Consider the following 115,343-nt stretch of genomic DNA (forward strand, 5'->3'; position numbering starts at 1 on the left):
ATTCAGCAGACAGATTATAGTTATGCCCACGAAAAAGGCAACCAGCTTATGATCAATAAAAATATGATCGGGATTCCATTAGAAACCATCTCAACCCAAACAATAGGTGTTACTACTCAAACGTTAGCAAAAACTGAAACGGTTTATCCTAAAACAGTTGCTGAAATAATCAATAATGATGCTCGTTTAGTGCTTCCATTGTCAATAAAATCTTATGATCTGTCTCATATCGATAACAATCCGTCTACCGAAGTTACCCATGATCAATACGATTCGAAAGGAAACTTACAGCAATACACCACAAAAGATGGAATTCCTGTCTCTATTGTTTGGGGGTATAACAATACTCAGCCTATTGCAAAAATAGAAGGAGCAGCCTATGCCCAAGTATCAAGTTTGATTTCAGGAATTGTTACCGCTTCAGATACGGACGGTCAACTGGGGACAGAAGCTTCGGAGCAGGCTTTAATTACAGCATTAAATTCTTTCAGAAATAACACCGCTTTATCGTTATACCAAACGAGTACCTATACTTACGATCCATTGATCGGAGTAAAAAGTATCACTTCTCCCTCAGGAATCAGAGAAGTGTATATTTATGATACCGCCAACAGATTGAAAGAGATAAAGCAAGAGATGAAGAATACCAATGGTAGCTTAGAGTACAAAATCCTTAAAGAATTCAACTACAATTATAAAAACTAACACTGATGAAAAAGATAATTATACCCATTGGAGCTTTGCTGATCACAAGTTTAGTCCATGCACAGAATTTACCTACCACGGAAAATTATGTACAAACCCGAACCTATCTTGAACCGGTAGCCACAAGCAGTTCAACAGCAAAACAAATCCATACTGTTCAGTATTTCGACGGGCTTGGAAGACCAAAACAGGTGGTAAACGTAAAAGCATCACCACAAGGAAGAGATGTGGTCACTCATATTGAATATGATGTTTTCGGACGGCAAACCAGAGATTATCTTCCCGTTCCTCAGGGAGGAACGATGAACGGAGAGATGGTCCCAACGCCATTGGCTAATGCAGGAAATACTCCTTTAGGAAACGAGAAGATTTATGCAGAAAAAGTATTAGAAAGCTCTCCATTTGATCGCGTTCAACAGCAAATACAGGTGGGAACAGATTGGAGCAATAAGCCTGTGACATTTGATTATGATGCTGTTGTAACAGCAGACGGAGTGAGAAAATTTACCACCAATACAATTTGGGAAAATAATGCTTCCAGATCGACTATTGAAAATGGAGGAACCTATGGCACAGGTCAACTCTATAAAACTACTGTAACTGATGAGGACGGAAATAAAACGATTGAGTTTAAAAACGGACAGGGACAAATTCTATTAGTCCGAAAAGTATTAAGCCCCTCTGATAATGTCGATACCTATTATGTTTACAATGAATACGGGCAGCTGGCATGGGTTGTACCACCGTTACTTTCCAAGTTGTCTGGTTGGGGACTTGAAGAACAGAATGCTTTGGCTTATGAATACCGATATGACGGCAGAAACCGTTTAGTAGAAAAAAGGCTTCCTGGCAAAGGTTGGGAATATATGGTGTATGATAAAGCAGACAGGCTTGTTCTTACTCAAGATACGGTTATGAAATTACAAAGTAAGTGGTTGATGACTAAATATGATAAGTTTGGAAGAGCTGCTTACACTGCAATAATTTCAGGAGGAGAAAGAGCAAATATGCAATCTCAGGCTGGAGGTAATATAATTATCGAGAGCAGGGACAGCTCAGGCTTTACGCTTAATGGGATGCAGATACAATATACCAATAATCACTTTAATGTTCTTGAAAAAGTGTTAACTGTGAATTATTATGATACCTATCCATCATATAATTTCAATCCTTCTTTTCCTCTTACTATTTTAGGAGAGCCCATTTTGAATAATGTACCTGATACAGAAGGAAAAAGTACCAAAAGCTTATCTGTCATGAGTTTGGTTAAAAACATTGAAGATGATAACTGGACAAAGAATTACTCGTATTATGATACTCGAGGAAGAGCAATAGGATCCTATTCTGTAAATCATTTGGGAGGGCGTACGAAAGTAGATTCTAAATTAGATTTCGCAGGAGCTGTTCAACAAACTGTAACCTTCCATAAAAGACTGGACACTAATGCTGACAGAATAATAACTGAAAACTTCACCTATGATCATCAAAATAGATTAGTTACCCATACCCATCAGGTAGACAATAATCCAATTGAAATTCTGGCTCAAAATAAATACAATGAACTTTCTCAGCTAGAATCTAAAAAAGTCGGAGGGATAATAGCAAACTCTCCACTTCAGCAGATTGATTATCAATATAACATCCGAGGCTGGATGACTAAGATCAATGATCCCGTTAATCTTAATGGAAAATTGTTTGGATATGAGATAAAATATATAAACCCAACCAATACATCACTTTCAACAGGCAAATACAATGGAAATATTGCAGAAGTAAATTGGAATGCCTCCAAAGATGGGATATTAAAAAGATATTCCTATCAATATGATGCTTTAAACAGACTCAAAAAAGGAATTTATTCTGAACCCAATGCATCGATTCCTGAGAATAACTATTACAATGAGACCATAAATTATGACAGCAACGGAAACATAACTTCATTACAAAGAAACAGGAAACTGGATAATTTTGGAGTGCAGTTAATGGATGATCTTACGTACACCTACACCGGAAACAGTCTTAATACAGTAACTGATTCTTCATCTAATTATTTTGGGTACCCTGATACATCGGGTAATTTGATTCAGTATGATGTAAATGGAAATATGACAGATCATGTTGATAAAGGTATTCTAGATATAAAATACAATCACTTGAATCTTCCGGATTATATTAAATTTGATCAATATGTAGTACGTGAAGATCCATTTGGGTTTGGGCAGGTAACAAAGTATAAAAATACAAGTTATATCTATCGGGCAGATGGAGTGAAACTAAGAAAGGTTCACAATTATTTCTCCGGTCGTACCCAAACAGATGCATCTACAGTAACAGAATATTTTGATGGTTTTCAATACAGTAATGATAGTGGGATAATAGGAGTTCCTTCAGTTCCGCAAGGTTTACAATTCGTACCTACCTCAGAAGGATATTTTGATTTTGCACAAAATAAGTATATTTACCAGTATAAAGATCAGGTAGGAAACATTAGATTAGCTTATTATAAAAATGCTTCAGGAAATCCTGTAATAGACAGAGCAACGGATTTTTATCCGTTTGGTTTAGAGTTTGGTGGCGGTGGTAGTAACAGCGGTAGCACATCGCCTAATTATAATTATGGTTTCCAAGAGCAGGAAAAACAACAGGACACAGGATGGAGTTCTTTTAAATGGAGAAATTATGATTCTACAATGGGAAGGTTTTTTAATGTGGATCCTTTGAGTGAGAAATATAATACTTGGTCTACTTATGCATTTAGTGGGAATAGGATTATTGATGCAAGGGAATTAGAAGGATTGGAACCTAAAATCGTGAATGAGACTAAAGATAAAATGAATGTGAATTATTATGTAAATGTAACAGCTAAAAGTAGTATGAGTTCACAAGATGTGAAAGACCATTTAAGTTCAGTTTCTGCGATATTGTCTCAAAATTCTGGTTTGCAAATTAATATGATAAATAATCCTAAGGCAACTTTTGGACTTGATATGACAAAATCATATCAATCCAAAAAAGTAACAATTGATAAGAATGGTAATGTTACAACAGAAATAGTGCTTGGAGAGGCAAGAGTAGGTGATCCCGTAGGGCAAACCATTACTTCAGATGGAACACCAAAGGTAACAGCTCATGAAATAGCACATGGTTTAGGGGTAGACCATATATGGGAAGATCCAACTGTGTCTAATACTTCGGAAAATAAAAATAACTTGCAGAATTCTGATGGGAATTCGGAAAAGTCTATGAGAAATAATTCAGGAACTGATATTTTACCACAACAAGTAGATAGAATGAAAAAAACTATTGAATTAGTACAACCCAAAATCAATATAGATGAAATTAGCCAATAAACATTGTTTAGAATTATTTTTCAGCTTTGTAATATTATTATTTCTTTATAACTGTAGAAGCTCTTCTGCAAAATTTTATTATGATGATAGAATCGTAAAAACTGATTATGAGAAAAAAGCCGAAGAGATTTATCTAAATGATATTCCAAAAGAATATCAAAAAACAGATAAAGATGTATTATTAATTTTTAGTGGTTCTGCTTTTAAAGGAAAAACGATAGTTATTAACAATAGAGATTCTATATCTTTTAAATCAGAAGCTGGAGAATCAGGATGCTATGGGACAACTTTTAGAAAGATAAATAAATCGGAAAATAAAATAAAATTATCAGTAGAGGGTAAAAAAGATATTATTATTCCTTTTATTCAAAAATATGACTATATAGATGTTGGAGATGCAACAAAAGCTAAATGGGGAGTAGGATATAGTAAAATACTTCCCAGCTATTTTTGTATGTAAAATGATTGTTCTTCTAATAAAGAAGACATTACAACTAAATTTATAAATAAGATAAGCCACTGCTTTTGTAGTGGTTTTATTTCAATTCATATTTAGGTCTAATTGGTTTTACCACAACAAGTAGATAGAATGAAAAAAACTATTGAATTAGTACAACCCAAAATTAATATAGATGAAATTACACAATAAACGATTTTTACATTTTTTCAGTTTTTTAACAGTCTTCTTATTTCTTTATAATTGTAAAAGTACTGTTGGGGAATTTTATTATAATGATAGGACAGAAAAAACGGAATATGAGAAAATGGATGAAGAAACTTATCTAAACGATGTGCCTAAACAATATCAAAAAACAGATAAAGATATTCTAGTAATATTCAATGGTGAAGCTTTTAAAGGAAAAAAGATAGTTATTAATAATAAAGATTCTATAACTTTTAAAACAGAACCAGGATCATCAGGTTGCTATGGAGCAACTTCAAGAAAAATAAATAAATCTTTAAAAAAAATAAAATTATCAGTTGAGGGTAAAAAGGATATTATTATTATTCCATTTATTGAAAAATATGATTATATAGAAATAGGGGATGCTTATGACAAGACAAAATGGGGTATCCAGTACAATAAAATTTTTCCAAGTTATTCTTGTATGTAAAACTATTGTTCTTCTAATAAAGATGACGTTACAACTAAATTTATAAATAAGATAGACCACTGCTTTTGTAGTGGTTTTATATCTTAAATAAAAATATTTACCAGTATAAAGATCAGGTAGGAAATGTCAGATCGGCTTTTATAAAAATGCTTCAGGAAATCCTGTAATAGACAGAGCAACGGATTTTTATCCGTTTGGTTTAGAGTTTGGTGGCGGTGGTAGTAACAGCGGTAGCACATCGCCTAATTATAATTATGGTTTCCAAGAGCAGGAAAAACAACAGGACACAGGCTGGAGTTCTTTTAAATGGAGAAATTATGATCCTGCAATGGGAAGATTTTTTAATGTGGATCCTTTGAGTGAGAAATATAATACTTGGTCTACTTATGCATTTAGTGGGAATAGGATTATTGATGCAAGGGAATTAGAAGGATTGGAACCTAAAATCGTGAATGAGACTAAAGATAAAATGAATGTGAATTATTATGTAAATGTAACAGCTAAAAGTGGGATGAGTTCACAAGATGTGAAAAATCATTTAAGCTCAGTTTCTGCGATATTGTCTCAAAATTCGGGTTTACAAATTAATATGATAAATAATCCTAAGGCAACTTTTGGACTTGATATGACAAAACCACATCAATCCATGAAAGTAATTACAGATAAAGAAGGCAATATTATAGGACAAAAATTTGTACTTGGTGAAGCAAAATTAGGTGATCCAGTAGGTCAGACTATCACTTCTGATGGAAGTATAAAAGTAACAGCTCATGAAATAGCACATGCTTTAGGGGTAGACCATATATGGGAGGATCCAACTGTGTCTAATACTCAGGGAAATAAGAATAATTTGCAGAATTCAGATGGTAATTCGGAAGCTTCTATGAGAAATAATTCAGGAACTGATATTTTACCACAACAAGTAGAGCAAATGAAAAAAACTATTGAATTAGTACAACCCAAAATTAATATAGATGAAATTACACAATAAAAAATTTTTACATTTTTTCAGTTTTTTAATAGTATACTTAGCTCTTTATAGCTGCAAAAGTACTGCTGTAGAATTTTATTATAATGATAAGACTGAAAAAACGCAATATGAGAAAATGGCAGAGGAGAGCTATTTTAGTACTGTTCCCAAAGGACAACAAAAAACAGATAAAGATGTATTAGTGATATTCAATGGGTCTGCTTTTAATGGTAAAACTATAATTATCAATAAAAAAGATTCATTATTATTTGATTTGCCACCAGATCCACCAGGATGTTATGGGATTTTATTTAAAAAAATTCCTAAGTCAACAAAAAAGATAAGATTATCAGTTGAAGGAAAAAAAGATGTTTTCATTCCTATTATTAGCAAGTATGATTATATAGACATTGGTGATGCAACAAAAACTAAATGGGGAGTTAACTATAGTAAAAATTTCCCAAGTTATTTTTGTATGTAAAACTATTGTTCTTCTAATAAAGAAGACGTTACAACTAAATTTATAAATAAGATAAGCCACTGCTTTTGTAGTGGTTTTATTTCAATTCATATTTAGGTCTAATTGGTTTTACCACAACAAGTAGATAGAATGGAAAAAACTATTGAATTAGTACAACCCAAAATCAATATAGATGAAATTAGCCAATAAACGATTTTTACATTTTTTCAGTTTTTTAACAGTCTTCTTATTTCTTTATAATTGTAAAAGTACTGTTGGGGAATTTTATTATAATGATAGGACAGAAAAAACGGAATATGAGAAAATGGATGAAGAAACTTATCTAAACGATGTGCCTAAACAATATCAAAAAACAGATAAAGATATTCTAGTAATATTCAATGGTGAAGCTTTTAAAGGAAAAAAGATAGTTATTAACAATAAAGATTCTATAACTTTTAAAATAGAACCAGGATCATCAGGTTGCTATGGAGCAACTTCAAGAAAAATAAATAAATCTCTAAAAAAAATAAAATTATCAGTTGAGGGTAAAAAGGATATTATTATTCCATTTATTGAAAAATATGATTATATAGAAATAGGGGATGCTTATGACAAGACAAAATGGGGTATCCAGTACAATAAAATTTTTCCAAGTTATTCTTGTATGTAAAACTATTGTTCTTCTAATAAAGATGACGTTACAACTAAATTTATAAATAAGATAGACCACTGCTTTCGTAGTGGTTTTATATCTTAAATAAAAATATTTACCAGTATAAAGATCAGGTGGGAAATATCAGATTAGCTTTTTATAAAAACACTTCAGGAAATCCTGCAATAGACAGAACAACGGATTTTTATCCGTTTGGTTTAGAGTTTGGCGGCGGTGGTAGTAATAGCGGTAGCACATCCCCTAATTATAGTTATGGTTTCCAAGAGCAGGAAAAGTAACAAGACACAGGGTGGAGTTCTTTTAAATGGAGAAATTATGATTCTACAATGGGTAGTTTTTTTAATATTGATCCTTTGAGTGAGAAATATGCTTATCAATCGCATTATAATTTTTCGGAGGATTGTGTTATAAATTCTAGAGAGCTTGAAGGTTTAGAAAAAGTGTTTTTTCAAAATGTTTTATTTAAAGACGAAAGATTTCAAAAAGCTTATCAGGCAGAAAGACAGACTACTGGTGGAAAAGAATTTTCAAATACATTAAGTTCACAAAATAAAATCAACGTTCTTTATACTAATTTTTCCAATACTAATGCAACAGGTATTGCACCATTAATAAATAATAAGAAAGAATTTTCTGATATTTCTAAAGATTTTAAGATTGGTGTAAGTGCAAAAGAATATGATAAAATTTCAGAAAATGGCTCAAAAAAAATACAGCTTATCGGAGTGAGTTTTGGGGATAAAAAAACACCTGCTTTTGATGTTGCAGCAACTCTAAACCATGAAGAAGTAGCACATAGTACAGAAGTAATAAAAAAGAATGAAGAGCAGTCTAATGCTTCAGGACATAAAAGTTATTATGGTGAATACAGAGAAACATCTCCCGAGGATAAAGCTGTTTTGACAGATAAAAAATATGAGGGCACAAAAGCAAATATCAATCTAAAAGAATTGGAACAGATTCTTGAAAAACCTGAAAAATGAAAACAATAAAAGTAAATACAATAATTCTATGTACTCTTTGGTTATTTTTTTTAAATTGTGAAAAAAAACAAGATATAATAGATGATTCTTTTTCTAACAAATATAAAACCAACAAGACAAGCCTTGTAATTAATTCCAATAACAAGAATAATGAGACTTATATGACTGGAATATTCAAATATTTTTCAAATAATTATTCTATTAACCATCAATTATATATTAAAGATAGTGTATATTATTATGATAAAAATAAAATATTATTTGACTTTAGTTCTAATAAAAAATCCGGTTCCTTTGATCTAAATGACTCATTGAATCTAAAAACTTTATTTTTTAGTGATATAATTTCAGATGAAAATAAATTTAGATTGTTTAAAATTGATAATGTAGGTAATTATTACACATTAAATTTAGCAAAAGTTTATATTGCAAATTATAAGTATGGTATAGTTGGTGAATTTATAGTTACAAAAGAAAATAATGAATGGTTGATAACAAATATTATTGGCTATTTTCCTAATAATAATTTATTTCTGTCCAAATTTAAGAAAGCTAAATTAGAATAATGCGATATAACCCATGATCCTATGATGGAAAGAGTTACTAGGGTTAGGAAAGGAAACAAAGGCTCAAAAAGACATGATTTATGTTCCCCTAAGCTGGGGCGAACGTCTTGCTCGTATCCAATTGGAAATTTATAAAAAAACCTTGCAAAATGCGAGGTTTTTGTGTTGTATAGTGCGGTATAATTTTTAGCAAAAAAGTCTTTAAACTTTTTGTTGGTAAGCTTTTTTTCTACGAATCGGAAAATGGTATTCTATCACTCTTATTTATTCAAACTCTATGGTCTCTAGATTGATATTAGACTAAATTACCAACTAAGAAGGTTACAGAAAATTCTTATATTTACCAGTATAGAGATCACTTAGGAAGTACAAGGGTGAATTTTGCTAAAAATGAAGGAGGAAATCTTGAGGTCCTCGATATAAATAATTACTATGCGTTCGGAATGAATCATATTGGCGGGATAAAAAGCTTATTGGGAGAATACCAGAATTATAAGTACAACGGCAAGGAATTGCAGGAAACGGGTATGTATGATTATGGTGCAAGAATGTATATGCCGGACCTAGGACGTTGGGGAGTCGTAGATCCCCCCTGCTGGTGCGAGCGTCTCGCTCGTATCCCAAGGGAAAGTTATAATAAACCCACCGCAATTTGCGGTGGATTTTGTGTTTTAGAGTGCAGCAGAATTTTAAGTAAAAAAGTCTTTAGTACATGACAATAACTTGTGGTTTTTGTCATGTACTAAAAAATAAGTCTTTAAATTTTTTATTGGTAAGCATTTTTTCCACGAGTCTGAAAATGGTATTCTATCACTCTTATTTATTCAAACTCTATCGTCTCTAGGTTAGTATTAGACTGAATACCCAACTCAGAATTACGGAAAATCGTTATATTTACCAGTATAGAGATCACTTAGGAAATGCAAGAGTGAATTTTGCAAAGAATGAAGGAGGAAATCTTGAGGTCCTCGATACAAATAATTACTATGCATTTGGAATGAATCATATTGGCGGTATAAAAAGCTTATTGGGAGAATACCAAAATTATAAGTACAACGGCAAGGAATTGCAGGAAACGGGTATGTATGATTATGGGGCTAGAATGTATATGGCAGATATTGCAAGGTGGGGAGTCGTGGATGAACTTGCTGAAAAATCAAGAAGATTTTCTACTTATACTTACGCTTTAGACAATCCGATCATGTTTGTTGATCCGGATGGTAGAGAAGCTCAGGGATGTTGTGGCAATTTGTGGAATCTTGCCAAAACTTATTATTCTGGTATGTATCAAGGTGCAAAAGGTGCCGTAACAGAAACATATCACGGCGCTAAACAAATTGTTACTGATCCAGGGGGAACAGCTAAATCAATATATAATAATCCAGGAGGTATTTTGAAAGCAGGCATATCTAAATCTGTAGGTATGATGGCATCCGTAGCTGCTGCTCCTGCAATTGCAAGAGCTAGTCTACAATCAGGAGATGGAACGGTAGCAGGAAGAACTCTAGCTGAAGTGGGTATGATCGCGGGTACAGAAGGCGCGGGAAGCGCCCTAAGAGGGAGTTATATCAAAAGTAGGAGGTAGAGCGGCAAGAGTAGCTGGAAAAGCTTCTGAGGGCGTAAATTATTCTAAAATGCTTACTTCTACTAGTGAATTCGACCCTTCAAAAACTTTATTTAGAGGAACGACAGGCAAAGAAGCTGGAAGTAATTTTTTATTCCTAACTGATGCAGCAGCAGTGGCAGGAACCTATACTAATAATGGCGGGCAGGTTATGCAATATGATTTGAGTAATTCTGGATTGTATATGCTAGAAAAAACTGGAGAACTTGAATATAAAACTGGTTTACACATTGGCTCTAATACGACATCTACCGAATACTTATTCAAAGGGAAAAATTTAGTAAAAGCAGTTAATGGAGAAGCAAAACCACACAATCCTTAAAATCTAAGATTATGAGTAATAAAAATTTCTGTTGTGAAAAATTTGAATTTCGCTATAATGGTGAAAAGACAATGGGGCTAAATTTTCGAGTAGTAAAATATGGCGAAAAATTTCTTGAGAGAGAAGCTGAACTATATAATAAAAAAATAGAAAATATTTTTAATAAAGCGTATTTTGTTACGGATGGTTATAGTGGTCCTATTACTGATTTTAGTATAAAGAAAATGGTTATAAACTATTGTCCCTTTTGTGGACAGAAGCTCAGTGATTTTTATAAATCAGATGACTATTCTCAGGAAGTAATCGGATAATTAAACAGCTTTTGAGCAGATAAAAATAACCCACCGCAATTGTGGTGGGTTTTGTATTTATAGAGTATTGCAATATTTTCACGAATACGCTTTTCTTGTTTTACAATCACGGATGTAGGTAAGGGCAAAAAAAGATTAGATGTCCTTAATAAAACAATGGAATCCGTAACAAAAGGAGAGGGTAATATTTATAGAGTTGCTGCAAGCAAAGATATGAGCGCGGATGATAATGGATCTACAGTAGGAGGGAATAGTATTAGGATAGCAGATTCTAGAACTGACACTGAAATAGGAGCACATAAAGTTGGTCATAGTTTAGGGGCTGATCATAAATCAAGTGGAATTCTTACGTCTTCTGCAGGTGATCAAAACCGGTCAAATGATATTATCTCTTCAAATATTTCAGATGTTTTAGGTGGCTTTATCGGAAATTCATCTGATCCCAATAAAGCTAAAGAGACAAGTGGTGGATTAGGTAAAGCAACTATTCATCTTGAAAGCAATAATTTAAAAACAGATAAAGATTATAAAAAATTTAAAAATGGAAGCTTACAAGCAGCAGAGTAAATATTTATTAATTATTTTATTTTTGATTTTAAATAATAAAATTTTCTCACAATCAATAATAAATGACTCATATATAACTCAAGATACAATAGTCATTAAAAAGCCGATTATTGTCATTGTAAAAGGTTATGATGGTAAATTCATATTAAGTGAAGAATCTTTGAAAGAAACTGAAAATTTTCAAAAAGGAATTAATAATCAAAAAATTTTTTATATAATGATGATGGAATAGGTTTTATCAGCTCAATTGATAGAAAAAAAAATAATGTAAGCATTGGAGAATGTGGCTATATAAAAAGAGAGGAAAGAGGCAATTTGATAATATTAAAACTTCCTTTAGATATAAATAAATTCTATTTAGGCTTTGTCAAATTAAACTTTTATAATAAAAGAGTTATTACTTCAAATAATAAAAAAACATATTTGAAAGATGAAAATAATTTTAAACCTATACTATATCCTATATGTAAAGATTCTGAATAAAGTATTTTAGTATTCCCCAAGTATGTGCAAGCATCTCGCTCGTATCCCATTGGTAATTTATAATAAAAACCTCGTATTTTGCGAGGTTTTTGTGCTTTATAGTGCTGCAGAGTTTTCAGCAAAAAAATCTTTAAACTTTTTATTGGTCAGCATAGTCTTTACGATTTAAAAAAAGTAATTTTATTGCTGCTATATCAATATTAGGCAATCCAAGAATGAAACCTTTGTAACCATGAAAATAAAAGCTAAACAAAATTAAATGAAAATTATATTATTTGTATCCTTTATCCTGGTAATAAGCTGTTCATTTTATAAATTTCATGTTAGAAACATTGATCCTAGTAACACATATGAAATATTGAAAATCGATAGTACTAAAAATATGTATTTAATACAGATTAGAAACAGCAACATTCGGGAACTAGTCTTATCTGAAAAGAATTGTACATTAAAACTAAAGAATAAAATAATGGTCGGACAAAAATACCCCTTGAAAATTGATCCAATAGATGCGTATTTTAATGATGATGATTTTCAAAAGTTTGGATTTAATGTAGAAGATGTTGATGTAAAACCTCTCACAGAAGGTACTGTATATACAAGTGATAGTCTATGTGGGCTTTATATATCTGAATAAGCCCATGCTGATATCATTTTTGCATATAAACTGCAAAATAAAGAACGGGATAGCTTTTCGGAAATGAGATCAATCATTTTTTAATGGTATAAAAAATTAAAACCCCCAAAGCAAAACAACTCGCTTTGGGGGTTTAATATAATGTGAGTCAATAATCAATGAAGATTATTTACAAACCGATCAATATTTTATTCTTCAAGATCATATTTTTGAATAACCTTCTGAGAAACTCCAGTATTACTGAAACCACCATCATGGAATAGATTCTGCATCGTTACTTTTTTAGTAAGATCAGAGAATAGAGTTACACAGTAGTCTGCACACTCAAGAGCTGATGCATTTCCTAGTGGAGACATATCTTCAGCATATCCTAAGAAACCTCCGAAACCTTTTACACCGCTTCCTGCAGTAGTAACCGTAGGAGACTGAGAAACCGTGTTTACACGTACTTTTCTGTCGCCCCAGTAGTATCCGAAAGTTCTTGCAATACTTTCTAGGTATGCTTTGTTATCAGACATATCATTATAGTCAGGGAATGTTCTCTGAGCTGCAATGTATGAAAGGGCTAAAATACTTCCCCATTCATTCATACAGTCTTTTTCCCATGCCGTACGCATTACTTTATGGAAAGAAACTGCTGAGATATCCCAACCTTTTTCAGTCCAGTCGTAATTCATTTCTGTATAATGTTTCCCTTTTCTTACATTTACGGACATTCCTATAGAGTGGAGGATAAAATCTATTTTCCCGAATTTTGCGATTGCAGCATCAAAAAGTTTTCCAAGATCTTCTGTAGAAGTAGCATCTGCCCCTATAACTTCAGAACCTGTTTTTTCTGCTAAACCATTAAGTTCTCCCATTCTCAAAGCAATCGGAGCGTTTGATAGTATAAATTCAGCACCTTCTTCATGACATCTTTCTGCAACTTTCCATGCAATAGATTGTTCATTAAGGGCTCCAAAAATAATTCCCTTTTTGCCTTTAAGTAAACCGTATGACATAATTTTTTAATGTTTATTAATATATACAAATGTAGCAATAATTTGTGTTTAGAGCATAATAAAAAAACGGAGCCTTTGTAAAAAGGCTCCGTTTTTCTTGAAAATATTTAAATAACTGAAATTTTTAATTGGTTTTCTTGTTCCATTCTGCCTTTACATCTTCTGCGGCATCTTTGGTTTTCTCCCAAGCATCACTTGCATGATCTTTAACGCTATCCCAAGCATCAGAAGCATTTGCTTTTACTTTATCCAACCAATCTTCATGGCTTGCTTCCTCATCGTTCGCTCTTTTTTCATTGATATAATCCTTAGCTTTATCTGCTAATTCATTAACTTTCCATTTTGCTTTTTCAGCCGCATTCTCTAAAGAGTTCTGTGTGTTGTCTACTGCGTTTTCCGCTTTGTTGTAATCTGAATTATTCATAATGTTCAATATTTTTTGCGTGTTGACTAATAAATAAACAATAACCATTCCTAAAGTTCGAGGTGTTTGTTAAAATTTTCATAATATTTTTATTTTCATTTAAAAATTTTCAGAATCTGTTTTTTAATGGAGACTAACAGGTTACTCAATAGTATTTTAGTACATTGGAAGTAGGATGATTTAGAGATAAAACATCAAAATAATAAGATGAAAAAACGAGCATGATAGAAAATAGTTGATTTTTTGAAAGTTTTTAAGTTGAATTAATAGAGTAGGAGGCGTCAATAATTATGCGAAATTTTAAACAGTCTGTCGATTAATTTAATGATGAAAAATATAAAGTTTTTTATCTTTAAAAATGAAAAAACAATGATGAATTCTATAATTATAAGAATAATATAAAGTTTTAGTAACCATTCAAAACGCTGAAATTCCTTAAAATATAGAATGTTTTTCAAATTTGATATTAAAGTTTTATAAGAACGAAAATGATTCCGAATACTCTTAAAATTTATTTTACTCCTTTATAACGATCAAATTTCCAATTACTTTATTCAAAATCTTAAAAATATAATGCTTTAAACCATCCTATTTACAGATGCTTTAGACTACAAGATAAGAATAGAAATTAGCAATTATTGAATCAAAAACTGTTTCATTGAATTGTGAATAATTTAATTTTATTCACGATTTTGTGTTATTTATTTAATTATTAAATAATATTAAAATTGTTTTTTACTTATTTTTTTTCTTTAATGCCTATGGATAAAGGATCTATGAGAGGTGTTTAGAGTATGTTTTTCTCATTAAACGGTGATAAAGATATCTATTAATCACTACAGGGTGTTGTTATTGCGAAAAATGTAAAATATTTTATGTTTTATTGAAAATATCGTATATTTGCAATCGAAAATTAGCATTTAATAAACAAATATACCTTCGTGAAAAATTTTATTACAGCTGTTGGACTATTTTTAGTCTTTCATAGCTTCGCTTACGCCCAAGTTGGGATAGGTACCTCTGCTCCGAATGCCTCCGCAATGTTAGAAATTAACTCTAAAAATAAAGGATTACTTATTCCAAGCATCTCTCTAAGCTCATTAACAGACGCTACTACTATTTCATCTCCGGCAACCGGATTATTGGTTTGGAATAACGGATCTGGGAGTTTGGCTGCAACAGGGTTTTACTTTTGGAATAACAATCAATGGAACTTAATATCTAGTGGATCTGGTTCTAATAATGGAATTACCGGAGGTTCTTCAGGATGGAATACCACAGGATCAAATGCAGGTAATTATTCATCATCCAATACGCCTTTATCTTTAGGAACATCTACATTGGATGATTTGGTATTTAAAGTAAATGGTTCTACGATAGGAAGATTGGGAACTAATAACTCTATAAGTTTAGGAGTATCGGCTAGTGCAGCTCAAAACGGAATCGCAATAGGAAACTCAAGTGGTTCATATCAGGGAATTGCTATTGGAACAAACGCTTCTGTATCAGCTAATGAATCTGTGGCGATAGGAGCCAATACACAAATATCAGGATACCAATCAACAGCGTTAGGATTTAATGCGAAAGTGACAGTAAATGAAGCAACCGCGGTAGGAAATAATGCTGAGGCTAATGGTTTCCAGTCAACGGCAATAGGATATGGTGCAAAAACAACAACCAATGAGGCAACAGCAATTGGGAAAAACTCTACAGCAGCAGGTTTTCAATCTATTGCGCTAGGATATAATGCAAAAACAACTTCTAATGGGGAAACGGCGTTGGGAATTAATTCTCAGACCAATAATCAAAATTCAACAGCGTTGGGCTCTGGAGCTTCGGCAACGGGCCAATTTTCAACAGCTGTAGGATATGGTGCTTCTACAACACAACCTAATGCGATTGTTCTTGGGAATAATAACGCTTCTGTAGGAATTGGTACGAGTTCTCCAAATAATACAACGAAGATTGATGTGAACGGACAATATAAATTGGGAGAAAAGGGAAGCGTACAAAAGAATCAGATTACTTTTGAGATTTGGCCATCAGTTTCTATCAACAATTTAGCTTCCGGAAAAACAACAAGTTTGAGTTTTACAATTCCGGCAGCATATCAACCAACTTCAACAAAAGCATCTGTTGTCGTGTCTCCGGCTGGAGATTTTGCAGGAGTTTCTGATTTTGGAATTTTAAATCCAAGATTAACATCCACTTCAAACATTACGATTGCTTTAAATAATATTTCAGGGAATGCAGCAAGTCTTAATTCTGCTCATTTTTATGTAACGATTAATGAGTTTTAATACATTTGATTTTTGAATACTATTAAATATATGAATGTGGAGACTTCGAATTAATTTTTGAAGTCTCTTTTTTATCTCGTAGGGATGGAAAATTGCTAAGACGTAATTTTTAAGATATAAAGAAATATGACAAAGTCGCTGATGAAGAACGCTTCGTAAGAATCAATTATATTGATTCAATTCTTTGCACCCTTAAATATACAGTAGTGAAATAAATCTTTGCGTTGAAAAAACTTTCAACCTATTCTTTAATTACGAAAAGAATTGCCCATAAAAAAACAAGAAAGGATCTCAATATTGAAATCCTTTCTTTGTATCTATTTGAAAATTACTTAATAATTCTATCAAGAACCCAAGTAATAAGGTTCTTTTCAGAAGCATGATGATCTGCAGAGAATTCTCCACGTCTTCTGTTGGCAATTACATTATTTACGGTAATGGCTTTGTGTCCTAATAGTTTTGAAAGTGCATAGATTGCAGAAGTTTCCATTTCGAAATTGGTAACGCCTAGCTCATTTAAAGTTTCCAGGAATTTGTCATCCAAAGCTTTTAAACGAAGCTGTCTTCCCTGTGGAGCATAGAATCCTGGGAAAGTAGCCGTATTTCCGTGGTATTTGGCATCTTTATATAGTTCTCCTAATTCTTCTGACCAGTCTGCAAAATAAAGCATCGGTTTGATCTTCGCATACGGGAATTTCTCCATAAAGTTTCTTGAGAAATCATTTTCAAACTCATAATCTTGGTAGAAATGCATTAATCCGTCCAATCCAACAACATTTTGGGTAACCAGCATATTGTCAACCTGTACGTCAGGATTTACACTTCCACAAGTTCCCATACGGAACAACTGAAGAGACTTGTGTTCTTTTTTAAATTCTTTTTCTTTTAGATCGATATTCACCAAAGCATCAAGCTCGTTCATTACAATATCGATGTTTTCTGTACCGATTCCTGTTGACATAACAGAAATTCTTTCGCCACGCAACGTTCCTGTGTGGGTATAGAATTCTCTTTTGTTCTTTTTAACCTCTACTTTATCAAAATATTGAGACACTTTTGGTACTCTGTCCGGATCTCCTACAAGGATCAGTTTATCGGCAATATCTTCGGGTAAAAGGTTTAAGTGGTACACACTTCCGTCTTCATTCAGAACCAATTCTGAGGCAGCAAGTTTGTTTAGCATAATATGATTTATTTTTTTTGATCAATGAAAATAGCACCTTTATAAGGAGATGCTTCGAGTTCGTTAATAGAAGGATATTCTTTTACCATCTTTCTCTGCCCGTTAGAAATTTCGTAAACGATAACGGTTTTCTTTTCGTCTTTTTTTTGAGACGAGATCTCATACAAATGATTGTCTTTGTTGAGAATAGAAATTAATTCTTCTTTTGTAGATTGATGATAGGTATTGATTCCCGGAAAATCTACGGCAACATCTTTTAATGTTTTGTAGCTTTTGTAAGGTTGGGTTTCTCCGTTGGAATACAGATAAACTTTAGGAACAGGTTGGTCTTGTGCGAGGCGAAACAGATAATAATCATTACCCTTCTTTTCTGCGTAAACAGCCTTTTCCTGTCCCAGTTTTTGAGCAAAAGCAGCCAACGAAAAAAGTCCTGCCACAAAAGTCAGTAGTAATTTTGTTCTCATTTTAATATTTAATTTTGATTTGTTGTAAATCTTTAAAATCCTCCCCAATATCCTTTCTTCATTATTTTAAAACGGGTCTTAGAAAGTAGCGACCGTTTTTGAGTATGATGAATTTGATTTCGGGGTTTAAAATTAATAAAAATTCTTTGAAGTAAAATATAAACATTATTTAATCCTGAATTAAAGTTAAGATAACCTACGAATGATAGCTTTGCCGTTAAAAATTTAATGAGATCTTATCCGTTAGTTATCATCATTTTGTTGATGGGTTTTGCAATAATGTCATTTAATCCTACTGATACAGGTATAGAAAATGAAAATACCGTTGTTAATAAAGGGTTAACTGATTTTAAAAGCAGACTTGAGCAGCTAAAATTAGATGTACATCAATTTTCTGAGGATAAAATATCTCTTGAGGATTTACGAAAATCATTGAGTAATACCCGAAATTCTTACAAAGAAGTTGAGTTTTACATTGCTTATCATTATCCGGAATTTTCTAAAACTCATTTGAATGCAGCGCCTTTATTTCATATTGAGGCAGCGGGAACCTCGGCGTACACGTTGCCTCCGGAAGGATTGCAGGTTTTGGATGAATTAATATTTTCTGATGAAGCCGCGGAACAAAAAGAGGAAATAAAAACAATCACTAATTTCTTGTATAACAGTTATGCTAGTTTCTATTTAAGTTCTGTGAAAAATGGGTTGAGCAAAGGAAATAATAAAACTTTGCCTTTGCGAATTGAATTGATCAGGATTTATACATTAGGCGTAACGGGTTTTGATACTCCGGGTTCATTAAATATTTCTGAAGAAGCAAGCCATGCCTTGTTGGGAATGAAGAAATACATCAATAATGATGTTTACTTCAAAAACTATTCTGTTCAAAAAGCCAATGGGATTTTAACGGAAAGCATTGATTATCTTTCAAAAAATAAAGATTTTGAAACTTTTGACAGAATAGAATTCTATAAAAAATATATTCAGCCGCTGTATGAAGAATTTGGAAATTGGGATGGGAATTCAGATGATCTGAAAGAGTTTTCGGGTTGGAATGTGAAAAGTAAAAATCTTTTTGCAAGTGATTTCCTTGATCCTTATTTCTACACTCTGTTGAAATCTTCCGAAGATAATCCTGATTTGAGAACATTAGGAAAAGAGATCTTCTATGATCAAAACTTAAGTGAGAACAACAAAATGAGCTGTGCAACGTGCCATTTGCCTGAAAATGCTTTTACAGATTTAAAAACGAAATCTCAAAGTAATGTGGAAGGAAAAACGGTACTGAGAAATTCACCTTCTTTATATAATGCAGTTTTTGCCAAAAGGTTTTTCTACGATTTAAGAGCTTTTTATCTGGAGCAACAGGCGGAACACGTAATTTACAATGAAGATGAATTCAATACAAGCTATGAAAGCATCATTAAAAAATTAAAAACAAAGCCTGAATATAAGAAAGCGTTCCGTGCAGCTTTTAAAAATGGAGAAATAAGCAAAGAGAATTTTTCGAAGGCATTAAGTTCTTACGTGGCTTCTTTGTATTCTTTCGAAAGTGATTTCGATAAATTCATGAGAAATGAAAAAGAAATTTCTGATGATGCTAAAAAAGGCTACAATCTCTTCATGGGAAAGGCAAATTGTGCGACTTGCCATTTCGCTCCACATTTTTCAGGCTTGGTTCCGCCATTCTTTAATGAAAATGAATCTGAGGTATTGGGCGTGACCAAAAAGCCTTTGAATCAGCTTCCGATAGAACTAGATACAGATAAAGGAAGAGTAAACAGTCCTGTGAAAAAAGAAAATTCCTGGATCTATGAGAATTCATTTAAAACCGTTACCGTCAGAAATATTGCGCTTACAAAACCGTATTTCCATAATGGAGCTTTCAATACATTGGAAGAAGTGATGGATTTCTATAACGAAGGCGGCGGTGAAGGTGCAGGGTTGAAAATGAAAAACCAAACATTGCCTGCAGATAAATTAAACCTTACTAAAACCGAAATTAAGCAAGTTATTGCTTTCCTAAATACATTGACTGATATAAGTCAAACAAAAAAATAAAATATTTGTGAAAGGGTGGTTTAAAGAATGTAAAAGTTAACAATTGCAGTTCCTTATCCACTCATTCACTTTTTAATATTTTTTTAATTTAACATAAAATTAATCTAATTAACATTAGGTTCCTGATTTATTAATATTCAGCAAGATTTATTTAAAGTCCTATTAATAGAGGCTTCGTGATTAAAAAATAGTTTTGCAAGGTCTAATAAATCAAAATTAAAATGAAGAAAAAACTACTAACAATTGCAGCACTTGGATTAATGACAAGTTCTGTATTTCAGGCACAAACTTTTGTATTCAACAAAAATTCATCATGGAGCTACAAAGACAACAATCAGGCACAGGTTGCTCAATGGAAAGATAAAACTTTCGACATTTCAACTTGGACGGTAGGAGCAGGTCCTCTTGGTTATGGAGATCCTGTTACAACAACTATCAATTCAGGTCTTATCACGGCATATTTCGCTAAAGATTTCAATGTCAACTTATCTGACTTAAGTGACACAATGGAATTAGGTGTGATGAGAGATGATGGTATCGTGGTTTATTTGAACGGGGAAGAAGTGGTAAGAGACAATATGCCTGCTGGGGTAATTGATTTCAACACATGGTCTAGCACTACAATAGACGGCGCTGCAGAAAGTGTGTATAATATTTTCTCAATTCCAAAATCAAAATTCGTTAACGGAAACAACAGAATTTCTATCGAATTGCACAACAGAGGTGCGGCAAGTTCAGATCTAAGAATTGATGCTTATCTTAAAACAACAGGTCCAGTAACAAATCCTTCGGCTTGTAATTCAATGCACATCAGTTGCTTTACTTCTATTGTTCCAACAGGGCAAACTGGGAAATTAATCATTCCTACAGAGCATAAATATCAACTTGTTTTAAAAGAAGGAGATAATTACACAGAAGGAGGCGGATTAGTTGGCGGTCAAAATGACTTTACGGCGTATGTTGCTAAAAATGCAAGCAGCACCAACGGTTACCTTTCTGTAAATCACGAAACAAATCCGGGTGGGGTGACCATGGCGGAAATTAATTATAATGCTTCAACAAAGCTTTGGCAATTAACAAGATCAAGAGCGGTAAGTTTCTCAGCACCAAGTTTGGTACAGACAATCAGAAACTGTTCTGGAGGGGTTACTCCTTGGGGAACGGTGGTTACTGCTGAAGAATCTGTAACATCAAATGACACGAATGGGGACGGAATGAAAGACTACGGATGGTTGGTAGAAATTGACCCTGCAACAGCTCAGGTCATTTCTAAAAATGCAGACGGATCTAAAGGAAAACTATGGCAAATGGGTATTATGAACCATGAAAACGTGGTGATTAATAACGCAGGAACAATTGCTTATTACGGAGAAGATGGCGGAACGCACATGGTGTATAAATACATCATGGATACACCAAACAACCTTTCTTCAGGGAACTTATATGTGTTGAAATTAGATCAGGGATTAAGCACAGGAGGTGATCCTGTAGGAACTACTGCAACTTGGATTCAGGTTCCTAACAAAGAAAAAGCAGATCAAAATAATACAGCTACACTTGCTCAGTCATTAGGCGGAACAAGATTTAATGGAATAGAAGATGTAGATATCAGTCCATTAGACGGGAAAGTATATTTTACGGCAAAAGGATTAAACAAAGTATATCGTTTACAAGATAATGGAACTACCGCTTCCCAGGTAGAAACTTTCGTAGGAGGACTTTCTACTGTATATTCTTTCACAACAGCGCAAGGAACGAAATCTGAAGCTTGGGGAGATGGTAATGATAATCTTACTTTCGATGAATTAGGAAATCTTTGGGTATTGCAGGATGGTGGTAAAAATTACATTTGGGTAATTGCTCCAGATCACACACAGGCTAATCCAAAAGTGAAATTATTTGCTTCTATGCCGGCAGGATCAGAACCTACAGGTCTTACTTTTACACCGGATCATAAATTTGGATTCTTCTCTATTCAACACCCGGATTCTACGATTCTAACGGATGTAGATGCAACAGGAAATACAATTGATTACAGAGGGAAATCAGCAACGATCGTAGTGGCTCTTAAAGATAATTTAGGGACAACAGGTTCTTTAGGAACAATTGAGCACGTTGCAGAAAATACAGTAACCGTTGCTCCAAACCCAACTTCAGGTATGGTGAAAATCAATTCTGTAAAAGGGTTGAAAGATATTTCTGTAACAGCATATAGCATGGACGGTAAAATTGTCTTCACAAAGAAATTTACAGGTTCAAACAAATCATTAGATCTTGATTTCACTTCACAACTTGAAGTTTCAAGAGCATTGATCTTGAACATTGAAGCAGAAGGTTTCCAGAAAACAGTGAAACTTCTAAAAAAATAGTTATTAATAATTTTTTTGGCTGCCGGTAATTTATTATCGGTGGCTTTTTATCTTTTTATATGAAAAAACTTTTCGTTCTTATTTCTATGATATCGCTTTCTCAGGCAAAAGCCCAGATTGATCCTGTGAAATATCCTACGTATACCAATGTTGATGAGGCGTTGAAAAGCGGTAAAACGGTCTACAGTATGAGTTTCAGAGGTAAAGGATTATTTAATCTTCCTCCTGATATTAAAAAATTCAATGCGATATTTTTCCTGAATATCATGGGAAACAAATTAGAAAAAATGGATGACGAAATATTTTCATTAAAAGAATTGGAGATATTAAATGTCAATGAAAACAGCATTAAATTCATTCCGGATGAAATCGGTAATTTAGTAAAATTGACTTCTTTTTCTATTAATCTTAATAGCTTGACAAGCATTAATCCAAACCTGGCAAAACTTCAAAACCTGAAAGTAATCCACTTGGATGCTAACAGTTTAAATGTCTTTCCTGAAGTATTAATGAAGATTCCAACGTTAGAAGAGATTAATTTACAGGGAAATCAGATCAGTTTTATTGCTGATGATTTAGATCAGATTAAAAATTTAAAGTTTCTAAACCTTTCAGAAAATCAGATCAACGATTTAGGGAATCTAAAATTCCCAAAAGACATTAAATATTTAGAATTACAGCAAAACGCCATTGCCAAGCTTCCTGAAAATTTATTTCATTCAAAAAAATTGGAATTTCTGAACGTAAGCAATAATAATATAAAAGAAATTTCTCCTAAAATAAAAGGCTTAAAGAATGTGGTAAGTATGAATTTAGCAAACAATAATTTAAAAGACCTTCCAACAGAAATTAAATATTTGAAAAATCTTAAAACATTGATTCTAACAGGAAATCCAATGACAAAAAATAAAATTGAGGAGTTAAAAACCTTACTTCCTCAGGCGCAGATTTATTTCTAAACTTATCCGCCAACTCTTTTGGTTTTATAGCCCATTCCTTTAAGGATATCCATTATTTTATCACGATTATCCCCTTGAATGATGATCGTTCCATCCTTTTCAGAACCACCTATTCCCAGTGTGGTTTTTATTTTTTTTGAGATTTTCTTTAAATCTTCTTCATTTCCTTCCCAACCTTCAACAATTGTTACAGGTTTTCCATTTCGTCCTTTTTTCTCAAACTTACATACCAAAGGCTCTTTTTGCTTAAATTGTTCTTCGGGCATCTCAAAATCCTGCTCTTCATGAGTAGGAAAAAGGTTCTTCAATTGATCTCGTAAATCCATAGCGCAAAATTAATAATTATTTTTATTCCAAAGCAGGTAAATAAAAAGATTGAATTAAAAAATACACGCAATCATCTGCGTAAATCTGTGTAATCAACGGGAGAAAACAAAACTCAATCCAAATATTCGTAGAAATTTGTGTTTAAACTAATTTCCACGGATTGGTAAAGATGGTATGTTTTAAAATTTAAAAAAAATCAGCGCAATCTGCAAAATCAGCGAGAGAAAAAAATCAAAACTCAATCCTAACATTAGTGAAAGTTTGTGTAAAACATTTGCGTAATTTGTGTTTAAAATATTTCACATAGATTATATTTTAAATTTAAAAATCAGCTACAGAATAAACAAAATCTTTTAATAAAAATTTAAGTCTTTCAAATTCTTAAATTCATTCTAAAATAGATAAATTTGTAATATAAAAGTTATAAAATAATGTCAAAAAAAGCAATATTAGCGATCCTTGACGGATGGGGATTAGGTCTGAATCCGGATGTTTCAGCATTAGATAAAGCAAACACACCATTTATAGATAGTTGTTATACAAAATTCCCGCACACAACGCTCGAAGCGAGTGGTTTAGCAGTAGGACTTCCTTTCGGTCAGATGGGGAATTCTGAAGTGGGACACATGAATTTGGGAGCAGGAAGAGTGGTTTACCAAAATCTTGTTAAACTGAATATGGCGGTGGAAAACGGAACATTAGGTCAGGAGAAAGTCATTCAGGAGGCATTTGAATATGCTAAAAGAGAAAATAAAAAAGTACACTTTATCGGATTGGTTTCTAATGGAGGAGTACATTCACATATCAATCACTTAAAAGGATTTTTAACTGCAGCTCAGGAGTTTGGATTGCATGATAATGTTTTTGTTCATGCTTTTACCGATGGTAGAGACTGCGACCCGCATTCAGGATTTGGTTTTATTGATGAGCTTCAAAAGCATATGGATGCTACCACCGGAAAAATTGCTACCGTAGTGGGAAGATACTACGCAATGGACAGAGATAAAAGATGGGAGCGTGTAAAATTGGCTTATGATGCAATGGTGAATGGTGTTGGTTTACAATCAACGGATGCTTTAGCTTCAATCAAAGATTCTTATGATAATAGCGTTACAGATGAATTCTTAAAGCCAATCATTATGGTGCATACTACAGAAACCGGAAATGTGGTTCCTGTTGCCAAAATTACAGATAATGATGTGGTAATTTCTTTCAATTTCCGTACAGACAGAGGTCGTGAGATTACAGAAGTACTTTCTCAGCAAGACTATCCGGATTATTCTATGCGTAAGTTGGATCTTTATTATGTAACATTGACCAATTATGATAAAACCTACCAAAATGTACATGTTGTCTTTGATGAAAATGTTCTTCAGGACACGATGGGAGAGGTGTTAGAAAGAAATCATAAAACACAGATCAGAATTGCGGAAACAGAGAAATACCCTCACGTTACGTTCTTCTTTTCAGGAGGGAGAGAAGAGGAATTTGTGGGAGAAAGAAGATTGCTTTGTCCAAGTCCGAAAGATGTTCCTACGTATGATCTAAAGCCGGAAATGTCAGCGTATGATATCACGAATGCGATTGTTCCTGAATTGGAAAATGGCACGGCTGATTTCATCTGTTTAAATTTTGCCAATACCGATATGGTGGGGCATACAGGAGTTTTCGAAGCGGCAGTAAAAGCAGCTGAGACGGTGGATAAATGTATTGAGAAGGTAGCAACGGCAGCTTATGAAAACGGATATGCTGTTTTCATTTTGGCAGATCATGGAAATTCAGATGTAATGATCAATCCGGATGGAACTCCAAATACACAGCACTCAACGAACTTAGTGCCATTCATTGTAATGGATAAAGAACATACTTGGAACCTAAAACCTGGAAAACTAGGAGATGTGGCACCAACTATTCTTACCGCTATGGGAGTAGAAATCCCTGAAATCATGACTGGAGATATTTTAATTAGTTAAAATCAATAATAAAGTTAAAAAAATACCGTTATATTTATGTGACGGTATTTTTTATGATTTTTATCAGATGTTATGAGTCACATATAGTATTATGCGCCAAATAATAAATAAATCATATCTTTGCAAATTAAAATTTAAATAGTAAAAATGTATCAGAAGCTTGTAAGGAGAGAAGTAATGGGAATTTTGGAAAAGGAAGTAGGTTCTTTTCTGGATAAATTTTTGACTCCAATTGAAAAAATTTGGCAACCCTCAGATTACCTTCCGGACCCTTCAAGTGCAGATTTCAAACACGATTTAGAGGAAATTCAGACTTTTGCTCGCGAGATGCCTTATGATCTTTTTGTTACATTAATCGGAGATTGTATTACTGAGGAAGCTCTTCCTTCTTATGAATCTTGGTTAATGGGGGTAGAAGGAATCAATCAGGAGGAAAACAAAGTAGGTTGGGCAAACTGGATCAGATCTTGGACTGGTGAAGAAAACAGACACGGAGATTTACTAAATAAATATCTTTACCTGTGCGGTAGAGTAAACATGAGACAAGTCGAGATCACAACTCAATATTTGATCAGTGACGGTTTCGATATCGGTACAAGCATGGATCCTTACAGAAACTTTATTTATACAAGTTTTCAGGAAACAGCAACCAATATTTCTCACAGAAGAGTAGGAACATTAGCAAAGCAGTCTGGAAACGGAAAATTAGCTAAAATGTGTGGGGTAATTGCTGCAGATGAAGCGAGACACGCTAAAGCTTACAAACATTTCGTTGCAAAAATTCTTGAACTGGATCCATCAGAAATGATCTTGGCATTTGAAGATATGATGCGTAAGAAAATTGTAATGCCTGCGCATTTGATGAGACAATCTGGTCAGAAAGCGGGTGAACTTTGGGGGCATTTCTCAGATGCTGCACAAAGATGTATGGTGTATACGGGTCAGGATTACATCAATATTATGAAAGACTTATTGGATGAATGGAAGATTGAGCACGTAAAAGGTCTTAACGAAAAGGCAGAAAAAGCTCAGGAATATCTAATGAAATTACCGGGAAGGTTACAGAAAATTACAGACAGAGTTTCTACTCCGGATCTGCAATTTCAGTTTAGCTGGGTAAAAAGTTAGTTCCATATTATCATTAAATTATAAAGTAAGAGTGCTCAATGTTTTTGGCACTCTTTTTATTTCTTATCTTTGCACTTCTAAATCATAAGGGAACATGATGAACAATAAAAAAATTGCTGTAGACTTTGATGGAACTATCGTAGATGATGCATATCCGGCAATTGGTAAGGCGAAAATTTTCGCTTTCGAAACATTAAAAAAATTACAAGGTCAAGGATTCAGATTAATCCTTTGGACATACAGACACGGAAAAACACTGGATGAAGCTGTAGAATTCTGCAAAAACAACGGAATTGAATTCTATGCAGTAAATTCAAGTTTTGAAGGAGAAGTCTTTGATCCTCAAGCACAATCAAGAAAACTGGATGCCGATTGGTTTATTGATGATAGAAATTTAGGTGGATTCCCAGGTTGGGGCGAAATCTATAATATCATTAATGAAAGAATAGAATTCCGTGTGGAAGGAAAAGAAGTCTTAGCGTATTCTAAGCTTAAAAAAGAAAAGAAAAAAGGTTTATTCTGGTAGAATAAATAATGTAACAATTTATCAATATAACAATCTACCAATCAGGATAAACAAATATTGTTGCACTGATACACTGTTATATTGTTACATGTATAAATTAAACAATGATTCAATTAAAAACAATAGACGAACTTCGTCTTATGAGAGAAAGTGCTCAGTTGGTTTCCAGAACATTAGGAATGTTGGCGAAAGAGATCAAACCTGGGATCACCACTTTATATTTAGATAAATTAGCACATGATTTTATTAAAGATCATGGCGCTGAACCTGCATTTTTAGGATATGGAGGTTTTCCAAATTCTTTATGTATTTCTCCAAACGATCAGGTAGTACACGGTTTTCCAAACAATGATATTGTGAAAGAAGGCGACGTACTTTCTGTGGATTGTGGAGCTATTTTGAATGGTTTCGTTGGAGACCATGCCTATACTTTTGAAATCGGAGAAGTAAAGCCGGAAGTTAAAAAACTTTTGAAAGTTGCCAAAGAATCTTTATACAAAGGGATCGCGCAATGTGTAAGAGGAAAAAGAATCGGAGATATTTCTCACGCTATTCAGGCTCATTGTGAAAAAGAAGGATATGGAGTGGTAAAAGAACTGGTAGGTCATGGATTAGGAAGAAAAATGCATGAAGATCCTCAGGTTCCTAACTACGGAAAACAAGGAAGTGGTAAGGTGATCAAAGACGGTTTAGCCATTGCTATTGAGCCTATGATCAACCTTGGAACAGAGAAAGTAAAATTCCATAATGATGGATGGACGGTTACTACTTTAGATAACTTGCCTTCTGCTCATTTCGAACATGATGTTGCGGTAATCAATGGGAAGCCGGTATTGCTTTCTACTTTCAAATATGTTTACGAGGCTTTAGGAATCGTAAGTAATGAAGAGGAGCCTTTCCAAATGGATTTTTAATGAAAAAAGTAACGAAGCTTTTATTAAATAAAATTCCGCGTCCGATGCTTATTAAGATGAGTATCTGGGCAAGACCTCTTATTTATCAGTTTTTTAAAGGAGAAAATTTCTATGATCCTATCGACGGAAGATCTTACCGAAAGTTTCTTCCTTACGGCTATGGAAATCAGAGAGAAAATGCTCTTTCTCCGGGAACGTTAAGTTTAGAAAGACACCGCCAGATGTGGCTGTATCTTCAAAATGAAACTGATTTTTTTATTAAAAACGCTAAAGTTTTACATATTGCTCCAGAGCAGGAATTTTTAAGAAAATTCAAAAGAATGAGAAATCTGGATTACATTTCAGCCGATTTATTCTCTCCAATTGTAGATGTAAAAGCTGATATTCTGGATCTTCCTTTCCCTGATGAAAGTTTTGATATTGTTTTTTGTAATCATGTATTGGAACATATTGAAGACGATGCAAAAGCCATCAGTGAACTATATAGAGTAATGAAACCGGGTGGATGGGGAATTTTTCAGGTTCCGATGAGAAATTCATTGGAGAAAACCTACGAAGATTTCACGATTAAAGACCCGAAAGAGCGTCAAAAACATTTTGGACAATATGATCACGTCCGTTGGTACGGAATGGATTATTTTGACCGTTTGAGAAAAGCAGGTTTTAAAACAGAACCTAATTTCTATTCTCGACAATTTACAGAAGAAGAAATTAAAAAGTACGGATTAAGACAAAATGAGATCTTACCTGTAGTATATAAATAACAAAAAACGTCTTCAAATTTTGAAGACGTTTTTGCTTTTTATCGATTGAGAAATTTATTCTTTGGTAAATTTATACGGAGCATAATTTTCTACAGCTACAATATATTGCCCTTTCTGTAAACTGCTTGTTTCAATTTTTACTTTTTGATCGTTGCTTTTTGTTTCAAGAACTAATTTTCCTGATAAATCATATACTTTTATAGAAAGGTTCTTATTAAGATTTTCAATGGTTAAAACATCCTTTACCGGATTAGGATAGGCGATAAAAGATTTCTTTTCTACTTCACTTTCTTTAGTACTTAATTGAGATGTATTATTATAGTATACTTTATTTCCTGAAGGATCTGTAATAGCTAATGTTTTTACGTTACCATTCGTTGTTATCTGGTAACTATAAATTGATGAGTATGCTCCATTACCATAAATATTACAGTTTCTCTGATCATAATTTCTAGCGGCTATGGCATTTCCTCCATCATAAACTGCCAATGTACATGTACTGGCGGTTTTTATAAGGTTTGTAGTGCCCGGCATAATTCCAAAAGCCATAAGAGAAGTATTATAATATCTAGAATTAAAAACATAACTTGTACCTCCTGCCGAGTTAAATGTAGAAGGAGAAACAGTATTATCCATAAAAGGAGTGTTCGTAGTCTGTCCTGTACTTGTTACCATCTTGGAAATATACCAGTTGTTAGAAAGTAAGTCAGAAGTTTGGGCAGCGAGTAAACCGCCTGTTAATAAAAGGAATAAAGCTTTTTTCATAAGGTTAAAAATTTTTCACAAAGATATGAAAAAAAAAATCCTAGTGAGACACCGCTTTCAATCCAATCACAGAACCTACTAAGGTTACAATGAAAAATATTCTCCAAAAGCTTATAGGATCTTTAAAAAAGAAAATTCCCATTAATACAGTTCCTATCGCCCCAATTCCTGTCCACACTGCATAGGCTGTTCCTATGGGTAAGGTTTGAGTTGCTTTAATCAATAGAAGCATACTTACCGTTAAAGAAATCAAGAAACCTGCAAACCAATAGTACATGGTGGTTCCTGTTGTTTCTTTTACTTTTCCCAAACAAGATGCAAAAGCAACTTCAAATAATCCTGCGATGATTAAGATAATCCAATTCATTTTTTTAATTTTTCTGCTGCAAAGTTCTGCATTTATCAGCATTTAAAATTTTACAAATGTTAAAAAATGAAAGTAAAACTAAATAATAAACCCATTCATACTAAAACTCTATGACATTCAAATCCTCAAAATCTATCATTTAATTTCCGCCCGAATTCTACTCAAGCTCACTTGGGTAATTCCTAAGTAGGAAGCAATATAGCCTAACTGAACTCTTTTTAGAAGATCAGATTTATCCCGCATTAAATCTTTGTAGCGTTCCAACGCTGTTTTAAATTGTCTCGAAATAATAAGTTCTTCTGTTTTTACCAATTCTCTTTCTGCGAACCTTCGCCCCCAATTCGCAATGTGAATATCTTCGTTGAATAATTTTCTTAAACTTTCCGTTTCAAGTTTATACAATTCACAATCCTCAAGGAGTTCAATATTTTCATAACCAGGCTTGTCTTCAACGTAGCTTTTCATTGAAATGACAGTTTCTCCTTCACTTCCGAACCAAAAAGTAATGTCATTTTCTGCAGTAGAGGCGTAGGCGCGAACAATTCCTTTTTTTATAAAAAAGATATAGGGAATTATCTTATCAGCTTCCATCAGGCAAAAATTTTTCGGATGTGAAATCTCGATAATATGTTTTTTCAAACTCAGTCGAGAGCTTTCCGGTAAAGGGTAAATTTGGTCAAGGATAATATCTATATTCATAAAAATGAAGTGTAACACACCAAAATTATTGGTTTAAAAGGATATTTTCATCAAAAATATAATTATTTTAAAAATATATTGAATTTTAACAAGATAAACGTTTAACCAAAATCATAACCAAATCATAAGGTAAAGAATTGATATTGAGTTAATATTAAATTAATACAAGGAGTTGTTTTTGGTTAATATGTTGATATTTAACTAATTGTGAATTCTGTTGATCCGGTTTTTAAAAAGCTGCGAAAGTACAATAATTTTCCAATTGACCAAAAAAAACAGCCTATTGTTTTGTTTGTATTTTATGAGATATTTTTGCCTATTAATTGATCGTATGAAAAGAGCTTCCATAAAAGACATAGCGAGAATTGCCGGTTTTTCTGTTGCAACGGTTTCCTATGTTTTAAATAAAAAAGAAGGAAGCAGAATAAGTGATGCTACCAAAGAAAAGATCCTTGAAGTAGCGGAAAGTATCAACTATATTCCCAATAAAATTGCAAAAAGTCTGAAAATGAGTAAAAGTAAGCTGATAGGGCTTATTCTTGCTGATATTTCGAACGATTTTTACTCGAATATTGCCAGACATATTGAAGATGAGGCCATGAAGTTTGGCTATACATTACTTATTGGAAGTTGTGATGAGAATCCTGAAAAGTTTAGAAAACTCACCGAACTTTTCTCTGAACAGCAAGTAGACGGAATGATCTTAGCTCCCGTGGTTGATTCTGATGAAGCAGTATTGAAACTCTTAAAAGAAGAATATCCTATTGTAACGATTGACCGCTATCTTAAGAATATCAATATTCCGGGGATTATGATTAATAATGCTGAGATATCTGAGAGCATTTGTGAATTTTTAGTAGAGAAAAATTTTGAAGAAATTATCTATGTAGGGTACGATACCAAACTTCCTCATTTGTTGGATAGACAAGAAGGATTTGACAAACGTATTTCTACTGCTGATATTCAATATAAAAAAGTATTAATTGGAATTCATAATATCACGGAAGAAATCTATAACGGACTGGACGAGCATTTGAATCTTTCTAAAAAAACAGCGTTGTATTTTTCGAGTAACAAATTGGGGATTGCAGGATTGAGTTATTTAAATCAAAAAAACATTAAAGTTCCGCAGGAAGTTTCAGTCATTGCTTTTGATGAAACAGAGGCATACAGTCTTTTCCCAACTGAGGTTAGCTATGTGCAGCAACCTTTAATGGATATGGCAAAAGAAGCGGTGAAAGTTCTTGATGCCCAGATCTATAATTATACCGTTGATGGAAGAAAAATCAGCTTTCCGGCTAAACTAATCAATAAAAAATCAGTACAATAAAAAATTTAATAATCAGCTTAAACGTTTAATCTTATGATAAAAGAAAATCCTTATGTAGTGTGTTTTGGTGAAGTTCTTTGGGATATATTTCCTCAGGGTACCAGAGCAGGAGGAGCTCCTTTCAATGCAGCATATAATATTTCCAAAATGGGAACTGATGTGAAAATGCTCAGTAGAATTGGGAATGATGAATTGGGTGAAAAATTAATCCACCAGATAAATACTTGGGGGCTGACTACAGATTATATTCAGGTAGACAACGAACATCCTACAAGTACTGTTATCGCAAAAATAGATGAAGAGAATGAAGCAACGTATGATATTGTAAATCATGTAGCTTGGGATTACATTGATTTTTTACCGGAACATGAAGAGTTGATATCCAACGCAGAAGCTTTTGTTTTCGGAAGTCTTTCTGCAAGAAATCCAAAGTCTAGAGAAACGTTGTTAAAACTTTTGAAGTTTGCGAAACTTAAAATATTTGATGTTAACTTCAGACCACCGTTCATTGATCTTGAATTGATTAAAGAATTATTGTTCCAGGCAGATATTGTAAAAATGAATAAAGCTGAAATGAGACAGATCATGCAGTTTTTCAGTGAAGAATACAAAAGCGAAGATGAAAGTGCTGCTTTTATTCAAAATCATTTTAATATCAAAGAAATTGTTCTTACGAAAGGAAGTAAAGGAGCCCGATATTTTGTGGGAGATCAAAATTATGGCTTTTCTGCGGTTCCTATAGAAATTGCTGATACCGTAGGAAGTGGAGACGCTTTTCTTGCTGGTTTCATCTCTAAAAGAGTTCAACTGAAAAGTCCTGAAGAAATTATGAAAGAAGCCATTTCGTTGGGTGCTTTTATTACTTCAAAATCGGGTGCTTGCCCGGATTATGAATATGAAGAATTTGAAAAATTCAAAAAATAGGATCAATTAACAGACTTTTATTTAAAAACACACAAATATGAATTCAGCTAAATCTAAAGAAAAGAAATATCTTTTCGTATTCTACTTGGTAATCTCTATTTTCTTTTGTGGGGGATTGCCTTTATGATTGGAAAAGAGGTCAACAATAATTTTGAAGACATCCTTAGTATTTCTAAATCGGAATCAGAAGTGATATTGTTCTCCGTTTTTGGAGCCTATGCTTTATTAGGAATTCCGTCAGGATTTTTAATAAAAAAATTAGGGTATCCATTTTTGCAACTGGACATTTTTGTTTTATTCCTATTGAAGACATTAGGTCTTATGCTTGCTTTAGATTAGCATTATTTATACTTGAAAATAGATACGGTCGTTTGAAAAACGCAGCATTTACAAAAAATTAAAAATCAGTCAATAAACTTTTAATATTAAAAAAGCAGCCATGAGTTCAGCTAAATTTACTGAAAAGAAATACCTAGTCGTATTCTCTTTTGTGATCTCTCTTTTCTTTTTCTGGGCGATTGCGCTTACGATGGGAGATGTATTAAATAAGCATTTTCAAAATGTTTTGAGTATTTCCAAATCAAAATCAGGATTGGTACAGCTTTCCATTTTTGGGGCGTATGCTTTAATGGGAATTCCTGCAGGGCTTTTTATGAAAAAGTTTGGTTATAAGTTGGGTGTTATTTTAGGACTGATATTGTTTGCCGGTGGATGTTTTCTTTTTATTCCGGCTGCCGAAAACAGATCTTTTAATTTCTTTAGGCTTGCTTTATTTATCCTGGCGATGGGGATGGCAACGTTAGAAACGGTGGCTCATCCTTTTGTTGCCGCTTTAGGAGACGAAAGAACCAGTGATCAACGCGTGAACTTTGCACAGTCTTTTAACGGATTGGGTGCGATTATTGGTCCACTTCTCGGTGGGTTTTTCATCTTTGGATCTGGCGGAGATGATGGCAATTCTTTAGATTCTGTAAAAAGCTTATATGCTTGGATCGGGATGATCATTTTGACCATTACCATTATATTTTTCTTTATAAAAGTTCCGAATTTAAAAGATCCTCATGCAGAAGAAGTTGAACTTCTTGAACAGGCAACGGGCGAAGATCACCACCACGATAGCAATCCCGCTGCGCCACTTTGGAAACAGAGACATTTTATTTTTGCTGTTATTGCTCAGTTTTTCAATATTGCAGCACAGGGAGGAACGTGGGCATTCTTCATTAATTATGGAGTAGAAAAAATGCATCTTCAGGAGATTCAGGCTTCCTATTACTTTTCTTTAAGTATGGCGATGATGATGATCGGGCGTTTTGTGGGAACTTTCTTAATGAAATATATTGCTCCCAACAAGCTGCTGGCGATTTCAGCAGTTTGTAATATCGTGCTTTGTCTTATTATTTCTCAAAGTTTTGGATGGGTATCATTTATCAGTTTAATTATGTTGAACCTATTCCTGAGCATTATGTATCCTACTATTTTTAGTCTTGGTCTTAAAAGATTAGGAAACAAAGTTCAGCAAGCTTCGTCTTTCCTTGTGATGGCGATGTTTGGAGGAGCAGTTTTCCCGCCCATTATGGGAAGAATTGCAGAAACGGATGTTGCACATGCCTATTTGTTGCCAATCATCTGCTATGTGATCATTATTCTGTTTGCATTAAAATTCTACAAACCCAAGACGCTTAAATAACACTTACGATACATGTTTTTATCTAAAGCTTTTGGTCTAATCAAATCTTAATTAAAATGAATATAAAATTTGGAGCCTCACTTCTTTCATGGGTTACCCCAGACTGGAATCCGGAAGCGGGAAAATACGCCATTGAAAAAACAGCAAAAGCTGGATTTGATTTAATCGAAATTTTACTTCCTCCTTCCATGGAATTCAATGTTCAAGAAGTGGGAAGGCAGCTTAAAGACAATCAGCTGGAGGTTGTTTGCTCATTAAACCTTCCCAAAGAAGCTCATATTGCTTTTCATCCCGAGGCTGCTGAAAGATTAATGAAGCAGGCAGTTGATAAAACGGATGCATTAGAAGCCCATCATTTAACGGGAGTTCTTCATGGAGGAATCGGAGTTTTTTCAGGAAACCCTTTAACTGAAAATGAATCTGAAAAGATTGTTCAAGTATGGAGTAATGTTGCCGATTACGCTAAAGAAAAAGGAATAGATATTTCCATAGAGCCTGTTAACCGGTATGAAAGTTATGTTTGTAACACTGCAAAAAACGTGTTGGATTTGATTTCAAAAACAGGAAAAGAGAATCTATTTCTGCATTTAGACACCTTTCATATGAATATTGAAGAAAATAATTTTTATGATCCGATTATTATGGCGGGCAATAAACTTAAACATATTCACATGACAGAATCTCACCGTGGCATGCTTGGTGAGGGCACGGTAAATTGGAATGAACTCTTTAAATCACTGAATGAAATCAATTTTGAAGGAAACCTCGTACTGGAAAATTTTTCATCATCAGTTCCTGGAATGCAGCAAATGGTATCGTTATGGCAAAAGTCGCCACACGATGCTGAAGAATTGGCCTTGGGAAGTTTAGAATTTATGAAAGATCATAGTATGAGTTACCTATAATTTACAAATAATAAATTTTTCTATCATAAGAAAGGCTTTTTATTTCAAATCTTTTAACATTAGCCTTAAAGACCAGTTTTGTTTTAGTAACTTTGCATTTTGTAATATTATTTTTATGCACAAAGCAGGATTTGTAAATATAGTTGGGAAACCCAATGCCGGAAAATCTACCTTATTAAATGAATTAATGGGAGAGAAGCTGGCTATTGTAACCCAAAAAGCACAGACAACAAGACACAGAATTTTTGGAATTTATAATGAAGAGGATGTACAGATTGTATTTTCGGATACGCCTGGAGTTTTAGATCCTAAATATGGCCTTCAGGAGAAAATGATGGATTTTGTAAAGGATTCTTTACAGGATGCTGATGTTTTCTTATTTATTGTAGACGTAACAGATAGATCTGAGCCATCAGAATTTTTGATTGAAAAATTAAATAAAATCCCGGTTCCGGTTTTACTTTTATTGAATAAAGTAGACAAGACGGATCAGGCAGGTTTAGAAAAATTGGTAGAGGAGTGGCATGCAAGAATTCCTAAAGCTGAAATTCTTCCTATTTCTGCATTGAATGCATTTAATACGGATATTATTCTTCCTAAACTTAAATCGATGTTACCGGAAAGTCCGGCGTACTACGACAAAGATCAGTATACCGATAAACCGGAAAGATTTTTCGTAAACGAGGCTATTCGTGAGAAAATTCTTTTAAATTATGAAAAGGAAATTCCTTATTCAGTGGAAGTGGTTACAGAACAGTTCAAGGAAACTGATGGAATTATCTTCATAGACGCAGTAATTTATGTAGAAAGAGATACGCAGAAGGGGATCATCATTGGTCACAAAGGAGAGGCTATTAAAAAAGTTGGAATAGAAGCAAGACTGGATCTTGAAAAGTTTTTCTCTAAAAAAATACACTTAACATTATTTGTAAAAGTGAAAAAAGATTGGAGAAAAAATGATAGAGATTTAAAGAATTTCGGGTACAGATAAACTAAAAAAGTCAATATTCATCGTCATATTAAAAGAATTTTATTAACTTTATCTTTAAATTTTGATTGATGAATTATTTAAACTCAAAGTCTAACCCTATTTATGTAGATATTATCTTGTTAATTGTAAGGGTATTTATAGGATTTGCGATGCTTTCCCACGGTTTTCCGAAACTTCAGATGCTGTTGGATGGGGGCGAAATTAAATTTTTTAATTTTCTCGGATTAGGTCCTATGATCTCTTTAATACTAACGGTTGCCGCAGAATTTGCTTGTTCAATTCTCCTTATTTTAGGGCTTTTTACAAGAATATCATTAGGGTTTCTTATTTTCACAATGATTATTGCCTGTTTTGTGGTTCACGGAGCAGATAGTTTTGATAAGAAAGAACTGAGTCTAATCTACTTATCAGTCTATCTTCTTTTAATGGCATATGGAGCAGGAAAGTTCTCTGTAGATCATATGATTGAAAAAAGAAAAAGAGCATCTGATTGGTAAGATTTATTAAGAAATAATTTATTTCTATTTAAAATAGAAATAGCATAAACTAAAAGACATAATTAAAAATTATGTCTTTTTCTTTTTTATGATATTGCATTCGAAAGGGGAAGGGATATTATTAAGTTCGGTAAGTGTAATGCATATCTCTAACAAGTTATATTCAACAATAAATAAAAAAGTAGTAAATAATGTATTTGCTGCTTTTTGTATGGTTAAAAATTCATTAATTTCGTAGCAATTGAAATAAATATATAATGAAGATAAAATTAACGATCTGTTTGCTTGCATTTCTTAATTTCTACGATGCTCAGGAAAATATTACGTACCAAAAGCCATCTGCCGAAATTCTTAAACTTGCGGATTACGAAAGACCACCCAATGTTTTAATGAACAGTAAAAAAGACTGGGTTATTTTCGCTTACCGTCCGACGTACAAAACATTGGAAGATCTTAGTCAGCAGGAAATGAAGTTGGGAGGGCTTAGGATTAATCCTGTGACCAATATTTCAAGTACAGCGACTTATTCAAATAATCTGAAGGTTAGAAAATTGAATGATAAGGTTGAAGTTCAGGTTAAAAACTTACCTGCAAATCCTAAAATCACCAATACTTCTTTTTCACCGGACGAAAAAAAGTTAGCTTTTACCAACACAACTGCTAAAGGAGTAGAGCTCTGGATCATTGATCTGGAAACGGCTACCGCAAAAAAAATAACGAGCGATAATCTGAATGCCAATTTAGGAAGTCCATATGTTTGGTATAAAGATTCTCAGAATGTATTAATTAAAACCCTTCCTCAAAACAGAGGAACTTTAATAGATGCAAGCAAAGACCTTCCAACTGGACCTATTGTTTCTACAGCAGACGGAAAAGTGTCTCAAAACAGAACATATCAGGATCTTCTTAAAAATCCACAAGACGAAAAGAATTTTGAAATCCTTACTGCGTCTGATATTTACAACGTTGACTTAAATGGAAACTTGAAGAAAGTAAAAGAACAGGATCTATATTCTGGATTAAGTTTTTCGCCGGATGGAAACTATATGATGGCAACAACAATCAAAAAGCCATTTTCATATATCGTTCCTCTCAACAGATTTCCCATCACGACAACGGTATATGATGTCAATGGAAATGTAGTAAAAGTAGTGAACGAAGTTCCGTTGAATGAAATAATGCCTAAAGGTTTTTCTTCGGTAAGAACAGGAAAAAGAGATCTGGGCTGGAGAAGTGATGCGCCTGCTACATTGGTGTATACTGAAGCGTTGGATGGAGGAGATCAATCTAAAGCGGTAGATTACAGAGATGAGATCTTTACTTGGGAAGCACCATTTAGCGCCAATCCAAAATCATTCTTTAAGACAAAACAAAGATATGAAGATGTAAGCTGGACAAATGATCATTATGCCATCGTTTCAGAAGGTTGGTATGATACCAGAAATACAAAATCTTATTTAATCGACTTAAATAACAATGAGTCTAAAGTCATTGATGATAGAAATTATCAGGACGTTTATAGCGATCCGGGGAGTTTCAACACGACTAAAAACCAATTCGGAAGAACGGTTGTTGATATGAAAGGAGGGAAGGCTTATCTTATCGGAGAAGGTTTTACCAAAGACGGGCAGCATCCATTCATCGACGAAATGGATATGAAAACGCTGAAAAAGAAAAGGCTCTACACTTCAAACCTTAAAAATGCTAAAGAAGAAATTAGGGATATTCTGAATCCATCAAAAGGAGAGGTTTTAACCATTCAGCAATCGGCAAGTCAGTATCCTAATTATTTCAAAAAGAATATCAAGTCTAATAAAACAGAAGCAGTCACTAATTTTGCCAATCCTTTTGAAAGCATCAAAGATGTATATAAAGAAGTGATTACCTACAAAAGAAATGACGGAGTTACCTTAACGGGAACGCTTTATCTTCCGGCCAACTACGACAGAAAAGCGAAGAAAGAAAAGCTTCCTTTATTAATCTGGGCGTATCCTACAGAATATAAAGATAAAAATACAGCTGGGCAAAACACCCAAAATCCTAATGAATTTACCTTCCCGTATTACGGTTCTTTTGTGTACTGGACAACCAAAGGATATGCAGTATTGGATGATGCAGCTTTCCCAATCATTGGAGAAGGGAAAACGGAACCTAACGATACTTTTATCCCTCAGTTAGTGGCTAACGGAAGAGCAGCAATTGATGCGGTAGATCAGTTAGGATATATCGACAGAACGAAAGTTGCAGTAGGAGGTCACTCTTATGGCGCCTTTATGACGGCCAATCTTTTAACGCATTCTAAAGATTATGCTTGTGGAATTGCAAGAAGTGGAGCGTACAACAGAACCTTAACACCGTTCGGTTTCCAGAGCGAACAGAGAAATTATTGGGATATTCCTGAAATCTACAACGCGATGTCTCCGTTCATGAATGCAGATAAGATGAAAACGCCGTTACTTTTGGTTCATGGTGATGCAGACAATAATCCTGGGACATTCACTTTACAGACAGAAAGATATTTCCAGGCATTGAAAAACCTTGGAGCTCCTGTAAAAATGGTGTTACTTCCAAGAGAAGCGCACAGTTATGTAGCTAAAGAAAATATACTTCACCTTCTTTGGGAACAGGATCAGTTTCTGGAGAAATGTTTGAAGAAATAATAATTGATCATACAACTCGTTCTTTTTAGAGCGAGTTTTTTTATGATTGTCATTGCGATGAGCGAAGCGAAGAAGCAATCTCATTGTAAGAAATAGAATTATTTATAATATCTAAAATTTAACAATTTGATTCTGAGTTTGATATTTGGAATTCAATTTTTAGTATTTAGTTAAATGAATCATTTTTAAGATATTTGCAAAAAAGTTCACAAACAGAATGGAAGAAATAAAATTCAGAAACGCAAGCCCCCAAGACTTACCAAAAATTGTAGAGATCTATAATTCAACCATCCCATCAAGAATGGTAACGGCTGATACAGAAAATGTTTCTGTGGAAAGCAGACAACAATGGTTTAATGAACACAATCCTGATACCCGACCACTTTGGGTGATTGAAGATCTTCAAAACAATACGCTGGGTTGGGTGAGTTTTTCATCATTTTACGGAAGACCGGCTTACAACGGAACTGTTGAAATCAGTATTTATATGGATGAAAGCTGCCGTGGAAAAGGTCTTGGCAAGAAAGTTCTTCAATATTGTATTGATAACGCGGGGAAATTTGGCGTAAAAACATTGCTGGGCTTTATCTTTTTACATAATGAACCGAGTTTAAAACTCTTCAGACATTTCGGTTTCGAAGATTGGGGCACCTTTCCTGATGTCGCTGTTTTGGATGGTATAGAAAGGAGCTTGGTGATTCTTGGCAAGAGAATCAATTAGTCATTTGGGGTCATTGCGAGGAGCGAAGCGACGAAGCAATCTCAAAATTTCATTACTCATTACCAATTATTCATTGCTAATTTTCAGAAGCAATTTCCCGCTTTCCGCACTCGCTATTTTTCTTTTTGTAAAAGAAAAATGAGCTCAAACAAAGCTCCAATCGGGGCTAAGGTTTTTGTCGTTCTTTTCAACAGTCACAATCACCATAAAGTTTGTGATCCTGTAAGGATCTCAACAGCAACATTCAAAAAACGGTTAGAGATTCTTCATTCCACTGCATTTCATTCAGAATGACAGATTTCAGAAATATTTCAAGGCAAAAGAAGAAAACTATTTATTCACAATCTTCATAAGCGCTTCCTTATACGCCTAAACCTAACAGGTTTTCAAAAACCTGTTAGGTTTGTTTTACTGCTTATAAAAATTAACATAAAAAATGCAAACATAGAATATCTGGGCTAAGGTTTTTGTCGTTCTTTTCAACAGTCACAATCACCATAAAGTTTGTCATCCTGTAAGGATCTCAACAGTAACATTCAAAAAACGGTTAGAGATTCTTCATTCCACTGCATTTCATTCAGAATGACAGATTTCAGAAATATTTCAAGGCAAAAGAAGAAAACTACTTCTTCATAATCTTCATAAACTCTTTCTTATAGATCTAAACCTCACAGGTTTCGAAAACCTGTGAGGTTTGTTCTTTTTTTCAAAAATAATCAGCAACCAAGCAATCCCAAAATTTCATCAATCCTCTTTAATTCAAAAAAGTTTTCATGTTTCAACGGTTGGTGATGTTGCTCGTGGGTCCAGGTAACATGATAAGGAATATGAGCTGCAGTTCCACCCATTTCCAATACAGGCAAAATATCCGATTGTATTGAATTGCCTAACATGAGGAAGTTTTCAGGCTTGCAATCCAAGTGTTTCAGTAGCTTTTCATAATCGCTTACTTTCTTGTCACTCATGATTTCGATATGATGAAAATAACTTTGTAACCCTGATTTTTTTAGTTTACGTTCCTGATCCAGCAAATCTCCTTTTGTGGCAATGACTAATCTGTATTTTCCGTGTAAGCTTTCCAATGTGTGCGATACGCCATCTAAAAGTTCAATTGTTTTTTGTAATAATTCATGGCCAAGTTCAATTGTTTTATTGACCAATTCTAATGAAGCTTTCCCATTGGAAACTCTATTAATGGTTTCTATCATGCAAAGCATAAAGCCTTTTACGCCATAACCATATAAGGGCAGGTTTTGCATTTCGGTAGTAAATAATTCTTTTGATACCGCATGTTGTGGTAAATAATCTTTAAGAAGAGCACAAAATTCTTTTTCGGTTTCCTGAAAATAAGGCTCATTAATCCATAAAGTATCATCTGCATCAAAGGCAATTGTTGTTATAGTATTGTTCATATTCTATTCACGTTAATTTTTGTAATTTTCCGCCGACAAAATTCAGTATAAAAAATAAAAAAGAAAAGGACAATTGTCCCAAACAAGAATATGCTACGTACGAATCCACTATTTTTAGACTATCTGGAAGAACTTTATAACAAGCAGGAAAATAAAAACGATATTGTCCTGAAATCTTTTGAAAAAGGAGATAGAATATTAACACAGAATGAAATTTCAACTAAAATAATGCTCATCAAAAGCGGAATTACGAAATGTTATTTTGTTGAAGAAAACGACAAAGAATATATCGTAGAGTTTTTGGGAAAAGGCGAGATCATAGGTGAAATTGAAGTAATAAAAAATGTTTCCTGCCTTTGTAGCATTGAAGCGATGACAGAAGTAAGCGTTTATTCGATGACAATTCCTTATTTTCAATCATTGATTAAAAGTGATTTGACTTTAAATAACTTATTGCTTGATGTTTTTGCGGAACGTATTGTTAATACTTCAAGCAGAGCTTCTTATCAACAGCTTCATACCACAGAGCACACCTTGTCTCAACTTCTTGAGTTAAAATCCAAAGAAATGGAAATTTCAAAAGAAGATATGGCCGCCTATTTGGGAATCACGGTAAGGAGTTTGAACAGGGCTTTAAAGGAACTCAAAGAAAATAACAGCGAAGAGTAATTAATGTAATAAAAAAAATCTGCGTGATGTACAAGACTTCACGCAGGTTTTTTAATTAATTACTTTTAAAAAGAGGTTCTTTATCCTTTTCAATATAGATGTAACGGTTTTTTATCCCACTTTGAAGCATTCCTCTTTTTTTATTGAGCTCTTCAATAGATTCTATACTTTCATTTTTAAATGTAGTTTTCTGTCCGTTTTTTATACTTTCTGAAAGCATTCTTGTTGGATTCTCGTAAATATCTTCAATGTAAGTGTTGAACTTTTGATTGGAAATAGGAATCGCCGGTTTACCATAATGAGTTTCTACAAATTGATGGGTATCATAATTCGTATCCAGCTTTTTATTGCTAACCAGTTTATAGATGAAATTTTTATCAGTGTCTTCCAGAATAAAAATAAGCCCCGGAAGTCCTCGGAATTTATAAGGACCTTCTTTGATGTTAACTTCATTGGAAAACCATGCATCCCATGTTCTTCCTCCAAAATCGGTTGTTGCCTTTTGCAGTTTGTATCCGTTGTATTCCTGGGTTTCCTGAAGAAGTTTCCACTTCATTTCATCGTTGGTTTTTACAACGAAATATTCAAAAAAATCTCTGTACCAATTATTTTGAAAAGAATTGGGAGCCCTTTCAATAATCTGATCTGTTTTTGTGCTGTAATGAGAAGTTTCTTGTTTTCTTGCTTTGTTTATGGAATCATACTCTGCAAATTTCGTGTCGTAAAATTTCACTGATCTCGGGCTAATATCAAGATTCATGAGTGTTTTTCTATAGTCTTCCGAATTATTTTTTCGGGACTGAAGCTCATAGATAAATCTGTTCGTTTGGGATTGGTAGAATGAACCTGCATATAAAGCCAGCAGGAATATCAATTTTTTCATGTTTTATTAATTGTAATAAGTGCGCAAAAATAAAAAAAGCTACGGAAAGTCCTAGACCTTGCGTAGCTTTTTTAGCAATTTATTGTTATTTATTTATGCATTCTGCTTCACTCTCTTCGCAGACATATTTAAAAATCGTTTAACAAGCATTACCGCAGAGATTGTTAATCCCAATCCTAAGGCAATCCACATTCCGAATGCTCCCATTTCCATCGTTACACAAAGGAAATACCCTAAAGGAATAGTAATCACCCAATACGCAATAAAGGTATAAATAGAAGGGATTTTAACATCCTGTAAACCTCTCAACATTCCTAAAGCCGTTACCTGAACACCATCTGAAAGTTGGAATAAAGCAGCAATGATCATTAATTTTGATGCCAATTGAATTACTTCTACCTCTTCTTTTTTGGTGAAGAAAGTAGGAAGGATATCTTTCCCAATGATGAAAACAACTCCGCAAATACACATGAAAATAAAGGCAATTTTCAGGTTATTGATACCTACTTTTCTAAGTTCAACAAAGTTTTGTTCACCCATTTTTTTACCGATCATCACGGTTGAAGCAACACTGAATCCGATACATAAATTAAAGGTGAATGAAGCCATGCTTAAGGCAATCTGGTGGGAGGCAATATCATGCGCGGAAATTAGTCCACAAATAAAAGCAGCCCCTGCAAAAGCGGTAACTTCAAAAAACATTTGTAAAGCAGTAGGGAAACCCAGTCTCACCATTTTTTCAAACATTGCTTTCGTAAAGACCTGAATTTTTAACGAAAAATCTTTGATATACTGTCTTGTTTTCTTCTCTTTTAAAAGCACATAGTATAAGAAAACCACCATGAAAATTCTGGCAATTAAACTGGCTAATGCAGAACCTTTTACACCCATTTCTGGGAAGATCCAAAGTCCTTTAATGAAAACATAGTTTAAAACAATGTTAATGATATTCGCAAAGATGGTCGCTTTGGTAACTCCAATGGTATAGGATAGTCCTTCAGAAACCTCTCTTAAGGTCTGAAAAGCCATGAAAGGCACAATGCTCACCGCCATAATTCCTAAGAAATGGACTGTATCAGGAACAATCTTTGCAGGCTGCCCCGAATGATAGAGTAGAGGAAGTCCCAAAAGCAGGACACCCATTAACACAACTCCTACAGTCATATTGATAACGAATCCGTGACTGAAAACGGAATTAATTGTTTTGTGATCACCTCTGGACTGCGCTTCTGAAACCAATGGTGGAATGGCAAAAGAAAATCCCAACGCCAATACAAACATGGAGAAAAATACGGCATTTCCTAAAGAAACAGAGGCTAACGCATCAGCTCCTAATAATTTTCCGACAATAATATTGTCGAAAAGATTCACCGAGACTTGCCCCACCTGCGTCAACATGACAGGAAGAGCCAGCGTAAGGCATTCTTTTGTATATTTTTTATCTAAAAATTTCATAATAGTTTATCGTTCATATCGTTTTAATCAAATTTGTTTTAGAGTTTAAAACAAAAAAAATTGCAGTAACAAATGATACTGCAATTTTTAATATATTTAAAATAATAATTAAATTATTTCCTTACAAAACTTGCAACATCCTCTGCGGAAACAGTATTTCCACCAAGAATAATTAATCTTTCTACCACATTTCTTAATTCTCTGATATTCCCAGTCCAAGAAAGGGCTTTCAATGCTTCAATAGCTTTATCATCAAATTTTTTCACAGCAGTACCATGTTCGTCAGCAATCATGTTCGAAAAATGGTCTACCAATAATTTGATATCGTCTTTTCTCTCATCCAATGGTGGAACATAGATTTCAATTACAGAAAGTCTGTGGTAAAGATCTTCTCTGAATTTTCCTTCTTCAATTTCCTTCTGCATGTTTTTATTCGTTGCTGCAAGAACTCTTACATCAACTTTAATTTCCTTGTCGCTTCCAACAGGAGATACTTTGCTTTCCTGTAAAGCTCTTAAAACTTTAGCCTGAGCAATAAGACTCATGTCTCCGATCTCATCTAAGAAAATCGTTCCTCCATTCGCTTGCTCAAATTTTCCTTGCTTATCTTTAATAGCTCCTGTAAAAGAACCTTTAACGTGTCCGAAAAGTTCAGATTCAATTAATTCTGAAGGTATTGCAGCACAGTTTACTTCAATCATCGGGCCTCTTGCTCTTTCACTTTGATTGTGGATAGAGTGGGCTACCAATTCTTTTCCGGCACCATTGGGACCTGTGATCAATACTCTTGCATCAGACACAGCCACCTTTTCGATCATATCCTGAATCTTCTGTAATCCTGCAGATTCACCGATCATTTGGTACTTTTTGTTAACTTTTTTCTTTAGCGTTTTATTTTCGGTCTGAAGATTTTTGTTTTCTTTCTTCAATGTTTCTTTTACCAAAGCATTTTTTACGCTTGTAATCAAACGGTTGATGTCTATAGGCTTAGAAATGAAGTCGTATGCACCATCCCTTAAACAAGAAACAGCAGAATCAATATCTGCGTGTCCTGAGATCATGATAAAAGTAGTTTCAGGTTTCAAAGCCAAACTTTGCTTTAAAAGCTCTGTGCCTGAAAGCTTAGGCATTTTAATATCGGAGATCACCAATGCGAAATCTTCTTTTTCTACTTGTTTATAGCCTTCTAAACCATCTTCGGCGATTACAAATTCGTAATTGGTAAGCTCATCCGAAAGAATACTGTGAAGTACTCCGGAGATTGCTTTTTCGTCTTCTACAATAAGGATTTTTTGCATAGTTGCAAATTTAATTTTTTTGATTGAATTATTAGCAAAAACTATACCTAAATATTCTATTTTGAATAATCTCTTCTTCCGAAAATTGCCGATCCAACGCGTACAGAATTGGCACCGCATTCAATGGCTATCGGGAAATCGTCACTCATTCCCATTGATAATGTTTCTAGTTTTTTTAATTGATTTAATTCATCAAAAACTTTTTTCAAGATTAAAAATTCCTTTTTTACCTGATCTTCGTCATCTGTGAAAGTTGCCATTCCCATTAAACCGGTAATTTCGATATGGGGGAAATCGCCATTGATGTATTTTTTGAACAAATCTTCAGCCTCTGCAATTTCAAGTCCGAACTTGCTGTCTTCTTTAGCAATTTTCACCTGTAATAATACTTTGATGCTGCGGTTGTGTTTTCCTGCTTCTTTATTAATTTCTGCCAATAGTTTCTCAGAATCAACACTTTGAATAGTGTCAATAAATTCTGCAATATATTTTACTTTATTGGTCTGTAAATGCCCAATCAGATGCCATTCAATATCTTTTGGAAGCAGAGGATATTTCTCTAATAATTCCTGAACTTTATTTTCTCCAAAAACTTTTTGTCCCAACTCATAAACCTCCTGAATCGATGAAACAGGGTGGGTTTTGGAAACTGCAACCAACTGCACATTTTCTGGAAGCTGATTTTTTATTATATGATAGTTTTCTGTAATGCTCATAATTGCAAATTTCTGAATTTTAAAAGCAAAAAACTAATGAATTTGCAAAATTTTAGTTGTGAATATTAAATCTGGTTCTCATTCCGTAGGATAAAAACTCCACATTATTTTTGTCATTCCGGAGGAATCTAACCAATATTTTTTAATTACTAGATATAGATTCCACGCTCCACTACGTTTCGCTCTGAATGACAACTAAATGCTAAAAAAATTAATTCAAAATCTCGTTGATCTTCGGATAGGCAGATATTTTTCTAAATACAAACCTGTTGGTTTTTTGAAGTTTCTCAATAAAAAGATCTAGTTCATCAAGAGAATCCGAGTCGGTTAAATATTGGTCATGCGTAAGAAATACCAAGTGTCTTGATGTTTTTTCAAGGTCATTATAGAAAATACTATCTACTTTTTTCAACATTAGCTGATGATTTCCTTTCAACGCCATTTTATTGGTTGGTTTCCATTCCAGATCCCAACCGATTACTTTATAGCCGGCTTTTTTCAGGCTGTTGGCGGCAAGAGTAGAGCTCTTGATATCGGTAGCAGTAATATTGTTAAGTCTCCAGATATTTCTTCCGGGAGTTCTTGCAATTTTATCGGTTAGTTTTAAACTGTCTTTTGCAATGTCAAAATCACGGACTACAGCCTCAGGATTTTTATAGAAATCTGTATATTTATTGTGGGCGTGGGTATAACTATGATTAGCCAATTCCACTAAAGGATCTTTTTTTAGAAGCTCAATGCCATCTTTTTGCTTTTTACTTCCATAGGCATGTTGACCTACCAGAAAAGCGGTTGCGCATACGTTTCTTTTATTCAAAATTCTCAGAAGGTTCTCGGTTCCCTGATTAGGACCATCATCGAAAGTAAGGTAAATAACTCTTTTATCTGAAGAAACATTTTCATCATCAATAGTAGGAGCTGCTTTTGCGACGGGATGGGCGTTAGAAATTATCTTTTCAGATTTTTTCTTGTCACAACTGTTAAATAAAATTGAAGTTGCACTCATCAATGCAATCATCCCAAGAAAAGTCTTGTTTTTAGACTTTTCCGCAAAAAGTTTTTTCATAAAAGTATTGGAAATTTGATTGTTAAAAATCGTTAAATTTTACGAATAAGTGTTAACAAATTATATGCCATATGTGCTTAAAATTTCACTTTTTAAGGATATTTTAATTTATTTGTTATTAGAGGATTCCATTTTCTAATTCTTTGTATTATTTTGTTTTTTTAGATAAAGATTTTATCATTCATAATTAACAATAAAAGCCTTTAAGCGATATTGAATATACTAGTTTGAATTGTTTACATTATTAATTTGAAAAGACGCGAAGATTTAAAAATTTCACACATTAAAAGAAGAGGAAGGATTTGTATATTTGAAATAGCAGAAAATAGGAAATCCCCTGATGAGTTTAGCACTAAGAAAACATTTAGAAGAATTGATATCTCTCACAGACGAAGAGTTTGAACATATCCAATCTTTTTTCAAATTTAAAAAGCTTAAAAAACACCAATACTTAATTCAGGAAAATGAATTGGTGACCACTATTTACTTTGTTACGAAAGGTTTGTTGAAAGCTTCTTTCATTGATAAAGAAGGCAAAGAACATATTATTCAGTTTGCGATGGAGAACTGGTGGATATCAGATTTTCAATCTTTTTACAATGGATTGCCCTCGGTTATCAATATAGACTGTTTGGAAGAGGTAGAATTATTTGGGATATCTAAAGAGAATTTAGAAAAAATGTGCTCAGAAAACCATAAGATGGAACATTTCTTTAGAGTTAAAAATAGTTTTGGCTATGTGGCTTTACAACAGAGAATTTTATCTCTGCTTACCACCAATGCAAAAGAACGATTTGAGCAGTTTTCTCATCAGTATCCTCAATTGATTCAAAGAATTCCCAAAGCGGTAATCGCATCTTATCTAGGGGTTTCAAGAGAGACGTTGAGTAGGATTTCAAATAAACTGTGACATTCATCACACGAAATAAGTGATGTAAGTCCTGTTTTCAAAAGACAAATAAGGCCAACTTTGTATTATTAATTATTAAAAATAACAAAATGAACAAGAAAGTTTTATTCGTGCTTACGAGCCACGACACATTAGGAGATACAGGTTTGAAAACCGGATTTTGGACAGAAGAATTAGCTGCTCCATATTATGCTTTATCAGATAAAGGAGTAGACATCACGATTGCGTCTCCAAAGGGTGGTTTTCCGCCTATCGATCCTAAAAGCGAAGATCCTTCATCTCAAACAGATGCTACCCGCAGAATGGATAAAGATGCTGTTTTAATGAGTAAATTAAAAAATACAATTCCATTATCTGAGGTGAAAAGTGAAGATTTTGATGCGGTATTTTATCCTGGAGGTCATGGCCCTTTATGGGATTTGGCTGAAGATAAAGTATCTCAACAGCTAATTGTTGATTTTTATACAAGCGATAAGCCTGTAGGATTTGTATGTCATGCTCCCGGAGTGTTGAAAGACGTAAAAATAAACGGGGAATATTTGGTTAACGGTAAAAATGTTACCGGATTTACCAATACGGAAGAAGATGCGGTGCAACTTACAGATATAGTTCCTTTTTTAGTAGAAGATATGCTGAAAAAGAATGGCGGGATTTACAGTAAAATAGAAGATTGGAATCCTTATGCGGTGGTAGATGGAACATTAGTAACAGGCCAAAATCCTGCTTCTTCTGAAAAAGTTGCTGAAGAATTATTGAAGCTTTTATAAGGAAGATATTCAAAACGATTTAATACAAATAATTCCCCGAGAAGATGATCTTGGGGAATTATTGTTTTTTATGGGTCTCAGAAATAGTTAACACGATATGCTTTAGTGTTAAATTTCATCGTGATTTATTCCAGAATTTTCTTCAAATACAACGAATTATGAATTGCAGCAGTTCCCCAAGTGTTATTAAAAAATACAAATATTGTATGTTTTGATTTCTTAATTTTTTCAGCTAAATCATTAAGGAATTCCTCTGAATATTCAGATTTGTAAAGGATAGGTTTTCCGTGAAGTCTGTAGTATAAAACTTCAGGATGATTAATAATAACATCTTCTGGTAAATTCCCAGGAAAGCTCACTCCGGAAAAAACGATGTTTTTTTCTTTTAACATATCAAAAATCTCATTTGTCCACCAAGATTCATGACGAAATTCTATGACGTTTACAAAGTTAGAATCAATGGTGTTTAAAATTAAATTAATGTTTTCCTTAGTATTTTTAAAGGAAGGTGGAAATTGATACAAAAATCCGGCAAGTTTTCCCTTTACATTGGTTTGGATGTGACTGCAAAATTCTGAAATTTCGGCTTTACAATCTTTCAATCGCTTTTCATGAGAAATTGTTTTTGGAATTTTAATGAAAAATTTAAAATCATCCGGAGTTTCATCAAACCATTTTATAAGTGTTTTTGCAGTTGGTTTTCTATAGAACGTAGAATTGATCTCAACAGTAGTAAAGGTCTGGGAATATAGCGTAAGAAAGTCTTTGTTTTTGGCGTCTTCAGGATATAAAGATCCCTTCCAATCTGTATTGTAAAACCCTGAACAGCCGATATAAAGATTTTCTTTTTTCATATTTAATAAGAGTATTTTTTTTCTCTCGCAGATTTAGCAGATTACGCTGATCTTTTTATTATGCTTAAAAAATTAAGACACAATCATCTGCCAAATCTGTGAGAGATCATTTATTTAATATTCAAATCAACTGAATTCAATCGTAATGAATTTAAAATTACCGATAATGAACTGAAACTCATTGCCGCCGCTGCAATCATTGGAGATAATAGAATTCCAAAAAACGGATATAATAACCCTGCCGCAATCGGAACACCCAACACATTATAGATGAAAGCAAAGAATAGATTTTCTTTGATGTTTTTCAATAGTTTCTCGCTTAATAATTTAGCTTGGGCTACACCCAAAAGATCTCCTTTTAACAACGTGATTTCAGAGCTTTCAATGGCTACATCTGTTCCGGTTCCCATGGCGATCCCGATATTGGCTTGCGCTAAAGCAGGGGAGTCGTTGATGCCATCGCCTGTCATGGCTACGATTTTGCCCTCTTTTTGAAGTCTTTTTACTTCATTTAATTTATCTTCAGGAAGACAGTTGGCTTTAAAATGTTTGATTCCCAATTCATTGGCAACTGCTTTTGCAGTGTGTTCGTTATCACCTGTCATCATCATAACATCAATCCCTTCACTGATTAATTGATGAACCGCTTTTTTGGAACTCTCTTTAATTTTATCCGTAAAACTAATGAAACCTAATACGGAATTACCTTCAGCAACATAAGAAATTGTATGCGCTTTTGATTGAACTTTAACCGCTTTTTGTTTCAGATTTTCTGGAATTGAAATTTGATTGGAGGTTAACAGTGTTTCATTTCCTAAATAAACGGTCTTTCCATTGATGTTTCCTTTTACTCCTTTTCCTGAAATATTTTCGAATTGTTGTACTTTTTCAGCCGAAATATTTTGTTCTTTTGCTTTTTTGATGACTGCATTCGAAAGAGGATGTTCTGAATTCTGATTCAATGAAAAAGCCAATTGTAAAAGCTGATTTTTATCTTCGTTATTCACTGTCTCAATATATTCTACAGAAGGTTTTCCTTCCGTTAAAGTCCCTGTTTTATCCGTAATTAAAACGTTTACTTTATTCATATGTTCAAGCGCTTCGGCGTTTTTAATTAAAATACCATTTTTAGCACCTTTTCCAATACCTACCATTAAAGACATCGGCGTTGCGAGACCTAAAGCACACGGACAGGCCACAATTAAAACAGCCACGGCATTTACAAAAGCAAATAGGGTCTTTTTTCCTTCCGGACCGAAAAATTGCCACAAAATGAACGTAAGAACAGCGATCAGAATAACAGCTGGAACAAATACTTTAGCTACTTTATCGGTCAATTTCTGAATCGGGGCTTTGCTTCGGCTTGCATCATTCACCATTTTAATGATCTGTGAAAGTAAGGTTTCATCACCCACTTTTTCAGCTTTCATGATGAAAACCTGATTTCCGTTAATCGTTCCGGAAGATACTCTGTCATTGATCGTTTTCTCAACAGGAATAGGCTCTCCCGTAATCATACTTTCGTCCACAATAGAGTTTCCTTCGGTAATTTTTCCGTCAACAGGAATTTTTTCACCCGGTTTCACTTTTAATAAATCTCCGATCTTAACTTGAGAAAGCAATACCTTTTTATCTTCACCATTTACCATCAAATTGGCTTCATCAGGAGAAAGGCTCATTAATTCCCGTATGGCATTTCCTGTTTTTTTATGGGCAGCAGCTTCCATTAACTGTCCTAAAATAACAAGCGTTAAAATAACGGTAACCGCTTCAAAATATAACGGAATTTCATGATTGTGACCTCGGATTTCATGGGGCATAATATCAGGAAACACTAAAGCTACCATACTGAAAATAAATGCTGCGGCAACCCCCAAAACAATTAAGCTAAACATATTTAAATTCCATGTTTTGAATGAGATCCAACCTCTTTTCATTAAAAACCAACCTGAATAAAACAGGACAGGAAGCGTTAAAATTAATTCAATAATACCTTGGATCTGATGAGAAAAAGGGAAATTAATAAACATTCCACCCATCGAAAGAATGAAAACAGGAATGGTAAAACCCAGAGAAATAATGAATTTACGTTTTAAAATATTGTAAGTCTCGTCCTCTTCTTCATCTCCACTGTCGGGCATTCTTACCAGATCCATTCCGCAGATCGGGCAATCCCCAGGTTCATCATGAATTACTTTAGGATGCATAGGGCAGGTGTATTTTGCGACCTTTTTTTCGGGATATTTTACTAAATCCATTCCACAAACAGGACATCCAACGTTACTGTCGTAAACTTTATCATCCTCACAATACATGGGACAGAAATATTTCCCTGCCATTTCATCTGTCACTTTTGGAGCTTCATGATGGTGGCTGTGGCTGTGGGAATGAGCATGTGTATGCGAGGCTGAATTTTTAACTAAATCTTCTGTAATCTCCTCCAAATGCATATGACAAACGGGGCAATCGCCTTTTTCATCATACACTTTATCGCTTTCGCAGAACATCGGGCAATAGTATTTTCCAATATTGTCTTTGAAGTTTTCAGGTAAATGGGATGAAGAATAAGTGGGCTTATGATTGGGATCTTTGGCTAGTTTTTCCTCGATGGGAACAAGGTACATATTGCAGTCAGGGCATCTTTGTCCTTGCTTGAAATATACTTTATCGCCTTCACATTCCATGGGGCAGTAATATACCGAAGATGGGGAAACTCGATCTTGAGGCTTTACAAAGGCTTTGTCAGGGTTGTTTGGATCTTCTAATTTATAATTTCCAGCTTCTTCCAGCGCTGTATTTAAAACAGAAAGTTGGATTTCTTTATCGGAGGTAATTGTTGCTGTATTGTTTTCCAAATTGATGTCAGCTTTTATATTTTCAAGGCTATTCAGCTTTTCTGATATTTTTTTCTGACAACCGGAACACGTCATTCCGAGTATTTTATATTGTTGTTCCATGATCCTAAATTTATACTACAAATTTCCAAAATGAAAGTGAAAGCTTGTTATAAATTTAAGGATAATAGTTATAGAATTAGGTTGGGCTTTTGGGTTGTAGAGTTCGAGGGTTTGAGAGTTTGAGCGTGGGGGAGTTTGAGAGTAGGAGTATGTGGATGTTTTATTTTGTATTTTTACTCTAATACTCTAATACTCTAATACTCTAATACTCTAATACTCTAATACTCTAATACTCTAATACTCTAATACTCTAATACTCTAATACTCTAATACTCTAATACTCTAATACTCTAATACTCTCAAACACAATCAAGCGGTTTCCTGTTGTGAACCTTCAGTTTTTTAAACTCAGTAGGAGTAAAGCCTGTGCTGTTGCGGAATTGTGAAGATAAATGCTGAACGCTTTTATACCCTAACTTTCCTGCAATTTCTGTTAAAGTACATTCATTATAAAGAAGCAGTTCTTTAACCTTTTCAATTTTTTGAAGGATGAAAAACTGTTCCAGTGTAATATTTTCATTTTGGGAAAAAGCTTTAGAAAGCGAGCTGTAATCTTTATGTAATTTTGAGCTAAGAAACTCTGAAACTAAGAAGTTTTCATCAATATCGAGTTCACTGATCTTTTCGATAATCAGCGTTTTAATTTTATCAATAAGTTGGTGTGCAGAGTCTTTTATCCTTTCAAAACCGGTTAGTTCTAATTTTTTTTCAAGTAAATCCAGCATATCGGCTGAAACTTCAGATTCAGTTTCAACTTCGCCAAGGTTTATGGATTTGATTTTGACATCAGCATCATTAAAAATATTTTCAACGGCAGAAATACATCTGCCGCAAACCATATTTTTTATAAAAATTTTCATAATTGACTGTTTAATCTGTCTTTCACAAATTCAACCTTGGTTTTACCGTGTGGCAAAGGGTTTCCGTCTTCACCAAGATTTACCATTACGATTTTATCTACGGTGATAATGGTTTGATGGGTCATTTTATTTCTTACATCACATTGTAGCGTAATTGACGAAGAACCGAATGATGAAACTTCAATCCCAATTTCAATGATATCTCCCTGCTTAGCAGAACTTACGAAATTGATCTCAGAAATAAATTTGGTAACTACTTTTGTGTTTTCTAATTGAATAATGGCGTAAAGTGCTGCTTCTTCATCAATCCATTGCAATAGTCTTCCTCCAAAAAGTGAATGATTAGGATTAAGATCTTCTGGTTTTACCCATTTTCTAGTATGGTAATTCATATTTCATTTATTTGTGCTGCAAATTTAGCGTTAAAAACTGGCTTTATCAAAGGAATGGTATTTAGTTATTAAAAGAGAATTATTTATTTTCTCAATCATTTTATATTGAATGGATGTGATAAATTATCCTTACTATTTTATTCTTTATATTCTAAAATATCACTGGGCTGGCAGTCTAATGCTTTACAAATGGCCTCAAGCGTACTAAAACGAATAGCCTTTGCTTTGCCTGTTTTTAAAATGGAAAGATTAGATAAGGTAAGATCTACTTTTTGGGACAGTTCGTTCAATGACATTTTGCGCTTGGCCATCATGACATCCAGGTTTACGATTATGGGCATGTCTTATATTGTTAATTCGTTTTCAAATTGTATTTCAACTCCTCTTTTATATAGTTGTGCGATGATAAAAATGATCGCTGCTATGAATAAAAATTCTGATTTCCCTCTACATATTGTTCTATATTGAAAGCAGAAAAATTAATATTCTTATGGAGTAGCCATTCGTAATATTTTTCACCTATAAAAGCCATAATTCCTATTATTAAAGCAACATTGCTGATTTTTACTGTAAAAGAATAAATTTCGTTATTAAAGGAATTTATAAGATTAATTTTCAAAAATATTTTAATAAGAAAATAGAACATATAGGCTTTTAAAGCAGATAGCAAGACGATTAATATGATCAATGTTGAATAATAAGTTTTGTTGTTGTTTTAAAGTTCGGATACATCGAGTCCAAGATGTAGATTTTCCGAGCCTCTAGAATTCATAAATAGACTTATAGCATAAGAGACCAAAATGGCTCCTGTCTGCGTACAAAGGCTAATAAATGTAATTCAGGATTATATATCAGACATTTTTAGGATCGTTTTTGTATTTATTTTCATGTTAAATTATTCTTAATTTTAAAACAAATATCAGTAAATATTTATTGATAAACAATGAATATTTGTTCTTTTTTAATATTCATTGTTTTAGGCCTTGTAAAATGTAATAAATACGGTTAAAAAAAGCTTTGATTTGAAATTTTAAATTGTATCTTGCATACGTTTATATTTGGAATCAATATTTGTTCATTAATTTATGTTGCTTTTCTTTTATATACCAAATTTTTATTAATTTTTTAATTTTATTCAAAATGAACATTTTTGTTTCAAACATCAATTACGCAACTAAAGAATATGAGTTGCACGATTTATTTGCAGGATATGGAGAAGTATCTTCTGCTAAAATAGTTACAGACAGAGAAACTGGTCGTTCTAGAGGTTTCGGTTTTGTAGAAATGGGTGATGAAGAAGGAAAGCAAGCTATTGAAGCTCTTAACGGACAAGATTTCAACGGAAAAGATCTTAACGTATCTGAAGCTAAGCCAAGAGAAGAGAAGCCAAGAAGAAGCTTCGATAACAACAGAAGCGGTGGCGGAGGCTACGGTGGTGGTGGAAACAGTCGTGGCGGCGGAGTTGGCTACGGTGGTGGTGGAAACAGCCGTGGTGGAAATGGCGGTGGAAATCGTTGGTAAAAAATATGAGCGGCTTTTAAGCCGCTTTTTTTTATGTATTATTTCTGATTCTATGATGAGATAATCATATTTTTATTGGTTTTATGTTTTTTTCCTGTGTGCTTTAGGTTTTATTTTGACGATTCATATTAAAAATGTAAGTTAACGTCTAATTTAAAAACTAACATGAAAAAACAATTACTCTTGGGATTATTTGCAATTCCATTGATTGTCAATGCTCAATTTTTTCAAAACTTTGATTCGTCTAATGCTATTCCTACAGGATGGACCGCTCTTAACGGAGGAGATGGGAATACTTGGGAGATTATAGAGTATACAACGAGTGATATTATGGCGTACAGCGGTACGCGTACAGCCTCGTTGAGATATGGCTCATCTGCTCATGATGATTATTTGGTTACGCCAGCCATAACAGTTACTGCAGGACTCAGTGATTTTCTTTCTTTTTATGCAAGGAGTAGAGATTCAGACTATCCTGAAACAATCAGCTTGAAAATTTCTACAACAACAACTACGGCTGCCGCGTTTACAGATACATTAGCAGCTTCTGTAGCTCCGGCAAGTGGAGCTGACTTTTATAGATATTCGTATGATCTTTCCGCTTATGTAGGACAAACGATTTATATTGGATTCTATTCCTCAACTACGGATCTTTTTTACATGGACATTGATGATGTTTTTAATGGGGCAGTACCTGCTTGTGATGTTCCGTCTTCTATAGTCGTAAATGGCGTGACATCAAATTCAGCAAGCATAAGTTGGATGCCGTCATTTACAGGAAATGCTTCTTATCAGGTAGAATATGGACCACTTGGATTCGTTCAAGGAACGGGAACTGTTGTGAATAGTGGGAATATGTCTGCTGTGCTTTCTAATCTTAATCCGTCTATGGCTTATCAGTTTTACGTAAGATCAAATTGTGCAACAAATGGTTTTAGTGCGTGGTCTTCTGCGCAATCATTTACAACTACATGTGTTCCTATAGCGACATTCCCTTATGTACAGAATTTTGATAATACCACGCTTCCTTCATGTTGGAATAATGAATCTGTTGCAGGAGCGGGTAGTGCTATCTGGAAGTATGTTGTTACAAATGGAAATTCATCAATTAATCCTAAATCTGCACCAAGAATGGCTGAGTTCAGAACTGAATCAGCGGGTGAAAGAGCAAAATTATTAATGCCTCCATTGAATATTTCAGGACTCGCCAATCCGGAACTTAGATTTAGTTTGGCTAATGTCAACTGGCTTGGAGAAGTTGATGAGTTAAGGATTTATTATAAATCGAATCCTAGTGATGCTTGGGTTCAGGTAGGAAGTTCGTATATGACTGAAAATTCATCATGGCTGGATGTAAGTATTCCTCTTCCGAATAAATCTGTAAACTATTTCATTGCTTTTGAAGGAGCTTCGAATTGGTCAAGAGGAATGAATATTGATAATGTGTTGATTTTGGATACTTCCGCAACCCTTGGAGTTGGTGACGTTGCTAAAAACAGTGGCATTAAATTGTATCCGAATCCCGTGAAAGATATTTTAAATATAAACTCAGATAAAAAACTAAGGAGTATTGAAGTCTTTTCTTTAACAGGTCAATTGCTGCAAAAAGTAGATAATAATGCTAAACAAATAAATATGTCTGGTTTGGAAAAAGGAGTGTACTTATTACGGGTAAAATCTGAAGGAAAAGATGAATCGTTTAAAATACTGAAGGACTAAATAAAAAGAGCGCTTTACATTAATGTAAGGCGCTCTTAACAATATTAAATCAAAATTCTATTATGTTTTATTGCAATTTATCGAAAGATTTAGTTCATTAGTCCACTTCTTCATACTTCCATACCCCTGAGATTTCTAATAAAGTTAAGCCTGGTTGTTTTTCTCCATAACTAAATATGTAAATGTATTTTGAAAAGCAGAATGAGCAATTTGTTCCAAAATAAAGGGTAGGTAGATCATTTACTGTTAGTGGTCCAAGATGCGACATTCTATTGGAGGTTTTGGTAACCATCTTATTTTTTAATAATTCATTCTTGGATAATATTTTGTCTTCAATATAAATTTGAAGGATCGGAAATCCCGATTCGTAGGGTTTTATCTCGACTGTGTTTTCGGAACTGCAATTACAGCACGTGAATTTTGTTACCACAGAAGGAATCATTTCATCATTGATCAAATGATTTTTTACTACAAGAGCTTGTTCCAGAATGTTTATTTTTTTTGATATTGAATACATTTGAATTTATTTTTACTGAATAACTGTTCCTACTAAGTTATTGTATTTTCCGCTCGGACTCTTTTTGATGGTTACTTTTATGTATCCTTCTTTTGCTAGTTTATTCCATGTTTTCTGATATCCTGTTGTGGGGTCTATTGGGATTTTCCACATTACTTGTTTACCACCTCCCACTTGATTGAACCAGGGAATTATATTTGCGGTTTGAGATTTGAAGGATAATAAATTATTCAAAACATCTATTTCATAGTAGAAATCATACTTGTCTTCTGTTTGATTTAAAGCTCTCTGGCTAAAAGTATAGGCATATCCGTTTACGATTGGGCTTGTAAAACTTCCTCCTAAATTTGGAGCTTCTGTTCCGTTATAGTTGCCAATAGCTCCGCTGTATCGGTCAAATTTTTGTCCTGCTTTAAGAGGGGTTTCGTCAACGATATTATATCCGCCATTTGCAGGAGGCCATCCGTTATTTAAATTGTTTTCTTTAAAAAGAATCTCTAGGTCGCGCCAGTTAGCTTTTTTGTATAAATTAAAGGCTTGATTTCTTATGGTTGGGGTGGTTGCTCCTGCTTTATCATAGGTGAGCGCAAATTCATCTGAATTTTTATAGAAGGCATTGGTAATTCTCATTGATTTTTCAATGATGTCTTCTCTATCTGAGTTACATGAATGTGATAGCAGTACAATCGATGAAATAATGATGTACCTGAAAATATTTTTCATAATGTTGTTTATGTTTTTTTTGGGGAAGATTTAGTGAGGCATTATTTTACCATTTTCGGTACTTTTTATAAGGTGGAATAGTACGACATCGATGTCTTTTTTTAAGAATGTTACTTCATTTGCTGTTTTTGTGTATTCGTACGTGTCATTGGATGCTGATACTCCTGATGTGGTTTTATTTTGTTTTAATGTATGTCTTTTGCCATATAAGGAAATGTCTACAATTTTTTTTGTACTATTTATGGCGACTTCCATTTTGTCTCCATATCGGTCTGTAAAGACATTTTTTGTTATCTTATCAATGTTTAATAGTGTTTTCTTAGTCGTTTCAGGAGAATTACATGCAACTAAGCTGCATATCATTAAAACGGATAAAAAAACGGGAATTTTTTTTTGATTTTTTTTATCTTTTGTGGTTTCATAAATTTTGTTTAAATAAGTTGAATAATTGTTTGGTTTTGACTAGCTGTTGATTCTAAGATGTTGTAGATTGAATTCAAATGAAAATTTGAACTTGTTTTAAAAGGTGTTGAAGGGAGTGGGGTGGTTTGTTGAAGAAAGTAGTTAGAAAATATTGTTGTTATTTTCAATACAAGCTTTAGATAGCTGTGCTTCTTCTTTAGAGTGGTGTTTTTTTTAAGAGATCAATTGTGTTTGATTTGTTTTTTTATAATAAGGACTTTCTTATTGTTTTATTTAAGACTATTATGTGTTTTTGTTGAGGTTTGATATTGTTATTTAGATTTGCTAGGGATTGGTTATTGTTAATGCCAAAAAAATGAGATGTCATTAATGTGTATTCATTTTTACCTAAAGAGTCAGGTGTTTTTTCTGTAATTACTTTTGTGTTTTTTAGAGTTGAATTTCTTGCAAATACATGTTTTTCAGATGGTACTTCTGTTTTCATATGGGCTAAACAAAATTATTATTGTTAAAGATGAATTTTTTCTTAAAATTTGTAGTGTTAATTTTTCTTTTTTCCTGTTTCAAAGGAATGCTCATTGAGATTAAGATTCTCCCATTTTCTTTTTGGTGTCTTACTTCTATAGGCTGTTCGCTAATGTTGAAATTTTGATAATTTTCTAAGTTGGTCTCTACTTGATACCCTCGGTTTTTAAATTCTTTCGCAACTTGAGATCCTATAAATCCTTGTGCATTCAATACGGTTACTTTTTTAATGTTCATTACTTTTAATTTTCTTTTTTAAGGTAAGGTTAATTGATATTATAATTTGCTCATCTTCTATCTGATGTCTGATTTTAATGGGATGGTGACGATTAGGTACTTTTGATGTAGGTGCTTTCACTTCGTAACCTTTATTATTTAATTCTTTTATAAGGTTAGATCCTATATGGCCTAGTTCTAAGGAGCTAAATGAGGGTGTTTTATTCATACTAGAGATGTTATTTTATTTTTAAAGTTGAATCTTTATTTATTTTGCAAATATATAATATAATCTATTTATATTTATTAAATAAATGTTAATAAATTATAAAACTAGAAATTATCTACATTTATATCGATTAAAAATGTGAATAATTTTTTTTATTTAATTTGATTATTGCAGATGTTTAATATTAGTCTATAGGTTTTGTAGATTAATAATAAAGAGAATGGCTTTAAAATAGAAAATTATTTAAATTGAAATATTTGAGTAAAAAATAAATTTAATATTGAATATGGAAAATTGGGAATTTTAAAGATTTAGAATCGTCAGAAGTTTTTTGATATCTTATTCGAAGAGAATGCTGAGACAAAATGAAAAAGCAGATTAAAGATTGCTTTGCCTTGTTGATTTGTAGTCCGCTACACTGTGATAGTGATGTTGTCTTTTTAATAATGTTAAAAAGAAACTAACGAGGAGAATAGAAGAAAGATTGCGATAATGCTTTAATTGAGTTTTTCTGGAAATAATTGCAAGGTAGAACCTTGAGGTGTTCTCTTCGAATTAAATCCTCTTTCATTCTTTGAAAAAGGATTTTAAAAGAAAACTTTACTCCATAATAGATAGGGGTTTTGGAAAAGGGGAGTTTTTTCGTTATAGTTATTTCAAATTACACAAATAGCTCCGACTGAAGTGAGCAGAGCTATAATAAAAATCATAGGTTTCGAAATTCTATATTATTAGATTTTCTAATGATTTGTGGAATTTTATTTTTTCTTTTTCTTTTCTTTCTCCTTTTTCTTTTCTTTGGTTTTTTTCTCTTTTTTTGGATTTAAAATCTCGTTAGCAATTTCCAATTTAGGAGCTTTTACTCTCGTAGGTTTTATTTCTATTTTAAGATCAAAATAACCTCTTAGATCATCCTGAGAAATTAAATTTTCACTCATCAAAAACTCTAAAATCTCTTTTCCGGAGTCATGAAAAAAATTATGAAAAAGTTCTGTTAATAAGAATTTTTTATAGTCTTGAAAAGGCATGATAACAGTATATTTGAAAATTCTGCCTTCTTTTTCAGTAGATAAATATCCTTTCTCAACCAAGATTTTTAAGTAGGTAGAAACGGTATTTTGGTGGGGTTTTGGTTCAGGGTGCTGCTCCATAACATCCTTTAAATAAAAGGAATCCAGCTTCCAAAAAAGTTTCATTAAGTTTTCTTCGGCAGAGGTAAGATGATTTATTTTCATAGGGTAGTCTTAATGTTGAAATTGTATATTGCAATAAAGATAAATAAAAGATACCAGAAAAGCTATTCCTGCGCCCATAAATACTTCTTTTACGGTGTGTCTTTTTAAAATAATTCTTGTGATTCCTACCAAAGTTGCGATCCCCAACCAAACAATTCCCATTGTCCAGCTAAGAACAAAAAACAAAGCAGCAACAAATACATTAAAAGCAGTATGCATGGAACTTTTAATGAAAAAATTACTAATCTGTAAAGCAAAAAGCAGGATTAGAATAAACAGCATTACAAAATCGATATAGCCATTTTTGATATAGTTAAAAGCTAAATAAACCCCTACACATGCTGCAATAAAAATATATAAAGTTTTTCTCTGAATACGGTTTGAAACATCCATATTGGTATACCTTCCGGTTTTCACATTCCAAACCAGCCAGATCACAACAGGGATTATTACCATCAGTAATATAGGCAGGAAATAAGATACAGAATCCTGTAAAGAATATTTTTGAACGCTCATGTAAACGAAAAATATAATCAGTGAAACCAGAGGATTAAAAAAATCAGAGATGATTTTTGAGACAGTATGTACAAAAGAGGGTTGTTTTTCTTCCATAATTAAGTTTAAAAATCAAATATAACACTATACGCAAAAAAACAATTGGTATGTATACAATAAAAACAAAGTTTTTTTTATAATTTTGCTCAACTATTTCATAATAAATAAGCAAGAGCTAACACATGAAAGAATTTTCTAAAGAGGTATACCTGAAGTGGTATGAAGATATGACAATGTGGAGAAGGTTTGAAGACAAATGCCGTTCTCTTTATTTAAAACAAAAAATCAGAGGTTTTTTACATTTGTATAATGGACAGGAGGCTATACCTGCTGGTTTCACGCATGCAATGGATTTAACTAAAGATAGTATGATCACTGCTTACAGATGTCACATCCATCCAATGGCAATGGGAGTAGACCCTAAGAGAATCATGGCAGAACTTTGTGGTAAAGCTACAGGTACGTCAGGAGGTATGGGAGGTTCTATGCACATTTTTAGTAAAGAACACCGTTTTTATGGTGGACACGGTATTGTAGGAGGTCAAATTCCTTTAGGTGCTGGTATTGCTTTCGCGGATAAGTTTTTTGACAGAAAAGCGGTGAATATCTGTTTCTTCGGAGATGGGGCAGCAAGACAGGGATCATTACATGAAACGTTTAACATGGCGATGAACTGGAAACTTCCGGTAGTATTCGTTGTAGAAAACAACCAGTATGCAATGGGAACTTCTGTTAAAAGAACAGCTAACCACGAAGATATCTATAAATTAGGTTTAGGATACGAAATGCCTTGTCTTCCTGTAGATGCAATGGACCCTGTAAAAGTAGCTGAAGCTGCTTACGAGGCTATTGAAAGAGCAAGAAGAGGTGACGGACCAACTTTCATCGAAGCAAGAACTTACCGTTACAGAGGTCACTCTATGTCTGACGCTGAGCCTTATAGATCTAAGGATGAAGTGGCAATTCATAAAAATGATGACCCTATCGAATTGGTAAGATCAAGAATTTTAGCTAACAATTGGGCTACTGAACAAGAATTGGAAGTAATCGATAATAAATCAAGAGATTTTGTTGATGAGTGTATCGAGTTCATGGAAAATTCTCCATACCCGGATGTTGATAAAGTATATGAGTATGTTTATTCTCAGGAAAACTATCCATTCTTAGATAAATTTGAAAATCAATAATAATTTGCTGATAGGATGATATGGTGTGTTATTTTTTAACTTTCACTTTTATTATCATCACTTCATCACATTAACAAATTAATAAATTAAATTATGGCAGAAGTTATTACAATGCCGCGTCTTTCCGACACTATGACGGAAGGTAAAGTGGCGAAATGGCATAAAAAAGTAGGAGATACAGTAAAAGAAGGAGATATTTTAGCTGAAATTGAAACAGATAAAGCTGTTCAGGATTTCGAATCTGAATTAAATGGTACTCTTCTATACGTTGGTGTGGAAGAAGGAAATGCTGCTGCTGTAGATTCTGTTTTGGCTATTATTGGTAATGCAGGAGAAGATATTTCAGGATTAACGGGCGGAGCTGCTGCTTCTGCTGCCGGAGGTTCTGAAGAGAAAAAATCTGAAGAAGAAGCAAAAACAGAAAATAATTCTACAAGCGTAGAGCAAACTTCTGCGGAAGTTCCTGCGGGAGTAGAAGTAATTACAATGCCAAGACTTTCTGATACAATGACAGAAGGTAAAGTAGCTAAATGGCACAAAAATGTTGGTGATACAGTAAAAGAAGGTGATCTTCTTGCTGAAATCGAAACAGATAAAGCGGTTCAGGATTTCGAATCTGAATTCAATGGAATATTATTGAAGCAAGGTGTTGAAGAAGGTGGTGCTGCTCCTGTAGATTCAGTATTGGCTATTATTGGCCCTGAAGGAACTGATGTTTCTGGCGTTGGTGCTGCAAAACCTGCTGCTCAATCTTCAGAAAAACCTGCAGAACAAAAAGCGGAAGCTAAGACTGAAGAAAAACCTGCTGCTGAGGCGGTAAGTGCTTCATCTACCGACAGAGTTGCAATTTCTCCTTTGGCTAAAAAAATGGCTCAGGATAAAGGAGTTGACATTCACGGTATTCAGGGTTCTGGAGAAAACGGAAGAATCGTTAAAAAAGATATTGAAAATTATCAGCCATCTCAGGCAAAACCAGCTGCTTCTGCGCCGACTGCAAGTTCGGCTGCTCAGGTTGCATTGAGTTTTGTACAAGGAGAAGATACAGAGACTCCAAACTCTCAGGTAAGAAATATTATTGCAAAACGTCTTGCTGAAAGTAAATTCTCTGCTCCTCATTATTACCTGATGGTAGAGATTAATATGGATAAAGCAATTGAGGCTAGAAAAGAAATCAATTCTTTACCAGATACTAAAATCTCTTTCAATGATATGATTATTAAAGCGACTGCAGTTGCTTTGAGAAAACATCCACAAGTTAATTCTAGCTGGGCTGGAGATAAAGTGATCCACAGAGGAAATATCAACGTTGGTGTAGCGGTAGCTATTCCTGACGGATTGGTAGTTCCTGTTCTTAAAAACACAGATCAGATGACGTATACACAGATTTCTGCTGGTGTTAAGGATATGGCTGGAAGAGCTAAATCTAAAGGTCTAAAGGCAAACGAAATGGAAGGTTCTACTTTCTCTGTTTCTAACTTAGGAATGTTCGGAATTGAAACATTTACAAGTATCATTAATCAACCTAACTCTGCAATCCTTTCAGTAGGAGCAATCATCGAGAAGCCAATTGTAAAAAATGGTCAGATCGTAGTGGGGAATATCATGAAGCTTTCATTAGCTTGTGACCACAGAGTGGTAGACGGTGCTACAGGTGCTCAGTTCTTACAAACATTAAAAACATATCTAGAAAGTCCTTTAACTTTGTTACTGTAATCTTCTAGTATATATCATATTAAAACCTCTCACTTCGAGAGGTTTTTTTGTGTTTAAAATTCACGATTTGTTTACCAGCCCGTAGATCTAGACTCTAATCTTTCATATTATAAACTTAAACCTAACAGGTTTCTAAAACCTGTTAGGTTTGTTTTAACATAAATTGGAGGAAAGAATATCAATGATCTTTTTATATAGTATTGGAAAATAGTTTCGGAAGATTCTTGTTGAGATCCCTATAGGATGACAAAGTGGATGGTAATAATCTCTAAACATTCGTCTTTGCTGAGTGTTAACGCCTTTGCGAATAAAAAAATAGATAGATTGAATTTCAAAAACACTTGCGAACCTTACGTTTGAAATTTAAATTAAAAAAAAATGATAAACGAAGTCAATTAACCATTCACAATTCACCTTGAATTTCTCTCATATTTCAAATCAAATCACTATTTTTGACTCATGATTAAAGCAAGGAATATCCATAAATCTTATGGGAATTTAGAAGTATTAAAAGGGGTTGATATTCATATCAAAACTGGTGAGGTTGTTTCTATTGTTGGTGAATCAGGGGCAGGGAAATCTACTTTGCTGCAGATCTTAGGAACATTGGATCTTCCTTCGAACTCTAATAAATATGATACAGAAATCTCAATAGCAGGAGAATCATTTATTAATATGAATGATAAGCAGCTTTCTAAATTCAGAAATCAAAATATTGGTTTTGTATTTCAGTTTCATCAGTTATTGCCGGAATTTACGGCATTAGAAAATGTATTGTTGCCTACAAAAATTGCCGGAGCTAACGAAAAGGAAGCGTTGGAGAAAGCCTATGCTTTGTTTGAAGACCTAAAAATTGAACAGAGATTGCAGCATAAACCCAACCAATTATCTGGGGGTGAAGCACAAAGAGTAGCGGTTGCCAGAGCGTTAATAAACTCTCCTAAAATTATCTTTGCAGATGAACCAACGGGTAACCTGGATTCAAAGAATGCGGATGATCTACACCGATTATTTTTTGATCTAAGAGAAAAATACAATCAGACATTTGTTATTGTAACGCACAACCCGAATCTTGCAGAAATTACGGATAGAAAATTGGTCATGAAAGACGGGATGATTATCGAGTAAACCTCTGCTACATGATGAAATGCTTTATTTTCCTATTTCTATTTATTATTTCCTGTTCAAAATTTGAATCTCAGGCTGGAAATGGAATTAACGATTTACCAAAATCAAGGATTTCGGAAATTAAAAATTTTATTAAAGGGAAAAATTACAGTCAGGATTTGGCAGTCTTCATCAATTTTAGAGTTCATTCAGGAAAGTACAGGTATTTCGTTTACAACCTGAAGAATAACAAAATTTTACAGAAAGCGATTGTTGCCCATGGCGAAGGTTCTGTAGTTTCTCATTCAAGTAATTTACAATTCAGTAATGTAGATGGTTCTCATCAATCGTCTCTAGGAAAGTATGAGATCCGTGAAAGTTATAACGGTAAATTTGGAAAGGCATATCGTTTAGATGGGCTTGATGAAACCAACAGCAATGCAAGATCGAGAGCGATTGTGCTTCATTCTTACGATTGTGTTTCCGATAAAGAATCAACCAGCCAGGCTTGTTTAAGTTTTGGATGTCCGATGCTTTCAAAAAATGCGTTTAATGAAACGGCAAAATATATTGATGAATCTAAATTGCCTATTGTTTTATACGCTTTTTATTAAAACTAATTTCAATGAAAAATATTTTTATCCTTGCTTCCGCTTTAGTTACAATGGTATCATGTGGAAAAAAAGAAGTTCAGAAAGAAAATCTATCACTAAATCTTGACAAAGGTTTTGAGCAGACTTTAATTTATTCTACATCTACAGATGGAAATGATAATGGAGGCATGAATGATGCTACAGAAGTAAAATACAAAGTAGATTCTGTAGATAAAGAATCTAATTATTACATTACAGGTGAGATTTTAAGAATGACATATAATCAAAAAATGTTTGGTGAAGAAATTCATTTTGATTCTAGAGAAACTACCGGTTCAGACGATGAAATGGCGGCAGAGATGAGGCCGATGATTAATAATCCTTTTACATTTAAAATTGATAAATACGGTAAGATTCTTGAAAAACAAAAGTTTACCAAAGAAACTGCAAGTGATTTAGGTGCAGATCAATACAATATTATTCCTTTGGTTTTTCCTCATGAAGCTATTGAAAATGGGTTTACTTGGAAAGAAGATACATCAAACCCGCTTACAAAATCTATTATGCCTGTTTCAAGTACTTACATGTACAAAGGCTCGAAAGATAACAAAATAGAAATTAAGCTTACTTCTAAAATGCAGGGAGGAGACATTATGAAGGATACAGATATTGAAGGGAAATATATCTTTGATGGTAAAACAAAAAGTTTAATTTCTGCTGAAAGAAATATGCCTGTTCAAATGGGTGGGGGAACTGCTAAGTTTACAATTACTCCTAAAATGAAAGGATTTAATTAATTATTTACACCAATATTATGTCCATAAAATTCCTCGCAGAAGACGACAGACCCAGAGAAAAGTTTTTGCTTAAAGGCAAGAGCTCACTTTCTGATTCCGAGTTGCTGGCAATTATTATGGGCAGCGGAAGTAGAAATGAAACCGCGGTAGAATTAGCGCGAAAAATACTGGCTTCTGTCGATAATAATTGGCATCAGTTGAGTTTACTTTCGGTGAAAGATTTAATTAAGTTCAAAGGAATAGGAGAGGCGAAAGCCATTTCCATTGCTACAGCTTTAGAGATTGGAAAGAGGAGGGCAAGTCAGGAAATTCCTGAAAAACCTGTGATCTCCAATAGTAATGATGCCTATCAGATTCTTAAAAACCAATTGTCAGATCTCAGAACAGAAGAGTTTTGGGCTGTTTTTCTGAATCAGAGTAATAAAGTTCTGCATACTTCTCAATTAACTCAAGGAGGAATCAATCAATCGATTGTAGATGTCAGGATTTTATTTAAAATTGCGTTGGATCATTTTTCGACCGGAATTATCATTGCTCACAACCATCCATCCGGAAATTTGAAACCCAGTAAAGAAGATATAGATATTACACAGAAAATAAAAGAAGGCGGAGCGCTTTTAAATATCCAGCTTTTGGATCATTTAATTGTTACACAGAATTCATATTTGAGTTTCTCAGACGAAGGATTATTATGATTAGAAGATTGAAATATCAAGAAATTGATTTTAAAAAATATACTGAATGTTTAGAGAATTCTGAACAACAAAAATATTCTGCAACACTCGATTTTTTGAATGTTGTTTCCGGTAAACAATGGGAAATATTGGTTTATAATGATTATGAGGCCGTAATGCCTGTTCCTTACATGAAAAAGTTTGGACTGAAAATCGTTATTAATCCTAAACTTTGCCAGCAGTTAGGTATTTTTTCAAAAACAGATAACATTCAGGTTAACGATCAGTTGTTAGACTTTTTTGAAAAAAAATACAATATTTGGTATTATGCTTTTAATGATACCAATCAATTCACAAAGAAATTAAAAGAAAGACAGAATTTTCTTATTTATCCCGCGGATTATAATGAAGTAAGACAGAAATATTCTCCCAAAAGAAAACGGAAATTAAGGCTTGATGAAGAGGTTTTGCAAAACTCTGAAGTGAGAAAGGTTACGATGAATGAAGCGCTGGGTTTTATTTCTCAAAATACAATCGGGGCTAAAGATGAAAAAGATAAGCAGGAGTTTCTACAAACCTTTTCCGATTTTGAGAAAGCTCAGCATTTGCAGCTTACTGCATTTTTTTACCATAAAACCATTATTAATATCATTGCTGTTTATTCTGATGAAAAAACACTAGCACTTTTAGGAACTTTTAATGCTAAAGAACATATAAAGCTTTCTGGTTCTTCGGTGATTATTGATCATATTATTTCAGAAAATATTCAGACTAAGACTTTTGATTTTGAAGGAAGTGATGTTCCTGCTATAGAAGAGTTTTTCAGGGGTTTCAGACCGGAATTAAAAATGTATCCTACTACATTTAATTCTAAAAAAGAACTTTTAAAGAAAGTTTTAAAAATCAGATAATTTTATCCATCATCATTCAAAATACTTTTATTGGTACTCTAAATTATTACTTTTGCATTTAATCCTTATTTCCATGAAAAAAAATATACCTTCTATTATATTGTCTGTTTATTTATTGGTCATGTCCTTGTATTTATACACTCACCAGTATTACAATGCAGATATAGAGGCATACATGGGATTGGTGTACAAAGCCAATTTTCCAGACATGAAAATTGAGGAAATTCATAAAAAAGTTTACACAGAATTAAAAGAGAAAAAGCCGGGAGCGGGTGAGGTAAATACTACCAGAGAAGAAGAAGCAATAGGAGATAACAGCTATTATCATGTTTTATCAGAAAATCCTAAAGTATATGAAGAAGAGCTTCAGTTATTTACCGTAAAACCTTTTTATAATTTCATTAATTCGATCTTTTTTAAACTTGGGTTTAGTGCGTCACTATCTACGTTTCTTATTACAATTATTTCTTATGTTTTAATGGTGATCCTAATTTTTTCCTTCTTATTACAAGTCCTTAAAAATAATTATTTAGCGTTATTATTAACGATTTTAATATCTATATTTAAACCTCTTTTAGATACTTCCCGCCACGCCACGCCAGATGGTTTATCGTGTATGCTTTTACTGTTTAGTTTCTATTTTGCAGTAATGAAGCGAAATATGTTTGTGGCAACAGTATTTGGAATTTTATGTATTCTTACAAGACCGGAATATTTTATTTTTTATAGTTTTTCATTAGCATTACTGTATATATTTAAGTCGGATTTTAGGTTTAAAACAAAAGAAATTCTTTTCTCTTTTATTTATTTTGCATTAACGTTTGGGATCATCCAATATTTCAATCAAATATCTTGGTATGTGTTGTTTATGAATCAATTTACGAAGGTTCAGCTTTATCCCATCTCAAACCCCGATTCATTTAATTTCAATGACTATTTAGCGTGTGTAAAGGGCAAACTGCTATTTGAGTTTAATACTTCGTATTTTACCTTATTGCTCATCTTTATCATTGTTATTTTAGATTATAAACTTATCATCAACAGAAATAGAAAAAGTCTGATTTTCCTGAGTTTTTACGCTGCGATATTTGTGACGGTATTTTTACGCTTCATCATGTTTCCAAGTCTTGTCAATAGAATGATGGTAGGCTTTTACCTATTAATAATTTTATCATTAATTGCGTATCAAAGTTCAAAAAAGCAAATATTGGATAAGACGGCGTAATAATTATAAAATTATCATTATTTTTGTACCTCAAATTATGACAAGTTTTTCAGGATACCTACCATATGCATTTGCATTGATCATTGCGATACCTTTTTTGGTTTTGCTGAGACAGTTTGTACACACGTATATCAATCTTAAAAATCAGGAAATAAAACTTCTTTCTGTGAAATCGAATTCTGAAAATAAGACCCAGTCTTATGAAAGAATGACGCTTTTCCTGGAAAGAATGAAACCTTCCAACCTTATTCAGAGGTTTGATAAAGATCTTGCGGTACACGAATTTATTTTTCTTACAGAAAAAACAATTAATGAAGAGTTTGAATATAATTCTTCACAACAGCTTTACGTAACGAAAAATTCTTGGAACAATATTGTTGATTCTAAAAATGCGGTGCTGGATCTGCTTCATAAAACATACGAAGGATTAAGTGGAAATGCTAATCTTGATGAGTTTAAAACCATCTTCATCATGAATTTTATGGAAAATGAAGACTATATTGCAGCGACAATGGAAGACCTGAGAAGAGAAATTTTAATAATAGCTTAACTAAAAATATAAATAAATAATGATTCCAAATTTTAAAGCACATCCATGGCATGGAGTTTCTGCAGGAGAAGATGCGCCAAATGTTGTTAACGTATTCGTGGAAATCGTTCCTTCAGATACTATTAAATATGAAGTAGATAAAGAAACAGGATATTTAAAGGTAGACAGACCTCAGAAATTTTCTAATATCATTCCGGCATTATACGGGTTTGTTCCAAGAACATACTGTGATAATGAAGTAATGAAATTGGCAGTTGAAAGAGGAGCTACAGATGTATCAATGGGAGATCATGATCCGTTGGATATCTGTGTTTTGAGTTCTCACAATATTCACGGAGGTGGATTGTTTATGGAGGCTATTCCAATCGGAGGTTTCAAAATGATCGACGGAGGTGAGGCTGATGATAAAATTGTTGCAGTAATGATCGGTGATCATGCTTTTGGACATTTCAGAGATATCACTGAATTACCTGAAGCTGAAGTGAAACGATTAATGCACTATTTCTTAACATACAAAAACTTACCGGACGAGCCTGCAAAATGCAGAATTCAGGAAGTATATGGCGCTGAGCATGCTAAGAAAGTGATCATTGCATCTCAAAAAGATTACGCAGATAAATTTGGAGGTTAATCAATGATCTAACCTCATAAAAATAGGAAAGCAGACTGAAAAGTCTGCTTTTTTTATTCCTGAACTTGTTATTTTTACTACAAAAGGTTAATGAATTATTTAAGCTCATTATGAATTGCAAACAAGAGCACATTAGTTTTTAAAAATTCTTCTGTATTGAGCAGGGTCGAAATATTATTCTTTTGAGAGCTTTTCCTTTTTATAAATTAAGCTATGATTAGATATTCATATAGCTTTTGCTGCTTTTGTGGTAAATTTTAAAAACAAATTCTCGGCCTCATATTGATATTCTTTAATGCGAATTCGGAATTAAGATATTAACGCCCGCCTGAACCGCAATTCCTGCAAATCTATTCTCTGCTCCAAAGTTTTGGGTAATTCTTCCCATCAATCCGATTTTCATAGGAACGATCCAATAAGAACCAAAAGCACCGATTCCTGCAATTTTATCCGAAGCAAAACCACCATTGGTTCCTTTGTCATCGCTTACCTGGGTGCTGTAATTTCCAAAAATCCCCACTTCATCTCCTCTGCTATCTAAAACATAGGTTCCACCAACATCCACGGTGAAATGGCTTCCTTCTTTAAAGTCAGTATCTTTTTGCCATTGATTGATCTCCAGCGTGGTTGCTACACTTATATTGGTTCTTGGCGTAGGTTTCGTTTTACCGGCCACACGAATGTTGTGAGACCAATAGCCATGGCCTCCATTGTCTAAATCATTGGGTTTGTATTTTCCTGTAGGCGCCCAAACTCCGTAGTTTACAGCATAACTGAATTTTCCTTTTGTCCATGACAGCCAAATAGGTTGAATATACATATCACCCAACCCAATACTTTTATTGGTGAAAACATAATTTCCGGGTCCGGTTTGGCTAGAGTAGTAATCTAACGCAATATCAGCGGTTGGACTATTTAAGGTAGGAATAATCATCATTCCCCAATTGGCACCAAAAATTTTTCCTTTACCACCATAAATAGCCATTAAAATAAAAGAATGGGTAACTACTTTTTGTTTGAGAGTAAGCTCGGTAGGATTTCCGGGAGCAGGATTAATCAGTTGATCAGATTTATTTCCGGCAGCATTATGATAATCCATATTGGCATATCCGTACCATACAGGAATAATCCATCCTGCATGCGGTGCAAAATAATCATTAGGATTGAACGAAGAACCATTGTAATGTCCTTGTCCAAAAACTGCCATTCCTGAAAATAGCCCTAATGCTAACGTTATAATTTTTTTCATAATTAAAATTTTATTCGAAGTAATTTTTTTAAGTAAAAACTGTGGCGTGTTTTTATTTCCTTTGATACACGGTAACCCCTTCTTTTATAGTTTCCAGTACAACAAGATCACGAAGTTTGTCACGATCTATTGTTAACGGGTTTTGATCGAGTATGACAAAATCAGCCAACTTTCCTGCTTTAATAGAACCTTTTCTATTTTCTTCCTGTAATTGATAAGCTGCATTAATTGTGATGGCCTTTAAAGCTTCAATAGGTTCGATTCTTTCATTAGGTCCTAAGATCATTCCTGAACGCGTTTTTCTGTTAACAGCAGCGTATACCGCAGTAATTAAATCGGGTGGTGTTACAGGAGCATCATGATGAATAGTAAATAGAATTCCAGCTTTTAACGCAGAATTTGCAGGACTGATAAAAGACGCTCTTTCGGGACCAAAAACACTTGAATAATGCCAATCTCCCCATAAATAAGCGTGGGTTGAAAAATACGATGGAATAAGACCTAGATCTTTTATTTTTTGAATATGGTCTGGACGGCTGTTTTGTACATGAATTAACGTAACACGCAATTCAGGTTTGTATATTTTTTCGTCTTTTAATCTTTGAATGACACGTATTGCCTGATCGATGGCTGCATCACCATTTACATGCAGTTGTGCAGTGATATTATTTTGAAATAATGTTTTTAAATCTTCATATAGAACTTCATCTGTGAAAATAGGAAAACCTTTATAGTCTTTAGATTGACCCTCTGGCGGAACCAAATAGGGTTGAGTAAGCCAAGCCGTTTTTCCTTGTGGAGATCCATCGTCTGAAAATTTGAAACCTGCCATTTTCAAATGATTATCATAATGCATATATTTAGGTTTAAAGGCATCCAGATCTTTTTTAAAGTATTCATAGTCTGGAAAGTAAACAATATCTGCTTTAAACAAATGTTCAGCAGCAGCTTTTTCTAAAAGATTTACGCTTTCTCCCATGGTTCTTCCGTCGCAAATGGTTGTTTGTCCGTAACTTAACCATTCCTCTTGGGCCTTCATTAAATTATCTATGGCCTGAGCTTGGGTATTGGTTCCCTTGCTCATCTTTTCGGTTAAATTAAGAAGCGCCATAAAACTTGCATTTTCTTCTAATTTACCGTTGAGTTTTCCTGTTTTTTTATTTCTTCCATAATGTCCGCCCTCAGGATCTTTTGCAGATTCAGAGATCCCCAAAAACTTAAGCATGGCGCTGTTGGCAACGCTTGCATGGCCGGAAGTGTGAATAACAATGATGGGATTGGTTTTGCTTATTGCATCCAATTCCTCTTTCGTAGGATGTCGGTGTTCTACCATAATAGCATCATCATATCCATTCCCAATGAGCGGTTGAGTTTTGGGAATGTTGTGTTCTTTTATATAATTTTTTATGGTTGTTTGAAGGTCTTTTATTGAATTAACGGTACCGTAAGGTTCCGGAGAAAGATCTATAGCCTGCATCATTCCGGCTCTTGAAGTAAAATGTCCATGAACATCTATAAAGCCGGGTAACAGTGTTTTACCATTAAGGTTAATCTGTTTTGTTTGATCGTTTATATAATGGTCTGCCTCTGATTTTGTGCCGGCGAAAAGAATTTTACCATTTTTTACGGCAACAGCTTCTACTTGAGCCGGACTGTTTTCCATGGTTAAAATGGTGCCTCCGAAATAAAGAGAATCGGCTGTTTCTTTCGGGGGTCTGTTTTGGCAGCTGTAGATGAACAGCATTGAAAAGATGGTATAAAATAATGTTTTCATAATCATTGTAATTCATTAAGTGGTGATGAATAAATGTACAAAAATTATATATAATTATATTGAATTTTACAAAGTATTTAGAAAATTTATTATATTTATAAAAGTAATTGTGTTTTTTTAATATAAAAATAATAAATATGAATTTGTTCTATTTAATTCCGGTTTTTGGCGTCATTGCGTTGCTTTATACGTTTCTTCAAAGTAATTGGGTAAGCAAGCAGAATGCAGGAAATGAAAAAATGAAAATAATCAGCGGGCATATTGCTGACGGTGCCATGGCTTTTTTGAAAGCTGAGTACAAAGTATTAACCTATTTTGTGATTATAGTTGCTGTTTTGTTAGCTATAATGGGAATGAACAGTTCCAGTTCGCATTGGAGTATTGGGATTGCTTTTGCGATTGGAGCATTTTTCTCTGCTTTAGCGGGTTTTATTGGGATGAAAATTGCCACTAAGGCCAATGTAAGAACAGCAGAGGCGGCGCGAACATCTTTATCTAAGGCGCTTAAAGTTTCATTTAGAGGCGGTTCCGTAATGGGAATGGGCGTTGCCGGATTGGCTGTGTTAGGATTAGGATCACTTTTTCTAATCATTAAACAAATTTTTGCCCCAGATGCAGGAGTAGATTCCCATGAGATGGAAAGAACCATTGAAATTCTTACCGGATTTTCTCTTGGTGCCGAATCTATTGCACTTTTTGCAAGAGTAGGTGGGGGTATCTATACAAAAGCAGCTGATGTGGGGGCTGATTTGGTTGGAAAAGTAGAAGCGGGAATTCCTGAAGATGATCCTAGAAATCCTGCTACAATTGCAGATAATGTAGGAGATAACGTAGGAGATGTTGCCGGGATGGGAGCCGATTTATTTGGTTCTTATGTCGCGACTGTTTTAGCAACAATGGTGTTGGGAAGAGAAACGATGTCTGATGATTCATTCGGAGGTTTTGCACCGATTCTTTTGCCGATGTTAATAGCAGGAACAGGAATCATCTTTTCAATGATAGGAACCTTATTTGTTAAAATTAATGATAATGAAGGCTCGTCTATGGCAAGCGTCCAGAATGCTTTAAATCTTGGAAACTGGGGAAGCATCGTAATTACAGCGGTCGCTTCTTATTTTTTGACAACCTATATTTTACCTGAAAAAATGGTTTTAAGAGGACACGAATTCACTAAAATGGGGGTATTCGGGGCGATAATTGTAGGATTGGTTGTGGGTACTTTAATGAGTATCATCACAGAGTATTATACGGCAATAGGAAAAAGACCAGTGTCAAGCATTGTGAGGCAATCATCTACAGGTCATGCAACTAACATCATTGGTGGTTTAGCGGTGGGGATGGAATCTACTTTACTTCCGATCATTGTATTGGCAGGCGGAATTTATGGTTCTTACTTGTGTGCCGGATTGTATGGTGTTGCGATTGCAGCAGCAGGGATGATGGCTACTACGGCAATGCAGCTGGCTATTGATGCATTTGGACCGATTGCTGATAACGCAGGAGGAATTGCAGAAATGAGTGAACTGCCAAAAGAAGTTCGTGAAAAAACAGATATTTTGGACGCTGTAGGAAATACAACAGCAGCAACAGGAAAAGGTTTTGCGATTGCTTCTGCAGCGTTGACGGCGCTGGCTTTGTTCGCTGCTTTTGTTGGGATTGCGGGTATCGATGGGATTGATATTTATAGAGCTGATGTGTTGGCCGGATTATTTATTGGTGGAATGATTCCGTTTATCTTTTCATCATTGGCGATTACTGCGGTTGGACAGGCTGCTATGGCCATGGTGGAAGAAGTAAGAAGGCAGTTTCGTGAAATTCCGGGAATATTAGAAGGCAAAGCAGAACCCGAATATGAAAAATGTGTTGCGATTTCTACCGACGCCTCCATTAGAAAAATGATGTTGCCTGGAGCTATTGCGATCATTTCACCTCTTTTGATGGGATTTATTTTCGGTCCTGAAGTGTTGGGAGGCTTTTTAGCTGGAGCTACGGTTTGTGGTGTTTTAATGGGAATGTTTCAGAATAATGCCGGTGGAGCATGGGATAATGCTAAAAAATCTTTTGAAAAAGGAGTTGATATCAACGGGAAGATGTATTACAAAGGTTCAGAGCCCCATAAAGCTTCGGTAACAGGTGATACGGTGGGAGATCCGTTTAAAGATACCTCTGGGCCATCGATGAATATTTTGATCAAATTAATGTCAATTGTATCATTGGTGATTGCACCAACTTTAGCAGTCTTGCATAAAGATAAAATTGAAACGAATAGAAAGGCTAAAATTGAAAGTTTACTTGCCATGGAGGCTGCTCATGCCAGTGCACAGGGAATGAATAATGAGACAGGCAAAGTATTGATTATTAAAGAAATTAAAGGTCATTTAAACGAGAGCGGAGATTTTGTATATGAAACAGGAAAGATCGAAGAAATAAAATTAAAAGACGGGAAAATGATTTCTCTTGGTGATGGTAGCCAGTTATATCAAATGTACAATGCTGTAAAACAGAAAAGTAAAGCGGTTTTAGAACCGGATAATTGGTATACGATTGAGAATTTGTATTTCCAAAGTGGTTCTAGTGATTTAAAAGTAGGTTCAGATGCTCAATTAAATAATTTAGCGGAAATCTTAAATGCATATCCTGATCTGAAAGTAAAATTAGGAGGGTATACAGATGATACCGGAAATATAGAAAGCAATCAGAAGCTATCTAATTTAAGAGCACAAACTGCAAAATTGAAATTACTGGAATTGGGCATTTCTGCAGACAGAATAGAAGCGGAAGGCTATGGCTCTCAACATCCTGTTTGTGAAGCAAATGATACGGATGAATGTAAAGCCAAAAACAGAAGAATTGATGTAAGAGTCCTTTCTCTGTAAATAGATTGATTTCAAAACATATAATTAAAGCACTGCAATAAGCGGTGCTTTTTCATACTTAATCATCTGTGAAAATCTGCGAGATCTGTGGGAGAAAAAAATAGTGACAATTTTAACTAAGATTTTAATAATGAGGAGATTGCTTCGTTCCTCGCAATGACAAATAAACTACAAATTTTTCCTTAAATATTCCAACGCCTGAATAATAACTTCATCTTTTTTACCAAAGCTAAAACGTACATAGTCAGAGTTTTGTCTTGAGTTATAAAACGCAGAGAGAGGAAGGCAGGAAACCTTCTTTTCAATGGTCAGCCATTTTGAAAATTCTACATCGGTCATCGTTTTAGAAATTTTCCTGAAATTAACAACTTGAAAGATGCTTCCTTCTGCTTTTTGTTCAACTTCAAAAGGGGTGTCTTTAATCAATTCATTAAAAATATCCCTTTTATTTTGCATGAGTTGTTGTGTTTCTGAAGGGTTAAAAATGGCCAAATATTTTGCTAAAGCATATTGAGCAGGTGCATTGGCGCTGTAAGAGATATATTGTTGATGACATCTGAATTTTGAAGTTAATTCTTTGGGAGTTAATAAGTAACTTACTTTCCAGCCAGTGGTATGAAACATTTTGCCAAAGGAAAAAATACAGAACGTTCTTTTCTTTAATTCGGGGTGTAGAAATGAACTGTAATGTTCAATACCATCATAGCAAAAAGTGTCGTAAATCTCTTCGGAAATCAGATAGATCTCTTGATCTTTTATCAGTTCATACAATTGATTCCAATCTGCTTTAGACCAGATTTTTCCTGTTGGGTTTTGTGGAGAATTGACAATAATTGCTTTTGTTTTTTGTGAAATGCAATTTTGAAGTTTCTCCCAGTTTATGGCAAAATCATTGTCAAGGTCATAATACACCGGGACTCCACCATTTAACACAATCGAAGGAGCATAGGTGTAATAAGAAGGCTGTATTACAATCACTTCATCTCCTTGATTTAAAATGCTTTTAAGGGAAGTATATAAAGCAAAGGTTGCACATGGGACAATGGTTACTTCATTTTCATTCAGTTGAATACTGTTTTTCCGTTTAGCATTATATTGAATTATATTTTCAATCAGCAGAGGATTTCCTGCAAGTGGCTCATAATTATGGTTGTTAAGATCAGCGGCTTCTTTTAAATACTGTTTTAAACGATCATCAATTTCAAAATCGGGTAATCCTAAAGAGAGATCAAAACTGTTGTGCTTCGAGGCAAGCTCTGCCATATCGGTAAAAAAAGAGTAATGTGTAAATCCGTAAATATTTTCCATGTATTGTGCATTTAAATCAAATATATGAAAAATTGTAATCCGTTACAGATTAAATAAATTTTGTTATTTTTAAGCAAATTATTCTAGAATGAAAAAACTACTTATACCATTATTTTCTGTTGCATTACTGGTAAGTTGTGGAACGTCAAAAGTTTCAAATGATACTGCGAAACCGGAAGGATCTGCGAGTACTGTTGCAAAAGGAGATAAGGCTTTTCTTGCTGCTTATAAGATGATTAGTGCAGATAACCTAAAGAAGAACTTATATGTGATTGCTTCTGATGAAATGGGCGGAAGAGATACCGGAAGTCCCGGACAGAAAAAAGCGGGAGAGTATATGATCAATTACTATAAAAGCTTAGGAATCTCTTATCCGAAGACATTAGGGTCTTATTATCAAAAAGTCCCGTCAGATTTTATGAAGAAAAGAGGTGGTGGAAACCTTCCTGATTCTGAAAATATTCTGGCCTTTATCGAAGGAACAGAAAAGCCGGATGAGATTGTTGTAGTTTCTGCACACTACGATCATGTGGGCACAAAGAATGGAGTAGTTTATAACGGAGCTGATGATGACGGAAGCGGAACGGTTGGCGTAATGGAGATTGCAAAGGCGTTTCAGAGTGCTAAAAAGGCAGGAAACGGTCCCAAGAGATCTATTCTGTTTCTTCATGTAACAGGAGAAGAGCACGGCCTGTTTGGATCTGAATATTATACGGATAATCCGGTGTTTCCTTTAGCGAATACAGTTGTAGATTTAAACATCGATATGATTGGTCGTGATGACCCTGAGAACAGAGGGAAACAGTACGTGTATGTTATTGGTTCTGAAATGTTAAGCGCTCAGTTAAAAGTGATTAATGAAGCGGCAAACAAGAGAACGAATAATCTGGAACTGAATTATAAATATGATGATCCTAAGGACCCGGAACAATTGTATTACAGGTCAGATCATTACAATTTTGCGAAAAACAATGTGCCTGTAGCATTCTTCTTTGACGGTATTCATGAAGACTACCACAAGCCAACGGATAAGCCGGATAAAATAGATTATCCTTTGTTACAAAAAAGAACACAATTGGTATTTGCAACCGCTTGGGAAATAGCGAATAGAGCAGATAGAATTGTAGTTGATAAAAAATAATTGATACTTTTTTTATCAGTGAAAAAATACAAGTAAGCCTATAGGATATAGAATCTTATAGGCTTTTATTAAAGTTATAATTAAAGGACTAATGATTTACGCTTTCGATACCTACTATTACGATGATTACGCCAATACGATCTGTATTGCTTTTGAAGATTGGACTTCTGAAATAGAAACCGAAATTTTCAGTGAGAAGACAGAAATCACTTCCGATTATGAAAGCGGTGCATTCTACAAAAGAGAGCTGCCTTGTATTGTAAGTTTATTACAAAAAATTGAACTTAAAGAAGGCGATTGTATCATTGTTGACGGCTATGTAACGTTGGATAATGATGGTAAAATAGGATTGGGTGGCTATTTGTATGAAGCGCTAGACCAAAAATATCCAATCATTGGGATTGCTAAAAATGAATTCACAACTCCCGATTCTCAAAGAAGAAATATTTACAGAGGAGAAAGTAAAACCCCTCTGTTTGCGACCAGTAAAGGAACTGATGTAGATGAAGTGAAAAGTAACGTAGAAAAAATGCACGGCCCCTACAGAATGCCGACTTTACTTAAAAAGCTTGATCAATTGACCAGAGAATAGAAATATTCCTTTGTTTTGATTCAAAAATAAAATACTGCTCAAAAATATACCGATTGGTATATTTTATTTATCTTTGTATCATCAATTTAATTCTGCCTCCTAATTTTATGGTGAAGACAGAATTTAAAAGTAAAAATTTTTTTTAATTAAAAATATACCGATAGGTATATTTAAAAAATAAATTAATTATGAAAGAAGTATTTATTGTTGCCGCAAAACGTACCCCAATTGGCGGTTTTATGGGCAACTTATCAAGTTTTACAGCATCACAATTGGGAGCAGCTGCCATTCAAAATGCTTACGAGAGTATTGCGCTGTCTCCCGAATATGTAAACAGTGTTTATATGGGGAATGTATTGAGTGCGGGGTTGGGTCAGGCACCCGCAAGACAGGCAGCTATCTTTTCAAAGATTCCGGTTGATAAAGATGCAACCACCATTAATAAAGTCTGTGCTTCAGGAATGAAAGCCACGACGTTGGGCGCACAACAGATTCAGCTTGGGTTGGAGGATGTTGTAGTCACTGGCGGTATGGAAAGCATGAGCAACGTTCCTCATTATTCCCATTTGCGTAATGGCAAAAAATTAGGAGATTCAATCCTGACAGACGGACTGATCAAAGACGGGCTTTGGGATGTATACAATGATTTCCATATGGGAAGTGCTGCCGAATTGGGTGTAAAAAAATACGGACATACAAGAGAGCAGTTAGACGATTACGCTTTACATTCTTACAAAAAAGCTCAGGAAGCGACTGATAATAATAAATTTAAAAATGAACTGATTTCAATATCCGTTGAAGGTAAAAAAGACAGCACAATAGTAGATAGAGATGAAGACATCGACAAACTTATTCCTGAAAAAGTCTCACAACTAAAACCCGCTTTTGAAAAAGAAGGATCACTAACAGCTGCTAATTCCAGCAACCTGAATGACGGAGCCGCCGTTTTGATATTGGCATCCGCCGAAGCGGTAGAAAAGCACAATCTAAAACCTTTAGCTAAAATTATTGCTTATGCAGATGCCGCTCAGGCTCCGGAATGGTTTACCACTTCGCCGTCTATTGCGATAACAAAAGCATTGCAACAGGCGGGTCTTAGCTTAGAGGAGATCGATTATTTTGAGATCAATGAAGCCTATGCTTCGGTGATATTATCCAATCAGCAGATTCTGGGCTACGACCTAAATAAAGTAAATGTATATGGCGGAGCGGTTGCACTGGGGCATCCTATCGGAGCGTCAGGAGCCAGAATCATTGTGACGTTACTCAATGTATTGCGCCAGGAAAAAGGTAGATACGGACTTGCAGCAATTTGCAACGGTGGAGGTGGTGCTTCAGCTATTATCATCGAAAATATAGACTGATATATAATTAACCACCATCACATTTACCTAAATATAATCATCTAAAATACTATAAAGAAATGGAACAATATGATTTGGCCGTAATCGGCTCAGGTCCGGGAGGCTATGTCGCTGCTATACGAAGCGCTCAATTAGGCTATAAAACGCTTCTTATTGAAAAATATGACACATTGGGAGGTGCATGTACTAATGTGGGCTGTATTCCCACAAAAACACTATTAGACAGCACGCATCATTATCATGATGCTGTACATAAGTTTAAAGCTCACGGTATTGATCTGGATTCCGTTCAACTTAATTTTGATCAGATGTACAAAAGAAAAACAGAGGTTGTTCTCAAAAACACCCAAGGCTTGGATTATCTGATGAAAAAGAATAAAATAACCTGTATGCAGGGAACTGCTTCTTTTGTAGACCATTCAACTTTAAAAATAACGGCAGAGGATGAATCTTTTATAACAATTAAAGCAGACCGGTATATTATTGCTACGGGATCTAAACCTGCTTCTATTCCGGGAATTATCATTGATAAAAAAAGAATTATCTCTTCCACTGAAGCTCTATCTCTCCAAGAGCAGCCCAAAAGCATGATCATTATTGGCGGCGGTGTTATAGGAGTAGAAATGGCTTCTATTTTTAACAGAATGGGAACTCAGGTAACCATTCTGGAATATGCCGACCAGCTGATCGCCAATATGGATCATGATTTAGGGAGTAACTTAAAGAAGATTTTAACAAAAGAAGGAATTGAAATTCATCTTCAACAGTCTGTTTATAAAGCTGAAAATGTAGGAGATTATGCAAAAGTTGGCTTTAAAGATAAAAATGGAGCGGAACAAGAGTTAGAAGCTGAGTATGTTCTGATGGCAGTCGGCCGAAAAGCCAATACCCAAAATTTAGGCCTCGAAAATACGGATGTACAGCTGGACCAAAGAGGAATGGTTATCGTTAATGAAGAACTTCAAACCAATGTCCCAAATATCTATGCCATCGGAGATGTCATCGGCGGAGCGATGTTAGCGCACAAAGCCGAAGAAGAAGCCGTATTTGTGGTTGAAAGAATTAATGGACAAAAACCACATATTCATTATCACCGAATTCCTTCTGTAGTATACACTTGGCCGGAAGTGGCGTCTGTGGGTTCTACAGAAGAAGAATTAAAACAAAAAGGAGTTGAGTATAGCATTGGGAAGTTTCCTTTTTCTGCCAATGCAAGAGCCCGCGCAGGAATGGATACCGAAGGTTTTGTAAAAGTATTGACAGATCCAAAATATGGCGAATTATTGGGCGTTCACATTATTGGAGCCAGAGCAGCAGATCTTATTGCACAGGCAGTTGTGGGATTGGAGTATGAAGTAACTGCAAACGATATGGCCAGAATGTCTTATGCACATCCTACGTACGCCGAGGTATTGAAAGAAGCCTACACTATTGCCTCAGGGCGACCTTCTCTTAATATTTAAAACCTCTGTGAGTTCTTATTTAAGACAAAAGAAAAAGTATAAGAATTCAAACCAAAATATACAATTGCTTATTTTTGTGGTTAATAAAAATTACATGATCAAACTAAAATACATTATCCTTTACGTAGAAGACGTACAGAAGTCGATGAACTTTTACAAAAACACCTTTGATTTCGAGATTAAATTTATCACTCCGGAAAACGATTATGGAGAATTAATTTCAGGAGAAACCACACTTTCTTTCGCTTCGTTAGAGCTTGCGGGTTCAAATATTAAAAAAGGATTTTTAGCATCTAAAACAGTTGATAAGCCTTTCGGAATAGAGCTGGGTTTTGTAACCGATGACGTAAAAGCTTTAGTTGAAAAATCTATAGCCAATGGCGCTTCCTTATACGAAGAAATCACCGTAAAACCTTGGGGACAAACAACGGCTTATATAAAGGATATTGATAATTATTTAGTTGAGATCTGCACAGAAATTCAATAAAATACTATTTCGCCAATAGTAAGGTACCCAACATGCAATAGATGGTGTGGTAAAATAATGAGTGTGTTTCGTCATATCCAATACAACGAAACACACTTTTGTGTTTACTGTCAGTCAGACTATATTCCTACTACAGCAGTAACTTCTATTTCAATAATTACATCGCTTCTAAATAAACCTTTTACTTCTACAAGTGTGCTTGCGGGCGGATTATCTAAATTAATAAATTGATCTCTGGCTTCTCTGTATCCTGCGATTTGCGAAATATCAGAAATGAAAATCCCGAGTTTTACAATATCATTAAGACCGGCATTGCAGGTTTCTAAAATATCCTTGATGTTTTCAAAAATTTGAATGGTTTGCGTTTTTACATCATGACCCACTAGTTCCCCTTGCTTGTTGAGTGGAATTTGTCCCGACAGGATAATCATCTTCTGATGCCCCAACGGGATCTCTACGGCTTGTGACAACCCTTTTATCGTAAATACTTTTTCTGAATTTTTAAACTGTAACATAATTGAATGAATTAATTTTCTGCAAAATTCTACTATATTCAGCGGAATGAGATTGCTTACAATGCCATATTTCATGACTATTTGTGTCAACAGGAAAAGAGGGTTATGATTGGTGAATAGATTTTCTATTTTTGTAAAAAATCCTACATGAACGTTGTAAAACAAATAGCAGATCAAGATTCATTTCCGGGAACACATATTATCTTAACATCAAAGGGGATAGGTACCATAGAGATTTGTCGCCAACAACATACCACCCCTTTTCATAAGCAGAATATGTTGAAAGAACATTTTCTGTTATTTGCTATGGAAGGAGTGAATGAATTGCGCATTGGAAATCAACTCTTTTCTTTAAAAAAGGGCGATATGTTATTGATAAAAAAAGCGACGTATGTTGAGATCATAAAAAGTGGTAATGCCCTCAATAACTTTATGTATGAGAGTGTTTCTTTCACTTTGAAGAAAGACATCATTATTGATTTTATTAAATTGATTCAAACAGATGATTATTTAGGAAAGCCCGTTCCGGATGATGAAGTAATCGTTCATTCTTACGGTGGGAGATTGCAATCCTTCTTAGCATCATTACAGCCTTACTTTGATGATAATGAAAATATAAAAACAGAATTATTTAAGCTTAAAATTTTAGAATTGCTGTTTGACCTTTCACAGGAAAATCCAAGATTTTTACAACAATTGATTCATCTTAATCGGTATGAAACCAGAGATTTGGTAAAAACGATGGAAGCGTATTGCTTTCAACCTTATACCCTTCAAGAGTTGGCGCATATTTCGGGAAGAAGTTTGTCTAGCTTCCGCCGGGAGTTTGAATCTCTGTATCATAGCTCACCTGCGAAGTGGATACAGGAAAAGAGATTACAAAAAGCCAAAGATTTACTCCTTTCTACCCAGCTTACGATTGCCAATGTTTGCGATGAAGTAGGTTATGAAAATGTATCACATTTCTCCCGTTTGTATAAAAGTCATTTCGGATTCAGTCCGAGCGAAACCAAAAAGAAGCTACTGTGATAAAATCTATTTTATTTAACTTGAATGGATTGAAATCTATTGATGAAGAAACAACGATTGTGTAAAAAGGAATAATTAAAAATTCAATAAAACATGAAACACCATTTTGCAGATTTATTATACCGTGAAGACGAATATTGGACGATTGTTCCCAAAGGCTATACAGAGGAGGAGACTTCATGGTCTGCGTACTACCAAAAGAATAGTAATAATGGAGATATCTATTTTCTGGGTAAAGGATCACGAACGATAAAATCTACTGCTTCTAATGCAGCAGAGAAAAAAGAAGCGGCCGTTAAGCAATTTGAGATCTATGAAAGAGAAGCTGAAGAAACTCTTAAACCTTATCTACTTTAAATATGAACGTCAAAGAACATTGGAGAATACCACTTAAGAATGCAGTTTTTGGAAGCATAAAACCAGAGATTGATCCTTTTGATGACACGCATTTTTATATAAGTGATGGTTGGGGATCTTCATTTCCTTCGATGAAACTTCGAAAGCTTACTCTTGAAACGGGCGATGAGGTCAATAGCATTTCCATTAAAAATTCTGTTCGCTGTTTATATTGGAATGAGAATCAAAAAGATCTTTTTGCGGTTTCTGACAATACCATATTTCAGATAGACGGAACTCACTTTGCTATTGAAAAGAAGTTAAAGAAAGGAGTTCCAAAATACAGTGATTATATCAATTCGAATGAAAAAGATATTTTGCTGATGATGAATTTCAGTTCAAATGTTCTGAATATTTATGATTGTGCTACGGAAACCTCAGCAAAAAAGAAAATGAAATCCTGCAGAGGAATCAGCAAAGAAAGTGAAAACAGTTTTCTTATTTTCTGTGGACATTATGGTGCTGTGATGAGGTATGATCTCACAAAAAATGAAACAGAAGAAGTACTGAAAACAGAAATCTACCGAAATGTGATTCATAGGAAATCGGGAAAGCTCTATCTTCAAGGTGGAATCTTAGAGCCCGCTACAGAAACAAAACATGAAAGAATAGGACCTATTCCAAAGCTTATCATCTATCAATCGCTGGAGGATAAAGCACCATGTACAATAGAATTAGATTTCCATTTTACCGATTTTTTAGTCTCTGACGATGAAGAAAGGGTCTATTTCTACGAAGACAATAGGGTATGGGTATATTCCTTAGAGCATAAAAAGATAGAAAATCATTTCATTTTTGAAGAAAACATAAGAATTCTACAGATTTTCGATAAACAAAGAAAAATAATAGGCTATCCTTATGATGATGAAAAAGTACTGATATGCTGGAAGTTATGATGCAATAAGCGTCTATACAAAAGGTTGTTTTAGGTAAATCACAATAAACTGATAAATGTCAGTATCTTTATTATTTTTATTCAGTCTAAATAAATATAAATTTGTCTCAATAAAAATAACTATTAATGAAGAAGACTTTTATCCTTTCTGCTGTTGCATTTTGCGCTCTTGTAGAAGCTCAATATTGTTCACCCACATTTCAATATGGTGCAGACAGCAACATGATTACCAATGTTACTTTTGGAAGCATCAACAATACCTCTCCGTTTCAAGCAGGAACAACGCCTGTTTATGAAAATTTCATTTCAAAATCTACAGATGTACAATCAGGAGTAAGTTATCCGATTTCCGTAAAAGGACCTTCAGGAACTTTTCCGAGTGATGTGGTGGTGTTTGTTGATTTCAACCAAAACGGAAATTTCAATGATGCAGGAGAAAGTTTTTATATCGGTCGTTTAGAGGCAGCTAATCCTGCTAATGCATTTACGGTTACAGCAAATATTGCCATCCCAAGCAATGCAACTGCCGGAGTTACAAGAATGAGAGTTCTTAAAAATAGTAATACGGCAGCCTATTCCAATCCCAATGCTGCAAACTCAATCAATACAGCATGTGATACAAACCTTAGAGCAGGACAAACAGAAGATTACACCATTAATATTATAGGAAATACTTCAGTATTCCCTGCGCCTTATTGCGGAGATGAAAATATTACAAGTCTTACTGTTAGCGAAATAACCAAAGTAGAATTCGCAGACCTTACCAAAAATAGTCCGATTAACGGTTCTTCTGCAATGATAGAAAACTTTATCAGTACTGTATTTGACGTTAACCGAGGAGGTTCATATCCTATCTCTGTAACAGGAGGAACTCACGGACAAACTACGGTTTCAGCGTATGCTTACATCGATTTTAACCATAACAATACTTTTGAGGATCATGAAAAATTCAATCTGGGGTATTTAGACAATTCAAATCCGGTTCCGAATGAGCAGTCCGGTATCACTTCGGCTACGATTGCGATTCCTGCTGATGCATTGTTGGGGGCAACGCGTTTCAGATTGGTAAAAGCGTATGAATCCAGCTCATGGATGGGAACATTAGAAAACTTACCATGTCCGAAAGACTGGTTCATTGGGCAGGTAGAAGATTACACGATCAATGTACAGCCAGCAAGTCTCTCTACAAAAGAAGTGGCTAAAGAATCATCAAAAATATATCCCAATCCTACCACAGGCTTAGTTTATATTAAAAGCACAGAGAAGGTAGAGAAATTTGAAGTCTACAATATATCTGGACAAAAGTTATCAGAAGGAAATTCTACAACCATCAACATCAGTGATTTTGTTCCGGGAACTTATTTGATTAAAATTCAGACGAACAGCAAAAAAATAAGTACAGAAAAAATAATTAAACAGTAAAAACACATATCTAATCATATCCATATCAATTTTTGTTTTTTTCTAACCGACAGGCTATATCTGTCGGTTTTTTTGTGGTGGATATTTGGGTTCTGGGCTGTTCATAATTTTAAAATTGGTATAGAAAACGGATACTTTAAAGCTCTAATTTTGTTGAATAAATAAGGCGTAAATTATTTTAAATTAAATAGTTGAATTAATTATTGCCATTCATGTTTTTATTTAAACAAAATATATAAATTTCAATACAATGACAAAAAGAATTAGAATTGACGAAGTAGAAGCGGTTGGTTACAAAGCTGTATTAGGAATGGAGAAATTCATTGAAAGTACTCCATTAACGAGAACCCATAAAGATTTAATCAAGATCAGAGCTTCTCAGATCAACGGATGTGCCTTTTGCATAGATATGCATACCAAAGACGCCCGTAAAGCAGGAGAAACAGAGCAGCGTATTTATGCATTGAATGCCTGGAGAGACACACCATTTTTTACAAAAGAAGAACGTGCAATTCTGGCATTGACTGAGGAAGTAACGTTGATCAGTAAACATGTGAGTGATGAAACCTACAAAAATGCTGCTGAGGTTTTGGATGAAACTTATTTGGCACAGGTTATCTTAGCGATCATTACGATCAATATGTGGAATAGAATCGGAATTGCAACCGCTCTGATTCCTTCTTAAAGTTTTTGTAGATACAAAAAAGCAAAGCTCTCAAATTGAGAGCCTTTGCTACATTAAATAATAAGTAAATAACTGTGGTTTTAGTCATTTTTGCTTTTGGTCATGAATTGATCTAGGCTCCATTCATAAGACTTCATCCTCGAAAGGAATAAACTTGAGGTACAGGTTACAAATACAGCATAATTGATGGGAGCTTTTATTCCTTTAAATACAGTCATTGATAGGATGAAAATCAAGGTAAGAATACAACCTCCAATGGCTGCATATTTCGTTTTATAACCAACGATCAAAAGAATCCCGATCACAATTTCAGCGATTGTAGCAATGCTTCCCATTATATTCACGGCTGGTCTGTCGAGAAAAGGCATTAGAGTGGTGGTGTAATCTATGAAATTGTTCCAATTGCCCCATTCGATATTTCTTTCACCCATAGGTCCTAAAATTCCAAGTCGGTCTGAGACTGGTGTTAGAAAAGTAATTCCTAAGGCAAATCTTAGAAGAAGCTGAGGTGTTTTAAACGAATTTTCCATGTAAATTGATCTTAATTGTTGTTATTTCTGACACAAAAGTAAGATAGATTTGGGATGTTCATATATTCCAGTTCTTATAAATAATACAGCCCAGAAGTAAATTCATAAATTCTGTTGATGGAATTGAATTTGATTTTACAAGCATATCAATTTAACTTCTTTAATAATGAAAGGATAATGATTTTGGATTAAATTTGTTTATTAATATTAAACAAATAGCAGCCCAGATGTTACCTTATAAAACTTTAATTGAGCTTGAGAGAAATACACCTGTTCCTTTGTATATACAGGTTTGTAATAATTTCATATCATTAATTACTAATGGTACTTTACAACCTTCAGATATCCTTCCAAGTTCGAGGATATTAGCCGACCTCATCGGAATTAATAGGAATACTGTAAAACTAGCTTATGAAGAATTGATCAGTCAAGGTTGGGCAGAATCTGTTGAGCGGAAGGGGGTTTTTGTTCTTTCTAATTTGCCTGTGATTTCCAAAAAAGGATTATCAGAAACAATTAAAAATAATGATTCTAATGAATCTTTCATTTGGAGCAATGAATTTAAAAACAAAGTGCCCGGGAAAAATTTTCAGAAAATTGGTTTAACGATTGATGATGGTTTTCCGGATGTTCGTTTAGCACCTGTAGATCAATTAATGCGGGAATACAGAAGTCTTTCAAGAAAATTCTTTGGTAAAAATTATCTGAAATATGGAAGTTCGAAAGGCTCAGAACATCTTCGTGATTCTATTTGTAATTATCTTTCCAACACACGAGGGCTGACGGTTTCAACAGATGATTTACTCATCACAAAAGGGAGTCAGATGGGGATTTATCTTGCTTCCAAATTATTGATTAATCCTTCAGATCTTGTAGCTGTTGGAGTTTCAAATTATACGTATGCTGATGATACTTTTAAACATTTAGGGGCTAAGCATATTAGAATTCCGATCGATGAAAATGGGATGGATATTGATTTTCTGGAAGAAGTTTTAAAAAAGAAAACTATAAAAGCATTATATATTGTTCCTCATCATCATTTCCCGACAACGGTCACAACAAGCATGGAACGCAGATTAAAGTTATTAAATCTCGCCAGAGAATATCGTTTTGCAATCATTGAAGACGACTATGATTTTGATTTTCACTATGATAATAAACCTTATCTGCCATTGGCAAGTATTGACCACAATCATAACGTTATTTATATTGGTTCGATTTCCAAGACTTTTGCACCGGCTTTAAGAATAGGATTTATGGCTGGTCCATCAATATTTATTAACGCAGCAGCTTGTTTAAGAGAATTGATTGATAAACAAGGTGATACGCTGTTGGAAGATGCGTTCGCGATGATGTTTGAAAGCGGAGAAATGGAAAGACATTTTAGAAAATCATTGAAAATTTATAAACAGCGAAGAAATCTTTTCTGTGATATATTAACATCAGATTTTAACGGATTGGTTGAATATAAGACTCCGGAAGGTGGTCTTGCGGTTTGGTCTACTTTTGATAAAAATATTAATTTGGTGAAAATGTCTGAAAACGCAGAGAAAAAAGGACTTTTCATCGACAATGGAACTTTTTACAAGAATGAAATTTTCAATACCAATTCAATGAGATTGGGCTTTGCTTCATTAAATGAAACTGAAATGATAAAAGCACTTTCGCTACTTAAAGAAGTGCTATCTTAAACTTTGGGCTGTGCCTTATTTTACAATTGGAACAATAAGTTCTGCAGCATCTATTTTAGCTTTGTATTCAATAATTATATAATGCAGATTAAAGAAGTTAAAAAAGAAGTAGAAATACAGCAGTGTTGGGAAGTTATTTCATTATTAAGACCTCATAGGTATTTTTTTTTGGTATAAATTTTCTGAATATCCAATCGTAGTTCTACTACAATTTTTCAATTTTAACACGAATACTTAGGGATTAGAAATATTTTTTATTAATTTTATCATATAACACACTTGATGGTAATAGATTACATAAAATATAAGATCCGTAATGGAGATTCTCTTCATTCAATTGCTTCCCGGTTAGGAATGACTGCTGAAGACCTAAAACTGTTTCATAATGCACACTGCGAGAAGATAGAAACGCTTTGGTTTGATAATATCCCGCCTATAGAATTCATTTTGGTTCCACTGAATTATAAAACTGAAGAGCAGAAAGAACAGGAAAAAAGAGAAAGTCTTCCTTCGCTAGAATTGTTGAATGCATTACATGCTAAGGAATATAAAGTTTGTGAAACTTTTGAAAGCAGTGATGAAACTCCTTTAACAGTGGAGTATACCATCAGTTTAGAAACCCGAAAGCATCAAAACAAATCGATCATTACATTTAATCGGAAAGATTTTGTAACCAACGGGGAAATTCCCGACAACAAAGTAAGTACGCTTATTCTTGCCTGCATGGAAAGTGTATTGCCTGTAGATTTTCTCCTTCATGATAACGGATTGATGGCAGGTTTTTTAAATCATAAAGAAATAAAAACGCGGTTCCTGCAAAAACGTCATGATCTGGAAGAATATTTTCTCGGAGAAACGAATACAAGTTACCTCAATTTATTTCAGGAAAACTGCAGCGATGAAAACTTATTTTTAAAACAATTCTGTTCCAGCTTACTTTTTCAGACCTTATTTCCCAACATAGAATGGTTCCAAAAGAAAGCACCTTGGATAGAAAGTTTTTACTTTTTTCAAAACTCTTTTCGAGTACAATGCAGTATGGAGGCTGAGCATAGAGATGAAGAGAAAGATGTTATTCAAACTATTGTAACTGGGAAAACCATAGATTCAGGGAGCTTTCAAGAAATTAAGAGAGGGATCATATGTCATGAAACGATTGAAAAAAATACATCAGGAGAAATCCAAATACAATATACCACCCATAAACAAAATAAATGTTTGATCCGAGCTGAGTCAAGCCTGATTTTCAGAAATGAAGAAGCTGTTGATTACAAACACCATCTCACTTTAACACAAATGATATGAAAAATTACACCATTAAACAAGGCGATACTTTCGTTTCGCTCTCTCAACAATTCAACATTAAATATGATGGACTTCTAAAAACCTATCATAACCTTCACTGCCCGATCGAAGATGTGATGCAGGAACCCATTCCGGGAAAACAAATCATCATTCCTGAAGATCCTGAGTTTTTTGAAACCAAAGAATCAATCTCTGAAAATGTACAAGATGAGGTAACAGATCCGATGAATGGTTATGATGAACTAGTAGAAAATGAGGCCGAACCCGAAACTACAGCATCTGCAGATTCACTGAAATCTGAGGAGGAAAAAACTGAAAAAACACCACAGGAAAACAAAGCAAGCGACCATGACGGAAAATATTTCATTATTCAGAAAGGGAAGGCCCAATGCAATCAGGGAAATCAGTTTCCTCAGTTTAAAGTAAGTTCCCATCACAGGCATTATTGTAATGATCCGGGTGATAATCCTGATTATCTTGCCGTCACAGAAAATGATCTGCAATTTAATCCTTCGGGGCCAAGTTTCGGACAATGTAAGCTGAAACCCTCATCAGGCGGCAACCTTCCCTGTGCTTTTGCGCCTGCCGGAAAATGGCAAAAGGTGTATGAAAAAACAAAAGTAGATGGCAACAGTTTTCTTTCAGAGATCTCTGAACTGATGTGCAGCACAGGAGGTAAAATTACCGTTCTCAAACACGGACAACAGAGTGAACTCAGCAAAAAACAAGTCGCAGATGCAGATTCAAGAGAACAGCAAGTCTACAATCCTGTTGTTGATTTTGAGGAATTTAAAGAAGAGATTAACGGAACAGATGAACTTTATTATGTATAAGCTATGGTAGGAAATATTATTGGAAATCAGAATCCTGTAGTCGGAATAATCTACAGCTACGAGCTTAACCCATTAGGTATTTTAGGTTCTTTGGGAAGTGACTATGAATGGCATATTTTCAAAAAACAAAAAACCGGAAGATGGAAAGATATTACCAACACTCCCAAAAAAGGAAATAAGGTAACCTATCAATTTGGAGAAATAGCGATGGGAATTGAATTTGAAATGAAGGTCTACGAAATCAAACATGGACTGCTTTCCGGAATAGGTTCCTCAAAGAATTTAATCGGAACTCTTTCTGTAATTCCCACAAGAAATGAAGTGCCTAAAATAGATCGGGTTACTTTGTTCAACAGAGGGGCAAAAGATAAAAATAAAGCCAATTATCGCGATACGTTAATAGCACAGGCGCATTGCATTGCCTTATATAATCAGGAAATAGAATTTCATCTCTGGGAAGATGATGCGGAAGGAAGAGGTCCGAATACGGAGATCAACAAAAAGAACCGCCATTATAAAACATACAAAGCCAGGGTAAACGAAAATGGTCTAGCCGAAGTGAAAATATCCCTGATGTCTGAGGAAAAAATACTTCGTCAAATGGCCAATAAATTTATGATGAGAGGCGATCAGAATGAAGGTGCTTATCATGAATACTATGTAACGGCAAGTCACGCGGGGAAAATACTTGGTGCGAGTCAGGTCAACGTGAATGTTGATAATCCTGATTATAAAAAAGAGAAACCTCAACCTCAAAAAGACACCCCAAAGTTTCCGGAAAACCCAAGGTATAACAAAAGAATCCCGACCAAAGGAAATATTATAGAGGCTCATTTTGTTAATAATCAAGGGGAGGAATTGTCAAAAATTAGAGTGGGAGATCCTTTGCGGGTGAGAATACACAGTAAAAATATGGTGGGCAAGCACATTCAGTATGTGATTTGGGAGAAGGATGAAATTTCTCATGATGAAATCTACCGCAGCAAGATGATCAAGATTCCGGGTGATGTTTGTGATACTTATGCCATTATCTTAGATAAAGATATGTTTAAAAAAGGAATTAATTTTCCTTTTGGTGATCCCGATCTCACTGAACAGCATTATTTTATTGAAATTATTTCTTTAGATTTATCTGCCCAGTCGGTGAAGTTTGGAGTGGATATGGAAAATGGTCTTCTTGAAGTGGAACAGGTGAAAAGCCCTTCGATTATTAAGGAGCCGAAAGTTGTGGAGAAGAAAGTTTCAAGCTGTATTTGTCAGGAGCAATATAAAGATTTAATTTGGGGAGAGAAAATCGGTTGCAATGAAAGAAAAAAAGTAATAGAAGTTGCAAAAAACTTAGGGATTGATCCTAATTGGTTAATGACAGTAATAGCATTAGAAACAAGCGAAACATTTAGCACATCTATTGACAATGGTATCGGATATGTTGGATTAATTCAATTTGGAAAAAATGCAGCTAAAGATATTGGTACAAGCCAAGATAAATTAGTAAAAATGTCTTTTGTTGAAAAATGATCTATGTTGAAAAACATTTGAATAAAAACAAATCAAAATATAAAACTCTAACAGATTTATATTTAGCTGTTTTATATCCTTCGGCAAGTGGACATGGTTCAGAAAGAAATTATATTGTTTTGGATGGAGCATCCTATTTAAGCAATCCTTTATTTTACAAAGAAAAGGGAGAATGGGAATATGCAACTAAAGTTAACAAACATGGAAAAATAATAAAATATAAAAAAGCTACAAACCCTAATGGAAAAACTTATGTATGGGAAATTACTGAAGTAGCTCAAGATGTTTATAATAAAGGAATTGGAAAAAAAGTAAAAGAATTTACGTGCAACTTAATCAAAGACGTTCCTAAAAAAACAGGAGATTGTCTTGATACTTGGGACGATAGTACAAATAAAAAAATAGGGAAACTACATCCAAAAATTCGCTGTGCAGTAAAGAATTTTATTAATGATGTAGAAAAAACAATGGGAATTAAATTACGTGTTATACAAGGGTTAAGAACCTATGCTGAGCAAAATGCTTTATATGCGCAAGGTAGAACTAAAGAAGGCAGTAAAGTAACAAATGCAAAAGGAGGGCAGAGTAACCATAATTTTGGTTTAGCAATTGATGTTGCAGAAATTAAAAATGGAAAAATAGACTGGAATGAACAAGAAAAAATATTACCCAAAATAGCCCCAATAGGGAAAAAATGGGGCTTTGAATGGGGTGGAGACTGGAAAAGTTTAAAAGATAAACCTCATTTCGAAATGACATTTGGTAGAAGTCTTTCAGAATTAAGAAAACTATATGAAGAGAATGAAAAAGATCATACAAAAATCTCACTATAATATGAAAAACATTTTATTAACATTATTTGTTTTTTTCTCATCATCATGTAAAAAAGAGAATAAAATCACCAACAACAAACATGATAGTAGAAAAATAATTGAAATAAATAAAGGTTCATTAAAACAGATTAAAGACACCACCCTTTTTATAAATTCTTCAGAAGGAGAAAATGTTAAAGTATTAATAAATACAAAAAATCAGGATTCGATTATTGAAAGTGAAATATTGGGAGAAACAGGAAAATCTACTTATAAATTTACTTTTAATAAAACTTTAAAAAATGGAGAATGTACAACATATAGATATTCAGAACCTATTTATGTAAACTCAAATCCCAAAATCAACATTGAGAAAAAAGAAAACCTATCATCTTCTAAAGAATCATTAAATAGATTAACTAATATTTTTAATAGCTATCTTAAAGTTTTTCTTTATCAGAAAAACACGTATAAAATTTCAAATAACAAATGGTTGGGTAAATACTCATTAGTTATAAATGAGAATGATGAAGATTGGCGAGATATACATGAAATTCATTTAAATATTTCTAAAGATTCTATTACATATCTGGCAAAAGGATTTCAATTATACCAATATTATTTACTATCCCCTATTAAAAAAGATAGCTCTATAAAACTTAAATATGTAAAGTCTTTAGACAATACAGAAAGTTGGGCACTAAACAAAACCAAAGATTTCGGTACATTAAGTTTTGATGGTAAAAACTATATATGGTCCTGCCCTTACATTGACATTAATTTTTCAAACGGAAAAAACAAAAAATACACTTTAAGAAAAATACAATGATAAATTAACTATGAATCTACAATCATATTCAAAATGGACTTACATTTTATCATTTTTTTTCATTCTATGTTGTAAAGGGCAGAAAAAAGAAAGTTCTACTTTAAGCACCGAACAAGTGAAAGATAAGATGGAAGAAATAAATTTTACAGAACTATTTAATGAAGGAAGTAATATAACATTTACCCCAAAAGATTTAAATAAAAATAATTCTGAAATCCAAAATTTCAAATCAAAACTTAATAGTTTTGAATCTTCAAATCCAGAACCTTATGATTTTGAGTTAAATGATTTATTATTACTTATTAATAATGAAACGTTTACGAATAATGAACGTTTTGTAGATAGTAGTTGGTTAGAATATTTTATCAATAAGTATTCTTTTAGTAAAACTATTATTGATAGCTTGATGAATACCGCAATAACTCAAGAAAATTTTTCGGCTGTAAAAATATTAAATAGAAATTATATTTTTTCAAAAAAGCAACTTGATCATGCAAAATCTAAAAAAGAATATAAAGATTCGTTAAAAGGTAAGCTAGATACAGAAGAGTATTATGATCCTGCTTATTCTAAAATTGATGAAATTTTATCTTTTATTATAAATGCATATTTAAAAAATCATATTGAAGATTCTGACGGATACACAAATTTAAGAAAGGATAAAAATGCCTCATCAGAAGTTTTACAAAAAATAAAATCCGGCGAACATATTAATATTCTAGATAATTCGGGAGATTGGTTTTTAGTAGAAACTAAAGAAGGTAAGCAGGGATATGTTCATAAAAGTAGAGTAAAAGCAAATTAGTAGATCTAAAATAATACAAATGAAAATCAACTATGAACCTACAATTATATTTAAAATGGATTTACATCTTGATTATGATAATTACAATATCATGTAAAGGAAAAAATAATGATCTGATAAAAATAAAAGAAATAAACTCTCCATCACAAGAAAATTTTGTGCAAAAATATTTAAAAAAAGGCTATCATGTCATTGACGAAGTTAGTGCAGATTTAGATGGCGATTTAAAGAATGACAAGATATACATAACATCATCATCTGATGAAATAACAAATGCACAAATATTGATTTTTAAAAATATCAACAACTCTTTTTCATTATGGGCGAAAAATGATACTTCTCCAATAATGGGACAAAAAGAGTATAGTAAGACTGTAACAAAAGGAGCTTATTTCACAATAGAATACAATAGAGATATTGAAGATAAATATAATCAGTCTAATTATTTAACATTTAAATTTGACGGTAATAAGTTCTTACTACATAAGTTTAGTCAAGAAATATATGATGCAAAAGCAGATAAGAATTTACCTGTAAAAACTTGGACGAATAAAGATTTTGGTATTGTGAATTTTGAAAATATTTCATACGACTTTATTGAAAATTTAAAGTAAGTGTTTTGTTGAATTCAATATCTTTTATGAATATTTATAATAATCTAATTTACACAAAAATGGGAAAAAATCTATTGTTATTTTTATTGATATTCAGTGTGCTAAGCTGTCGAAAAAACGATGAGAATAAAACAAAAGTTGTAAGTCCTATTGAAACCATCAATATTGATAAAGTCAAAAATATTGAGGTAGGCTTTTCAGACAAATACGATTCGTTGCCAAAACTAAGTATTCAAGAAATCAATGAGTCCGAATTTAACAAATTAAAAAACTCGGAAAATTTATTGATAAATAATTCCGTAGAAAGAAAAGATGGATTTTTTTATATAAAAACTAATAATAAAATTTTGCAACTGAAAGAAGGAAACGAAAAAAATAACGTTAGAAAAGATGGGGATATTTGGTATGAATATTTAGGATTTTATCCATCTTTGGATATGTACACTATAACAGGAAATTCTGTAAGTGAGAGTCTAGGATTTAGTGATTTTGAACTTATTAATAAATCAAATGGAAAAGTATATACAATTATTTCGCCTGGAGATGATAAAGTAGAAAATCCTATACCCTCACCCAAATCAAAATATGTAGCATATTATTACAATCAAATGTATACAGATAATAATAGCTTCTTAGGAATACTTAAAATAGATGCAGCTAAGAATATTTCCGAATACAGGAGTTTTATATCGGAAGATATTAAAATATATCAGATTGCTTGGTCTGGAGATGATATCATTCTAATTAAAGCATCTTCCGACAATGGAAAAAGTTTTAAATATTATAAAAGTGATTTTTCTTCAAATCAAAAAAAAATTGCTAATCCAATTTCAAAATGGAATGGGACTTATACATCAAGACTTGATTATGGAAATGGAGCAGGTATAAATAATGGATGGGATTTGGAGATTCATATAAATAATGAAAATATAAGCGCTAGCGGAAACGGTTATCAAATTGGATTTAAAGATGAGTTAACAGCAGTAGAAGATGGAAATAAGTTGATACTAAAACATAAAAAAAACATTGATGGTTATAGTCTTGGAGAAAATATGAACCCTGAATTTGTATTAATAGAAGATAAGGGTAAATATTATTTCAAATCAGAATGGGTAGATTCAGACATTATTACTAAGCCTCAAAAAAATGGATATGAAATCCATAAAAAGTAACTTAAACTATGAAAATGAAAACTTTTTTAATTCTAATTATTCTGACTTTTATAAGTTGTAAGCAAGGATTTAAAGAAAATATTCAGAAAAAAGAGATTTTACCCGTTTGCAGAGTTCTAATTAAAGATCATGATTTGTTGTTGATTTGCGGAGATAAGAAAATCATTTATAAAGATTTAATTATTAATGAGATGTCTGTTTCAACTAATTTAATCAATGATGCTAAAGGTAATTTTTCATTATTATATGAACTCAACGCTTCAACAACAAAAACCAAAGAAAAGTATGATTTTATATATTCTGAAAATTGGCTAGCGTTAGTGTATAAAGAAATTATAAAATTTGGTAAAGATGGAATTACATTAAACAGATTGTACCTAGATAATTTTGATATACTTAATAAATCCTATGAAGATTTACAATCTTTAGGTAGTAATCTTAGTGAAGAATTTAGAAAAAATAATATTACAAGTTTTATATATAATTCAAAAAATATCTTATTTGCTAAAATAATACATAAATCATCACCTGAAGACGTTTTCATAAATTATCCAAACTTAGAAAAAGCTCCTTTAATTATAGATAATGTAGAAGTAGCAAATAATCAAGCTTATAGTTTAGAACAAAAAGGGGCAGTAATCAATTCAAAATATTTATTAACTGCAATTATTAGTCAATACCCAAATAGAATTGTAGCATATATAAACTTAGCTGATGTAGATTGGAAACTGGGGGATAAAGAAAATGCTAAAAAAAATTATAGTCTTTATTTATCTCAAATGAAAAGCCAGAAAAAAGATCTTTCAAAAATCCCACAGAGAGTTTATGATAGAATAAAATGAAAAAATTAATAATTTTAATAATCGGATGATTTCAAATATTGTAATAAAAAAAATAGAAAAGCATGCAAAAAAAAATCAATAGAGAAGGACAAGAAGCGGCCCAAATTTTTAATGATAGAAATTTAGATTCAGACTATCCAACAATTAAGCCCTTACTTAGAGAAGGGATGAAAATATTAGACATAGGATGTGGAACGGGTGCTATAACAAAAGATATTGCAAAATTAATTGGTTCTACGGGTAAAATAATAGGAATTGATAATACACTTGATTTTATCAATAATGGGAAATTACGATATGCAGAATACAAAAATATGGAATTAATTCATGCAGATTTATTTGATTATAAACCTCAAGAAAAGTTTGATTTGATAATATGTGCTAGAGTTGTACAGTGGTTGTATAATCCCTTAGAAGCTATTGAAAAAATGAAGTCTTTCTTAGAGTCTAACGGAATCTTATCAGTATTAGATTATAATCACGAAAAAATTGAATGGAATCCATCTCCACCTATAAGTATGTTAAAATTTTATAATACTTTTTTAAAATGGAGAGAAGAGGCTGGAATGGATAATTGTATTGCAGATAATTTGAAAGAATATTTTTCAGAGGCTGGTATAGAGAATATAGAAGTAAACAACTCCGATGAATATTATGATAAAAATAGTCATAATTTCAAGTCTAAAGTTGGTGTTTGGACAAAAGTCGCAGGTTCTTCTCAGATGGTAGAAGAAGGCTATTTAGATGATGATTTACGCATAAACACAATACTTGAATACGAAAAGTGGACAGAAAATGAAGCTATTTCAATGACGATGAAATTAAATGAAGTCAGAGGGATCTCAAGATAAAGTATGAACGGAATAAAATTAACACCACTACAAATTTTTTCAAAGAAAATGAGGGAACTTGATCATTATGCCTGTTTTCATTTAAATTAGATTTTAGATATCCCTAAAATTAATGTTATATTAAATAAAATCATTAATAGACATATATATCCTTTCTCCGAAGTTTACAGGAAATGAAGCGAGATCAATAGAACGATTGGAAATTAATAAAAATAATAAAACATTGATTATTAGTAGACCCATTGGTTGATGCAAAATAGAAACAACTGTTTTTCAATTAAAAAACACTCTATGGGATACTATTTCTTCAAAGCAAGAAAATATGAGTAAAAAATAAATTGAAAGTAACTTGGTGATCGTCAAGGGAATATAATCAATTCTATAAATATTTCTCATCAATACTATCCAAACGCTAATGATAATACCCGGTACTTCATGGGTGCAGTATTCAAATATTTTTATATTGATAGTCATTATATTATACATATTAAATACTTAGATCTGTTTGAGGAATATTCAAGTGAGATGATTGCTTACATAAAATATAAAATTACAGACAGAGGAAATATAGTACGATATTTTGATAAGAGTTTTGGATACTATCAAAGTGAGTTAGAGGAAGGGGAAGTCATCAATCATTTGAAGGAAGGAGTTTGGAGAGAAGACTCAAGCTCTAAGGAACCAACATATTATATGAAAAAATACAAAAAAGGTTTTGTAATAGACAATATTGAGGTAGTAACTGAAGATAAATCTGGAAATAAAATATCAACTATAATTGATAAAGACACTTATTTACCCTTAAAAAACTAAAATGTTAAAAATAACATCACCCTAATAAGTTTGCAGACTGAAACACCCTTGCCATAGCTGCCAATTTTATAAGTTAATTTTCTTTCCTTGTTCCGGGAAGATGTAGGTAACTCCTAAAGTCTTTTGCTCTTTTAGTTGTTTTTTTATTCGCTCTATATTATTATCCACAGGTTTAAGGTGGGTGATAATGATAGGAACTTGTTTTAATTTCCCGGGTTGACAAAAACTGTTTAGGATGGTTAATTCAGATTCTAATAATTTGGGCGTAAGATGACCAAATAAAGATTTGTCAGGTTGTTCATTCGGAAAAGAAACTTCAATTAAAATACCTTTTAATTTTTGGGCATTAATATAGGGAGCAATCTGCTTCCATAAATTCTGAAGTAGGGTACTTTGCTCTATAGAATCGCTACCTGTATCTCCCAGATATAATAGATAATCACCGTTTTGTCGTAAAAGAAATGCTGTACTCTCGTAAGGTTTTACATGGCTGAGTGGAAATGCCGTTACATACATTTCAGTGTCTGTTAAAGGGATTTCCTTGCTTGTTTCTAAATTTACGATGCTGTATTTATGAAGGCGGGGAGCTTCCCCCACATTGGTAAAGTTGGCCCACGATTTCCATGAAAAATACTTATCGGTAAGGATTTCGGCTACAGAAGGAAGGGCGTAAATATATTTTTTAGTATCATCCGGACTGTTTAAAATCAGACCACTTGCATGATCTAAGTGAGCATGAGAAATAAGATATCCTTTAATATGTTTTTGGATTACTTGTAATGCTGAATTTCCTTTAAAATTCCCCTTCTGTATGGCTTTTTCAATTCCTGAGCGTAAAGTTCCGGCATCAAGGCATACATAGTTTTCAGAATTTGCCGGAGCAGCCATATAACTTGATAAGTTACTTTCTTCGCCACCTCCATAAATCCCTAATGGAACCACTTTGAAACTGTTTTGAGCGGAACAAAAGATTGAAGAAGAAAAAATGATCAAAGGAAAAATATACTTTCTCATATAGAATCTGACTATAGTTATATGGATTGAAGAATTACCCTGCAAATTTAAATTAAAAAACAACGACCTACAAAATTTATACAAAATAGACTTACAGCTTAGTTCAATAAAAAGATCAAAGGTTTTGAGTAGAGTAATTGAAAATAGAAATTTCATAAGATAGAAAATCGAAGATTTTCATGTGCGACCTAGGAAACTGAAGCGTTAATAAAATGAACTCTGTGAACGTTAATAAAATTCTACTGTTTGAGTGCGGGACAAATATTCATCTGAAACAGTAATAGCAAATCCGCACGAGTTTTAGAATTTTTAGAGAGCAGATTTCATTTTTAGTGAAAGTTTCCAGTCTTGACTTTTTCTTTCTTTTGTGTTAAGACAAATGAAAAAATATAATGATAAAGGGGTGTATATTAAACTTTAATGACTTTGGAATATTATTAAAACTAAGTTATTTCTTTCGCCATTTCCATTTTGGCTACATCTTTATCCAATTTGGCAACTCCATCCTTTTACCGAATGCAGACCTTTGTCATGTAAAATTTAAACAAACAAAAAAAATGAAAACAATTTTTATAACAGGTGCTTCTACAGGATTAGGAAAAGCAACCGCAAAATTATTTCAAAGCAATGGTTGGAACGTTATCGCAACGATGAGAACTCCGGAATCTGAAACAGAACTTTCTCAGCTTGACAACGTGACGGTTCTTCCATTAGATGTTACCAACTTAGAGCAGATTCAATCAACCGTAAAAAAAGCATTAGAGATCAGTGATATTGATTTGGTTTTCAACAATGCCGGATATGGTTTAATTGGTCCGTTGGAGGCATTAAATGATGATCAAATCGTAAAACAAATCAATACCAATTTACTGGGAGTTATCCGGGTAACACAAGCGTTTATTCCGTATTTCAGAGAGAAAAGAAAAGGAATGTTTATCACAACAACTTCTATTGGTGGATTAATTGCATTTCCTTTAACCTCAACATATCACGCTACAAAATGGGCGTTGGAAGGCTGGAGCGAAAGTCTTGCATTTGAATTGAGTAAATTCGGAATCGGAGTAAAAACGGTTTCTCCAGGCGGTATTAAAACAGATTTTGTAAGCCGTTCTTTAGATACAGCTACCAAACCGGAATATCAGGAAATGATTGACGGACTGTTTTCAAGCATGGAAGGGATGATGGACGCAGCTTCTGAGCCTGTACAAATTGCAGAAGTAGTGTATGAAGCGGCAACTGATGGAAAAAGTAAATTAAGATATGTTGCAGGAGAAGATGCCAATGCATTATATGCACAGCGTTTGGAATTGGGAGATGAAGCTTTCAGAGAGCAATTAGGTCAACAATTTATTTAGAAAATCTGTATTAAATTCAAGTAAAAATAGCACAGATATACAAGTATTTGTGCTGTTTTTTCATCTAAATAATTCTTACATTTATCATTATGGAAAAGAAAGAAAATGCCCCGCTAAAAATTTCATCCATTTCGGAATTGCATCGCTTACTGCAGCTTCCGAAACCACTGCATCCATTGATTAGTTTGGTAGACAATACCGAAATGAGTGTTAATAAAGAATTACTCAATCGAAATTTTGCACTGAATTTTTACAAAATATCCTACAAGTTTTCTGAAAACGGGAAAATGGGGTATGGACAGGGATATTATGATTTCAATGAAGGAGGAATGATGTTCACAGCACCCAATCAGATTTTATCTACCAAGGAAGAAGCTGAATATCATGGGTATACTTTGTTGGTACACCCAGATTTTATAAGAAATTATCCGTTAGCAAAAAACATTAAAAATTTTGGTTTCTTTTCCTATGATACCAATGAAGCACTGCATTTATCGGATAAAGAGAAAACCGTGATTGTGGGATTATTACAAAATATTTTGGGTGAACTCAATACCGCGATTGATGAAATCAGCCAGGATGTGATCGTATCTTATATTGAGGTTTTACTGAATTACAGCAACCGTTTTTACAAGAGACAATTTATTACCCGAAAAAGCTTTAATAATGATTTGCTTTCCAACATGGAAAATATATTGGATGGCTATTTTAACAGACAGGAAACCTTAACAAAAGGACTTCCGACCGTAGAATTTTTGGCATCCGAACTCAACCTTTCACCCCATTATTTAAGTGATATGCTTCGTAATCTGACGGGACAAAATGCTCAGCAACACATTCATGAAAAACTGATTGAAAAAGCGAAAGAATATCTTACCACCACCAATTTTTCAGTGGCGGAAGTGGCCTATCAATTAGGTTTTGAACATTCACAATCTTTCAATAAATTATTTAAAAAGAAAATGAATACAACGCCGCTGAGCTATAAACAATCTTTTAATTAAAATGAATTTTATTCACGATAAGGAAGATTTAGCTTGTCATTAACGAATTGATACATCCTTTCTCTGTCTTTCGGCATAGAAAGCATAGTTTTTAGCATAGCACTGGTTTCACTTTTGGGATTTTCTTTCATGAAACGTTGGAATTCCTGCAAATTTTCAGGAATAAATCCACCTTCATCATTTTGAGTTGAAGTATTGTCGTAGCCTAAAAGATAAGCATATTTATAGCTTTGAAGTTCTTCGTTAATGGTTGTGTTCAATTTTGAACTAGGGAAGTCTTGCAAAAATTTCTCGCGAACTTCAACACGTTTTGCTACATCACGCCACGGAATTGAGATCGAGGCATCCGACTGAAAAAGAACTTTATCTTCTTCCTTCATGATTTCCAGATATTTTTGATAATCTGCCGTTAGCTTTCCATTAAAAATATTGAAATAAAAATCAGGCAACATACGAAGTTCTGTGTAGGCTTCACCAACATCCCAAAACTCAATTCCAGTTTGTGTGTAAGAATCAACCGTCTTTTTATATTTTTCTGGAACCTTTAATGTAGAGGTATCCGTTTCTGGATGATATACATAAAATTCAAAAAACTGATCGAGTAAATGGGTTTCTTTTAATGTCAATAATGCAAGGGCAGAATCGTTTTCCTTTTTATAATTTTCATATATCAAATTGTTCTTTTCCGACGATGAATTTTCCAACATGCTTATAATTTCACTCTTTCGATGTTGAAGATGACTTAGAATTTCATTTTCTGACCGTAATGAGTCCAAATAAACCGGAGGTAAGGAATAGGGAGTTGGTGTATTGGTAATTTTATTTTCTTCAGAAGGTTTTTTGGTGTTTTTTTCTTCTTTTTTACAAGAGGATACTAAAGAAAGTATCGCTAAACTTAGTATCAATTTTTTCATAATGATGTGTCTGATGTATCAAAAATAATTTTACCCTTAATTGGAGTTTACTAATGAACTTAAAATAATTGGTGTGTTAATCTTTTGCGGTAAATATTAAACATGTTTAACCCTTAGCAATCATTCATTTCGTAATTTACCTGATCGTATTTTTCGTCATAAGATTGTAATGTTTTGGAAGTGGTAGGAACTTCTTTAACATTCACATTCAATTTTTTGTTTCCATCCGGAGAAATCCAGAATCCTTGAAGAGCACCACCTGTTTTCTTTACACTGATAATTCCTGTAATTCCGCCTTCTACCATAACCAAACGGTTTTCCTCATCGTCTGAAATTTCAAGATAAAGCCATTTGCTTATATTGTCGTATTTATACATTCCGGTGTAACTGGTGGTTGGGCAGCCTGAAATTTCTTCTATTAAATAAAATGTAACGGGATATTTATCAATCGTTCCTTTGTAAAGATGTTTTTTAACTTCCTGTGCGCTCATTTTTCCGGCAAAAATTAGCAGACACAGGAAAGCTGTGATTTTAAATTTCATAGTGTTTACTTGAGTTATTAGATTATAATTTTTCGGCAAATATAGATTTTTAAAAATAATCTTACCCAGAATCAAAGCTTGATTTCAATCTTAAAGATTAGAAAATTATTATCCTATCCGTTGAAGTAAGAAGCCTCTACGCACTTGAAGTTATTCATTGATTAGTGGGATTTTGCTTGGAAAGTATTGAAAATGAAAAGAATCCGCTCTTTAGGAGCAGATTCAATAGATAAATACATCTCATTTTTTTAATTAGACAACAATAAAAAAGCACAGCCGACAATGCTGTGCTTAAATTTTTATTTCAAATTTAATTGCAATTCCAAAGTTGAAAAACGCAAAGAAAGTGTTCATTTCAGTTGTATTACATAGTAAATGTAGGAATTATTTTAATACCGTGTGTAAATTTAATGTTAAAACTAACAAGTTATCCACAATTTATTGTGGATAACTTTGGGATTGCTTTTCTTTAGGCAGTTTCAAAGCATAATTATTCAGCGCTTACTTATAAATTTCCTTATTTTGTCATTATCATATACAGCTTTAGAATAAAATCCTATCTTTGGATTATTAATATCTCTTTATAAATATTACAATTTTATTCAAGCACATTTCTTTTGGCTTGAAATCTTAAGGTTCAAATTTTCCGAGCCTAATAATTCTATTTTTTACATTTAAAAGACAAAAAAGCAAATCGGCTAGGTTACGATGTTGCCATCTTGTCGAAAACAAAGAGATTATTATGAAAACAAATACCATTGCCGTTATTGGCGGAACAGGAAAATCAGGGAATTATCTTGTTCAGGCACTTCTCAATAAAGGATATTCTATGAAGCTATTGCTTCGAACTCCTGAAAACTTTACCCTTCAAAACCCTTTAATCGAAATTGTAAAAGGGGACGCAAGAGATTTTGATGCGGTAGATCAGCTTATCAAAGGTTGCAGTACGGTAATTAGTAAAATAGGACAGCCTGTGGGTGAGAAATCTATATTTACGGATGCTACAAAAAATGTAATCCAATCGATGAATTCACACGGGATTTCAAGATATATTGCAATAACTGGGCTGAATGTTGACACTCCATTTGATCATAAAAATGAGAAAGTAAAAATGGCAACAGCGTGGATGTACGAAAATTATCCAAAATCCACAAAAGACAAACAGGATGAATATGACATTCTTGTGGATTCTAATGTAGATTGGACATTGGTAAGGCTTCCATTAATTATCCCGACTTCTGAAAGTTTTCCTATAGAAACAAGCCTGGAAGATTGTAAAGGAGAAAAGATCAGTGCTACAGATTTGTCTGATTTTCTGGTTTCTCAGATTGAGGACAGAACCTTTATCAAGCAAAGTCCGTTTTTGTATAATATTTAATTTTTTAAACACAAATTTCACAAATTCCTTCACAAATAACACCATTTTAAAGCACTGAAAAAATGATTCTTGTTTTTAAGATGTAATAATTTATTCGTGAATATTCGTGAAAAAACATTAGTGTTTAATTCAAAAAAAATAGAGCGTCAATGTGACGCTCTATTTAATATTTACTGCTCCAGCTTTTCTTTAATATATTTTGCTGTATGAGATTTTTTATTTTTGGCTAATTCTTCCGGTGTTCCTGTGAAAACCACTTCGCCACCATATTTTCCGGCTTCCGGACCGATGTCGATAATATGATCGGCCGATTTTATAATATCCGGTTGATGTTCAATAACAATCACTGAATGTCCAAGATCGATTAACGCTTGCAGAGATTTCAGTAATTTTTGAATATCATGGAAATGCAAACCTGTTGACGGCTCATCGAATATAAATAAAGTCTTGTCAGTTGTAACCCCTTTTACCAGGAATGAAGCCAATTTCACACGCTGCGCTTCACCTCCGGAAAGGGTAGAAGAGCTTTGTCCTAATTGTAAATACCCCAAACCAACTTCTTGTAAAGGCCTTAATTTGGTTACGATCTTTTCCTCTTTATTTTCTTTGAAGAATTCTAACGATTCATCAACAGTCATGTGAAGGATATCGGAAATGTTTTTCTCATCGAATTTCACTTCCAGAATTTCGTTTTTGAAACGGGTTCCTTTACAGGTTTCACATTCCAGCTCAATATCCGCCATAAACTGCATTGAAACATTGATGACTCCTTCACCTTTACATTCATCACATCTTCCGCCATCAACGTTGAACGAGAAATGCTTAGGCTTATAACCCATCATTTTTGAAACTTTCTGTTTGGCAAAAAGATCTCTGATGTCGTCATACGCCTTTAAGTAGGTTACAGGATTTGAACGGGATGATTTTCCGATAGGATTTTGATCAATTAATTCAATGTTTTTGATTAATTTTTTCGGAAACTCTACAGAATCGTAATCTCCTTTTTTACCGCCCATTCCCAGTTGGATCTGGATATCATTCGTAAGAATTTCTTTCATTAAAGTAGATTTTCCACTTCCTGAAACTCCTGAAATAACAACCAGACTTTCCAACGGAACGTCAACGTCAATATTTTTAAGATTATTTTGTCTGGCTCCTTTTATATGAATCCATTCTTTTGCTTTTCTACGCTTCGCAGGAACTTCAATTTCCAGTCTTCCAGTTAAATATTTAGAAGTAAGCGTATCGGCATCTTTCAATTGTTTATAATCGCCTGCAAATACCAATTCACCACCAAGATAGCCCGCTTCCGGACCAATATCAATGATGTAGTCTGCGGCTCTCATCACATCTTCGTCATGCTCCACAACAATCACCGTGTTTCCAAGATCACGAAGATTTTTTAAGACTCCAATTAGGTTTTCGGTATCTCTGGAGTGCAATCCGATTGATGGTTCGTCTAATATATAGATGGAACCAACCAAAGAACTTCCTAAACTTGTTGCCAGGTTAATTCTCTGACTTTCACCACCAGAAAGCGTATTGGAGGTTCTGTTAATAGTTAAATACCCTAAACCAACCTTTAACAGGAACTCAATACGAGTCGTTATTTCATATAGCAATCTTTTCGCGACCTCTTTATCGTGATCAGACAGTTTAAAACTTTCGATCAAAGGAAATAGTTCATCCAGAGGAAGCTCAATAACCGATTGAATATTGTGACCGTCAATTTTTACCCATGTCGTTTCTTCACGCAATCTCAACCCTTCACAAGTCGGACAAAGCGTTTTTCCTCGATAACGGGAAAGCATAACACGGTATTGAATTTTATATAAATTCTCTTCAAGCATCTTGAAGAAATTATTAAGCGATGGAAATCCTGTGCTTCCATCTCCTTTCCAAAGGTAATTTTTCTGTTCTTTGCTTAATTGATGGTAAGGCTTATGAATAGGGAAGTCTTTCGCTTTTTTAATGAAATCTTTTTTCCATTCACTCATCGTTTCTCCTTTCCAGGAAGCAACTGTGTCTTCAAAAATAGATAATGCTTTATTGGGGATCACTAAATCTTCATCAATTCCGATCACTTTTCCGTAGCCTTCACAAGTCGGACAAGCACCGTAAGGATTATTAAAGCTGAAGAAATGAACGTTGGGTTCAAGAAATTCCATTCCATCCAATTCGAATTTATTGGAGAATTCTTTAACGCTTTCTGTTTCAATATTTTTAAGTGAACAATGGCCTCGGCCTTCATAGAAAGCCATCTGAATAGAATCGGCTAGCCTTTGAAGGAAACTTTCATCTTCTTCATAAGAAAAACGGTCGATCACCAAATTAATCACCATTCCTGTTTCTGGCACAAAGCCAAAACTTTCCAGATCTTCAATTCCTGCTACATTTCCGTTGATCTCCAATCTTGTAAAACCTGCCACTTTCAAAATATTCAGTGTTTCGTTAAAGTTAGCAACATCATATTCCAGCGGAGCAAGCAATAAGAAAGAAGTATCTTTTTTTGATGACTTAATAAAATCTACCACATCCGTCACCGAATCTTTTTTCACTTCTTCCCCCGAAACAGGAGAAAAAGTTTTCCCGATTCTTGCGAATAAAAGTTTCATATAATCGTAGATCTCGGTAGAAGTTCCTACTGTAGAACGCGGATTAGACGAGATTACTTTTTGCTGAATGGCGATGGAGGGCGCTAACCCTTTAATATCATCCACTTTTGGTTTCTCTAATTTACCCAAAAACTGACGGGCGTAAGAGCTTAAACTCTCAACATATCTTCTCTGTCCCTCTGCATAAATGGTATCAAACGCTAAAGAAGATTTTCCGCTTCCGGAAACTCCTGTAATAACGATCAATTTATTTTTCGGGATTAATACATCGATGTGTTTCAGGTTGTTAAGATGTGCATTTTTAACAAAAACCTGTTTTTTTATATCTATATCTGTAATTGAAGCCATAGTAAATTTAAGACTAACAAAATTACGAATTTTTAGTGGAAAATTTTTAACTATAACCACTTCATTTTCATTCATAAAATCTATTGAGATCTGTTGATGATAATTGAGGTTTAAACCCCTTAAATAAAGAAGAGAGCATAAGGTGATTAATAATCAAAATATCATATTCATAGCATATTATCATTCTCTTATGTTAAATTTTATGATTTTCATTATCTTTTTTAAATTTACTATTGTTTTGTATTTTAAATTTAATTAAAATTGTATTCATAAATATGTAATATAGAAATGAGAAAGTTATTCAGAGATCTTGTTACACATTTAATGAGAAAAAGATAAAATTTACTTCCCCTACAAGATGCAGTGTGTTTACTGCATCTTTTTTTATGACAACTATCATTTGCCTGTTTTGATTAACTCTACTACTTTTGGGCTTGCTAAAATGCAAAAAAACTAACTGAAGAATAATTCTGATAAAAACATGATTAAAAAAGTAGGAAGTGCTTTTTTTCTTGGAACAATGCTTTTCTCTCAAGCACAGGAAAAGACAACTGAGATTGATACCATCGCTGTACAAGGTAAATTTATTGCCACACCTTATAAAAGTGCCAACCAAAATATTACCATTATTACGAAAGCAGATATTATGAACTCGCCTGCAAAAAGTATTGATGAGATTCTTCAGCAAGTTCCCGGAATGGATGTCAGAAGGAGAGGAGCGAACGGTGTACAAAGTGATATTGGGTTTCGAGGAAGCTCTTTTGAGCAAGTGCTTTTGCTATTGAACGGTATCAGAATGAATGATTCTCAGACGGGTCATAATTCAATGAATATCCCTGTAGATCTTGACGATGTAGAAAGAATAGAAGTGATAAAAGGCCCTGCAGCAAGAAGATTTGGTCAGAATGCCTATGCGGGAGCCATTAATATTATTACTAAAATAAATCCTGGAAAAAGAGTAAAGATAAGCGCAGAGGGTGGAGATTATGAAACCTATAGTTTAGGAATGAATGCGAGTATTGGAAATGAAAAATTCTCGAATTCACTTCAGGCTAATTCTGCTTCCTCACAAGGATATATGCATAATACCGATTACGAAATCAGAAATGTATTTTATCAGAGTAAGTTGGCTATAAAAAATGGGGATCTTAAGCTACAGGCAGGTTTTTCAGAGAAAAAGTTTGGTGCGAATGGTTTTTATTCGTCTCCACAGGCTACTGAGCAGTACGAGGAACTTCAGTCTTCTATTGTGAGCTTGGTTCACCAGCAAAGTTTTGGTAAGTTTAAAGTCAATTCAAATGTGTATTGGAGAAGAGGCCAGGATATGTATCTTTTCAACCGTGAAAAGCCTGAAATTTACAGAAACATGCACATTGGAAATAATGTAGGTGGTGAAGTAAATTCTAGTTATCAGTGGAAACTGGGAACCACAGGCGTTGGGGTAGAACTGAGAAAAGAACTGTTGGCAAGTAATAATCTAGGCAACAGAAATCGCTTTGTTTCTCAGGTTTTCTTTGAACATCATTTTTCTTTATTAGACAAAAAATTAAATATTACCCCCGGGGTTTCCTGGGCAAACTACTCTAATGAAGGAAATTTCTTCTATCCTGGATTGGATGTAGGCTATAACTTCAATCCAAACAATAAAATCTATGGAAATATCTCAAAAGTTCATAGGGTTCCGACCTTTACAGATCTTTATTATGTAAGTAAAACGGAGCAGGGAAATGTTAATTTAATTCCTGAAAATGCTGTTTATTCAGAAATTGGGTATCAGTTTCAGAATAAAAATATCTTAGCTAAAGTAAGTGGATTTTTAAGAGGAGCCAATAACTCTATCGATTGGGTTAAAGCTTCTTTAAATGATCCGATCTGGTATGCCCAAAATGTTGGTGATACAACAATAAAAGGGATTGAAGTTGAATTGAATCACAGAGTCTTTGATTGGCTAAAATACACTGCAGGATACACTTATTTGGATAATAAATTTAATGCTTCTAATGATTTTGTTTCCCGATATGTGTTGGATAACTTGAAGCATCAGTTTATTGCAAAACTAGAAACAAAGTTCCTTAATAATTTTACCAATGAAGTTGTTTACAGATACAATGACAGGCTAAATTTGGGGAGTTATAATCTTTTGGATGAAAAGTTAAGTTTCGTTAATAAAGACTTTTCAGTGTATATTTTAATTAATAATTTAACAAACACGAAATATACTGAAACCTTTGGGGTGAATATGCCTAATAGATGGTTTCACGTTGGTTTTACGTATAATATCAATATTAAGTAATTGTTAATTTTGAGATTACGTAAAGTTAATGTTAACGGTTTATTAAATAATTTATTTTTGCAGAAAAAATTTATGAAACTGTTCCTAAGTTTGAGTCTATTCTTAAGCATCACATTTCTAAAAGCACAAGAGCATCTTTCCAGTTTTAATGCTTTAACATTAACGTATAAATTCCATCCTAAATTTTTTCTTTATGCAGAAGGGCAGATGAGAGGTATTGAAGACTACACGTATCCTGATTATTACGAAATGAAAGGGGGATTAGGGTATAACCTTACCAAAAACCATAAACCATTCGTTGGGTTGGGAAGATATGCTACTTATAAAGACCACGCCATTAACAAAGAAGAATTCAGAGTATGGTTGCAGGATGTTATTGATTTCAAAAAAGGAATCGTAAAGTTTGAGAACAGATTTCGTATTGAAAAATCATGGTTCTACGAGCCTCAAAGTGATAAAAGTTCCCAAAGAATGCGTTACCGTTACCGTTTAAATGTTTCCGTTCCTCTAAATGCCAAAAAAATTGGGCCCGGGACTGTATTCGCCAACGTTTATGACGAAATTTTTGTAGTAACGCCTACAAAACCTGCATTTGCAAGAAATAGAGTATATGGTGGTTTAGGATATCAGATTGATGAAAACTTCGGAATTTTGGGAGGTTATCTTTGGCAGAGAGAATTTGAAGCGAAAGGGAATAAAAATGTTCACTTCATCTATCTCGCATTAAACATCAATATAGACGATACCAATCCTCCTACAAAGACCTATCATTTCCCTGGAGCAGATTAAGAGCCTTATTTATCTTGTATCTAAATATTTTTAAACCATTAAGTTTAATTTACAAGATGAGTGAAATTAATGACAATTACAGTAAAATTGGTAAATTTGTCCCTAAGAATTTAAATTTAAATAGTCAACTTGTTTAAACTTTTATCTTTACCACAAAAGTGACAAAAGATTAGCCCATTAGTCACTTTAAGTTGAGCATTAGGCTACAAATAAGAGCACATAAGTTTTTAAAAATCTTTGATTTTTATTCTTTTGCTTTCTCAATAATCAATCCTTAATAAATCAACGATAGCTTTTGATTCTTTTGCGGTTAAATTTTTAATTCGTTTAAACAGGTTCGGTGTATTAATATTTATCAATTAAATAATGATACGCTTTCAGATATTTGTTGAATCTTTTGATGTCTTTTGAAGTCAATTCTCGATTTACTCTTCGAAGATCCATATTATCGCGAAGGTCATTGAGTTTTACAGCTACTGCTAACGGAGATCTTTCTGTTCTTTTTACAAAATCGTCATATTCTTCATCGGGATCAAATTTTGTAAGACAGCTGATTGCAAAAATAATGTATTCAGGAAAACCTTCATCTCGTAAGTAATCAAGGCTGAAAGTTTCAGGGTGATCTTCTACCACATCATGTAAAACGCCTACAATTTTTTCATCCATTGTTTTACCATATTCCATGACACGCATAACGTGAGCGATATATGGAGCGTGGTATTTATCTGTTTGTCCTTTATGTGCCTTGTCAGCTATTTTTATTGCTCGGTGGAGCATTGCATCTTTTGTCATTGTATATAAAGTAGACTACAAAAATAAAAAACGCCACTCATATAACAGGATATCACAGGATATTTTTTTAATTTTTAATGAAGAATTTATTTGATTTCTTATTAGTAAATGAAACTTAAAGCTTCAATAAAAAAATAACGCTTCATTAGAAGCGTTATTTATAAGAGTATTTAGAAAAACCATTTTTATTTTAATCGTTTTAAAGACATCTGTGTTACGGGACCTGAACCTGTACTTCCTGAGCTTAATTGCTTCATGGTTATACTTGCTGTATTAGCTAGTCTAAACGAATAAGTATTGGCAGCTAACATAGGAATGGAAGTTAGTAATGTATAGGTCTGTAAGCTTCCGGTGGTTGCGGTGAAAAGATCATTTACACGTGCAACCCAAGTACTGTTTGTATCATTCCAGATTCCTATCACAGGAGAGGTTGCATTAGTTGTTGATAGTTGGGCATTCATGGTTACTTGATAGACTCCATCAGCGGATA

General features: G+C 33.6%; 116 protein-coding genes (2 of these 116 running past the window's edge). 78 read left to right on the forward strand and 38 right to left on the reverse strand.

The annotated features are described in order from the left end of the window. The 17 genes from AMQ68_RS00840 to AMQ68_RS00915 form a co-directional block, all read left to right on the forward strand. Positions 1-705, forward strand: the 3' portion of a protein-coding gene (locus AMQ68_RS00840; RefSeq protein WP_054508747.1) for a hypothetical protein. It extends 1,173 nt beyond the left edge of the window; 705 of the gene's 1,878 nt are visible here — the last part of the coding sequence; its start codon lies beyond the left edge, outside the window; its stop codon occupies positions 703-705. A gap of 5 nt (positions 706-710) precedes the next feature. Beyond that, positions 711-4,055: a DUF6443 domain-containing protein gene (locus AMQ68_RS00845; protein ID WP_054508748.1), complete on the forward strand. Its 3,345-nt coding sequence runs from the start codon at positions 711-713 to the stop codon at positions 4,053-4,055. Beyond that, positions 4,039-4,515 (forward strand): hypothetical protein, encoded by a 477-nt coding sequence (locus AMQ68_RS00850; RefSeq protein ID WP_054508749.1) that lies wholly within the window; start codon positions 4,039-4,041, stop codon positions 4,513-4,515. The genes AMQ68_RS00845 and AMQ68_RS00850 overlap by 17 nt, the downstream gene beginning before the upstream one ends. Positions 4,516-4,687: 172 nt before the next feature. Beyond that, positions 4,688-5,170, forward strand: a complete 483-nt coding sequence (locus AMQ68_RS00855) for a hypothetical protein (RefSeq protein WP_054508750.1) — start codon at positions 4,688-4,690, stop codon at positions 5,168-5,170. A 166-nt stretch (positions 5,171-5,336) separates the two neighbouring features. After that, positions 5,337-6,161 carry an RHS repeat-associated core domain-containing protein gene (locus AMQ68_RS00860; protein ID WP_123905570.1) on the forward strand — a complete coding sequence of 275 codons (825 nt, stop codon included), beginning with the start codon at positions 5,337-5,339 and terminating at the stop codon, positions 6,159-6,161. Beyond that, a complete protein-coding gene (locus AMQ68_RS00865) occupies positions 6,145-6,621 on the forward strand; it encodes a hypothetical protein (protein ID WP_054508752.1) in 477 nt (158 codons plus the stop codon). The genes AMQ68_RS00860 and AMQ68_RS00865 overlap by 17 nt, the downstream gene beginning before the upstream one ends. 172 nt (positions 6,622-6,793) lie before the next feature. After that, entirely contained in the window at positions 6,794-7,273 is a 480-nt protein-coding gene (locus AMQ68_RS00870) for a hypothetical protein (RefSeq protein ID WP_054508753.1), read from the forward strand. A 116-nt stretch (positions 7,274-7,389) separates the two neighbouring features. After that, positions 7,390-7,554, forward strand: coding sequence for a hypothetical protein (locus AMQ68_RS25225; RefSeq protein ID WP_160317953.1), 165 nt, complete (start codon positions 7,390-7,392; stop codon positions 7,552-7,554). Between the two features lie 48 nt (positions 7,555-7,602). Further along, positions 7,603-8,259 (forward strand): hypothetical protein, encoded by a 657-nt coding sequence (locus tag AMQ68_RS00875; protein WP_054508754.1) that lies wholly within the window; start codon positions 7,603-7,605, stop codon positions 8,257-8,259. Continuing rightward, entirely contained in the window at positions 8,256-8,825 is a 570-nt protein-coding gene (locus tag AMQ68_RS00880) for a hypothetical protein (RefSeq protein ID WP_054508755.1), read from the forward strand. Before AMQ68_RS00875 ends, AMQ68_RS00880 begins: the two co-directional genes overlap by 4 nt. Positions 8,826-9,199: 374 nt before the next feature. Then, entirely contained in the window at positions 9,200-9,541 is a 342-nt protein-coding gene (locus AMQ68_RS00885; RefSeq protein WP_054508756.1) for an RHS repeat domain-containing protein, read from the forward strand. Positions 9,542-9,753: 212 nt separating this feature from the next. After that, the gene (locus AMQ68_RS00890) at positions 9,754-10,410 is read left to right on the forward strand and encodes an RHS repeat-associated core domain-containing protein (protein WP_054508757.1); all 657 of its coding nucleotides are present in this window, start codon (positions 9,754-9,756) and stop codon (positions 10,408-10,410) included. A gap of 49 nt (positions 10,411-10,459) precedes the next feature. Beyond that, positions 10,460-10,771 carry a hypothetical protein gene (locus AMQ68_RS00895; protein ID WP_054508758.1) on the forward strand — a complete coding sequence of 104 codons (312 nt, stop codon included), beginning with the start codon at positions 10,460-10,462 and terminating at the stop codon, positions 10,769-10,771. An 11-nt stretch (positions 10,772-10,782) separates the two neighbouring features. Next, positions 10,783-11,082, forward strand: a complete 300-nt coding sequence (locus AMQ68_RS00900) for a hypothetical protein (RefSeq protein WP_123905572.1) — start codon at positions 10,783-10,785, stop codon at positions 11,080-11,082. Positions 11,083-11,238: 156 nt separating this feature from the next. Then, positions 11,239-11,649, forward strand: a complete 411-nt coding sequence (locus AMQ68_RS00905) for a hypothetical protein (protein ID WP_054508760.1) — start codon at positions 11,239-11,241, stop codon at positions 11,647-11,649. Further along, positions 11,624-11,881 carry a hypothetical protein gene (locus AMQ68_RS00910; protein ID WP_054508761.1) on the forward strand — a complete coding sequence of 86 codons (258 nt, stop codon included), beginning with the start codon at positions 11,624-11,626 and terminating at the stop codon, positions 11,879-11,881. The genes AMQ68_RS00905 and AMQ68_RS00910 overlap by 26 nt, the downstream gene beginning before the upstream one ends. 510 nt (positions 11,882-12,391) lie before the next feature. Next, a complete protein-coding gene (locus AMQ68_RS00915; RefSeq protein ID WP_054508762.1) occupies positions 12,392-12,769 on the forward strand; it encodes a hypothetical protein in 378 nt (125 codons plus the stop codon). A gap of 188 nt (positions 12,770-12,957) precedes the next feature. Here the strand turns inward: AMQ68_RS00915 and AMQ68_RS00920 are convergent, their stop codons facing one another. Together AMQ68_RS00920 and AMQ68_RS00925 are read right to left on the reverse strand one after the other, a co-directional pair. Next, positions 12,958-13,770, reverse strand: a complete 813-nt coding sequence (locus AMQ68_RS00920; RefSeq protein ID WP_054508763.1) for an enoyl-ACP reductase — start codon at positions 13,768-13,770, stop codon at positions 12,958-12,960. 124 nt (positions 13,771-13,894) lie between these two features. Next, the gene (locus tag AMQ68_RS00925) at positions 13,895-14,194 is read right to left on the reverse strand and encodes a hypothetical protein (RefSeq protein ID WP_054509969.1); all 300 of its coding nucleotides are present in this window, start codon (positions 14,192-14,194) and stop codon (positions 13,895-13,897) included. 941 nt (positions 14,195-15,135) lie between these two features. Here AMQ68_RS00925 and AMQ68_RS00930 point away from each other — a divergent pair. Continuing rightward, positions 15,136-16,494 (forward strand): hypothetical protein, encoded by a 1,359-nt coding sequence (locus AMQ68_RS00930; RefSeq protein ID WP_054508764.1) that lies wholly within the window; start codon positions 15,136-15,138, stop codon positions 16,492-16,494. Positions 16,495-16,822: 328 nt separating this feature from the next. Here AMQ68_RS00930 and AMQ68_RS00935 read toward each other — a convergent pair whose 3' ends face one another. Further along, positions 16,823-17,677, reverse strand: a complete 855-nt coding sequence (locus AMQ68_RS00935) for a nucleoside phosphorylase (RefSeq protein WP_054508765.1) — start codon at positions 17,675-17,677, stop codon at positions 16,823-16,825. Positions 17,678-17,685: 8 nt separating this feature from the next. Beyond that, positions 17,686-18,141: a hypothetical protein gene (locus AMQ68_RS00940; protein WP_054508766.1), complete on the reverse strand. Its 456-nt coding sequence runs from the start codon at positions 18,139-18,141 to the stop codon at positions 17,686-17,688. Positions 18,142-18,369: 228 nt separating this feature from the next. On the opposite strand from AMQ68_RS00940, the gene AMQ68_RS00945 reads away from it, so the two are divergent. The 3 genes from AMQ68_RS00945 (at position 18,370) to AMQ68_RS00955 (ending at position 23,530) form a co-directional block, all read left to right on the forward strand. Then, on the forward strand, positions 18,370-20,202 hold the full coding sequence (locus tag AMQ68_RS00945) for a cytochrome-c peroxidase (RefSeq protein ID WP_054508767.1): 1,833 nt from the start codon (positions 18,370-18,372) through the stop codon (positions 20,200-20,202). A gap of 221 nt (positions 20,203-20,423) precedes the next feature. Next, positions 20,424-22,571 carry an alkaline phosphatase PhoX gene (locus tag AMQ68_RS00950; protein WP_054508768.1) on the forward strand — a complete coding sequence of 716 codons (2,148 nt, stop codon included), beginning with the start codon at positions 20,424-20,426 and terminating at the stop codon, positions 22,569-22,571. 59 nt (positions 22,572-22,630) lie between these two features. Next, a complete protein-coding gene (locus AMQ68_RS00955; RefSeq protein WP_054508769.1) occupies positions 22,631-23,530 on the forward strand; it encodes a leucine-rich repeat domain-containing protein in 900 nt (299 codons plus the stop codon). 2 nt (positions 23,531-23,532) lie between these two features. Here the strand turns inward: AMQ68_RS00955 and AMQ68_RS00960 are convergent, their stop codons facing one another. Next, positions 23,533-23,856 (reverse strand): translation initiation factor, encoded by a 324-nt coding sequence (locus AMQ68_RS00960; RefSeq protein WP_054508770.1) that lies wholly within the window; start codon positions 23,854-23,856, stop codon positions 23,533-23,535. Between the two features lie 432 nt (positions 23,857-24,288). On the opposite strand from AMQ68_RS00960, the gene gpmI reads away from it, so the two are divergent. The 5 genes from gpmI to AMQ68_RS00985 all read left to right on the forward strand — a co-directional run bounded on the left by gpmI (position 24,289) and on the right by AMQ68_RS00985 (position 29,162). Continuing rightward, positions 24,289-25,830 carry a 2,3-bisphosphoglycerate-independent phosphoglycerate mutase gene (gene gpmI, locus AMQ68_RS00965; protein ID WP_054508771.1) on the forward strand — a complete coding sequence of 514 codons (1,542 nt, stop codon included), beginning with the start codon at positions 24,289-24,291 and terminating at the stop codon, positions 25,828-25,830. Between the two features lie 147 nt (positions 25,831-25,977). After that, complete coding sequence (locus AMQ68_RS00970) at positions 25,978-26,958, forward strand: acyl-ACP desaturase (protein WP_054508772.1); 981 nt, start codon at positions 25,978-25,980, stop codon at positions 26,956-26,958. A gap of 94 nt (positions 26,959-27,052) precedes the next feature. Then, positions 27,053-27,484, forward strand: a complete 432-nt coding sequence (locus AMQ68_RS00975) for a BT0820 family HAD-type phosphatase (RefSeq protein ID WP_054508773.1) — start codon at positions 27,053-27,055, stop codon at positions 27,482-27,484. Positions 27,485-27,588: 104 nt separating this feature from the next. After that, positions 27,589-28,398, forward strand: coding sequence for a type I methionyl aminopeptidase (gene map / locus AMQ68_RS00980; RefSeq protein ID WP_054508774.1), 810 nt, complete (start codon positions 27,589-27,591; stop codon positions 28,396-28,398). Further along, complete coding sequence (locus AMQ68_RS00985; protein ID WP_054508775.1) at positions 28,398-29,162, forward strand: class I SAM-dependent methyltransferase; 765 nt, start codon at positions 28,398-28,400, stop codon at positions 29,160-29,162. The genes map and AMQ68_RS00985 overlap by 1 nt, the downstream gene beginning before the upstream one ends. Before the next feature lie 54 nt (positions 29,163-29,216). Here the strand turns inward: AMQ68_RS00985 and AMQ68_RS00990 are convergent, their stop codons facing one another. The 3 genes from AMQ68_RS00990 to AMQ68_RS01000 form a co-directional block, all read right to left on the reverse strand. Beyond that, positions 29,217-29,927: a T9SS type A sorting domain-containing protein gene (locus tag AMQ68_RS00990; protein WP_054508776.1), complete on the reverse strand. Its 711-nt coding sequence runs from the start codon at positions 29,925-29,927 to the stop codon at positions 29,217-29,219. Positions 29,928-29,967: 40 nt separating this feature from the next. Then, positions 29,968-30,294, reverse strand: a complete 327-nt coding sequence (locus AMQ68_RS00995; protein ID WP_054509970.1) for a multidrug efflux SMR transporter — start codon at positions 30,292-30,294, stop codon at positions 29,968-29,970. Positions 30,295-30,429: 135 nt separating this feature from the next. Further along, a complete protein-coding gene (locus AMQ68_RS01000; protein ID WP_054508777.1) occupies positions 30,430-30,993 on the reverse strand; it encodes a Crp/Fnr family transcriptional regulator in 564 nt (187 codons plus the stop codon). A 331-nt stretch (positions 30,994-31,324) separates the two neighbouring features. On the opposite strand from AMQ68_RS01000, the gene AMQ68_RS01005 reads away from it, so the two are divergent. The 9 genes from AMQ68_RS01005 to AMQ68_RS01045 all read left to right on the forward strand — a co-directional run bounded on the left by AMQ68_RS01005 (position 31,325) and on the right by AMQ68_RS01045 (position 40,708). Further along, entirely contained in the window at positions 31,325-32,323 is a 999-nt protein-coding gene (locus tag AMQ68_RS01005; RefSeq protein ID WP_054508778.1) for a LacI family DNA-binding transcriptional regulator, read from the forward strand. A 33-nt stretch (positions 32,324-32,356) separates the two neighbouring features. After that, complete coding sequence (locus AMQ68_RS01010; RefSeq protein WP_054508779.1) at positions 32,357-33,247, forward strand: carbohydrate kinase; 891 nt, start codon at positions 32,357-32,359, stop codon at positions 33,245-33,247. A gap of 123 nt (positions 33,248-33,370) precedes the next feature. Beyond that, a complete protein-coding gene (locus AMQ68_RS01015; RefSeq protein WP_054508780.1) occupies positions 33,371-33,586 on the forward strand; it encodes a hypothetical protein in 216 nt (71 codons plus the stop codon). A gap of 100 nt (positions 33,587-33,686) precedes the next feature. Beyond that, a complete protein-coding gene (locus AMQ68_RS01020; protein ID WP_054508781.1) occupies positions 33,687-34,934 on the forward strand; it encodes a sugar MFS transporter in 1,248 nt (415 codons plus the stop codon). Positions 34,935-34,990: 56 nt separating this feature from the next. Further along, positions 34,991-35,839: a sugar phosphate isomerase/epimerase gene (locus AMQ68_RS01025; protein ID WP_054508782.1), complete on the forward strand. Its 849-nt coding sequence runs from the start codon at positions 34,991-34,993 to the stop codon at positions 35,837-35,839. Between the two features lie 115 nt (positions 35,840-35,954). Further along, a complete protein-coding gene (era, locus tag AMQ68_RS01030; protein WP_054508783.1) occupies positions 35,955-36,830 on the forward strand; it encodes a GTPase Era in 876 nt (291 codons plus the stop codon). A 68-nt stretch (positions 36,831-36,898) separates the two neighbouring features. Further along, complete coding sequence (locus AMQ68_RS01035; protein ID WP_054508784.1) at positions 36,899-37,327, forward strand: DoxX family protein; 429 nt, start codon at positions 36,899-36,901, stop codon at positions 37,325-37,327. 257 nt (positions 37,328-37,584) lie between these two features. Then, on the forward strand, positions 37,585-39,987 hold the full coding sequence (locus AMQ68_RS01040; protein ID WP_054508785.1) for a S9 family peptidase: 2,403 nt from the start codon (positions 37,585-37,587) through the stop codon (positions 39,985-39,987). A 217-nt stretch (positions 39,988-40,204) separates the two neighbouring features. Then, positions 40,205-40,708 carry a GNAT family N-acetyltransferase gene (locus tag AMQ68_RS01045; RefSeq protein ID WP_054508786.1) on the forward strand — a complete coding sequence of 168 codons (504 nt, stop codon included), beginning with the start codon at positions 40,205-40,207 and terminating at the stop codon, positions 40,706-40,708. A 716-nt stretch (positions 40,709-41,424) separates the two neighbouring features. Here the strand turns inward: AMQ68_RS01045 and AMQ68_RS01050 are convergent. Next, positions 41,425-42,120 carry an HAD family hydrolase gene (locus tag AMQ68_RS01050; RefSeq protein ID WP_054508787.1) on the reverse strand — a complete coding sequence of 232 codons (696 nt, stop codon included), beginning with the start codon at positions 42,118-42,120 and terminating at the stop codon, positions 41,425-41,427. 90 nt (positions 42,121-42,210) lie between these two features. Between AMQ68_RS01050 and AMQ68_RS01055 the strand changes: the two genes are divergently transcribed. Beyond that, positions 42,211-42,789: a Crp/Fnr family transcriptional regulator gene (locus tag AMQ68_RS01055; RefSeq protein WP_054508788.1), complete on the forward strand. Its 579-nt coding sequence runs from the start codon at positions 42,211-42,213 to the stop codon at positions 42,787-42,789. Positions 42,790-42,844: 55 nt separating this feature from the next. Here the strand turns inward: AMQ68_RS01055 and AMQ68_RS01060 are convergent, their stop codons facing one another. From AMQ68_RS01060 to AMQ68_RS01080, 5 genes are all read right to left on the reverse strand, one after another. Beyond that, positions 42,845-43,672: a GLPGLI family protein gene (locus tag AMQ68_RS01060; protein WP_054508789.1), complete on the reverse strand. Its 828-nt coding sequence runs from the start codon at positions 43,670-43,672 to the stop codon at positions 42,845-42,847. Positions 43,673-43,765: 93 nt separating this feature from the next. Next, entirely contained in the window at positions 43,766-45,127 is a 1,362-nt protein-coding gene (locus AMQ68_RS01065; RefSeq protein WP_054508790.1) for an MATE family efflux transporter, read from the reverse strand. 113 nt (positions 45,128-45,240) lie between these two features. Further along, positions 45,241-46,425, reverse strand: coding sequence for a sigma-54 dependent transcriptional regulator (locus AMQ68_RS01070; protein WP_054508791.1), 1,185 nt, complete (start codon positions 46,423-46,425; stop codon positions 45,241-45,243). Positions 46,426-46,481: 56 nt separating this feature from the next. Then, complete coding sequence (locus tag AMQ68_RS01075; protein ID WP_054508792.1) at positions 46,482-47,141, reverse strand: YggS family pyridoxal phosphate-dependent enzyme; 660 nt, start codon at positions 47,139-47,141, stop codon at positions 46,482-46,484. A gap of 211 nt (positions 47,142-47,352) precedes the next feature. Continuing rightward, complete coding sequence (locus AMQ68_RS01080) at positions 47,353-48,207, reverse strand: polysaccharide deacetylase family protein (protein WP_054508793.1); 855 nt, start codon at positions 48,205-48,207, stop codon at positions 47,353-47,355. A gap of 340 nt (positions 48,208-48,547) precedes the next feature. Here AMQ68_RS01080 and AMQ68_RS01085 point away from each other — a divergent pair, with 340 nt between their 5' ends. After that, complete coding sequence (locus AMQ68_RS01085) at positions 48,548-49,117, forward strand: Crp/Fnr family transcriptional regulator (protein WP_054508794.1); 570 nt, start codon at positions 48,548-48,550, stop codon at positions 49,115-49,117. Between the two features lie 89 nt (positions 49,118-49,206). Beyond that, a complete protein-coding gene (locus tag AMQ68_RS01090; RefSeq protein WP_054508795.1) occupies positions 49,207-49,884 on the forward strand; it encodes a type 1 glutamine amidotransferase domain-containing protein in 678 nt (225 codons plus the stop codon). A 125-nt stretch (positions 49,885-50,009) separates the two neighbouring features. Here AMQ68_RS01090 and AMQ68_RS01095 read toward each other — a convergent pair whose 3' ends face one another. The 5 genes from AMQ68_RS01095 to AMQ68_RS01115 form a co-directional block, all read right to left on the reverse strand. Continuing rightward, the gene (locus tag AMQ68_RS01095) at positions 50,010-50,738 is read right to left on the reverse strand and encodes a DUF72 domain-containing protein (protein ID WP_054508796.1); all 729 of its coding nucleotides are present in this window, start codon (positions 50,736-50,738) and stop codon (positions 50,010-50,012) included. Positions 50,739-50,848: 110 nt separating this feature from the next. Next, a complete protein-coding gene (locus tag AMQ68_RS01100) occupies positions 50,849-53,695 on the reverse strand; it encodes a heavy metal translocating P-type ATPase (protein ID WP_054508797.1) in 2,847 nt (948 codons plus the stop codon). Between the two features lie 299 nt (positions 53,696-53,994). Next, positions 53,995-54,555 (reverse strand): AraC family transcriptional regulator, encoded by a 561-nt coding sequence (locus tag AMQ68_RS01105; RefSeq protein WP_054508798.1) that lies wholly within the window; start codon positions 54,553-54,555, stop codon positions 53,995-53,997. Beyond that, complete coding sequence (locus AMQ68_RS01110; protein WP_054508799.1) at positions 54,552-54,947, reverse strand: acyl-CoA thioesterase; 396 nt, start codon at positions 54,945-54,947, stop codon at positions 54,552-54,554. The genes AMQ68_RS01105 and AMQ68_RS01110 overlap by 4 nt, the downstream gene beginning before the upstream one ends. A 137-nt stretch (positions 54,948-55,084) precedes the next feature. Beyond that, positions 55,085-55,288 (reverse strand): helix-turn-helix transcriptional regulator, encoded by a 204-nt coding sequence (locus AMQ68_RS01115; protein ID WP_054508800.1) that lies wholly within the window; start codon positions 55,286-55,288, stop codon positions 55,085-55,087. 799 nt (positions 55,289-56,087) lie between these two features. Between AMQ68_RS01115 and AMQ68_RS01125 the strand changes: the two genes are divergently transcribed. Both AMQ68_RS01125 and AMQ68_RS01130 read left to right on the forward strand, forming a co-directional pair. Further along, positions 56,088-56,468, forward strand: coding sequence for an RNA-binding protein (locus AMQ68_RS01125; RefSeq protein ID WP_054508802.1), 381 nt, complete (start codon positions 56,088-56,090; stop codon positions 56,466-56,468). A gap of 165 nt (positions 56,469-56,633) precedes the next feature. Further along, on the forward strand, positions 56,634-58,187 hold the full coding sequence (locus AMQ68_RS01130; RefSeq protein WP_054508803.1) for a choice-of-anchor J domain-containing protein: 1,554 nt from the start codon (positions 56,634-56,636) through the stop codon (positions 58,185-58,187). 97 nt (positions 58,188-58,284) lie between these two features. Here the strand turns inward: AMQ68_RS01130 and AMQ68_RS01135 are convergent, their stop codons facing one another. The 8 genes from AMQ68_RS01135 to AMQ68_RS01170 all read right to left on the reverse strand — a co-directional run bounded on the left by AMQ68_RS01135 (position 58,285) and on the right by AMQ68_RS01170 (position 62,667). Then, positions 58,285-58,704 carry a hypothetical protein gene (locus AMQ68_RS01135; RefSeq protein ID WP_054508804.1) on the reverse strand — a complete coding sequence of 140 codons (420 nt, stop codon included), beginning with the start codon at positions 58,702-58,704 and terminating at the stop codon, positions 58,285-58,287. A gap of 12 nt (positions 58,705-58,716) precedes the next feature. Beyond that, a complete protein-coding gene (locus tag AMQ68_RS01140; RefSeq protein ID WP_054508805.1) occupies positions 58,717-59,427 on the reverse strand; it encodes a glycohydrolase toxin TNT-related protein in 711 nt (236 codons plus the stop codon). A 30-nt stretch (positions 59,428-59,457) separates the two neighbouring features. Next, a complete protein-coding gene (locus AMQ68_RS01145; RefSeq protein WP_054508806.1) occupies positions 59,458-59,790 on the reverse strand; it encodes a hypothetical protein in 333 nt (110 codons plus the stop codon). A gap of 304 nt (positions 59,791-60,094) precedes the next feature. Beyond that, a complete protein-coding gene (locus AMQ68_RS01150) occupies positions 60,095-60,334 on the reverse strand; it encodes a hypothetical protein (RefSeq protein ID WP_054508807.1) in 240 nt (79 codons plus the stop codon). A 5-nt stretch (positions 60,335-60,339) separates the two neighbouring features. After that, the gene (locus tag AMQ68_RS01155) at positions 60,340-60,612 is read right to left on the reverse strand and encodes a hypothetical protein (protein WP_054508808.1); all 273 of its coding nucleotides are present in this window, start codon (positions 60,610-60,612) and stop codon (positions 60,340-60,342) included. Further along, positions 60,602-60,820, reverse strand: coding sequence for a hypothetical protein (locus tag AMQ68_RS01160; RefSeq protein WP_054508809.1), 219 nt, complete (start codon positions 60,818-60,820; stop codon positions 60,602-60,604). The genes AMQ68_RS01155 and AMQ68_RS01160 overlap by 11 nt, the downstream gene beginning before the upstream one ends. Before the next feature lie 758 nt (positions 60,821-61,578). Beyond that, complete coding sequence (locus AMQ68_RS01165; protein WP_054508810.1) at positions 61,579-62,055, reverse strand: BlaI/MecI/CopY family transcriptional regulator; 477 nt, start codon at positions 62,053-62,055, stop codon at positions 61,579-61,581. Between the two features lie 9 nt (positions 62,056-62,064). After that, entirely contained in the window at positions 62,065-62,667 is a 603-nt protein-coding gene (locus tag AMQ68_RS01170) for a phosphatase PAP2 family protein (protein ID WP_054508811.1), read from the reverse strand. A gap of 125 nt (positions 62,668-62,792) precedes the next feature. Between AMQ68_RS01170 and pdhA the strand changes: the two genes are divergently transcribed. From pdhA to AMQ68_RS01220, 10 genes are all read left to right on the forward strand, one after another. Further along, positions 62,793-63,797 carry a pyruvate dehydrogenase (acetyl-transferring) E1 component subunit alpha gene (pdhA, locus tag AMQ68_RS01175; RefSeq protein WP_054508812.1) on the forward strand — a complete coding sequence of 335 codons (1,005 nt, stop codon included), beginning with the start codon at positions 62,793-62,795 and terminating at the stop codon, positions 63,795-63,797. A gap of 93 nt (positions 63,798-63,890) precedes the next feature. Next, on the forward strand, positions 63,891-65,510 hold the full coding sequence (locus AMQ68_RS01180) for a 2-oxo acid dehydrogenase subunit E2 (protein ID WP_054508813.1): 1,620 nt from the start codon (positions 63,891-63,893) through the stop codon (positions 65,508-65,510). Between the two features lie 459 nt (positions 65,511-65,969). Next, on the forward strand, positions 65,970-66,638 hold the full coding sequence (locus tag AMQ68_RS01185) for an ABC transporter ATP-binding protein (RefSeq protein WP_054508814.1): 669 nt from the start codon (positions 65,970-65,972) through the stop codon (positions 66,636-66,638). 11 nt (positions 66,639-66,649) lie between these two features. Further along, positions 66,650-67,231: a murein L,D-transpeptidase catalytic domain-containing protein gene (locus AMQ68_RS01190; protein WP_054508815.1), complete on the forward strand. Its 582-nt coding sequence runs from the start codon at positions 66,650-66,652 to the stop codon at positions 67,229-67,231. A gap of 11 nt (positions 67,232-67,242) precedes the next feature. Beyond that, positions 67,243-68,007, forward strand: coding sequence for a DUF6263 family protein (locus AMQ68_RS01195; protein WP_054508816.1), 765 nt, complete (start codon positions 67,243-67,245; stop codon positions 68,005-68,007). Positions 68,008-68,024: 17 nt separating this feature from the next. Further along, entirely contained in the window at positions 68,025-68,702 is a 678-nt protein-coding gene (gene radC / locus AMQ68_RS01200) for a DNA repair protein RadC (RefSeq protein ID WP_054508817.1), read from the forward strand. A gap of 8 nt (positions 68,703-68,710) precedes the next feature. Beyond that, complete coding sequence (locus tag AMQ68_RS01205; RefSeq protein WP_123905573.1) at positions 68,711-69,592, forward strand: hypothetical protein; 882 nt, start codon at positions 68,711-68,713, stop codon at positions 69,590-69,592. A 73-nt stretch (positions 69,593-69,665) separates the two neighbouring features. Further along, a complete protein-coding gene (locus tag AMQ68_RS01210) occupies positions 69,666-70,817 on the forward strand; it encodes a glycosyltransferase family 39 protein (RefSeq protein WP_054508819.1) in 1,152 nt (383 codons plus the stop codon). 37 nt (positions 70,818-70,854) lie between these two features. Continuing rightward, positions 70,855-71,367, forward strand: coding sequence for a hypothetical protein (locus AMQ68_RS01215; protein ID WP_054508820.1), 513 nt, complete (start codon positions 70,855-70,857; stop codon positions 71,365-71,367). 19 nt (positions 71,368-71,386) lie between these two features. Next, positions 71,387-71,998 (forward strand): inorganic pyrophosphatase, encoded by a 612-nt coding sequence (locus tag AMQ68_RS01220; RefSeq protein ID WP_054508821.1) that lies wholly within the window; start codon positions 71,387-71,389, stop codon positions 71,996-71,998. Positions 71,999-72,290: 292 nt separating this feature from the next. On the opposite strand, the gene AMQ68_RS01225 is transcribed toward AMQ68_RS01220, so the two are convergent. Both AMQ68_RS01225 and AMQ68_RS01230 read right to left on the reverse strand, forming a co-directional pair. Further along, positions 72,291-73,247, reverse strand: coding sequence for a transporter (locus AMQ68_RS01225; RefSeq protein WP_054508822.1), 957 nt, complete (start codon positions 73,245-73,247; stop codon positions 72,291-72,293). 52 nt (positions 73,248-73,299) lie between these two features. Continuing rightward, a complete protein-coding gene (locus AMQ68_RS01230; RefSeq protein WP_054509971.1) occupies positions 73,300-75,021 on the reverse strand; it encodes an amidohydrolase in 1,722 nt (573 codons plus the stop codon). 137 nt (positions 75,022-75,158) lie between these two features. Between AMQ68_RS01230 and AMQ68_RS01235 the strand changes: the two genes are divergently transcribed. After that, on the forward strand, positions 75,159-77,897 hold the full coding sequence (locus AMQ68_RS01235; protein ID WP_054508823.1) for a sodium-translocating pyrophosphatase: 2,739 nt from the start codon (positions 75,159-75,161) through the stop codon (positions 77,895-77,897). Between the two features lie 168 nt (positions 77,898-78,065). Here the strand turns inward: AMQ68_RS01235 and AMQ68_RS01240 are convergent, their stop codons facing one another. Beyond that, a complete protein-coding gene (locus tag AMQ68_RS01240; RefSeq protein WP_054508824.1) occupies positions 78,066-79,205 on the reverse strand; it encodes an aminotransferase class I/II-fold pyridoxal phosphate-dependent enzyme in 1,140 nt (379 codons plus the stop codon). Between the two features lie 88 nt (positions 79,206-79,293). Here AMQ68_RS01240 and AMQ68_RS01245 point away from each other — a divergent pair, with 88 nt between their 5' ends. From AMQ68_RS01245 to AMQ68_RS01265, 5 genes are all read left to right on the forward strand, one after another. Beyond that, positions 79,294-80,346: a M28 family metallopeptidase gene (locus tag AMQ68_RS01245; protein ID WP_054508825.1), complete on the forward strand. Its 1,053-nt coding sequence runs from the start codon at positions 79,294-79,296 to the stop codon at positions 80,344-80,346. A 91-nt stretch (positions 80,347-80,437) separates the two neighbouring features. Next, positions 80,438-80,938 (forward strand): endonuclease V, encoded by a 501-nt coding sequence (locus AMQ68_RS01250; RefSeq protein ID WP_054508826.1) that lies wholly within the window; start codon positions 80,438-80,440, stop codon positions 80,936-80,938. 188 nt (positions 80,939-81,126) lie between these two features. Next, positions 81,127-82,302, forward strand: a complete 1,176-nt coding sequence (locus tag AMQ68_RS01255; RefSeq protein ID WP_054508827.1) for an acetyl-CoA C-acyltransferase — start codon at positions 81,127-81,129, stop codon at positions 82,300-82,302. A gap of 59 nt (positions 82,303-82,361) precedes the next feature. Further along, positions 82,362-83,765, forward strand: a complete 1,404-nt coding sequence (gene lpdA, locus AMQ68_RS01260) for a dihydrolipoyl dehydrogenase (protein WP_054508828.1) — start codon at positions 82,362-82,364, stop codon at positions 83,763-83,765. A 94-nt stretch (positions 83,766-83,859) separates the two neighbouring features. After that, a complete protein-coding gene (locus AMQ68_RS01265) occupies positions 83,860-84,252 on the forward strand; it encodes a VOC family protein (protein WP_054508829.1) in 393 nt (130 codons plus the stop codon). 119 nt (positions 84,253-84,371) lie between these two features. On the opposite strand, the gene AMQ68_RS01270 is transcribed toward AMQ68_RS01265, so the two are convergent. After that, the gene (locus AMQ68_RS01270) at positions 84,372-84,767 is read right to left on the reverse strand and encodes a RidA family protein (protein WP_054509972.1); all 396 of its coding nucleotides are present in this window, start codon (positions 84,765-84,767) and stop codon (positions 84,372-84,374) included. Between the two features lie 147 nt (positions 84,768-84,914). Here AMQ68_RS01270 and AMQ68_RS01275 point away from each other — a divergent pair, with 147 nt between their 5' ends. From AMQ68_RS01275 to AMQ68_RS01295, 5 genes are all read left to right on the forward strand, one after another. Continuing rightward, positions 84,915-85,796 (forward strand): AraC family transcriptional regulator, encoded by an 882-nt coding sequence (locus AMQ68_RS01275; RefSeq protein WP_054508830.1) that lies wholly within the window; start codon positions 84,915-84,917, stop codon positions 85,794-85,796. A 93-nt stretch (positions 85,797-85,889) separates the two neighbouring features. Next, the gene (locus AMQ68_RS01280) at positions 85,890-86,153 is read left to right on the forward strand and encodes a hypothetical protein (RefSeq protein WP_054508831.1); all 264 of its coding nucleotides are present in this window, start codon (positions 85,890-85,892) and stop codon (positions 86,151-86,153) included. 2 nt (positions 86,154-86,155) lie between these two features. Then, positions 86,156-87,088 carry a hypothetical protein gene (locus tag AMQ68_RS01285; RefSeq protein WP_054508832.1) on the forward strand — a complete coding sequence of 311 codons (933 nt, stop codon included), beginning with the start codon at positions 86,156-86,158 and terminating at the stop codon, positions 87,086-87,088. Between the two features lie 125 nt (positions 87,089-87,213). Further along, the gene (locus AMQ68_RS01290; protein ID WP_054508833.1) at positions 87,214-88,509 is read left to right on the forward strand and encodes a GEVED domain-containing protein; all 1,296 of its coding nucleotides are present in this window, start codon (positions 87,214-87,216) and stop codon (positions 88,507-88,509) included. Between the two features lie 250 nt (positions 88,510-88,759). Continuing rightward, entirely contained in the window at positions 88,760-89,194 is a 435-nt protein-coding gene (locus AMQ68_RS01295; protein WP_054508834.1) for a carboxymuconolactone decarboxylase family protein, read from the forward strand. An 80-nt stretch (positions 89,195-89,274) separates the two neighbouring features. Here AMQ68_RS01295 and AMQ68_RS01300 read toward each other — a convergent pair whose 3' ends face one another. Beyond that, positions 89,275-89,724 carry a DoxX family protein gene (locus tag AMQ68_RS01300; RefSeq protein WP_054508835.1) on the reverse strand — a complete coding sequence of 150 codons (450 nt, stop codon included), beginning with the start codon at positions 89,722-89,724 and terminating at the stop codon, positions 89,275-89,277. Positions 89,725-89,951: 227 nt separating this feature from the next. Between AMQ68_RS01300 and AMQ68_RS01305 the strand changes: the two genes are divergently transcribed. The 12 genes from AMQ68_RS01305 (at position 89,952) to AMQ68_RS01360 (ending at position 101,809) form a co-directional block, all read left to right on the forward strand. Then, complete coding sequence (locus AMQ68_RS01305) at positions 89,952-91,415, forward strand: PLP-dependent aminotransferase family protein (RefSeq protein WP_054508836.1); 1,464 nt, start codon at positions 89,952-89,954, stop codon at positions 91,413-91,415. 282 nt (positions 91,416-91,697) lie between these two features. Next, positions 91,698-92,720 carry a hypothetical protein gene (locus tag AMQ68_RS01310; protein ID WP_054508837.1) on the forward strand — a complete coding sequence of 341 codons (1,023 nt, stop codon included), beginning with the start codon at positions 91,698-91,700 and terminating at the stop codon, positions 92,718-92,720. Further along, entirely contained in the window at positions 92,717-93,553 is an 837-nt protein-coding gene (locus AMQ68_RS01315; RefSeq protein WP_054508838.1) for a PAAR-like protein, read from the forward strand. The genes AMQ68_RS01310 and AMQ68_RS01315 overlap by 4 nt, the downstream gene beginning before the upstream one ends. A gap of 3 nt (positions 93,554-93,556) precedes the next feature. Then, positions 93,557-95,071, forward strand: coding sequence for a hypothetical protein (locus tag AMQ68_RS01320; protein ID WP_054508839.1), 1,515 nt, complete (start codon positions 93,557-93,559; stop codon positions 95,069-95,071). 17 nt (positions 95,072-95,088) lie between these two features. After that, positions 95,089-95,904, forward strand: a complete 816-nt coding sequence (locus AMQ68_RS01325) for a M15 family metallopeptidase (protein WP_241775017.1) — start codon at positions 95,089-95,091, stop codon at positions 95,902-95,904. A 1-nt stretch (position 95,905) separates the two neighbouring features. After that, positions 95,906-96,712 carry a hypothetical protein gene (locus AMQ68_RS01330; protein WP_123905574.1) on the forward strand — a complete coding sequence of 269 codons (807 nt, stop codon included), beginning with the start codon at positions 95,906-95,908 and terminating at the stop codon, positions 96,710-96,712. A gap of 10 nt (positions 96,713-96,722) precedes the next feature. Then, on the forward strand, positions 96,723-97,517 hold the full coding sequence (locus tag AMQ68_RS01335; protein WP_054508842.1) for an SH3 domain-containing protein: 795 nt from the start codon (positions 96,723-96,725) through the stop codon (positions 97,515-97,517). A gap of 74 nt (positions 97,518-97,591) precedes the next feature. Further along, complete coding sequence (locus AMQ68_RS01340) at positions 97,592-98,131, forward strand: hypothetical protein (RefSeq protein ID WP_054508843.1); 540 nt, start codon at positions 97,592-97,594, stop codon at positions 98,129-98,131. Positions 98,132-98,190: 59 nt separating this feature from the next. After that, entirely contained in the window at positions 98,191-99,303 is a 1,113-nt protein-coding gene (locus AMQ68_RS01345; protein WP_123905575.1) for a hypothetical protein, read from the forward strand. Between the two features lie 14 nt (positions 99,304-99,317). Then, complete coding sequence (locus AMQ68_RS01350) at positions 99,318-100,145, forward strand: tetratricopeptide repeat protein (protein ID WP_123905576.1); 828 nt, start codon at positions 99,318-99,320, stop codon at positions 100,143-100,145. A 62-nt stretch (positions 100,146-100,207) separates the two neighbouring features. Beyond that, positions 100,208-100,996: a bifunctional 2-polyprenyl-6-hydroxyphenol methylase/3-demethylubiquinol 3-O-methyltransferase UbiG gene (locus AMQ68_RS01355; protein WP_054508846.1), complete on the forward strand. Its 789-nt coding sequence runs from the start codon at positions 100,208-100,210 to the stop codon at positions 100,994-100,996. Between the two features lie 435 nt (positions 100,997-101,431). Next, on the forward strand, positions 101,432-101,809 hold the full coding sequence (locus AMQ68_RS01360) for a hypothetical protein (RefSeq protein WP_054508847.1): 378 nt from the start codon (positions 101,432-101,434) through the stop codon (positions 101,807-101,809). A 66-nt stretch (positions 101,810-101,875) separates the two neighbouring features. Here AMQ68_RS01360 and AMQ68_RS01365 read toward each other — a convergent pair whose 3' ends face one another. Continuing rightward, entirely contained in the window at positions 101,876-102,823 is a 948-nt protein-coding gene (locus AMQ68_RS01365; RefSeq protein WP_054508848.1) for an MBL fold metallo-hydrolase, read from the reverse strand. A 557-nt stretch (positions 102,824-103,380) separates the two neighbouring features. Between AMQ68_RS01365 and AMQ68_RS01370 the strand changes: the two genes are divergently transcribed. After that, positions 103,381-104,178, forward strand: a complete 798-nt coding sequence (locus tag AMQ68_RS01370; RefSeq protein ID WP_054508849.1) for an SDR family oxidoreductase — start codon at positions 103,381-103,383, stop codon at positions 104,176-104,178. Positions 104,179-104,267: 89 nt separating this feature from the next. Further along, positions 104,268-105,182, forward strand: a complete 915-nt coding sequence (locus AMQ68_RS01375; RefSeq protein WP_054508850.1) for an AraC family transcriptional regulator — start codon at positions 104,268-104,270, stop codon at positions 105,180-105,182. A gap of 8 nt (positions 105,183-105,190) precedes the next feature. Here AMQ68_RS01375 and AMQ68_RS01380 read toward each other — a convergent pair whose 3' ends face one another. Continuing rightward, positions 105,191-106,096 carry a hypothetical protein gene (locus AMQ68_RS01380; RefSeq protein WP_054508851.1) on the reverse strand — a complete coding sequence of 302 codons (906 nt, stop codon included), beginning with the start codon at positions 106,094-106,096 and terminating at the stop codon, positions 105,191-105,193. Positions 106,097-106,209: 113 nt separating this feature from the next. Beyond that, complete coding sequence (locus AMQ68_RS01385) at positions 106,210-106,638, reverse strand: hypothetical protein (protein ID WP_054508852.1); 429 nt, start codon at positions 106,636-106,638, stop codon at positions 106,210-106,212. A 742-nt stretch (positions 106,639-107,380) separates the two neighbouring features. Here AMQ68_RS01385 and AMQ68_RS01390 point away from each other — a divergent pair. Then, entirely contained in the window at positions 107,381-108,016 is a 636-nt protein-coding gene (locus tag AMQ68_RS01390) for an NAD(P)-dependent oxidoreductase (protein ID WP_054508853.1), read from the forward strand. A gap of 170 nt (positions 108,017-108,186) precedes the next feature. Here the strand turns inward: AMQ68_RS01390 and uvrA are convergent, their stop codons facing one another. Further along, a complete protein-coding gene (uvrA, locus tag AMQ68_RS01395) occupies positions 108,187-110,979 on the reverse strand; it encodes an excinuclease ABC subunit UvrA (protein ID WP_054508854.1) in 2,793 nt (930 codons plus the stop codon). Positions 110,980-111,460: 481 nt separating this feature from the next. Between uvrA and AMQ68_RS01400 the strand changes: the two genes are divergently transcribed. Both AMQ68_RS01400 and AMQ68_RS01405 read left to right on the forward strand, forming a co-directional pair. Then, positions 111,461-113,272 (forward strand): TonB-dependent siderophore receptor, encoded by a 1,812-nt coding sequence (locus tag AMQ68_RS01400; RefSeq protein WP_054508855.1) that lies wholly within the window; start codon positions 111,461-111,463, stop codon positions 113,270-113,272. A gap of 72 nt (positions 113,273-113,344) precedes the next feature. Beyond that, a complete protein-coding gene (locus tag AMQ68_RS01405; RefSeq protein WP_054509973.1) occupies positions 113,345-114,061 on the forward strand; it encodes a DUF2490 domain-containing protein in 717 nt (238 codons plus the stop codon). Positions 114,062-114,406: 345 nt separating this feature from the next. Here the strand turns inward: AMQ68_RS01405 and AMQ68_RS01410 are convergent, their stop codons facing one another. Beyond that, complete coding sequence (locus AMQ68_RS01410) at positions 114,407-114,853, reverse strand: phosphohydrolase (RefSeq protein ID WP_082383943.1); 447 nt, start codon at positions 114,851-114,853, stop codon at positions 114,407-114,409. Positions 114,854-115,038: 185 nt separating this feature from the next. After that, a protein-coding gene (locus AMQ68_RS01415; RefSeq protein WP_054508856.1) for a hypothetical protein crosses the window boundary here: on the reverse strand, positions 115,039-115,343 show its final stretch. It continues 436 nt past the right edge of the window; only the last 305 of its 741 coding nucleotides appear in the window; its start codon lies off the right edge, out of view; its stop codon occupies positions 115,039-115,041.

The organism is Chryseobacterium sp. ERMR1:04, from assembly GCF_001297705.1.
In the GTDB taxonomy this organism is placed as follows: Bacteria; Bacteroidota; Bacteroidia; order Flavobacteriales; family Weeksellaceae; genus Chryseobacterium.

Excerpts from the sequence above, each read along its gene's own strand:
- AMQ68_RS00845 (WP_054508748.1), top strand. The coding sequence starts at position 711 with ATGAAAAAGATAATTATACCCATTGGAGCTTTGCTGATCACAAGTTTA.
- AMQ68_RS00850 (WP_054508749.1), top strand. The coding sequence starts at position 4,039 with ATGAAATTAGCCAATAAACATTGTTTAGAATTATTTTTCAGCTTTGTA.
- AMQ68_RS00855 (WP_054508750.1), top strand. The coding sequence starts at position 4,688 with ATGAAATTACACAATAAACGATTTTTACATTTTTTCAGTTTTTTAACA.
- AMQ68_RS00865 (WP_054508752.1), top strand. The coding sequence starts at position 6,145 with ATGAAATTACACAATAAAAAATTTTTACATTTTTTCAGTTTTTTAATA.
- AMQ68_RS00870 (WP_054508753.1), top strand. The coding sequence starts at position 6,794 with ATGAAATTAGCCAATAAACGATTTTTACATTTTTTCAGTTTTTTAACA.
- AMQ68_RS00875 (WP_054508754.1), top strand. The coding sequence starts at position 7,603 with ATGGGTAGTTTTTTTAATATTGATCCTTTGAGTGAGAAATATGCTTAT.
- AMQ68_RS00880 (WP_054508755.1), top strand. The coding sequence starts at position 8,256 with ATGAAAACAATAAAAGTAAATACAATAATTCTATGTACTCTTTGGTTA.
- AMQ68_RS00895 (WP_054508758.1), top strand. The coding sequence starts at position 10,460 with ATGCTTACTTCTACTAGTGAATTCGACCCTTCAAAAACTTTATTTAGA.
- AMQ68_RS00900 (WP_123905572.1), top strand. The coding sequence starts at position 10,783 with ATGAGTAATAAAAATTTCTGTTGTGAAAAATTTGAATTTCGCTATAAT.
- AMQ68_RS00905 (WP_054508760.1), top strand. The coding sequence starts at position 11,239 with ATGGAATCCGTAACAAAAGGAGAGGGTAATATTTATAGAGTTGCTGCA.
- AMQ68_RS00910 (WP_054508761.1), top strand. The coding sequence starts at position 11,624 with ATGGAAGCTTACAAGCAGCAGAGTAAATATTTATTAATTATTTTATTT.
- AMQ68_RS00915 (WP_054508762.1), top strand. The coding sequence starts at position 12,392 with ATGAAAATTATATTATTTGTATCCTTTATCCTGGTAATAAGCTGTTCA.
- AMQ68_RS00920 (WP_054508763.1), bottom strand. The coding sequence starts at position 13,770 with ATGTCATACGGTTTACTTAAAGGCAAAAAGGGAATTATTTTTGGAGCC.
- AMQ68_RS00925 (WP_054509969.1), bottom strand. The coding sequence starts at position 14,194 with ATGAATAATTCAGATTACAACAAAGCGGAAAACGCAGTAGACAACACA.
- AMQ68_RS00935 (WP_054508765.1), bottom strand. The coding sequence starts at position 17,677 with ATGCTAAACAAACTTGCTGCCTCAGAATTGGTTCTGAATGAAGACGGA.
- AMQ68_RS00940 (WP_054508766.1), bottom strand. The coding sequence starts at position 18,141 with ATGAGAACAAAATTACTACTGACTTTTGTGGCAGGACTTTTTTCGTTG.
- AMQ68_RS00945 (WP_054508767.1), top strand. The coding sequence starts at position 18,370 with ATGAGATCTTATCCGTTAGTTATCATCATTTTGTTGATGGGTTTTGCA.
- AMQ68_RS00950 (WP_054508768.1), top strand. The coding sequence starts at position 20,424 with ATGAAGAAAAAACTACTAACAATTGCAGCACTTGGATTAATGACAAGT.
- AMQ68_RS00955 (WP_054508769.1), top strand. The coding sequence starts at position 22,631 with ATGAAAAAACTTTTCGTTCTTATTTCTATGATATCGCTTTCTCAGGCA.
- AMQ68_RS00960 (WP_054508770.1), bottom strand. The coding sequence starts at position 23,856 with ATGGATTTACGAGATCAATTGAAGAACCTTTTTCCTACTCATGAAGAG.
- gpmI (WP_054508771.1), top strand. The coding sequence starts at position 24,289 with ATGTCAAAAAAAGCAATATTAGCGATCCTTGACGGATGGGGATTAGGT.
- AMQ68_RS00970 (WP_054508772.1), top strand. The coding sequence starts at position 25,978 with ATGTATCAGAAGCTTGTAAGGAGAGAAGTAATGGGAATTTTGGAAAAG.
- AMQ68_RS00975 (WP_054508773.1), top strand. The coding sequence starts at position 27,053 with ATGATGAACAATAAAAAAATTGCTGTAGACTTTGATGGAACTATCGTA.
- map (WP_054508774.1), top strand. The coding sequence starts at position 27,589 with ATGATTCAATTAAAAACAATAGACGAACTTCGTCTTATGAGAGAAAGT.
- AMQ68_RS00985 (WP_054508775.1), top strand. The coding sequence starts at position 28,398 with ATGAAAAAAGTAACGAAGCTTTTATTAAATAAAATTCCGCGTCCGATG.
- AMQ68_RS00990 (WP_054508776.1), bottom strand. The coding sequence starts at position 29,927 with ATGAAAAAAGCTTTATTCCTTTTATTAACAGGCGGTTTACTCGCTGCC.
- AMQ68_RS00995 (WP_054509970.1), bottom strand. The coding sequence starts at position 30,294 with ATGAATTGGATTATCTTAATCATCGCAGGATTATTTGAAGTTGCTTTT.
- AMQ68_RS01000 (WP_054508777.1), bottom strand. The coding sequence starts at position 30,993 with ATGAATATAGATATTATCCTTGACCAAATTTACCCTTTACCGGAAAGC.
- AMQ68_RS01005 (WP_054508778.1), top strand. The coding sequence starts at position 31,325 with ATGAAAAGAGCTTCCATAAAAGACATAGCGAGAATTGCCGGTTTTTCT.
- AMQ68_RS01010 (WP_054508779.1), top strand. The coding sequence starts at position 32,357 with ATGATAAAAGAAAATCCTTATGTAGTGTGTTTTGGTGAAGTTCTTTGG.
- AMQ68_RS01015 (WP_054508780.1), top strand. The coding sequence starts at position 33,371 with ATGATTGGAAAAGAGGTCAACAATAATTTTGAAGACATCCTTAGTATT.
- AMQ68_RS01020 (WP_054508781.1), top strand. The coding sequence starts at position 33,687 with ATGAGTTCAGCTAAATTTACTGAAAAGAAATACCTAGTCGTATTCTCT.
- AMQ68_RS01025 (WP_054508782.1), top strand. The coding sequence starts at position 34,991 with ATGAATATAAAATTTGGAGCCTCACTTCTTTCATGGGTTACCCCAGAC.
- era (WP_054508783.1), top strand. The coding sequence starts at position 35,955 with ATGCACAAAGCAGGATTTGTAAATATAGTTGGGAAACCCAATGCCGGA.
- AMQ68_RS01035 (WP_054508784.1), top strand. The coding sequence starts at position 36,899 with ATGAATTATTTAAACTCAAAGTCTAACCCTATTTATGTAGATATTATC.
- AMQ68_RS01040 (WP_054508785.1), top strand. The coding sequence starts at position 37,585 with ATGAAGATAAAATTAACGATCTGTTTGCTTGCATTTCTTAATTTCTAC.
- AMQ68_RS01045 (WP_054508786.1), top strand. The coding sequence starts at position 40,205 with ATGGAAGAAATAAAATTCAGAAACGCAAGCCCCCAAGACTTACCAAAA.
- AMQ68_RS01050 (WP_054508787.1), bottom strand. The coding sequence starts at position 42,120 with ATGAACAATACTATAACAACAATTGCCTTTGATGCAGATGATACTTTA.
- AMQ68_RS01055 (WP_054508788.1), top strand. The coding sequence starts at position 42,211 with ATGCTACGTACGAATCCACTATTTTTAGACTATCTGGAAGAACTTTAT.
- AMQ68_RS01060 (WP_054508789.1), bottom strand. The coding sequence starts at position 43,672 with ATGAAAAAATTGATATTCCTGCTGGCTTTATATGCAGGTTCATTCTAC.
- AMQ68_RS01065 (WP_054508790.1), bottom strand. The coding sequence starts at position 45,127 with ATGAAATTTTTAGATAAAAAATATACAAAAGAATGCCTTACGCTGGCT.
- AMQ68_RS01070 (WP_054508791.1), bottom strand. The coding sequence starts at position 46,425 with ATGCAAAAAATCCTTATTGTAGAAGACGAAAAAGCAATCTCCGGAGTA.
- AMQ68_RS01075 (WP_054508792.1), bottom strand. The coding sequence starts at position 47,141 with ATGAGCATTACAGAAAACTATCATATAATAAAAAATCAGCTTCCAGAA.
- AMQ68_RS01080 (WP_054508793.1), bottom strand. The coding sequence starts at position 48,207 with ATGAAAAAACTTTTTGCGGAAAAGTCTAAAAACAAGACTTTTCTTGGG.
- AMQ68_RS01085 (WP_054508794.1), top strand. The coding sequence starts at position 48,548 with ATGAGTTTAGCACTAAGAAAACATTTAGAAGAATTGATATCTCTCACA.
- AMQ68_RS01090 (WP_054508795.1), top strand. The coding sequence starts at position 49,207 with ATGAACAAGAAAGTTTTATTCGTGCTTACGAGCCACGACACATTAGGA.
- AMQ68_RS01095 (WP_054508796.1), bottom strand. The coding sequence starts at position 50,738 with ATGAAAAAAGAAAATCTTTATATCGGCTGTTCAGGGTTTTACAATACA.
- AMQ68_RS01100 (WP_054508797.1), bottom strand. The coding sequence starts at position 53,695 with ATGGAACAACAATATAAAATACTCGGAATGACGTGTTCCGGTTGTCAG.
- AMQ68_RS01105 (WP_054508798.1), bottom strand. The coding sequence starts at position 54,555 with ATGAAAATTTTTATAAAAAATATGGTTTGCGGCAGATGTATTTCTGCC.
- AMQ68_RS01110 (WP_054508799.1), bottom strand. The coding sequence starts at position 54,947 with ATGAATTACCATACTAGAAAATGGGTAAAACCAGAAGATCTTAATCCT.
- AMQ68_RS01115 (WP_054508800.1), bottom strand. The coding sequence starts at position 55,288 with ATGCCCATAATCGTAAACCTGGATGTCATGATGGCCAAGCGCAAAATG.
- AMQ68_RS01125 (WP_054508802.1), top strand. The coding sequence starts at position 56,088 with ATGAACATTTTTGTTTCAAACATCAATTACGCAACTAAAGAATATGAG.
- AMQ68_RS01130 (WP_054508803.1), top strand. The coding sequence starts at position 56,634 with ATGAAAAAACAATTACTCTTGGGATTATTTGCAATTCCATTGATTGTC.
- AMQ68_RS01135 (WP_054508804.1), bottom strand. The coding sequence starts at position 58,704 with ATGTATTCAATATCAAAAAAAATAAACATTCTGGAACAAGCTCTTGTA.
- AMQ68_RS01140 (WP_054508805.1), bottom strand. The coding sequence starts at position 59,427 with ATGAAAAATATTTTCAGGTACATCATTATTTCATCGATTGTACTGCTA.
- AMQ68_RS01145 (WP_054508806.1), bottom strand. The coding sequence starts at position 59,790 with ATGATATGCAGCTTAGTTGCATGTAATTCTCCTGAAACGACTAAGAAA.
- AMQ68_RS01150 (WP_054508807.1), bottom strand. The coding sequence starts at position 60,334 with ATGAAAACAGAAGTACCATCTGAAAAACATGTATTTGCAAGAAATTCA.
- AMQ68_RS01155 (WP_054508808.1), bottom strand. The coding sequence starts at position 60,612 with ATGAACATTAAAAAAGTAACCGTATTGAATGCACAAGGATTTATAGGA.
- AMQ68_RS01160 (WP_054508809.1), bottom strand. The coding sequence starts at position 60,820 with ATGAATAAAACACCCTCATTTAGCTCCTTAGAACTAGGCCATATAGGA.
- AMQ68_RS01165 (WP_054508810.1), bottom strand. The coding sequence starts at position 62,055 with ATGAAAATAAATCATCTTACCTCTGCCGAAGAAAACTTAATGAAACTT.
- AMQ68_RS01170 (WP_054508811.1), bottom strand. The coding sequence starts at position 62,667 with ATGGAAGAAAAACAACCCTCTTTTGTACATACTGTCTCAAAAATCATC.
- pdhA (WP_054508812.1), top strand. The coding sequence starts at position 62,793 with ATGAAAGAATTTTCTAAAGAGGTATACCTGAAGTGGTATGAAGATATG.
- AMQ68_RS01180 (WP_054508813.1), top strand. The coding sequence starts at position 63,891 with ATGGCAGAAGTTATTACAATGCCGCGTCTTTCCGACACTATGACGGAA.
- AMQ68_RS01185 (WP_054508814.1), top strand. The coding sequence starts at position 65,970 with ATGATTAAAGCAAGGAATATCCATAAATCTTATGGGAATTTAGAAGTA.
- AMQ68_RS01190 (WP_054508815.1), top strand. The coding sequence starts at position 66,650 with ATGATGAAATGCTTTATTTTCCTATTTCTATTTATTATTTCCTGTTCA.
- AMQ68_RS01195 (WP_054508816.1), top strand. The coding sequence starts at position 67,243 with ATGAAAAATATTTTTATCCTTGCTTCCGCTTTAGTTACAATGGTATCA.
- radC (WP_054508817.1), top strand. The coding sequence starts at position 68,025 with ATGTCCATAAAATTCCTCGCAGAAGACGACAGACCCAGAGAAAAGTTT.
- AMQ68_RS01210 (WP_054508819.1), top strand. The coding sequence starts at position 69,666 with ATGAAAAAAAATATACCTTCTATTATATTGTCTGTTTATTTATTGGTC.
- AMQ68_RS01215 (WP_054508820.1), top strand. The coding sequence starts at position 70,855 with ATGACAAGTTTTTCAGGATACCTACCATATGCATTTGCATTGATCATT.
- AMQ68_RS01220 (WP_054508821.1), top strand. The coding sequence starts at position 71,387 with ATGATTCCAAATTTTAAAGCACATCCATGGCATGGAGTTTCTGCAGGA.
- AMQ68_RS01225 (WP_054508822.1), bottom strand. The coding sequence starts at position 73,247 with ATGAAAAAAATTATAACGTTAGCATTAGGGCTATTTTCAGGAATGGCA.
- AMQ68_RS01230 (WP_054509971.1), bottom strand. The coding sequence starts at position 75,021 with ATGAAAACATTATTTTATACCATCTTTTCAATGCTGTTCATCTACAGC.
- AMQ68_RS01235 (WP_054508823.1), top strand. The coding sequence starts at position 75,159 with ATGAATTTGTTCTATTTAATTCCGGTTTTTGGCGTCATTGCGTTGCTT.
- AMQ68_RS01240 (WP_054508824.1), bottom strand. The coding sequence starts at position 79,205 with ATGGAAAATATTTACGGATTTACACATTACTCTTTTTTTACCGATATG.
- AMQ68_RS01245 (WP_054508825.1), top strand. The coding sequence starts at position 79,294 with ATGAAAAAACTACTTATACCATTATTTTCTGTTGCATTACTGGTAAGT.
- AMQ68_RS01250 (WP_054508826.1), top strand. The coding sequence starts at position 80,438 with ATGATTTACGCTTTCGATACCTACTATTACGATGATTACGCCAATACG.
- AMQ68_RS01255 (WP_054508827.1), top strand. The coding sequence starts at position 81,127 with ATGAAAGAAGTATTTATTGTTGCCGCAAAACGTACCCCAATTGGCGGT.
- lpdA (WP_054508828.1), top strand. The coding sequence starts at position 82,362 with ATGGAACAATATGATTTGGCCGTAATCGGCTCAGGTCCGGGAGGCTAT.
- AMQ68_RS01265 (WP_054508829.1), top strand. The coding sequence starts at position 83,860 with ATGATCAAACTAAAATACATTATCCTTTACGTAGAAGACGTACAGAAG.
- AMQ68_RS01270 (WP_054509972.1), bottom strand. The coding sequence starts at position 84,767 with ATGTTACAGTTTAAAAATTCAGAAAAAGTATTTACGATAAAAGGGTTG.
- AMQ68_RS01275 (WP_054508830.1), top strand. The coding sequence starts at position 84,915 with ATGAACGTTGTAAAACAAATAGCAGATCAAGATTCATTTCCGGGAACA.
- AMQ68_RS01280 (WP_054508831.1), top strand. The coding sequence starts at position 85,890 with ATGAAACACCATTTTGCAGATTTATTATACCGTGAAGACGAATATTGG.
- AMQ68_RS01285 (WP_054508832.1), top strand. The coding sequence starts at position 86,156 with ATGAACGTCAAAGAACATTGGAGAATACCACTTAAGAATGCAGTTTTT.
- AMQ68_RS01290 (WP_054508833.1), top strand. The coding sequence starts at position 87,214 with ATGAAGAAGACTTTTATCCTTTCTGCTGTTGCATTTTGCGCTCTTGTA.
- AMQ68_RS01295 (WP_054508834.1), top strand. The coding sequence starts at position 88,760 with ATGACAAAAAGAATTAGAATTGACGAAGTAGAAGCGGTTGGTTACAAA.
- AMQ68_RS01300 (WP_054508835.1), bottom strand. The coding sequence starts at position 89,724 with ATGGAAAATTCGTTTAAAACACCTCAGCTTCTTCTAAGATTTGCCTTA.
- AMQ68_RS01305 (WP_054508836.1), top strand. The coding sequence starts at position 89,952 with ATGTTACCTTATAAAACTTTAATTGAGCTTGAGAGAAATACACCTGTT.
- AMQ68_RS01310 (WP_054508837.1), top strand. The coding sequence starts at position 91,698 with ATGGTAATAGATTACATAAAATATAAGATCCGTAATGGAGATTCTCTT.
- AMQ68_RS01315 (WP_054508838.1), top strand. The coding sequence starts at position 92,717 with ATGAAAAATTACACCATTAAACAAGGCGATACTTTCGTTTCGCTCTCT.
- AMQ68_RS01320 (WP_054508839.1), top strand. The coding sequence starts at position 93,557 with ATGGTAGGAAATATTATTGGAAATCAGAATCCTGTAGTCGGAATAATC.
- AMQ68_RS01330 (WP_123905574.1), top strand. The coding sequence starts at position 95,906 with ATGAAAAACATTTTATTAACATTATTTGTTTTTTTCTCATCATCATGT.
- AMQ68_RS01335 (WP_054508842.1), top strand. The coding sequence starts at position 96,723 with ATGAATCTACAATCATATTCAAAATGGACTTACATTTTATCATTTTTT.
- AMQ68_RS01340 (WP_054508843.1), top strand. The coding sequence starts at position 97,592 with ATGATAATTACAATATCATGTAAAGGAAAAAATAATGATCTGATAAAA.
- AMQ68_RS01345 (WP_123905575.1), top strand. The coding sequence starts at position 98,191 with ATGGGAAAAAATCTATTGTTATTTTTATTGATATTCAGTGTGCTAAGC.
- AMQ68_RS01350 (WP_123905576.1), top strand. The coding sequence starts at position 99,318 with ATGAAAACTTTTTTAATTCTAATTATTCTGACTTTTATAAGTTGTAAG.
- AMQ68_RS01355 (WP_054508846.1), top strand. The coding sequence starts at position 100,208 with ATGCAAAAAAAAATCAATAGAGAAGGACAAGAAGCGGCCCAAATTTTT.
- AMQ68_RS01360 (WP_054508847.1), top strand. The coding sequence starts at position 101,432 with ATGGGTGCAGTATTCAAATATTTTTATATTGATAGTCATTATATTATA.
- AMQ68_RS01365 (WP_054508848.1), bottom strand. The coding sequence starts at position 102,823 with ATGAGAAAGTATATTTTTCCTTTGATCATTTTTTCTTCTTCAATCTTT.
- AMQ68_RS01370 (WP_054508849.1), top strand. The coding sequence starts at position 103,381 with ATGAAAACAATTTTTATAACAGGTGCTTCTACAGGATTAGGAAAAGCA.
- AMQ68_RS01375 (WP_054508850.1), top strand. The coding sequence starts at position 104,268 with ATGGAAAAGAAAGAAAATGCCCCGCTAAAAATTTCATCCATTTCGGAA.
- AMQ68_RS01380 (WP_054508851.1), bottom strand. The coding sequence starts at position 106,096 with ATGAAAAAATTGATACTAAGTTTAGCGATACTTTCTTTAGTATCCTCT.
- AMQ68_RS01385 (WP_054508852.1), bottom strand. The coding sequence starts at position 106,638 with ATGAAATTTAAAATCACAGCTTTCCTGTGTCTGCTAATTTTTGCCGGA.
- AMQ68_RS01390 (WP_054508853.1), top strand. The coding sequence starts at position 107,381 with ATGAAAACAAATACCATTGCCGTTATTGGCGGAACAGGAAAATCAGGG.
- uvrA (WP_054508854.1), bottom strand. The coding sequence starts at position 110,979 with ATGGCTTCAATTACAGATATAGATATAAAAAAACAGGTTTTTGTTAAA.
- AMQ68_RS01400 (WP_054508855.1), top strand. The coding sequence starts at position 111,461 with ATGATTAAAAAAGTAGGAAGTGCTTTTTTTCTTGGAACAATGCTTTTC.
- AMQ68_RS01405 (WP_054509973.1), top strand. The coding sequence starts at position 113,345 with ATGAAACTGTTCCTAAGTTTGAGTCTATTCTTAAGCATCACATTTCTA.
- AMQ68_RS01410 (WP_082383943.1), bottom strand. The coding sequence starts at position 114,853 with ATGACAAAAGATGCAATGCTCCACCGAGCAATAAAAATAGCTGACAAG.